We start from the raw sequence: 115,343 nt of genomic DNA on the forward strand, positions 1-115,343 counted from the left end.
GCAGAACAAGCTGTTTGAAACTCACCATCTTTAACAAGACGTCCATCACGCTTAGCATCAAGAATTGTTTTTTGTGTTTTTTGCATACACATAGAACATTTTTCCATTACACCACGAGAACGAACAGTAACATCTGGATTCAGTACCATACGACCCAAATCATCATTCATATAATAATCGAATTCATCATTCTTATTATATAAGAACCAGTTAAAACGACGTACTTTATATGGACAGTTATTTGCACAATATCTTGTACCTACACAACGGTTATAAGCCATGTGATTTTGACCTTGACGACCATGAGCTGTTGCGGCAACAGGACAAACAGTTTCACAAGGTGCATGATTACAATGCTGACACATTACGGGTTGGAAAGCAACCTGAGGATTATCTGCAGGATGTTCCATTTCACCAAACTCACTTAATGAGCTACTTAAACCTGAAATATTATCTTTCTTTTCGTTATCACCTTCAAATGTATCTTCAGAAGAATAGTATCTATCAATACGCAACCAATGCATATCTCTACTACGTCTCATTTCAGATTTACCAACTACAGGAACGTTGTTTTCTGCGTGACATGCTATTACACAAGATCCACAACCAGTACAAGCATTCAAATCGATTGACAAATTGAAGTGATGACCAACTGAACGGTCAAACTCATCCCATAAATCTACATCTGGAGATGTTACAGGAGTTTCTATATGATTAAGAGACACTTTAGGAATTGCATTCCAGTGTTCCTTATTTTTTGTATTAAATATCTCTAAGCTAGTTTCCTTAATAATATCACCACGTCCCATTAACGTATTGTGCAACTGAACACAAGCAAACTCATGCACACCAGCAACTTTACTAATTGTAACGTCTTGAGATGTATTAAAATCTTGATATAAAGGGTACGCACTAACACCTGTTTGCATTTCGGCTTTTAAACCTGCGGTTCTACCAAAACCAAATGCCATACCTACAGAACCTACTGCTTGTCCCGGCTGAATTATGACTGGGACATTTGAAACCGTAACTCCATTTACAGTAACATCTACATAACTACCATTAAGACCACCATTAGCAGCATTCTCATTGATAAGCTTATAAGATTCTGCATCTGCTTTAGATACTGTAATGTAATTATCCCAAGTTGTTCTTGTAATAGGATCTGGAAATTCTTGTAACCATGGGTTGTTGGCTTGTTGACCGTCTCCCATACCTACTTTAGTATAAAGTGACAATTCTAAATCACCACCTTTAGTAGATTTAGCTAGTGCTCTTGCAGCTTCACCTCCTGATGCCGCTAAAACTCCAGCTCCACCATTACCATTTGTAGTAGATGATGTACTCGTTACATATTCGTCCTTATCTTCGTCCTTGATACCAACACCTACAGCGACATCATGAATAACACCACCTAAAAATGTTCTATCTTTTTTATCCTTTAACTCTGTAGTAGATTCCACAGTTGTAGAAGATCCATTAGAACCATTTCTACCTCCTGCTATAGCTGTTACAAAAACACCATCTTGAACTGCTTTGTTAAAAGAAGAACCATTTAATACCGTCTGTGTCCAAACAGATTTTAAATAATCGCGGTAAGAACCAGTAGAACCTGTCCAACCCATTAAGACTTCTTGAAACTGCTTTGTATCAAACAATGGACGAATTGTAGGCTGCATTAATGAATAATGACCAGCTTTCATTTCAACATCTCCCCAAGATTCTAAATAATGAGGTGCTGCTGCTATATATTGACAATTTGTTGACGTCTCATCTTGTTTCATTGAAAACGCAACAGATAATTCTGTTTTTGCTAAACCGTCTTTAAAGTCTGAAGCATTTGGAAGTGTATACAATGGATTAACACCACTCATAATAACAGCTCCAACTTTACCAGCTTTCATATCAGAAACCAATTGCATTACTGCTTTGTCGCTTCCTTGTCTTGTTTTTATTGTTGTTTCAGGATCAAATGCCTTACTTCTTAAATATGAATTAATTTCTAAAACAACTGTTTGAGCATTGACATCCTGAATACCAGTAACAACGACAGCGTTACTTCCTGCTAAACTTATTTCTTTAGCAGCTGCTTTTACTGCTGCATCTAATCCTTCTGGAAGTTTTACACCTCCTGCAGAATTACCCGTAACTTCACTATATAATTTAGCTAAAGCTAATTTTTGTTGACTTGGTGTTAGTGGCACACGCTTATCTGCGTTTGCACCAGACAATGACATATTAGATTCAAATTGAATATGTCTTGACATTTTACCATGTGTAGGAATACGTTTTTTAGCATATTCAGACTCAAAACCTCCACCTTGCCAATCTCCTAAGAAATCTGCTCCGATAGAAACTATAGTCTTTGCTTTAGAAAAATCGTAATTAGCCATTCCTCTAGTACCATACTTAGCTTCGTATGCATCTAGTGTTGCAGATTCTGAAATAGCATCATAAGCAACATGACTTACATTACCATACTTAGATTTAAATTCTGCAATTAATTTGTTTGTAGAAGGACTAGGCATTGATTGCGTTAATAACACAATAGCTTTACCATTAAGTCCATTTAATTTTGAAGTCGTTTCAGACATGAAAGCATCCCAAGAAATAGAAGATTCACCTTTCATAGGTGACTTCACTCTAAGGTTATCATACAATCCTAAAACTGATGCATTAACTCTAGCGTTAGCAACACCATTTGTACCAGCGTCTGTATTGTTTTCAATTTTAATCGGTCTCCCTTCTCTTGTCTTTACTAAAACACTTGTAAAATCATAACCATCTGCAATTGTTGTTGCATAATAATTAGCCACACCAGGAATAATTTCTGTTGGCTGAACAATATAAGGTATTGATTTAATTACTGGTCCCTCACACGCTGCTAAAGAAGCGGCTGCTGTACTAAAACCAACGTATTTTAAGAAATCACGACGCGACGTAGAAGAAGACTCTAACGATTCTTTATCTCCTAAAAACTCATCTGTAGGAATTGCTTCCACAAACTCATTCTGTTGTAGCGCCTCAACAATAGAGCTATTTTCGTTTAGCTCTTCAACACTTTTCCAGTATTTCTTGTTTGATGACATATAATTCTGAATTACTTCTTATTTAATTTAATAATGACATTTTCCACATTCCAATCCACCCATCTGAGCAACAGTCAACTGATCAACTCCATACTTCTTAGATAATTCTTCGTGAATTTTAGTATAGTACGCGTTGTCTTTAACTTTTACATTTGTCTCTCTGTGACAGTTAATACACCAACCCATTGTTAATGGTGCATGCTGATACATAATCTCCATTTCTTCAACAGGACCATGACAAGTCTGACATTCAATACCACCAACCATTACGTGTTGAGAGTGATTAAAATATACGAAGTCTGGTAAATTATGAACACGAATCCACTTTACAGGCTGAGACTCTCCAGTGTAACCTGTTCCATCCCATCCAACAGCATCGTATAATTTCTGAATTTCAGCATTATAATCGACTCCAAATTCTTCACCTTCTGCTAACGTAGCTGGTGCCACTTCTGAAATTGATTTGTGACAATTCATACACACATTCAATGAAGGAATACCTGATGTCTTACTTACCCTTGCAGAAGAGTGACAGTACTTACAATCGATACCGTTATCACCTGCATGAATTCTATGTGAATAATGTATTGGTTGAATAGGTTCGTAACCTTGATCAACACCAACTTGCATTAAGTAACCATAAACAAAATAACCACTCGCTAATAAAAAGATGATTGAAGTTACTAAAACCAAAAATTGATTTTGAGCGAATGCTTTCCATAATGGTGTTCTTTTCGTTTGTTCTGCCACATCTAAACCTTTAGCATCTGCAAAACGATCTAACGTACGCTTCACTAAAACTAAAGCCATTGCTAATAATGCAAACAATAATGCTAAAGCACCAAGAATTAAATCATTTGAAATACCGCCTTCTGAACTACCTCCAGCAACTGGAGCCACATAGTTTGCACAACCAGGTTGTGGATTTGCGACACAAGGATCAACCTTCTCTGCAGTATAAGCAAGAATATCAGAAATATTCTCATCACTTAACTGAGGAAACGCTGTCATCGCTGTTCCATTATATTCGTTGTATATTTTATTTGCGTAAGCATCACCTGATTTAATCAGCGACGAACTATTTCTAATCCATGCACTAAGCCAAGCTCTATCTAGACCTTGTTCTTCAGACAACCTTGTTTCTACATTACGTAGAGCAGGTCCTGTCATTGGCTTATCTAACTTGTGACATGCTGCACAATTAGAATTAAATAGTGACTTTCCATTAGCTGGATCACCTTCCTGAGCTGTAAGTGAGGACGAAAACGCAAGTAATAGAACAAGACAAAGACTGTACATCTTTGAGGTTAAACTACGGTAAATCACCTGTTTCATATTATAATTTGGATTATCTTCTAAACTTTGGTACGGTTTTTTCATTCAAAAAGTGAAAAAAGTTCTTTATAAAAACTTTGGCAAAAATAACATATAAAGTGGGTTTTGAAAATCTTAGCCAACTGTTCATATATAATTTATACCAATTCTAAATAATATGTTAAGAAATTTTATGTGAGAATATTCGTTCTTCATTTATCGACTACTTGAAGCGCAATTGATTACAGCCTAAATGTAGTTAAAATTTGTACAAGTATCAACGAATTCTATACCTTTGTCTATAAATACAACTCTATGAAATTTAAAAATAAACCCTTTGTCTTAGCATTATTTGGCTTAGGCATGACTATATCTTTACAAGCACAACAAGGCGTTGTTAACGTAAGCCAAGACAACGACATTGATAAGTTGTTGGAATACAAGAAAGACATTAAAACCTCTAAAGTATACAGAATACAAGTCTATCAGAGTGTGGATATAGATAAAGTAAAACGCGAAAAGGCTAATTTCTTAAACCTATATAATGAATGGCCTGTAGAAATAGTTTGGAACACTCCAAATTATAAACTTTGGGTTGGTAATTTTGCTAAACGTATTGAAGCTGATCGTGCAGATGCTAAAATCAGAAAAAAATACATGAACACTAACGTGATTCAGCCAAGAACAGATAAGTAAAAACTTAACGTTTATATCAAAAAAAATACCGACAATTGCTTGTCGGTATTTTTGTTTCTATGAATTGTAGTTGATTTATTATTTCAACTTTTTCTTTACTTCTACTTCTTGGAACGCCTCAATTACATCTCCAATAACAATGTCATTGTAGTTTTTAATTTGCATACCACAATCGTATCCTTTAGCGACTTCTCTTACATCATCCTTGAATCGTTTTAAGGCTTCTAGTGATCCTGTATGAACCACAACACCATCTCTAATAATTCTTATGTTAGAGTTTCTAAAGATTTTACCATTCATTACCATACAACCAGCAATGTTACCAACCTTAGAGACTTTAAATACTTCTCTAATCTCTGCAGTACCTGTAACCTCTTCTTTCAATTCTGGAGATAACATACCTTCCATAGCATCTTTAAGATCGTTGATTGCTGCATAGATAATAGAATAGGTTCTGATATCAATTTCTTCCTTATCTGCAATCATTCTTGCATTTCCAACAGGACGAACATTAAATCCAACAATAATAGCATCTGAAGCTGTTGCTAGTAACACATCACTTTCTGTAATGGCACCAACACCCTTATGTATAATATTAACCTGAATTTCTTCAGTAGATAATTTCTGGAATGAATCCGTTAATGCTTCCACAGAACCGTCAACATCACCTTTAAGAATGATATTAAGCTCTTGGAAATCACCAAGTGCAATACGTCTTCCAATTTCATCTAATGTAATATGACGTTGTGTTCTAACAGACTGCTCACGTTGTAATTGTGTACGTTTCGTTGCAATTTGTTTTGCTTCGCGCTCATCTGCAAAGACATTAAACTTATCACCTGCTTGAGGTGCTCCGTCTAGACCAAGAATAGATACTGGAGTAGCAGGACCTGCTTCTCTTACATCATGTCCTCGTTCATCTTGCATGGCTTTTACTTTACCACTATTTTTTCCGGCTAAAACATAATCACCAACTTTTAAGGTACCTGCTTGTACTAAAATTGTTGATACATAACCTCTACCTTTATCTAAGTAAGCTTCAACCACTGTTCCGCTTGCCGCTTTGTTAGGATTTGCTGTTAACTCTAATAATTCAGCTTCAAGTAATACTTTTTCAAGTAATTCTTTAACACCGGTTCCTACTTTCGCAGAGATGTCATGAGATTGAATTTTTCCACCCCAATCTTCTACTAAAAGATTCATTTGAGCTAAACCTTCTTTTACTTTTTCTGGATTAGCATCTGGCTTATCAATTTTATTAATCGCAAAAACGATTGGTACACCTGCCGCCTGAGCGTGAGAGATCGCTTCTTTTGTTTGTGGCATTATAGCATCATCTGCTGCAACCACAATAATAGCGATATCCGTAACTTGAGCACCACGAGCACGCATCGCCGTAAAGGCTTCGTGACCTGGCGTATCTAAGAATGCGATTTTCTGACCATTTTCTAACTCTACACCATAAGCACCAATGTGCTGTGTAATTCCACCAGACTCACCTGCTATTACATTTTCTTTTCGTATATAATCTAATAATGATGTTTTACCATGATCTACGTGACCCATTACTGTAACAATTGGTGCACGTGGTAATAAATCTTTTGGATCATCTATAACATCTTCGATAGATTCTTCAATATCTGCTTTAATAAACTCTACATCAAATCCAAATTCTTCTGCAACGATAGTTAAAGTCTCTGCATCTAATCTTTGGTTCATAGTAACCATCATACCTAAAGACATACATGCTGATATAACCTGAGTTACACCAACCTCCATCATTGTAGCAATCTCACTAACAGTTACAAACTCTGTAACCTTGATAGTTTTACTTTCTGCTGCTGCAATTTCCTGATCAATTTCAGTTTGTTCTCTATGCTGATCTCTTTTGTCTCTTCTATACTTAGCACCTTTACCTTTATTAGATTTACCTTGTAATTTCTCAAGGGTTTCTCTAATTTGTTTTTTAACATCTTCTTCGGTAGGCTCTTCCTTAACTATTTTAGCTCTAGATGCATTTCCTGCACGTCCTCTTGGACCTGCTCCTCTTCTACTATCTACACTTGGTTTAGCACCTGTAGTATTGCCAGCTTTACTAATTCTACGTCTTTTACGTTTGTTAGCATCAGCACCTGCTGCAGGCTTAACTTCTCTTTTCTTCTTTGGTTTATTAAATTGAGATAAATCAATTTTTTTACCTGTAGTCGTTGGACCAGTAAGCTTTTTATATTGTGTTTTTAAAGTTTCTTCTACAGGCTCTGTTGGTTTTGCAGGTTCTTCTTTTTTAACCTCTACTTTTGGCGTTACTTTAGGTTTTTCAACGGCAACTTTTTCCGTTTTCTTTTCCTTTTCAACCTTTTCAGCTTTTGGAACTTCAGCTACTTCTGCAACTTTCTCTTCCTTTTTAACCTCTTCAGCTTTAACCGGAGTCTCTACAACTTTAGGTGCCGCTAATTTAGGTGCCGCTGCTTTAAGTACTTCTACTTTTTCAACAGGTTTATCGGCTTTAGGAGTTTCCTTAACTTCTGGAGCTTTAGGTTTCTCTTCTTTTTCAGCTTTAGGCTTATTATCTAAGTCAATTTTACCAACTTGTTTTGGTCCACTTAACTCAGCTTTAGCTTTAACTACAGATTCTCGTTCTGCCTTTTGCTTTTGCTTCTCCTCAATTTCACGTTCTCTCTGTTCGCGAAGCTCTTCTTTTTCTTTAAGTTTTGCTTCACTAACTTCTTGAGCTTTTTCACGCTTAGATGCATCCGTCTGAAATTCTCCAGATAGCGTGTTATAAACCTCTTGCGAAATTTTAGTATTAGGGCTTTTTTCAATAGTCACGCCTTTGGATTCTAAAAAATCCACAGCACGATCAATTGAAATATTCAATTCCCTTAATACTTTGTTTAATCTTGTTGTTTGAGCCATAAATTGCCTGTAAAATACTTAAATATATGTTATACCTATTTAATTTCAAAATGAAATACTTAAAATCATTCTGATAACAAACAGCTATTATTCTTCAAATTCCTCTCTTAGAATCCTAATGACATCTAAGATTGTTTCTTCTTCTAAATCTGTACGCTTCACTAAATCATTAACATCTTGCTCTAAAATACTTTTTGCAGTATCTAAACCAGCTTTGCTAAATTCAGAAATAACCCAAGATTCTATTTCATCAGAGAATTCTTTTAATTCAACATCCTCTTCTGCACCTTCTCTAAATACGTCAATTTCGTAACCTGTTAGTTGGCCTGCCAAACGAATGTTATGACCTCCTCTACCAATAGCTTTAGAAACTTCTTCTGGTTTTAATAAAACCTCAGCACGCATTGTTTCTTCGTTTAACTTCAATGATGTTACTCTAGCTGGACTTAATGCTCTAGTCACAAAAAGTTGCACATTATTAGTATAGTTAATAACATCAATATTTTCGTTTCCTAATTCACGTACAATACCATGAATTCTAGAACCTTTCATACCAACACAAGCTCCAACAGGGTCAATTCTATCATCGTAAGAATCTACTGCTACTTTTGCTTTTTCACCTGGAATACGAACCACTTTTTTAACGGTAATTAAACCATCGAATACCTCTGGAATTTCTTGTTCAAATAATTTCTCAAGAAACACAGGTGATGTTCTAGACATTACAATTGCTGGTTTGCTTCCTTTTAATTCTACACTTTCAATAATTCCTCTTACATTTTCTCCTTTTCTGAAAAAATCTGAAGGTATTTGTTTATCTTTTGGAAGTATGATTTCATTACCATCGTCATCTAACAAAATTATTGCTCTGTGACGGATGTGATGTACTTCTGCAGTATAAATCTCTCCTTCAAGTTCTTTAAAGTGCTTGTATATATTAGTGTTATCGTGTTCGTGAATTTTAGAAATCAAGTTCTGTCTTAACGCTAAAATTGAACGACGACCTAAATCAATTAATTTAACTTCTTCTGCAACATCTTCACCTACTTCAAAATCTGGCTCTATTTTCTGAGCTTCTGATAATTCAATTTCTTGGTTAGGCTCTTCTACTTCTCCATCTGAAACAACAATACGGTTTCTCCAAATTTCTAAATCCCCTTTATCTGGATTTATAATGATATCAAAGTTATCGTCATCACCATACTTCTTCTTCAACGCATTACGCAATACGTCTTCAAGAATTGCCATTAGCGTAACTCTATCTATTGACTTGTCGTCTTTAAATTCTGAAAATGAATCAATTAACGCTATATTCTCCATGATTGATATGAATTAAAATTTTATTTTAACTTTTGCTTCTTTAATATTCTCAAAGGCAACAGTTGCTATTTTAGTTACTGTTACTTTACCTTTTCCTACAGGTTTTGGCTCTCTTGCTTTCCAGCATAGCACCACATTTTCGTCATTTACTTCTGTAAGCTCTCCTTCTAAATTTTGACTATCTAAAGTCTTAATTTCTAAATTTCGGCCTACATGTTTTTTATATTGTCTTGGTAAAATTAAAGGAGATGCAGCACCAGATGATAAAACTTCTATTGAAAAATCATGTTCTTCTCCATCTATATTGTGATCAATAGCTCTACTAATGAACATACAATCTTCTACTAAAACGCCATTATCGCCATCAATTATAATTTTAATAGCGTTATCTCCAGACAGTGAAAAATCTATTAAGAATAGATCAGGTCTCTCATCTAGAGCGTTTTGCAATAAGTCTTCTACAAGTTTCTTAAACATTATTTGATATAAAAAGAGAGGACTTTTCGTCCTCTCGCTTATTTATTTTTAGTAAACAACGATGCAAATATACGTTATTTATATTAATTTATCCAAGCTATCTAATGTGGAATAATTTTCTTAAATTTAGTGGACTAACTAAAACTAATACAATATGAACAAAATATTAGTACCAACAGACTTTTCAGAGCAAGCGGAAAACGCGTTAAAAGTAGCAGCCATGCTTGCTAAAGCACATCATGCCGAAATATATTTATTACATATGATGGAGATTCCTATGCAGCAAACCGATCCTGGACTAGCACATAGCGATATTCCTGAAACCTTATTTTTCATGAAATTAGCACAAAAAAGGTTCGAAAACCTAATGGCTCAAGACTATTTAGAAGGCATTAAAGTTCACGAAACCGTCAAAGCCGACGTTACGTTTAATGAAATAAAGGATTCCTGTAAAGAATTTGAAATTGATTTAATAGTTATGGGCTCTCATGGAGCTTCAGGTCTTGAGGAAATGTTTGTAGGCTCTAATGCAGAAAAAGTAGTACGAACTTCTGAAGTACCTGTTCTTGTAATAAAGAATGAACATCATACTTTTGATGTCTCTAATTTTGTTTTTGCTTCAGATTTTAAAAATGATAATCGTGAGACTTACAAGCAAGCTATAAAATTCGCTAAATTTTTTAACTCAAAAATACATTTACTTCTAGTTATTACTCCGAGTAACTTTATTACAACTTACGAAGCAAAATCGAGAATTAATGATTTTATTTCAGGACAAACATATGAAAATTACACCATCACTATTCATAATGATACGAGTGTAGAACAAGGTATCTTAAATGTATCTAAGGATATAAACGCCGATTTAATTGGAATTAGCACGCATGGCAGACAAGGCATCGCACATTTCTTTAATGGTAGCATCAGTGAAGATATTGTAAACCACGCTAACCGTCCTGTGATTACTTTTAAGATATAAAAAAGAGCTTATTTATTAAGCTCTAAAAGACACCAAAAGACAGATTACCACCATATTACCATATATTATAAAAGCAAAAATCCTAATTCGAAAACGAATTAGGATTTAAATTTTGGTTGGCCTACTAGGTTTCGAACCTAGACTCTTCTGTACCAAAAACAGATGTGTTAGCCAGTTACACCATAGGCCAATCTCTCAAATTGAGTTTGCAAATTTAATACAAAGTTTGACTTTGGCAAAAAAAAATGACAAAATTTTTCAAAATACTTAACGTTAACTTAAAAATGTAGGCTTTACGCTAATAATTAGTAAATTCGCCTGCATTATTAAGCAATGTTTTCATGACAGATTTTAACTTTAAAAAGTGGAACAACATTTTAGGATGGTTTGTTTTTACTGTAGCAGTTGTAGTTTACGGACTTACTATAGAACCAACTGTTAGTTTTTGGGATGCTGGAGAGTATATTTTAACCTCTTCAAAATTACAAGTAGGGCATCCACCAGGAGCTCCCTTATTTCAAATGTTTGGTGCTTTTTTCTCCATGTTTGCCTTAGAGCCTTCACAAATTGGAATGATCATGAACATGATGAGTGGTGTTGCGAGCGCATTTACCATTCTTTTTATGTTTTGGACCATTAGTATTTTATTAGTAAAACTCACAAAATATAATGAAGACAAAAACACAGGTAAAGCTTATGCCATTCTTGGAAGTGCTTTAGTTGGTAGTTTAGCGTTTACATTTACAGACTCGTTTTGGTTTAATGCTGTAGAAACAGAAGTATATGCCATGGCCACCTTAATAATGGCTGTGTTATTCTATTTAGGCTTACGTTGGGAACAAGACATGCACAAACCAAGAGGTAACCGTTGGCTAATCCTCATTGCTTTTGTTATTGGGTTATCATTCGGTGTTCACTTTATGGGACTTTTAACGATTCCGGCTATTGGATTACTCTATTATTTCAAGAATTATAAAACCATAACGGTTAAGAATTTCATCATTGCAAATATTGCTTCTGCTGCAATTCTACTTTTTATATTCAAATTATTATTGCCTTCAACTTTAAAACTTTTTGGTTATTTAGAAGTCTTTTTTGTAAACTCTATTGGTTTACCTTTTAATTCAGGAACCATTATCACAGGATTAATGGTAATTACCTTATTCTATTTTGGTCTGAATTACACACGGAACAAAGGCATGAAACACACTAATACATTAGTACTTTGTTTAATGTTTATATTTATTGGTTTCTCTTCTTGGATGATGCTACCAATTCGTGCTAATGCACAAGTGGTTATTAACGAAAACGATCCTTCTAATGCTAGAGAACTTTTAGCTTATTATAATTTAGAACAATATCCTGAGACCCATTTATTTTATGGTCCTCAGTTTACAGAAATCTATTCTGGTGCAGATGAAAACGAACCTTTTGTCGATGACAAAAAGAATTACGAACGTGATGATGAAGTTGGAGAATATGTAATTATTAATGAATGGGAAAAAAGCAAACAAAACTATAATCATGAACATGCCTCTTTTCTTCCTAGAATGTGGAGTGCAGAACATGCCGAAAATTATATGATGTTTACGGGTTTAATAGATTTTAAAGTAGACCCAACCTTACAAACACGTGCTTATAACGAAGCCATGAATGCTGGCTTAACTGAAGAACAATCAGGACAATATGCACTTGGTGAGAAACAACAGTTTGATCAATTAGTTAACGATTTTAAAATGAGAGTTGCTAATGGTGAAATTGATTATGAAGGCTACAATCAATTTTTAAAACGTTACGGACAGCAATACTTAGTGATTGAAAAACCATCCTTTATGGATAACATTATGTACATGTTCCAATACCAATTTGGCTACATGTATTGGCGTTATTTTATGTGGAATTTCACAGGAAGACAAGATGATATCCAAGGACGATATACACATAAAAATGGAAATTGGATTTCTGGAATTAATCTTGTAGATAACATTCATATTGGGATGTCTCAAGATAATTTACCTACAGATGTTCTTGAAAACAAATCTAGAAACACATATTATTTCTTACCATTAATATTAGGTCTCGTTGGCTTCTTTTTCTTAATGTATTCAGATTTAAAACGCTTTTGGGTCTTATTAGTATTCTTTTTATTAACCGGTTTAGCTATACAATTTTACACCAATGTAAGACCTTTTGAACCAAGAGAACGTGATTATTCTGTTGTAGGTTCATTTTATGTATTTGCTATTTGGATTGGTTTTGGAGTCTATGCTATTTATGATCTTTTACAATCTAGCATAAAAACAAAACTTTTAGCACCAGCAATTACACTGGCTTGCTTAATTATTGTACCTGGAGTTTTAGCGGCAAACAATTGGGACGATCATGACCGTTCAGGAAAATACACTACAAATTCTATGGCTCGTAAGTACCTAGAATCTTGTGCTCCAAATGCTATTCTTTTTACTATTGGAGATAATGACACTTTCCCATTATGGTATTTACAAGAAATTGAAGGGGTTCGTACAGATGTACGTGTCGTTAACACGAGTTTATTTCAAACGGATTGGTATATAGACCAAATGAAACGTAAGGCTTATGATAGTGATCCTATTCCGTCTCAATTAACACATAACCAATATAGAGGTGGCACAAGAGATGTCATTATTAGAAGAGAAATCACTAAAGATACGCTGCCTATAAAGGATTTTATGGACTTTATCTCTAGTGAAAAACCTAGTACAAAATTCAGATTTGTTACCGAAAAGCAAGGGGAAGATCCAAGTCAGTATCCAACGCATTTATTAAACTCTAATTACTTTCCAACACGTAGTATTAGTATTCCGGTAAATAAAGATGCGGTGCTTAAAAATGGAGTCGTTAAGCAAAAGGATGCCGATAAAATTGAAGATAATCTTTACACTCAAATCGAAGGCAGTTACATCTACAAAAACCGGTTATTAATGCTAGATATCATTGCTAACAATAATTGGGAGCGACCAATATATTTTACAGGAGGTGCTTTTGGTGCCGAAGATTATGTTTGGTTAAAGGATTATTTACAACTCGATGGTATGTGTTATAAATTAGTGCCAATAAAAACAGCGGTAGACAGAGCCAATCCTTATGACATGGGTCGTGTAGATCCAGACCTTATGTACGATATGGTAAAGAACTGGAAATGGGGAGGCAGTGGTGAAGACATCTACTATGATATTGAAACCCGAAGAAATGGGATTACGTATAGAGGTAATCTTGCGCGTTTAATAGAGCAATTAATAAATGAAGAAAAATTAGATAAGGCTGAAGAAATAGCAGACATCGCTATGGAAAAAATGCCTGTAGATAAATTTGGCTTCTACTCTTTACTTGAACCTTATGTAAGCGCTTATTATGAAATAGGAAATATAGAAAAAGGACGAGCGCTGTATAAAGACGTTGCAAAAAAATACCAAGAGAACTTAATGTATTATAGCAGCCTTACTATAGAAAATCAAGATCGAATGGTTGGGGAAGATCTTTATTTAGATATTCAACGTTACAGATCACTGATTGATATTCTAGTGGTTTATAATGACAAGGAATTTGCTTTACAAGAAACAAAAACCTTTAATAGTTATTTAAGCTTGTTCGATGAACTTATGAATAGCTACAACGAAAGTGAAGACTTCCCTGAAGTACCGGAAGATCTAGACATACAAAATACGATAAAGGATACTATTGAAAGAATAGCTCCAGAGAACTAATAGAGCATGCAGATTATTCCAGTTAAAACGCCAGACTTTGTAAAAGCATTGTTCCCAAATTTTACCTGGAATATCAATACCAAGAATAAAGAACTCTATCTTACTTTTGACGATGGTCCTACTCCTGAAATTACAAACTGGGTCCTGTCAACATTAAAAGACTTCAACGCAAAAGCCACGTTTTTTTGTATTGGAAATAATATTGAAAAGCATCCTGATATTTACAATAATATCCTTTCTCAAGGCCATTCTATTGGAAACCACACCTACAATCATTTAAAAGGTTGGAAGCATAAGACCAGACATTACACTGAAGATGTTAAGCGAACTCAGTTACTTATCAATTCTAATGTAAAACTTTTTAGACCACCTTATGGAAAACTAAAACCTAGGCAAAGTCTACAAATTCAAGAATTGGGCTATAAAATAATTTTATGGGATGTTCTGTCCTTTGATTGGGACAAAGCTGTATCTAAAGAGAAGTGCCTTAAAAATGTAACTTCTGCAGCAAATGAAGGTAGTATTATTGTATTTCATGATAGCGTAAAAGCATCACAAAATTTAATATACACACTCCCTAAAGTCTTGGAATATTATAGTAAAAAGGGGTACTGCTTTAAAAGTCTAAAGTGATACCTGTTAGCCAATAAGTAGCTTACTAACGGCAAAATTAGATATGCTCTTGAATAATAGCAATCAGTGTATTAGCATCTTGCTCTCCACTATGACGCCATTTCATTTCACCACTCTTGTAAAGGATCAAAGTAGGTAAACGTTTTACTCGTAATGCTTCTGCAAGTTCTTTATTTTTTTCAACATCTATCTTAATCACTTTAGCTTTATCGCCTAATGACGCTGCAACATCTCTAAGAATAGGATGCATACCTATAGATAGATCGTTCCCTTCTGTATAAAAATCCAGCAACACTGGAATATTGACATCTATTAATTCCCCAAATTTTGACATACGTTATAGTTTTAGTCAAACACACAAGTACTTCATGCTAGTATAAAATAACAACCATAAGCGGTTGTTAGCAAGGTACTCCTTTCATAAAAATACGCAATTCTTTACAATTAAGCACTTTTAGTCCCTTTTTTGAGTTCTATCACTGTGATTTCGGGCCAAATACCGACACGTCCAGGATAACCTAAATAGCCAAAACCTCTATTTACGTTAATGTGTTGTCCCAACTCTGTATAAATTCCGGCCCAATGCTTGTAGCGCCATTTAGAAGGACTCCACTTTATCCAACCTGGAATTTCAATACCAAATTGCATACCATGTGTATGTCCACTCAATGTTAAATGATAATGATAAGGGTCTTTTAGCACTTTTTCATCCCAATGACTGGGATCATGAGACATTAAAATCTTAAAATCATCGGATTGAATATGCTCAGAGGCTTTACCTAAGTCTCCGGCTTTTTTAAAACCACCTTTCCCCCAGTTTTCAACTCCAACTAAAGCCAATCGCTGACCATCTTTTTCTAGATATCGACTTTCATTTAACAGCAAGTCAAAACCTATATCTTTCTGAATGGTTTTTAAGTCTTCGAGGTTTTGTGCTTTTTCTTCTGCCGAATTCCAGTCAACATAATCTCCATAATCATGATTCCCTAAAACGGAAAACTTTCCATCCTTAGCTTTCAATCGTCCAAAAGTCTCCTTCCAAGGTAGCATTTCAGTGGCTTTATTATTCACCAAATCACCTGTAAATAATAACACATCAGATTTCTGCTCATTAATTAAATCTACAGCATATTCAATCTTTTCTTTATTATCAAAACTTCCTGAGTGAATATCACTAATCTGAGTAATTCTATAACCATCAAAGGCTGAAGGCAAATCCTCAAAATGAAGTGTATATTTTAAAACTTTAAAGTTGTACTTCCCTCTGTACATTCCGTAAAGCAACGATGTAAAAGGAATGGCTGCTAAACCTAAAGCGACTTGGCTAATAAACTTCCTACGTGTTGAAAAATCAAACTGTTGTTTTGAAACCAATTTACCATATAACCCAGCGCTTCCTCTAAAAATATCTTCACCTAAAAGAATAATAACCAAAATTAAATTTAAAGACATATACGCCAATAGAAACCCAAACGCATAACTCTTTATTGGACTTAATACACGACCTTCTGAAGATGACACAAATTGAAAAATAAAATTACCAACAACAATAATGGACACACCAAAGAACACATAATACACCCAGCTTTGCTTTGTAATTGTTTTTACCGCTTGGAAGCCGTAAATGGTAAGCACCATAAATAAAATAACAAATAGTATCCAGCGAATCATCTCATTTTTTTTTAAGAGTACAAATTTAAGCTTAAGATGAACGACTTATCTTATCAAAGTGTTAAAGATTTTTAGGAGGAATACATGTCTCTCCTTATAATTTTCAACACTTTTTAAATTTCGAATAATCCAAGTTTCAATAATCACAACTTACATTAATCAGCTTGAAGCTAAAAGTGGCAATCTTGAAATGCATTTTAGTATATTTAGAACCTTATAAACGAATAGGCGTTTTAATTAGACGGATACTTTTTAAGACTAAATAAAAAATAGTACTATTGAAGTTAAGACCATTGTTTTAATCTGAAACCCATTAGATACAACCACATAAAATAATAAACTAACAAATTAGCATGAGCGATCAAAACAATAATAATAATAAATCGGCTTTAACCACATTGGTTACGGTCTTCTTTTTCTGGGGATTTATAGCGGCATCAAATAGTGTCTTTATACCATTTTGTAAAACGTATTTTAATATTGATCAGTTTCAATCGCAATTGGTAGACTTTGCTTTTTATGGCGCCTATTATATTGGAGCGCTTTCACTTTTTATAATGTCTAGTGCTGTAAAACGAGATATTCTAAATAATTGGGGCTACAAAAATGGTATTGTTTATGGATTGTTGCTCTCTGCCGTTGGAGCCTTTATAATGTATCCAGCAACTGCAGGTGCAGAACAAGGCCAAACCGAAGTTTTCTATGTTGTACTCATTGCTTTTTTTATAGTTGCATTAGGCTTTTCATTACAGCAAACAGCAGCAAATCCGTTTGCAGTAGCGCTTGGAGATCCAAAAACAGGCTCCCATCGATTAAATTTAGCTGGAGGGATTAACTCTTTCGGAACAACCATTGGACCCATTGTAGTGAGTCTAGCTATTTTTGGAACAGCATCTTGGAGCACCGAACAATTGGCAGAAAAAATAAACACCAATGAAATTACACTGGTTACAGTACAAATTCTTTACCTCTGTGTTGGAGCATTATTTCTAGTCGCAGCTGCTATGTTTCACTTTTCAAAAAAACTACCATCGCTTAAATCTGACACAGCATTTGAACCTGCCAATAAAGCAAGAAATCTATTAATTGGTTTAACCATAATCATTATAAGTTGTTTTGGATATATTTTTAGTACCTATTCTGGAGATACTGTTGCTACTGAAGACCTAGAACACACACGTTTAATGGTTTTATTTATTGCACTTATTGCTGTAATTGCATCTGTTTTTATCGCTAATTCTAGTGCATCTAAAAAACCTGAAGGTTGGGGAGCTATGAAATATCCACAACTTGTTTTAGGTATGCTAGCAATATTCACTTATGTTGGTGTAGAAGTTACTATTGGAAGTAATCTTGGAGAATTACTAAAAAAGGGGGTTGCAGACACAGGCTTAAACGCACTTAAACTTCCTGTTCTTAATGATTCGCAACTAGGTTCTTACATCTCCTTATATTGGGGAGGATTAATGATAGGACGTTGGGTTGGTGCTATTACGGTGTTTAATCCAAGTAAAGGTTTAAAAAAGGTGTTACTTATTATTGTGCCTTATGTTGCATTTGCTGTAATCGTTTTGGCCAATTCTATTAAATACAGCTTTACCGTTAATGAAATATTCTTTTTTGCCATCTGTATTGCGGTTCAAATTGGTGGTTTTTTCTTAGCAAAAGATAACCCTGTTAAAACCTTAAAAATATTTAGTTTACTAGGAATCATCGCGATGTTAATTGGCTTGTTCTCTTCTGGCAATATGGCTTTATTCGCTTTTTTATCTGGTGGCTTATTCTGTTCTATAATGTGGCCATGCATATTTACATTAAGTATCGCTGGTTTAGGGAAATATACCTCTCAAGGTTCTGCGTTTTTAATTATGATGATTTTAGGTGGTGGAATTATTCCTCCTGTCCAAGGTAAACTTGCTGATGTATTTAATATTCAAGCCTCATATTGGATGGCTGTAGCTTGTTTTGCCTATTTATTGTTTTATGCCTTTAGAACAAAAACAGTTTTAGACAAACAAGGCGTTACGTACTAAACTATAAACTCTATTTATCATCGCGTAAAATCTTTAAGTAAATTCATGATAAAATGAAAAGACGGGATTTCATAAAAAATGCGTCATTAACAGGTATGGGGTTAGCTGTTGGCAACGCACTAACCAATTGTGAAGAAAATACTTCTGACCAAAATAAAGAATTAACAAATACACCTAAAAACAACTCAAAACGAGCTTCACCTATAGTTGTGGCAACTTGGCACGTTATTAGTGCAACGGCTAAAGCTATGGAAGTTCTTAACCAAGATGGCAACGCTTTAGATGCCGTAGAGCAAGGTTGCAGAATTGAAGAAGCTAATGAAAAAGGACAAACGGTTGGCAAAGGCGGCTTACCAGACAGAGATGGTAATGTTACTCTAGATGCTTGCGTAATGGATAAACATGGCAATTGTGGCGCTGTTGTATACCTTCAAAATATAAAACACGCTGTTTCCGTAGCTAGAAAAGTCATGGAAGATACACCGCATGTTATGCTTGCCGGAGAAGGAGCCAAACAATTTGCGCTTTCAAAAGGATTTACAACGGAAAATTTATTAACCGAAGCTTCAAAAGAAGCTTGGGAAAAATGGAAAATTGAAGCCCAATATAAACCCATCATAAATATTGAAAATCATGACACTATTGGTATGCTTGCCATGGATAAAAATGGTGATATTTCTGGTGCTTGTACTACCAGCGGATTAGCTTATAAATTAGGAGGACGTGTTGGTGATTCTCCAATAATTGGTTCAGGATTGTTTATAGATAATGAAATTGGTGGTTGTGTGGCTACAGGTCTAGGTGAAGAAGTAGTAAAAACGGTTGGTAGCTTTTTAGTGGTAGAATTAATGCGTCAAGGAAAATCACCTCAAGAAGCTTGTGAAGAAGCGATTAAGAGAATCGTTAATAAACCAAATAGTAACTATAAGAATTTTCAAGTGGGTTACATCGCTATAAACAAACAAGGAGAAACGGGAAGTTACGCTATCCATCAATGGTTTAGTATGACTAAGTTTCAAAATGGAGTGAATGAACAAATTCAGTCAGGTTATTTCAATAAGACTTAAAATTGTAGATGCTTTTCTGACCAATTACGGTAATTTCTCAAAAAAGTGACATTCACTAAAGAAAACCTACCATTCACTAAATAAAACATAATTTCAAATAGATTTAATATATCTTTACGCGTTACTAAGCTTAGGGTAAAATATTAAGTTTAACGAAAAGTCGCTGTAGGGAGCGACTTTTCACTTTTTAAAACCACTTTATAGTTAATCGCGCCAACGTCTCTTTAAAACTACTATAAGGAGGAAATAATAACTCTGTGACTCCAAACGTATACTGTTTCATTACAGCGCGCTGATTACTGAAGCCTTGAAAACCAAAAAAACCGTGACTTTTTCCAATACCACTATTATTAACCCCTCCAAAAGGTAAGTTATGATTGGCATAGTGCAACACACTATTATTAATACACGTGCCACCTGCTCTAGTGTTATTTAATATTTTCTTAGTATTCGTTTTGCTTTTACTATATATATAAAGTGCCAATGGTCTCGGTTTTGAATTCACATAAGCAATGGCCATATCTAAACTCTTATAGGTAACAATAGGTAAAATAGGACCAAATATTTCGTCTTCTAATAATGTTGCTTCAGGTTGTAAATTTGAAATTATAGCAGGTTCTATATATTTTGATGCACGATCCGTGTCGCCACCAACTTCAAACGTCGCATGTAGTGCTTTTGCATTATCTAGATGCTCACTTAAACGTTCAAAGTGTTTATCAGTAACTATCCGTCCGTAAGAGTCAGACGTTTTTGGACTATCGTTGTAAAACGTTTGAAGCCATTTTTTACAAGATGCAATAAATGCCACTTTTATGCTTTCGTCTATTAACACATAATCTGGTGACACACATATTTGACCGCAGTTTAAAAACTTTGCCCACATTATTTTCTTAGCCGCGTTATCAATGTTAGCCGTTTTATCTATAAGGGTTGGAGACTTACCTCCCAACTCTAAAGTTACAGATGCCAAATGTTGAGATGCAGCCTTCATAACTATTTTGCCCACTTTTGGAGAGCCTGTAAAAAAGATATGATTAAAAGGGAGTTTTAATAGCTCCGTTGAAACAGCAACTTCACCTTGCACTAAGGCGACCTCATCGTCATTAAAAACAGCCGTAATAATTTCAGACATTAATGCTGATGAGTTTGGAGTCATCTCTGAAGGCTTAATAATTGCTGTATTTCCTGCGGCTATTGCAGAGACTAAAGGACCAAAGGTAAGATTGAATGGAAAATTCCAAGGTGAAATAATTAAGCAGACTCCTTTTGGTTGATATTTAATATAAGAACCAGAACCTAACATCGATACTGGTGTTTCTACCTTTTGCTTTCGCATCCAGCGATGCAAGTGTTTTTTGGTATGTTTAATATCACCAATGATAGCATAGATTTCAGTAAGCTCAGTTTCAACGACTGGTTTACCTAGATCTTTTTGTAAGGCGTCTTGAATTTGCGTTCTATAAGTTACTTCAATGGCATGCTGGAGTTTATTCAACGTTTTAAGCCGCTCTTTATAAGTCCTATTTCCAATAACATACTGATTATTGTTTTGTTTTGAAAATAATTCGGAATAGGGATTATTACTAAAATCATTCATAATTAAAAGTCTGTTTATAGGCGTTTCAATCTTATTTTATGCATTTCGTCGATAAAAATTATTCAGAAGTGTTTTTTATCCGAAGAACAGTAACGTTTAGCATAAAAAACAACCATTCTAAAGGGATACAAGCGCAAATCATGTATTTCACCGATGTTTTTAACGAGCGTTTACCACTTAACAGTTTATCGACTGGTTTCATCTAAAAATTCTAATCACCCTTGAGATGTTGTGTTTCTTTGAGTCGAAGTTAAAACAAATATAGCTTCTTACTATTATGAAAAACGCTCTAATCATCATATTCTTCTTAACATTATCTTTAACAGGTTTTGCTCAACAAGACGTAACTGTGAACAATGAAACAGAGCGTGTTGAAACGATAACAATAGTAAAATCTGAAATTAGTACAATTGCTGTTTCTGCTGAAATTAAAGCTAAGGTTTTAAAATTGAATCGTAAGAAAAGTAAAGAGATTATTAGTATTAAAGCCTACAGAAAAAGTCTTCAGATTAAAACGAAGACGGTAAAACTTTGTTAAGCCATTAGATTTTAAATCATAAACTATATATTACTAAAAAAGCCGAAACTCACGTTTCGGCTTTTTTAGGTTTAAAATTGGCTTATCTTTAATCGGCATAATTTAATTCACCGTTTGCTTCTTGCTCCTTAAACTTCTTAACCAGTTCTAAGGCATCAGGAATGACATCACTACATAAAATAATAAGTGAGCCTTTTACAGCATTCTTTACCGCGTATTTAATGGCTTCTTTTTCAGATGGAATTATAGTGGTCTTTTTATTAGGATCTCTTTTCTTAATCCCATCATCGAGCATCTTAATTAGTTCTTGCTCTGTTTTCCCTCTTAAGCGTTTGTCTTGTCTAATAATAATTTCATCAAACATATCAGCAGCAATAGCTCCCATTTCGTTATTATCTTCTACGCGTCTATCTCCAATACCTGCAATGATACCTACTTTCACTGTCGCTTCAAGTTCATTGGTGAAATTTTGTAAAGCACGCATTCCTGCAGGATTATGTGCATAATCTAATAAGATAGAAAAGTTATTAAATTCAAACAGGTTTAAACGTCCTGGTGTTTGTGCTGCAGAAGGTATAAACGTTTCTAAGCCTGCTTTCATATCTTCAATACTAATGCCTTGTACATGTGCTCCTAAAACTGCGGCTAATACATTCTGAATCATAAATTTTGCTTTTCCTCCATAGGTCAACGGAATGTTTTCTGCTTTCATTAAACGCATTTTCCACTCTCCTCTACAAATGGTGACAAAGCCATTTTCATAGACGGCTGTAATACCATTCATACGTTGCAAAGCCTTAACATGTGGATTGTTCTCATCCATAGAAAATAACGCTACATTACAATCTAAATTACGTCGCATGTCATACACCAAGTCATCGTCTGCATTTAAAATAGCATAACCATCTGGCAACACGGTTTCTGGAATAACCCCTTTTACTTTTGCTAATTGCTCTATAGTATGAATACCTTTTAAACCTAAATGATCTGCGGCGACATTAGTAACAATAGCCACATCACATTTTTTAAAACCTAAACCTGCTCTTAATAAACCACCTCTTGCACATTCTAAAACAGCAAAATTAACAGTCGGATCTTTAAGTACAAACTCGGCACTTGCAGGTCCTGTACAATCACCTGTCATTAGTAAACGGTTCTGTATATAAACACCATCACTCGTCGTATAACCCACGCGATAGCCATTCATTTTAGCAATATGTGCTAATAATCTAGACGTTGTTGTTTTACCATTCGTTCCTGTTATAGCCACGATTGGTATGCGTCCTGTTTCTCCTTTTGTTGGAAATAATTTATCGATAACCGGAGCTGCAACATTTCTTGGTAATCCTGAAGTTGGAGCTAAGTGCATTCTAAATCCTGGACCTGCATTAACTTCTAAAACAGCACCTCCTGTATCGGATAAGGGTTGAGAAATATCTGTAGTCATAATATCGATACCACAAATATCTAAATCTATAATTTTAGAAATACGCTCTGCCATACTTACATTTGCGGGATGGATAATATCTGTAATATCTTCTGCGGTTCCTCCGGTACTTAAATTGGCGGTATCTTTTAAAATTAAGCGTTCATCTTCTGGTAAAATAGAGTCTAATGTATAACCAGCATCTTTTATAATGGTCTGAGTTAATTCGTTTGTTGTAATTTTAGTGAGAACATTCTCATGTCCAAACCCACGACGTGGATCGCTGTTTACGGTATCAATCAACTCTTGAACTGTAGAGGTCCCATCTCCAATAACATGAGCAGGTGTTCTAATCGCTCCAGCAACCAACCTATTATTTATAACTAACAATCTATAATCTTCACCTACAATAAATTTTTCGACGATAATAGCTCCACTTTTAGAACTTTCTTTAGCAAAATGAAAAGCAACTAAAGCATCTTCGTAATTTTGAATGTTGACAGTAATACCACGACCATGATTGCCATCAATAGGTTTAATAACTAAAGGATAACCAACATAATCACAAGCCTCTTCCAAACTGCGTTCTCTTCTAATAATATCTCCACGAGGCACCTCAACTTCTGCTTGTTCTAATAAGTATTTAGTATCCTCTTTATCGCAAGCCAATTCTACACCAATACTACTTGTTTCACTGGTCACTGTAGCTTGAATTCGTTTCTGATTGGCTCCATAACCCAATTGACAAAGCGAATATTTATTAAGTCGAATCCAAGGAATGCCACGAGCTTCCGCTTCAGCAACAATAGAACCGGTACTTGGCCCTAAACGATCGGCTTCACGCAATTCTCTCATTTCCTGAATATCATCGGTCAAATCATAAGCTTCTCCTACAATTAAGGCCTCACATATTCTTACGGCAGCTTTGGCCGCAAAACGTCCAACAGACTCTTCCATATATGAAAACACGACGCTGTAAACCCCTTCTTCTCCATAACCACGCGTTCTTCCAAAACCAGTATCCATTCCGGCAAGCGTCTGAATCTCTAAAGCAATATGCTCTATAATATGACCCATCCAAGTCCCATCATCTACACGCATAAAAAAACCACCTTCGCAACCTTCAGAACAACGGTGAGAATACATACTTGGAAACATCGCTTTTAATCGCTCTGGAAATCCTTCGATTTTATTAGAAGGTAATTGTTCCATTTCTTCAAGATCAAGAACCATTACTATTAATTTATGTCGTCTTACAGACCAGTAATTAGGTCCTCTCATCGCATTAATTTCGCGTATTTTCATGTTGGTTGGTTTGTTTTAGTTATTGAAAGATTCTAAATATAGTATTTTTCACTAAAAAAAATGGCTTATTTTTGGCCAATATTTTTAGATACAAATTATGCAGAAGATAAAGGGAACTTTAATACCAATTGGAGGAAATGAGGATAAAGGTATTGAGGCAGACGAAATGTACACTTTAGAGTTTATAGACGATGGTATTTTATTCCATGTCGTTGAAGAAGCTGGAGGCATTGACGCTAAGATTGTTGTGATACCAACAGCATCTAGTATCCCTGTTGAAGTTGGTGAAAATTACCTAACGGCCTTTACAACATTAGGCTGTAAAAACGTTACCGTTTTAGACATTCGTTCTAAAGAAGACTCTGAAACTGAACATGCCATTGCTTTAATTAAAAATGCCGATTGTGTCATGTTTTCTGGTGGAGATCAATCTAAAATTACAGATAAAATTGGAGGCACTATAATCCATACTATTTTAGCGGAACGCTTTGTTAATGAAGCTGGTTTTGTAATTGCAGGTACAAGTGCTGGTGCCATGGTTATGGCCAATGAAATGATTGCTGGCGGAAGCGCTTCTGAATCCTTTATAAAAGGAGCCGTGAATATGTATAAAGGTTTAGGGTTAATTCCCGAATTAATTATAGACACACACTTTATTAAAAGAGGTCGTTTTGGAAGACAATCTGAAGCGGTGGCTAAATTCCCGAACTTGATAGGATTTGGCTTAGCTGAAGATACTGGAATGATTATTAAAAACGGCAATGAATGTACGGTAATTGGCTCTGGAATGGTCATTGTTTTTGATGGCAGCACGCTAACCCATAACAACGAAAAAATATTAGAAGAAGGCACACCAATGACAATGGCTAACCTTACAATTCATGTCCTTTCAAATGGTGATGAATACAATATTAAAACTCGAAAAGTGAAAGTATTGCCTATTGAAGCTCCTTTTATCTAATACTAGAATCCCTGTGAAAAAAGGGATCTCATAAAGCGATCTTGTAATGTTAAATGAATCCTCATAACCGCGTTAGCGATTGCAGTGGCATCCTTTTGCTTTTCGCAAAAGATATAACGGAAAGCGCGACCTTTAGGTAACGCCCAAAATAAAAAACAAAACAATGCTTAGATCCTTTTTTTTAAAGGGATTTATTGTTATTTATAAATAGAAACATCTTCAGTTCCCATAGACGATTTACTGGCACGATACATCCCTTCGGTATTAAAAGGCATGGCAATATTTCCATCGGCATCTACAGCAATAAGACCACCATCTCCACCAATGTCTAAGATACGTTTATGGATCACCTCATCGGCAGCATCTTTTAGCGATAAGCCTTTGTACTCCATTAAACAAGAGACATCGTAAGCCACAACACCACGAATAAAAAACTCACCGCTTCCTGTACAACTTACAGCACAGGTTTTATTATTGGCATAATTACCAGCACCAATCATCGGACTATCTCCAACACGTCCCCATTTTTTGTTGGTCATACCTCCTGTTGAGGTTGCTGCTGCAATGTTGCCTTCTTGGTCACAAGCCACAGCACCGACAGTTCCAAATTTTGAATCTTTCTTTTTTGAGTCACTAACCTTTGCCGAAGCATGATCTAGCTGAAAATTATCACTATCCTTTATCTCTTGCCACTGCTTATAGCGCAATGCATCATAAAAATAGTCAGGTTGCTCCAGTTGGTAATTTTGTTCTTTCGCAAATTTCATAGCTCCATCACCTGCTAAAAAAACGTGGTAACTATTTTCCATCACATCACGTGCTAAGGACACCGGATTTTTAATTCCTGTGATTAAAGACACAGCTCCGGCTTCCAAATGTTTCCCTTCCATGATGGAGGCATCCATTTCATGTGTTCCTTCTGCTGTAAACACAGCACCTTTTCCGGCATTAAACAAAGGAGAGTCTTCTAACACTTTTACCGATGCTTCTACCGCATCTAAGGCTGTTCCTCCATTTTCAAGCAAATAATATCCTGCATCAAGCGCATCTTTTAAGGCGTCTCTATATTGTGCTTCTAATTCTGGCGTCATCATCCCTTTTACTAAAGTTCCGGCTCCTCCGTGTATGGCTATTGAAAATGTTTTCATGTGTGAAATTTTAAAACGGAAAATTACAAATTGCTTTTCAAATAAACCCTTAACTTTTTGTAGTTTTGAAACTATTGTCTGTTCGAGCTGAGTCGAGCATTATTTTCATTTATATAATTCACTATGTCTGACAAAAAACGCCTATTTCTAGTTGATGCCTTCGCTTTAATTTTTCGTGGCTATTACGCTTTTATAAAAAATCCAAGAATCAATTCCAAAGGAGAAGACACCTCAGCTATTATGGGTTTTATGAACTCGCTTTTAGATGTCATTAAACGCGAACGACCAGATCATTTAGCCGTTTGTTTTGATAAAGGAGGAAGTGCAGATCGTGTAGAAATGTTCGAGGCCTACAAAGCCAATAGAGACGAAACACCTGAAGGCATAAAAACAGCCATTCCGTATATCTACGAGATCTTAAAAGCCATGCATATTCCCATTATGGTGAAAGAAGGTTTTGAAGCTGATGATGTGATTGGAACACTAGCTAAAAAAGCAGAAAAAGAAGGTTACCAAACGTTTATGGTGACACCAGATAAGGATTTTGCACAGTTAGTAAGCGAAAACATCTTTATGTACAGACCAATGTTTGGAGGTGGCTATGAAACTTGGGGAATCCCAGAAGTACAAAAGAAATTTGAGGTCACCGATCCATTACAAGTTATTGACTTTTTAGGGATGATGGGCGATGCTTCTGATAATATTCCTGGATTACCTGGTGTTGGTGAAAAAACAGCTAAGAAATTTTTAGCGGCTTATGGCAGTATGGAAAACCTTTTTGCCAATTCACATGAGCTTAAAGGTAAAATGAAAGAAAAAATTGAAGCCAACCAAGAACTCGGTTTATTATCCAAACAATTGGCCACCATTATGCTCGATGTACCTGTGGAGTTCAATGAAAAAGATTTTGAGATGTCTGAACCTGATATTCCAAAAGTGACTGAAATTTTTCAAAACTTAGAGTTTAGACGTTTAATTGATAATTTTAATAAAACCTTTTCTGCTGAAGCTATGCAGGCTGCTGGAACCACAACTCCAACGTCAGACAAAAAGGAAGCGCCTAAAACGACACCTACAGAAGAAAAATCTGCAGGCGAAGGTCAATTCTCTTTATTCGGAGGTGGCGAACCATCAGCAACAGAAACTATTTCAGAAAATGCTAGAAAAACCTCAGCAACCTATTCGCATTTTTACCAAAGTGTAGCATCTGGTATGGCAACCAAATTGTTTGTCAAAAATCTAATGAATCAAACCTCGGTGTGTTTTGATACGGAAACCACAGGCTTAAATCCTCTGACAGCAGAATTAGTGGGCATCGCCTTTTCATGGGAAGTAGGCAAAGGCTTTTACGTACCATTCCCAGAAGATAAAACGGAAGCGCAAGCCTTAATAGAGATTTTAAGACCGTTTTTCGAGAATGAAAACATTCAAAAAATTGGTCAGAATTTAAAATACGATATCAAAGTTTTAGCCAAATATAATGTTGAGGTAAAAGGCAAACTGTTCGATACCATGTTAGCGCATTATTTGATAAATCCAGATATGCGACATAATATGAATGTCCTTGCAGAAACCTATCTGAACTACACACCTATTTCTATTACCGAATTGATTGGCAAAAAAGGAAAGAATCAGTTAACCATGCGCGATGTGCCTTTAGAGAAACAAACGGAATATGCGGTTGAAGATTCAGATATTACCTTACAACTTAAAGAACATTTTGAAAAAGAATTAGGCGAAGCTAATACTCAAAAATTATTCGATGATATCGAGATTCCGCTGCTGCGTGTGTTAGCGGCCATGGAATTAGAAGGTATTAATTTAGATACCGAATTTCTAAATTCGTTATCAGACCAACTGAATAGCGACATACTAAATCTTGAACAAGAAATTTATGCCGCTGCAGGCGAGGAATTTAATATAGCCTCACCAAAACAATTAGGAATCGTGCTTTTTGAAAACATGAAGCTCGTTGATAAGCCTAAAAAAACCAAAACGGGTCAATATTCTACAGCAGAAGATGTATTGAGTTATTTAGCGAAAGAACATACTATTATTCAAAATGTTTTGGATTACAGAGGACTAGCAAAATTAAAGAGCACCTATGTAGATGCCTTACCATTACAAGTAGAACCGTCTACAGGCAGAGTACATACAGATTATATGCAAACCGTTGCAGCTACAGGTCGTTTAAGTAGTAATAATCCTAATTTACAGAATATCCCAATCCGTACCGAACGTGGTCGTCAAGTGCGTAAAGCCTTTGTACCAAGAAACGAAGACTACACCTTACTAGCTGCCGATTATTCGCAAATAGAATTACGAATTATTGCCGCATTAAGTGAAGAAGAAACCATGATTGAAGCCTTTAAAAATGGTGAAGATATTCATGCGTCAACCGCATCCAAAGTATTTGGTGTGCCATTAGAAGAAGTCACCAGAGAACAACGTAGCAATGCCAAAACCGTGAATTTCGGAATCATCTATGGTGTGTCTGCCTTTGGCTTAAGTAATCAAACCGATTTATCTCGTGGTGAAGCCAAAGAACTCATTGACACCTATTACGAAACCTATCCAAAATTAAAAGCCTACATGAGTAAGCAAGTCGATTTTGCAAGAGATCATGGCTATGTCTCTACCGTTTTGGGGCGTCGTCGTTATTTAAAAGACATCAACTCGCGTAACGCTGTGGTGAGAGGTGCCGCAGAACGAAACGCCGTTAACGCACCAATACAAGGAAGCGCTGCCGATATCATTAAAATTGCGATGATTAATATTTTCAACAAGCTAGAAGCTGGACACTATAAGTCGAAGATGCTCTTACAAGTACATGATGAATTGGTCTTTGACATCTACAAACCAGAACTCGAAGAACTTACCACATTGATTAAAACAGAAATGGAAGGTGCTTTTAAATTGGATGTGCCGCTTGATGTTGAGGTGGATACTGGGTTGAATTGGTTGGAGGCGCATTAGGATGAAAAGGCACACAATAGACTCTACTTAATAGTATATTGTTCTAAATTTTAAATATAAAGACTAAATTTATAGGTGATATTAATTTAAAATAACATCTGCAATAGCAATAGCTATCTTTTCAGCCATTACAGGAGGTACAGCATTGCCAATCATCTTATAATTATACCCCATACTCTCCGTAAATTTAAAATCATCAGGAAAAGATTGGATAAGTGCAGCCTCTTTAACTGTTATACTTCTTGCTTGGTTAGCATCAGGATGAATAAACATTAATCCATCTTTGTATAAATGGGCTACTATGGTCTGTGCAGGCTTATCCCAGTCCAAGTTTCTATATTTGGCATGTTTGGAATTTTTACTAACTAAATTATTGTAAAACTCAATACGGTCAACCATTGGTTTTTTATTCATATTATTAGAAACCCATTCTCTAAAAACTTTTATATCTCGTGTATTGTGAAATCTTGGCTTATGATTTTCTTCAATAAATTCATCTTTTTCAACAGGAACGTAAGAAGATTTCCTCCCATTTATTACTATAATTTCATTAGAAGGTTTAAACTTTGAAAGATGTCCAATAGCATCTCTTAATGTTATAGGTGTATTTACTTTTTGTTTATTTATCTCAGAGTAAATTAAATCTAAATTAAGATTGTCTGAAACAGAGTCTCTTCGTACTCCTACTATAATAACTCTATTACGCTTTTGTGGAACTCCAAAATCATTAGCCGATAAAACAACATCCTTAAGGGTTTCAGGTTTTTTAATATCGTATCCATGCTCGTCAAAATACTCAAAAATTCTTTCTGTTACTTTTTTATCACCTGGACATGCGCTTAATATTCCCGGCACGTTTTCAAATACAAAAACTGAAGGTTGAAATTCTTCAACAATTTTAGTAAAACTTTCAAATAGATAATTACGATAATCTTCTTTCATTGAGTTTTTATCTTGTGCCCTACCAGCTACAGAATATGCTTGACATGGAGGCCCTCCAATAACTAAATCTACTTTTTTCCCTTTTACAATACCTTTCAACCCTTCGTTGATTACATCTTTATGATTAGTAGCTCCATAATCCTGGATGGTATCTTCTTTCCAATTCCCATTGATGAGTTCATCTGTTTTTTGAATATCAAAATGAATAACGTTTTTAAAAGCTTGTTCATTTGAATGATTCCACTTTTGTTCTAGCCTGTTTCTCAATGTTCTTACCATAGGAATTTCCCATTCAACATGAGCTAAAGCATCATACTTTTTTGACATGATAAATCCTTCTGATAAACCTCCACAGCCAGCGAACAAGTCAATAAATGTTAATTTTCTATTTTTCATTTTCAATGATACTGTCTAATACATTTTTAAATTGCTCCGCAAAGACAGAACTAAGCATTGGAGGCACCGCATTACCTATCTGTTTTAATTGATTTCGAGTACTCCCTGTAAAGAAATACCAATCAGGAAAAGATTGTATTCTAGCAGCTTCTCTAGGCGTTATACTTCTTGGGAATTCACCAGGATGTACATATGAATTCCCATCAGTTTCTAAATGTGCAATAATTGTTTTAGAAACACTTTCAGGATCTAGCTTAAAATACTTATCACCAAAACCTTTCACCTTTTTCTTTCCATTTTCATCTATAACGACACCATAAGTAACTTTTGATAAAGCTTTTTCATTTGCCGGATCATTTAAGTATTTCCCTGGCACAAGGTTTTTATAAATAAATAAATCACGATCATTATGATATCTTGATTTATGATTAAATAAAAGCTCAGGTTTTTTCAGTTCACCCCTATAAGTATTAATCTTTTTACGATAATTACTATCGACTGTTTTACTTATTAAATCGTCATATATTATATCAGAGATGTTTCTACCAAAACAAAGTTTTTTATTATTAAATGAAATTTCTGCTTCTTCTTGATAATTATTGGGCTTAGGATTAGCTTTAATTTGTGGTAAGTCACTAATGACTTCTTTTAACTTAACAGGTCCTTTTTTTTCTTTAATGATTTCCTCAAAAATACCTGAAGCAGTTATATCATGTTTTTCAGACAAATCTCTTCGAACACCAATAAAGAAAATACGTTCTCTATTTTGAGCTAATCCAAAATCTTTCGCATTTAATACCCAAGAAGCGGCATCATAACCATATTCACCTGTATCTGATAATGACTTTTCAATTAAATCTCTATATCCCGAAGCTGAAGCTAAACCCTTTACATTTTCTATAAGAACAAGTTTAGGTGATAGTTTTTCCGCAAATTTCAGATAGTATTTAAAAAGTTGATTTCTAGGATCATCAATAAATCCTTTTGTTCGCTCTTCTAAAGTTGATTTTTTGGAACGGCCAATCATAGAAAAGCCCTGACAGGGTGGCCCACCAGCAAGAACATCAACGTGAGTTATTTTCGAAAGTATATTTTTTATTTCAACATTGTCTTTTACAGATGGTACTTTTTTACGAAGCTCTACTTCTTTATTTGTCTCAATAACCATATGACCTTGCATATTGTAAACAACCTCACCATTACCTAAATGCTCATAAAGCTCCTTAATATCTCCTAAAATAACTCTATCTAAATGTGTTTTTGGATGAGTTAGTTTTAAATTTTGTTTTAATGTATTAAGTGCAGGTTCAGCAATATCATTTGCCACTTCAAGGTGGAATCCATTATTTCCAAATCCAATCGTCAAACCACCAGCTCCTGCGAATAAATCAATGTAAGTGTATTTTTTTTTGTTTTTCATAAAGTATCCTAAAAGACATGTAATGTCGAAGCTATTTAATTTGTCTTCTTATAAACAAGGGAACCTCGGCTAATTTTAACTAATTATTAAACTAACGCATGATACTTCTAAAAAGAATAAATCTTAGAGTATTTACAATATAGATCTTTAACAATTTTTATAAAAAACTTGACAAAAATAATAAAAATAAAAGTAAAACAGCTTCGTTTTCACTAAACAAAATCTAGAAGTTCATCTTTTAAAATAGCATTAAATACACGGTAAAGTTCATCCAAATATATTTTCAAATCTTGAAATTTTTTATTTATTATATCACCATTTTTATTAGAACAACCAATTAGGTATAATTCATATGTATACGGTCTAATTTCTGTTAATTTAGAATTTGGTCTGAAATGATCTTTCATCAATTTAAGATGTCTTCGACTATATAAAGACATACCATCCTTTCTATAATTATCCATCTCATTTTGAATACGAGTTTGAAGAGCAACATACCTACTTATAGAAAAAACCATCATGTTAATCTCATCTACCATAAGCTTATATTTGTTATCCAAATTCAATCCATTAGAAGTGTTCTTTTTAAATTTTTTGATCTCACAAATTGGCAATAATTCAATTAAAGAATCTAATTTAATCCAATCTATTTTTGCTTTTATTCGCTCCCAAGACTCTTTCTTTTTACAAGCTTCATCTAGCCTTCCATCATCTAAATTCTCAAGTAACAATTTGTTAATATAAATTAAAAATTCTTTAATTTTAATTTCAGAAATATCTACGCCATGATTATTCCAAATAGTTTGAAAATCGATACTCTTGTTCGACTTTAATAAATATTCTTGGATTAATGAAATAGAATATGCTACAACGTTTTTTCTTATTCTCCCCAAAGCATTATTACCTATGCCGTACTTTGTTTTTAGTAACTTGTAGAATATAAATGACCCAATTATGTTAGCATAATACTCTTTACTTATTTTTTTATTCTCAGAATCAAACTGATCTCTTAATATTTTATACCTTTTTTCAGCACTTTGAACGGAAATAAACGGTTCAACCTTACTACCAATAGAACAGAAAAACAAAATTGATAAATCTGTTTTATCAATTTTCTGATTAACAGGAAACAGATTTAAAAAATAGTTTTCATTTTTACTCAGGTTTTTCTCAAGCTGATATTGACCTCTAGTTCGTTCGAAGTAATAATAATTATTAGACGATGGATTCCTAAATTTTTTAGAGCATGTGTGTAAATTAATTAAATACTCTTCATTACTTGACAAATCTGATTGCTTAACAGCATTCTGAAGATTACTATTTTTAGCAATATTCTCCTGAATTTTAATGGAATCAATATTTCTTCTGATTTCAGTAATTTTTGCCATCACATTTACTTTACTTAAATCAATATTTAATTTCAGTTTTTTAGCTTCTTGTGTTGCAAAAAATATTGATGATGTTGTCTGACCCCCATTAACTATCTGAAAATTCTTAAAAGTCTTTACAGAACCATCCTCATTTATTATTATTTCTGACACAGTAACACATAAACCATTATTATATGCTAAAAACATTTCTGGTCGATTTAATAATGAATCTTTTATCCCTTTGTTGACTTTGATTCTTGCAGATAAGAACGACCTTACGTTACTTTCCAATAATCGTCCACCAAAGTCACTATATATGTTATATAAAAACTGCGCAGGAAGAATAGCAATAGCAGTACCATAACTAGAATTCCCTATCTCTGGTTTAAGTACATTTATGGGTTTGTCATAATAATCTTTAACGTCGATATCAAGTTTCTGATTACTCTTGTGTAATCTCTCTAATTCTTTTATATCATATATCCTAAAGTTACAATCTACAGCAGAATCAATATCTCCTTTTGAAAGAACCCTTGCTACGTCTATTTCTTTTTTATTTACAGCAATATTATTTGTAAATAAATAGAAATCCATCTTTACAATATTTTTCTTTAAACCTACATTATACTCAGCATTTAAAGCTGATAAAACATTAGCTTTTGGAACATCATATTCATTAGTTCTTATAACATAATTCAATACTCTATATAATTGTTTGAATTGCTGTTCAACATCTTTCAAATTTAACTTCACTGCTTCATCAGAGTTATTATAATTTGCTATAAACAGTGATAAAACAGTTTCATTCTCATTAATTGAAAACCCATCAATTTTTAAGTTTCTATTACTATCATTTTCTTTAAAAAATTGAGAATGTTCAAAGCTAGAGATTAATGAAGAATCTATTAAATAGTCGGATGCAATTTCACAAAAAGCAGACTCAGCATTTAATTGAGAATCTTGTGAAAGCTTTTCTTCCGTTAAGGTATTAAGGGTGGTAAAAAAACTCATTATAAACTTATTAATTCAATAATATTATTACTTAAAATTTTTTGTTCCTGTAAATTTAAATTGTACTCTACTTTTTTAATAGAATTAGAAATAGATGTTCTTGCTAATTTTGGGAACTCGGAATCTACATCATAGATATCTGGTCCATTAATGATTTGAAATCCAAAATCTATATATTCAATTTCTGCTTCTGCTAAATACCCCACTTCCAGTAATAAACCTTCAAACTCAAATTTAGCATCGGAATCATTTTTTAATAATTCTTCAATATCATTAATAATACCAGGCAAAGACTGAAATAATGATTCCTTACTTATTTTATGTCTTTTAACTTGATATACCGATAAAAATAATCGATCCAAACCGGTACAATCTAATTGATATTCGTTATTAATATTTACTTCATATTTATTGTTTGAAGTAGTACACTTTACTTCAATTGCCTGAGTATTTGGGAAAATAAAGTCTTGATTTTGTTTTTTAGGCCCTACCCAACTTGTTACAATATCTAATAAGTTTTTTTTATAGCATTCTAATAATGTTTTAAGTAATGTTAACTCTGCGAATAAACCAATCTGCCCATTTTCTGACAACACCCCGTTTTTTTTGGATTTAAAAAAATTCATCCAAGATTTAACTCTTTTTAAAACATCTAATATAACTAAATCAGTTGTAGCGTTTTTTGCAGTTTCAACGATGTCAGCAATGAAAGTATAAAATATATCTTCTTCAGTATTTCTATCAAGTTTAATGCTATAATAAGTATCTAATCCAGTTGTACCTGGATCTGGAACAGGAAAAGTGTCAATTTGAATACTATCTAGTGTATTTATGTTGTTTATAATAACCTCAGATCGTCGGCCTCCATTCGTTAATTGTAACAGAACACACTGTTGGTTTTCAGCTAATTTATCAATAGCGAGAATAGTTTTATATCTATTAGCATTATCAAAGTCAACAAGTCGTGTATCATACTGGCCACCAGGCTTCACGTTATCTATTAATTCTGTAAATATTTCTTTTATACTCATCACTTAATTTATGTTGTCATTTACCATTTGATTCACTAGTACATCAACTGAATTATTATTTATAGCTGTACTATTAGGAAGATAAGAAGGTGTCGCTATAGATACTCCATATGGTAAAGCTATATATTCACCTGTATCACTATCTATTAGAGCTTCTAAACCATCATGCATATTCTCAATAGAAGGGATCCCGCCTCGTTCAATATTTATACTACTGTAGAAAAACTTTGGGTCTAATACTACAAAAGTGATTATTGGTCTTTTAAGGTGACGACAAGTTTCCGAAGGAGTTCTTTTTTGTTTGGGTGTTAATTCATTCTTTATATCACCAATAAAGTCAGATAAATAATTAGCATCGGTTAGTTTTCCATTTGGAACTTTAAAATGATTTGAGGTTTCTTTATCATTTTTCCTCGCAGTATTTCTTTGAGCTAAACCAATTTCCTTATCAATAAAAGTATAACTATCTTGATTGTCTGGATTTCTACCAATTATTACAATGTCCACAGTTTCATAGCCAGACGTCTTGTAAAATTCAAAAATTTTATCAAGATCTAAACTTCCATTACTATTAATTATTAAAAACTTATCGTTTTTTAAATCATCTAATTCTCCGTCTATATTAACATTCTTAAAAATCAACTTATTTTTAAATTCATTAATATTACACTTCCCTTTTACTCCATCTATTATTTTGCACAAAATATTATGATTGTTAATAATTGTATCTGGTTTACGTGATATTGAATTTGTGATAACTTCACCACCTGCCCAACTTAATCGCATAGGACCAGCTACGCCCATTTTTGAGGTAACAGATAAGCTTGTGGTAGATTGTCTAATTTTAATTAAAAAATCTCTAGGTGATGCATTACTTCTAATCATTGCTGAAATATTTTCATTCATGATTGTATCAGCATAGCAAATTTCGCCAAAATCTATAGCTATTTCTGTTGTTGTTATAATTCTACACAGGTCTGCATAGTTAGAACGATAACCAAACCAACGTCCCATTTGCATTAATGTATCAAATGTTCTAGCATGTCTAATAAAGTAACTTGTATGTAAACCTTCCAATGTCAACCCTCTAGACATTGTGTTTCCCCCAATAGCAATTACTTTTCGCCCGTGAGGATATAAATGATAATCTAAACTCTGACCTCTATTAACACGTGCCCCATTTACAACTAAAATCTCTACAGCAGCCACAAAACTTCTAATATAATCTCTTAATTCACTGAAACTATTTGGCAAATCAAAATTATTATTTGCAAATGATTCATTTTCAGAATATGCTTGAGTATAGAATTCTTGGCTATTAACTTGATCTGTTAATCCATCAATATTACCTCCGTGAAATAGATCACTTAATTCCGCCCACATTATCTCACTATTATTCTCAATACGATACTTAAGTTCACTCCAATAATTTTTGAATATATCTCCTAAATGGTTTTGTATCATTGTCAAATGGGATACATGTATTAACATAGACATATGCGATCTTTCTTGGCCTCTAAAAAATCGTAATGCTCCTGAAACAATAAATTGCTTAGTCGCTACTTTTAAAGAATCTGGCATATTTAGCGCCTCTACTTCTTCTTTGTAATAAGACTTAAGTTGTCCAGGAAAACCTTCAGTACTATCTATCTCCATTATACCAGGTAAGCCTTGGTCAAAATATTTTTCTGGGCCTAAATAGTTTGACGGTTGTTTCAGCCTTACAATGAAATCCTCAGGAAAAATACTTTGATGATGTTCATTATCTAAAGGGATTAATACATTTGCATATGGAGTTGCCGTATATCCTGTATAACATCTTCTACTAAACTTATTAATCAAATCAACAATTCTAGCATTTATAGCTGTTGGTCTATTTTCTTCATCTATATTTCCATCTTCATCAATTATAGGAGCATCAAGGTCTTCTAGCTTAAAATTATTATTAATACTAGCTTGATCAGCTTCATCATCTATAATTAAAACAGCTTTATTAGATTGAGACTCCATATTGATACCAATAACATTCTCCAACCATTTGTTCATGTTTTTTAAGGGATGAACGTTTTTCTTTATTACAGCAATTAAAGGAGCCTCTAAATTGAAATTAATACCATTCATATTTGCTGCAGCAGAATTAAAATCACCTTTAACATCTGCTGTAGTTAAGGATTGTGTTTGATTATCAAACCTATTCATTAACGTCCCAACACCTACAGCAGTTTCTTCTCCATTAATTTTTTGTTTTCCATTAACTCCTTGATCAATTCTAAATTGAGTTTGTTGACGCAAATTATTATGCATACCTGCTAAAACAACTATAAACTGATATCCTACATCAATAGCCTTGTTTATTAATCCAACATAATTACCTGTTTTACCTGATTGTACATAACCTATAACTAAACCTTTTTTTTCAAAATGATCTGTTTCTCTTGGATTGGACATCCCATCTAATATAGCATCAGTACTCTGATCAATTTCATCTATTACAGTTTGTGGTAATTGCTGTATTTCAGACAAATATCTTTTATAATTATTCCAAAATGGAAAATCAGATAAATTAGGATTGTTTTGTTTATAATTACGAACCCAAGGTATTCTATGATTATACAGAGTTTCACTTATACCAATAGTAATTGTGTAATGTGACTCTAATTCATTAATTACTCCTTCCCAATTTATGTTAGGAAATATATCGGGTGAATAAATATTTTGAAAGCTAAAAACAGTTTCTCTTATAATTACAGTTGTTATATCTTTACCTGTGTCTTTTAATCCATTTAATGTCGCATGTGCAACATCTTTAATAATTTTATTATTCATAATTTATATATTGCTTGTGTCAACACCTAGTTCAATTAATCGTTCTTTATCAAAAGACAAACTATTAAAAGGTTCTATATTAATTAGTGTATTAAACGCAGTTTCTACTTTCATACTTTTTTTATAGATCTCCATTATCCCTTTGAATTTTTCATAAATTTCGTGATCATTTTCAAATGATTGTTCTACCTCATTATTAGCTTTTCTTGCAAAAATATTATCTACAGGCAGATAATTTTCTATATATCTCAAAATTTGCTTAAATTCCTTTTGCATTGTTTTATCTCCAGAACACTTCTTTAAAAACTCATCAAATAATGGATGTTTTATATTAATTTTATATTGATTTTTCTCTCCAGTCTTTACTCCTTTGGATTCAAAATTCCATATTGGCTGAATCTCTTTTTCAGTATTTTCTTTTCTTATTTTATGCCTCTTAACTCCTCCATGAAATCTAAATGTATTGTTCGCTTCAGATCTTATTCTATTACACTCAGCTCTTATGTCTGATTCAGCGAATCTAGGGATAGAAACTGAAGATTTACTTATATTTACACCCCATGCTAAATCAGACTGCAAACGGTTGGATAAATTAATTTCAACTCTGGCCAATATGTAATGGTGTTCTTTGTTAAACAACCCTAACCAACTTCCACGGTAAATTAGTCTATTATTTCTATAGACAAAAAAACCTTGGTTCTGATTAAAGGTTCCAATCTTTGATTGATTTTCGTACTCATTTTTATTTTGAAATTCACTTGAATGCTTTAAAACGTGCCCCTTTAACGAATAGGTATCGCCTTCTGAATTGTATTTAAATAGTTTCGTTTGACTAGAAATAGCAGCTGCATAAGGATTCCAATAATTTACACTTGTCCCATTCAGTCGAATATCTATAATGTTTTTGAATTTATGATATATCAATTCAAAGTGATTTCTAACTTTCGAAAGTTCTGAATAAAAACTAGATGTGGAAGATATTTGAATTTTATCCAAATTTTCCCAATAAACAACTGTCCAACTTTTATTGTCAAAAATATCTTTATTTTCTACTCTAGATATTATCTTTTCAATCAATAACTCAGGACAATCTAATGAATATACTTCCCATCCATTTTTATCAACATAATCTAGATCAAAGACTAAAGAGCTAATCATTTCTTTTTTTGAAATTAGGGTCAATTTTCTACATTGTGAGAAGCTTGCTGTTTTTAAACCTAATCCAAATCTTCCTAAATCCTCAGTATTTCTCTCCCGTTCAATCCCCTCACCTCCTAATGTTAAAGCCTTAATCATATCCTCGATAGTCATGCCTAAACCATCATCAATAATTGCCATCCATTCCAAATGATCAATATTTTCATTGAAATCATTATTTACAATTTCAATCCTTTTTGCCTCTGCAGCAATAGAATTATCAATTATATCCGAAAGCGCGGTTTTTAAATTATATCCGATACTTCTAAGCGACCCTAAAATACTTCCTGGTTTTGGTTCTATTTTAAATTTACTCATCTATAATATTAATCTTTATACCATTTTTTAACTCTCATTAACTACAACATTTCTAAAATTTTTGTTCATATAAGCTAATTATGTTTTCTCCATAATTCATTTTAGGAACTATTTATAGACCTAAGTAAAATCTCATATGTCATCAACGCCTTTTATTTTCCCTATGCTTCAATTAAGAAAGCACTTATTAGCAAAAAGTCTTTTTTATTTAAAATCATCATCTAAAACAAACATGAAATTCAACTTAACAACCTCCAAAGGAATAGAATTATCTATTAAATCAGACAATGCGGTTTCTAAAGAATAACCTTGCTCTGATATTGATTTAATTAGAAACTCAGGATTTGGCTGCGCATTGATAGTAATAATATTCATAGATGAAGTATCTAATTTTACCTTTACGGTTTATTGAATAATGGACTATCTAATAATTTTAAAAAGTCATTTTTTTAATTGATGCTTAAAAGTAAAAAATAATACCAAACAAATATTACGGTTTTACGTAAATGCATATTATTATTTTTAAATAATTTATTTAGGTTTTACACCTTTTGCATTATTCATCAAACGAATTATTTCATTGGCAAACTCAAAATTCTGCAAGACCTGATAAAGGGAAAGGATTATCTTATGTCAATCATAAAGAAACAGACAAAAAAATACTTCTATTTATTAGAGAAAAAGCAAAAAATGAATTTGGTAATAGTTTAGGTTACGTTTTTATTGGTGAAGGAAATTTAAAAGATTACAATGGTTCTAAACCTATGAGTATTAATTGGAAACTTAGCGAACCTATGCCTCATTATTTATGGAAAGATGCAGCTAAACTTTCAATTGGATAAAAGTATAGATTAACTATTTGTTATTTAGATAAGCTGTTTTTTACACCCTTTAAATCCCCTCAAAAAGGAACAATCCACACTAAGAAACGTTGAGTAAACAAGAAAGTTCAGGCCACCAAAGGGATTGCGTCACTAAAATAGTGTATATAACTCGAGTTAAACTAGGGGTTCACCCATAGCTCCTCCGTATGTACTCCGCATCTAAGTCGGGTTTAATTCGGGTTAGCCTCGGATATATGCAGACTTAACCTAAGCGAAACCCAAAAGGCTAGCCATAAGAAAAACAACAGATACAACAAGTTAAGTGAAATGATATAAGATTAGCGACGCTTCTTCTTCTTAGTCCGCTTCTTTTTAAATCGTACTTTATCCTCAGACTTACGCTGATTAAAAGGCACAGCATCATTAAACGTATTTTTTGCCTCACCTGAAGGTTTGTTCTTCTGCCACTTTTCAGTTCGCTCTGGGAGTAAAACGCTTAGTAAATCCTCACGGCCTAATTTGTTTAAGGTCTTTTTAATCCACGCTTTATTTTCATCCTTGTACCAGAAGAAAAAACGGTGTTGTTCGTCCTTTTCCTTTTTAGTAATAGGCGTGTTTACCTTCTTTAAAGTATAAGGATGGTAACCACTATAATAAATTACCGTAGCAACCGTCATTGGTGTTGGTGTAAAACCTTGCACTTGCTCTAACTGGAAACCCATATCTTTAGTTTCAGCAGCTAGATTAGCCATATCTTCCACTTCACAAGCGGGATGATTAGATATAAAATAAGGGATTAATTGAAGCTTTAAACCCTTCTTAATATTAATCTTATCAAAACGTTCCTTAAACTTATGGAAATACGAAAACGAAGGTTTACGCATCAGTTTTAAAACCGGATCACTAGTATGCTCTGGCGCTACTTTCAATCGTCCAGAAACATGCTTCGTCATCACTTCTTCCGTATAAGCATCTAACTCTTTAGGATCGGCATTCTTATTAAATTCTGGCACCAACATATCATGTCTAATCCCTGAACCAATAAATGATTTTTTTACCTTCGGATGCTTATCTACCGCTTGGTATAATTCCGTTAACGGTTTGTGAGACGTATCTAAATTACTACAAATCACGGGAGAAATACAACTCGGTGCCACACATTTGTCGCAAATAGATTGCACTTTCCCTTTCATCTGATACATATTGGCACTTGGCCCACCAATATCAGATAAATACCCTTTAAAATCAGGCATATTGGCCACTGTATCTACTTCTTTCAAGATAGATTCCTGACTACGAGACGCAATAAATTTTCCTTGGTGTGCAGAAATGGTACAAAAGCTACAACCACCAAAGCACCCTCTGTGAATGTTAATGGAAAACTTAATCATTTCAAACGCAGGGATAGGTCCTCGTTTATTATATTTAGGATGTGGTAATCTTGTATAAGGATAATCGAAAGAGGCATCAATTTCAGCTTCCGTCATCGTTGGATACGGCGGATTAATCATCAAGGTCTTATCCCCTACTTTCTGAAAAATACGTCGTGCAGCCAACTTATTAGATTCTTGCTCTATCGTTTTAAAGTTAGAGGCAAATTTCTTTTTATCGCTCAAACAAACCTCATGCGATTGTATTTCTACATCTTGCCAATTACTATTTTTAGGAATTTTAGCATCTGCATCAAGTAAAACTGCTGTTTGCATGATGGTATTAATACTACTAAAAGGCACTCCTTTTAGTAACAAACGCACCACTTCACGCAAAGGTTGCTCACCCATACCGTAAACCAACATGTCTGCCTTAGACGTTTCTAAAATAGAAGGCATTAACTTATCACTCCAAAAATCGTAATGTGTTACACGGCGTAAAGATGCCTCAATACCACCAATCAACACGGGAGTATCTGGCCATTTCTCTTTTAAAATATTCGTGTAAACGCTTGTCGCGTAATCGGGTCGGAACCCAATATCTCCATTCGGAGTATACGCATCTTTATCTCTACGTTTTTTATTAGCATTATAATTGCTAATCATAGGATCCATACAGCCACCTGTAACCCCAAAAAACAATTTTGGAGCACCAAGTTTTACAAAATCCTGAAGATTATCTGTAACGCAAGGTTGTGGCACTATAGCAACGCGCAAGCCAAAACTTTCTAACATACGGCCAATAACGGCAGGACCAAATGTTGGATGATCTACATAGGCATCTCCGCTAAACAGGATAACATCTAGCGCTTCCCATCCACGAATCTTCACCTCTTTGTTTGTGGTAGGCAACCAATCTGAAAGTTGTAATTTAGTATTCACGCTGCAAAAGTAGTTAAAATATTGCCGCTTAGGCAGTACAAAAAGTTAAGGTATTTTATTTGGGCGTTACCCAAGGGTCGTGCTCTCGGCAGTCGCTTTTTTGTGTTGCATAGGTGCAACAACACAAAAAGAGCTTCAACAAATGCCTCCATCACTAACGCAGACGCACATCTAACCAACTAAAAGCATCAAAAAATCGATAGTTCTCGTTATAAATCCAAGCCTTTTAAACTCTCTACACGGTTTCTAATTAAGAAATCATCAATCGTTTCAAAATGCTCAATCACGCGTTTTTCTTTAAATTCAAAAACCTTTTTAGATAGTCCTTGTAAGAAATCACGATCGTGAGACACCAATATTAAAGTGCCATCAAAATTCTGAAGTGCTTCTTTCAGCACATCTTTAGATTTTAAATCTAAGTGATTCGTCGGCTCATCAAGAATTAATAAGTTCACAGGTTCTAGTAAGAGTTTCACCATAGCCAATCTGGTTTTTTCGCCACCAGACAACACACTCACTTTTTTATCAATATCATCGCCTCTAAACATAAAACCACCCAAGATACTTTTAATCTGAGTTCTTACATCTCCTTTCGCAACATCATCAACCGTCTGAAAAATGGTTAAATCTTCATCTAACAAAGCCGCTTGGTTCTGTGCAAAATAGCCAACCTTTACATTATGACCTAAACTACAAGTTCCATCTACATCAATCTCCCCTAAAATAGCTTTAATCATAGTCGATTTCCCTTCACCATTTCGACCTACAAAGCAAACCTTCTCTCCTCTTGCAATAGACATGTTAGCATTATTAAACACCACGTGGTCATCATAAGATTTAGAAACTTCTTTAACGGTTACTGGATAATCACCAGAACGCTGCGTAGCTGGAAAACGTAATTTTAATGCTGAGGTATCTACATCATCAATCTCAATAATTTTTAATTTCTCAAGCATACGCTCACGAGACGTCACTTGGTTGGTTTTAGAATATGTCCCTTTAAAACGCTCAATAAACTGCATGTTATCTGCAATAAACTTCTGCTGTTCTTGGTAAGCCTTTACTTGATGCACACGTCTGTCTTCACGTAATTGAAGGTAATGTGTATAATTAGCTTTATAATCATAAATACGACCCATAGTCACTTCAATCGTTCTATTGGTAATGTTGTCTACAAAGGCACGATCGTGAGAAATAACCACAACAGCATTGGCTTTATTCAGTAAAAAATCTTCTAACCAAATCACCGATTCTATATCAATATGGTTGGTTGGCTCATCTAATAAAATTAGATCTGGCTTTTGTAATAAAATCTTAGCCAGCTCAATTCGCATACGGAAACCACCAGAAAATTCATTGGTAAGTCTTGCAAAGTCTTCCTGTTTAAACCCTAAACCTTTTAATGCTTTTTCAACTTCAGCATCATAATTTACATCTTCTAAAGCGTAGTACTTCTCTCCTAAATCGGACACACGCTCAATAATTTTCATGTACTCATCAGACTCGTAATCGGTTCTTGTTTCCAATTGCTTGTTAAGACCTTCCATTTCGTCACGCATTTCGTACACATGCTTAAATGCTTTAGACGCTTCATCGAAAACCGTAGTATCATCTTCGGTTAACAAATGCTGTGGCAAATAAGCAATCACAGCATCTTTAGGACATCTCACATGGCCACGAGTACCACTCTGAACACCAGCAATAATTTTCATCATGGTAGATTTTCCTGCACCATTTTTACCCATTAAGGCAATTTTATCATTGGCATTAATAGTAAAAGACACATCACTAAACAGCGTATGACCACTAAATTCTACGGCTAAATTATCGACTGAAATCATATTCTAAATTTTTGAAGCTGCAAAACTACTAAATGGTAACTCATTATTTATAAATATGTATGAAATTATATAATATCTTATTTCAGTTAATTCTAATTTTATTTAAGTCAAGCGTAATAGTATTTATACCCTAATTTTAATTTCACTTAAAAAATAGCACTATGATTATCACAAAAGTATTAGGATTAACAAGCGCACTCACAAGAAGCAAAAAAGCCAAAATAGCTATTCTAGGTTTAGAAATGGCTGTGTTAGGTTATGCACTTTACCAACAGAAGCAGGAAAAGAAAAATAAACGCCTTAAATCTTAATGGTAAATCAATTTTGAAGTAATTTTGCGGTCATATTAAGGACAATGAGTATCATTTCAGAAGACATATCAAAAGCTATTCATCTTTTAACAGCTGAAGACATTGTTGCTATTCCAACGGAAACCGTTTATGGATTAGCAGGAAACATCTATAGTGAAAAAGCTATAAAAGCCATTTTTGAAACTAAGAAGCGTCCCTTTTTTAATCCGCTAATTGTTCACATTCCATCTATAGACCAACTATCTAGTATCGTTGATTATATTCCTGAGAAAGCACAATTATTAGCCGATGCCTTTTGGCCAGGACCAATAACTTTAGTCTTAAAAAAGAAAGCTATTATACCGGATTTAATAACAGGAGGAAAAGATACAGTGGCAGTACGTGTGCCCAATCACCCAACCACTTTAGAATTATTAAATAAATTAGATTTTCCTTTAGCAGCACCAAGCGCAAATCCGTTTAGTAGCATAAGTCCAACAACTGCAAAACATGTTGAAAACTATTTTAAAGACAGTATTAAAATGGTTTTGGACGGTGGCTCTTGCATAAGCGGTATAGAATCTACTATTATAGGTTTTGAAAATGATACACCTATCATTTACCGATTAGGATCAACGGCCATTGAAGATATTGAAGCTGTTGTTGGAAAAATTGAAATTAAGAATTCTATAGCTCAACCAAATGCTCCAATTAATATAAAAGCAGACGTTACACCAAATGCTCCAGGCATGTTGGAGAGACACTATGCTCCAAAGACCAAAACAGTATTAACTGATAACATATTAAAGTCTTTAAATACTTATGACGGCAAACGCATAGGACTTATCACATTTAAATCTAAAGTAGAGAACAAAAATATAGAAGTCCAAATAGCCTTGTCTGACTCTGGAAGCCTTGCCGAATCTGCCTCTAATCTTTATGATGTGTTACATCAATTAGATACTATGAATTTGGATATTATAATAGCAGAAGTATTCCCTGATTACGGCCTAGGAAAATCTATTAACGATAGATTAACTAGAGCCACAAAAAAATAGCAAAAAACACATTTTTCCAAACCTACTGATTTTCAGTACAAAAAATATCTTCCTCTAGGTTTGGTAAATCAATACTTTATCGTAAATTTGCAAACTCTTTTTTAAGAAAGAGGAATGTTTAATCTATTGTGCTTTAGGGCACAATTACAAATCAAATTAGTGTGGATACATTAAGCTACAAAACAGTTTCAGCTAACAAAGCTACCGTTAATAAGGAGTGGGTTTTAGTTGATGCTGAAGGACAAACTTTAGGTCGCTTAGCTTCGAGAGTCGCAATACTCTTAAGAGGTAAGCACAAACCTAATTTCACGCCACACGTTGATTGCGGTGATAACGTAATAGTTATCAATGCTGAAAAAATCAACTTAACTGGTAACAAATGGACGGAAAAAAGTTACATCCGTCACACAGGTTATCCAGGTGGACAAAAAAGTCTGACAGCTACTGAAATGTTTGAGAAAGACCCAACCAGATTAGTAGAAAAGTCAGTGAAAGGAATGTTGCCTAAAAACAAATTAGGAGCAGCTCTTTTTAGAAATTTAACTGTTGTTTCAGGTACTGAGCACGCTCATGCAGCGCAGAAACCTAAAACAATGACATTAAAAGAAATTAACTAAATGGAAGTAATTCACAAAATTGGCCGTAGAAAGACGGCTGTTGCTCGTGTGTATGTTGCCGAAGGTACTGGTAAAATCACAGTGAACAAAAAAGACATGGCGGATTATTTTAGTACTGCGACATTGCAGTACAAAGTAAACCAACCTTTAGCCTTGACTAACAATGATGGCAACTTTGATATTACTGTTAACGTATATGGAGGTGGTATCACCGGCCAGGCAGAAGCAATACGTTTAGGCCTTTCTCGCGTTATGTGCGAGTTAGATCCTGAAAACAGATTAGTATTAAAGCCAGAAGGTCTATTAACTAGAGATCCAAGAATGGTAGAAAGAAAGAAATTCGGTCAGAAAAAAGCCCGAAAGAAATTCCAATTCTCGAAACGTTAATATCCAAACAACATCTAATTCAGAACTTGATTTCTCAGGTTCTGAATTATTTTATTTTATTGCCAAGATTCTGAAACACTTTCAGAACTTAAAGTTTAGCATCTAAATGTTTAAGGCGAGCGAAAGCAACCACTTAATCATTGCTAATTTAACAGAACGTAAACTATTACAAAATGGAAAAAATTGAAGTAAAAGAATTACTTGAAGCAGGTGTACACTTCGGTCACCTTACTCGTAAGTGGAACCCAAACATGGCTCCTTACATCTATATGGAGCGTAACGGTATTCATATTATCAACCTTTACAAAACAGCAGCAAAAATTGAAGAGACTTCTGAAGCATTAGCTAAAATAGCAGCATCAGGAAAGAAAATCTTATTCGTTGCAACAAAAAAACAAGCTAAAGACATCGTTGCTGAAAAGGCAGGTGCTGTAAACCAACCTTATATTACTGAACGTTGGCCTGGTGGAATGTTAACTAACTTTGTAACTATCAGAAAAGCCGTTAAAAAAATGGCTACTATTGATAGAATGAAGAAAGATGGTACATTCAACTCTTTATCTAAAAAAGAACGTTTACAAGTAGATCGTTTACGTGCAAAATTAGAAAAGAATTTAGGTTCTATTTCTGATATGACACGTTTACCAGGTGCTATTTTTGTAGTAGATATTATGCGTGAGCATATTGCTATCAAAGAAGCTCAAAAATTAAACATTCCAATCTTTGCAATGGTAGATACTAACTCTGACCCACGTGAAGTAGATTATTTAATTCCTGCTAACGATGATGCTTCAAAATCTGTAGATAAAATCTTATCTATCGTTACATCTGCAATTGCTGATGGATTAAACGAAAGAAAAGCTGAACGTGCAGAAAAAGATGCTAAAACTCAAAAAACTGAGAAAAAAGCAGAAACTAAAACTGAAGCAAAAGAAGAAGCAAAACCTGCTGCTCCAAAAGCTGAAACAGCTCCTGTAGCATCTCAAGAAGAAGAATAAATAACATTTATACACTATTAAAAGTCATTTAGTTCTTTTCTCTTCGAGAATTAATTAAATGACTTTTTAAATTTTAGAAACTATGGAAAATACTGTAAAAATTACAGCAGCAGAAGTAAACAAGCTTAGACAAGCTACTGGTGCTGGTATGATGGATTGTAAAAAAGCTTTAGTTGAAGCTAGTGGAGATTTTGATAAAGCCATTGAAGTTTTACGTAAAAAAGGACAAAAAGTAGCAGAAAAAAGAGCTGACAGAGATTCTTCTGAAGGTGCTGCTGTTGCTAAAATAAATGCAGATAACACTTCTGGTGTTGCTATTGTTTTAGGTTGTGAAACTGATTTCGTTGGTAAAAATGAATCATTTGTAGCATTAGCTAACGACTTAGCTGATATTGCACTTAACTGTAACAGTAAAGACGAATTTTTAGCTGCTGATTTCGGAGGAATGACTGTTGCTGAAAAATTAGTTGAACAAACAGGTGTTATTGGAGAAAAACTAGATATCACTTCTTTTGAAAAATTAGATGCACCTTTTGTTGGACAGTATGTACACATTAACAAAATTGCTGCAATAGTTGGTTTATCTGCAAAAGTAGATAACGTTGAAACTTTAGTTAAAGATGTTGCAATGCAAGTTGCTTCTATGGGAGCATCTTCTTTATCTTATAAAGATTTCGATCCTGCTTTCGTTGCATCTGAAACAGAAGCACGTATCGCAGTAATTGAAAAAGATAATATTGAATTAGGACGTTTAGGTAAGACCTTAAAGAATGTACCTAGTTACATTTCTATGGCACAATTAACTCCTGCTATTATTGCTGAAGCTGAAGAAGCTGCAAAAGCAGAACTTAAAGCTGAAGGTAAGCCAGAACAAATCTGGGACAGAATTTTACCAGGTAAAATGGAGCGTTTTATTTCTGATAATACAACTTTAGATCAAGAACAATGTTTATTAGATCAAAAGTTTATTAAAGACGAAAAGAAAACTGTTGCAGATTACGTTAAAACTTATGGTGATGTTACTGTTACTGGTTTTAAACGTGCTTCTGTAGGATAATTGATCATATTCAAGATATACTCATTAAAAAGGCTTCTCAAAATTGAGAAGCCTTTTTTTTGGCTTTTTTTCACTTTTACAGATGCTAATAATTACGTAGCTTTGTTCAACTCTTAAATCATGTAATGAAATATAAAAGAATACTACTAAAATTATCTGGAGAAGCCTTAATGGGAAACCGTCAATATGGTATTGATCCAGAACGTTTATCTGAATACGCTAAAGATGTTAAAGAAATTACAGAATTAGGTGTTGAAGTAGCAATCGTTATTGGTGGAGGAAACATCTTTAGAGGTGTTGCTGGTGCCATGAATGGAATGGATAGAGTTCAAGGCGACCATATGGGCATGTTAGCTACTGTAATAAACGGTTTAGCATTACAAAATGCATTAGAAGATGCTGATGTAAAAACACGTTTACAAACTGCTATTAAAATTAACGAAGTTGCAGAACCTTTTATTAGAAGAAAAGCAATGAGTCATCTTAGAAAAGGTCGTGTTGTAATTTTTGGTGGTGGTACTGGAAATCCATATTTCACAACAGATTCTGCTGCCGTTTTACGTGCAATAGAAATTGAAGCAGATGTGATTTTAAAAGGTACGCGTGTTGATGGTATTTACACAGCAGATCCTGAAACAGATAGTACAGCAGTAAAATTTGATCATATTTCTTTCGAGGATGTTCTAAGAAAAGGTCTAAAAGTAATGGACACTACTGCATTTACTTTAAGTCAAGAAAATAAATTACCAATTATTGTTTTTGATATGAACAAAAAAGGAAACTTACTTAAAGTTGTAACAGGAGAAAAAATTGGAACAGAAGTCAATGTTTAAATTTTGGCTTAAATATTGATTATTCTTATATTAAAAAGTTAACACTATGAACGAAGACATTATATTTATAATAGACACTGCAAAAGAAGCTATGGATGCTGCTATAAAGCATTTAGAAAAGCAATTTGTAAACATTAGAGCAGGTAAAGCCAGTCCTGCAATGTTAGGCAGCGTGATGGTAGATTATTATGGATCTAAAACACCAATTGGACAAGTAGCAAATATAAACACTCCAGATGGAAGAACTATAACAGTACAACCGTGGGAAAAGAACATGCTTCAAGAAATTGAGCGTGGTATTATGATTGCCAACCTTGGTTTTAACCCAATGAATAATGGAGATACAATTATAATTAATGTACCACCATTAACTGAGGAGCGTCGTAGAGATTTAGCAAAACAAGCTAAATCTGAATCAGAACATGCAAAAGTTGGTGTTAGAAGTGCACGAAAAGAAGCCAATAACGACATTAAAAACTCGGATGTTTCTGAAGATTTACAGAAAAATGCAGAGGTAGACATACAAAAGCTAACTGATGCTTTTGTAAAGAAAATCGATGATACTTTAGCTGTAAAAGAAAAAGAAATTATGACTGTCTAGTTCTTCAATTAAATCCTTTAACATCCCAATGACTTGGGATGTTCTTTTATAATTATAATTTAATCATTTTAAATGCTAAAGCACCTGTTTGTTGTTTTACTACTAACGCTTGCTACAAATAGTTATGCGCAGCAGCGGCTTGTAAAAAGAACAGATTCCGTTAAAATAGCACAAGATTCTATTAAGAAAACTGAATTTTTAAAAAATATTGGCAACGGTTTTTTCCCTTTTCATCACTTTAATCTTGATTTACGCTATCTCGTAAAATTTAATCAATATGAAGGTTTTAGAAGTGGTTTAGGTGGTATTACTAACAATAGATTTTCTGAACACTACAGAATTGACGGCTACTTAGTTTATGGCTTTTTAGATAAAGCTTTTAAATACAAAATAGGAGGAGGTTTTAGAGTTAACGAAGCTTCAGATACTTGGATTAATCTTGCATATACAAATGACTTACAAGAAACAGGGAGTTCTAAATTCTTAACAGATAAGCGCTTTTTTACTTTTTTTGAGCCGCGCTTATTAAACATCGATTTATTTCACAAGCATATTACCAAATCGGTTTCAATACAACACAAATTATCTGACAACTTACTTACAGAAACGCAACTAGCCACTTCTAGGATAGAACCAACATATTTTTATAACTTCTTATTAAACGATAAAAATTATAGCGATTTTAACCTAAGTACTGCTAAGGTTAGTTTGCAATGGAGTCCGTTTAGTAAATTTACTATATTAAAAGGTAAAACAGTTGAAACTAAGAATGGTTACCCAAAATTCACACTTCAATTCACTCAAGCTTTCAGATCTGTATTTGGAAGTGATTTTAAGTTTTCGAAACTAGATTTTAGAACCATTCATCAATTCACCCATAAAAACAAATCGACTACCAACATTACGCTTGTAGCAGGATTAGCAGATGGAGAAGCACCTTTAACACATTTATATCACGCTTACCCAAACAATATTAATAAAGAAACTATTTTACAACGATTTTCAGTCGCTGGGTTAAACAGTTTTGAAACCATGTATTTTAATGAGTTTTTTAGTGATAAATTTTCTACACTACAATTAAAACATGCTTTTAAACCATTTAAGATCACGGAGCGTTTTAAGCCTCAATTAGTCTTAATATCTCGATATGCTGTTGGAGATATGAATAGTATTAACAGACATGAAGGCATTGAGTTTAATACCCTAAAACACCTTTATTCAGAATCTGGTTTTGAAATCAATAAACTTATTTTTGGCTTTGGACTTAGTTTCGCCTATCGCTATGGTGGCTATCACTTACCTAATTTAGAAGATAATATGGCCTTTAAGTTTACCTTCAACATTTCACTTTAAATCAAATTATAATCCTGATAATTATCCTACTAATCCTTAGGTTTTTTCTACCTTTACTGCTTATTTATTTCATACATGTTTAAAATTTTAACTACAGGATTTTGGGAAGTTATTGCGAGACTTATTCTTCGTAATAAAATCTTTATACTTATTGCTATTATTTTGGCAACTGTGTTTTTTAGTACACAATGGAAATACATGCAGTTTTCCTCTACGGAAGCCAATCTATTACCAGACGACCACGAAGTAAACCTTACGTACAATAATTTTTTAAAGATTTTTGGAGAAGAAGGTAACCTTGTTGTCTTAGGCGTAAAAGATTCAACAATATTTACGGTAAAACAGCTTAATGCGTGGAATAATTTAGCAGACTCATTTAAACCTTATGATGAAGTAGAAGCCGTTTTATCGATTAAAGATCTTAAGAAATTAGTTAAAAATACAGAAGACGTAAAATTTGATCTTGAGCCATTTATTAAAGATTCTATTTCTAGTATGGAAGAGATTCTTAAACTTGAAGATGAACTTTTTAAACAATATCCTTTTTACGATAACTTCTTATTTAATGCAGACACTAAAACCATTAGGACTGCACTTTATTTAAAGAAAGATTTTATAAATACACCAGCTAGGAAAGTCTTTATTTTAAATGTACTCCAAGAAAAAATAGATGCATTTGAAGCCCAAACAGGGTTAGATGTTAGAGTTTCAGGTATGCCTTATATTCGTACTTTAAATTCACAGAGTATTATAGATGAAATTCCTATTTTTATTGGTGGTGCACTCTTGGTAACCTCATTGATCTTTTTCTTATTCTTTAGATCTTTTAGAGCCACATTTATTTCACTTATCGTAGTTTGTATTGGTGTCATGTGGACCTTTGGAATCTTAGGTTTATTAGGTTACGAAATTACAGTACTTACAGCACTAATTCCTCCATTAATTATTGTTATAGGAATCCCTAATTGTGTTTTCTTAATCAATAAATATCAGCAAGAAGTAAAATCTCATGGTAATAAAGTAAAATCCTTACAACGTGTAATTACTAAAGTTGGTAATGCTACACTTATGACTAATGTTACTACAGCTTCAGGTTTTGCTACTTTCATCTTTACAGAAAGCACATTACTTAAAGAGTTTGGTATTGTTGCATCCTTAAGTATTTTAGCCATTTTTATATTGTGTTTACTTATAATTCCAATAATGTATACGTTCTTACCTTACCCAAAAGAACGCCATTTAGAACATTTAAATAAACGCTGGATTGGTGCTTTTGTAGATTGGATGGTAAACATGGTAAAAAACAAAAAAATTACCATTTACATTACAACGCTTATTTTAATCGTTGCTAGTATTATAGGAATTTATCAGATTAAAATCTCAGGCAGTCTTATTGAAGATATGCCTCAAAACACTGAATTTTTTAAAGATATTCGATTTTTTGAATCTGAATTTAATGGAATTATGCCATTAGAAATCATGATTAATACCAAACGTAAAAAAGGAGTTATGAAGTTAGCGACTTTGAAACGAATGGACGAATTGGAAGAATTAATTAATGATATCCCAGAATTATCGAGGCCTATATCTGTGGTTAGTTTAGTAAAATATAGCAAGCAAGCTTATTATAACGGCAATCCAAAATATTACCAATTACCAACTAGTCAGGAAAATAGTTTTATCTTATCGTATGCTAAAAACTCAACGTCTAACACAGATATGTTGAGTGATTTTGTAGATAGCACTGGGCAATATGCGCGTATCACCACTTTTATGAAAGATATTGGTACAGATAAAATGGAGCGTATTCAAGAAGATCTTCAAACTAAAATAAACAAAGTATTTCCAAAAGAACGTTATGAAGTTATCTTAACAGGTAAAGCTTTGGTGTTTCAAAAAGGAACTAAATACCTTGTAAAAAACTTAATAATATCGCTTACGCTAGCCATTATTCTTATTTCATTATTTATGGCTTATTTATTTCGTTCATTTAAAATGATTATTGTATCCCTTATTCCTAACCTACTACCTTTACTTATTACTGCAGGTATTATGGGCTTTATTGGTGTACCTATAAAACCCTCTACAATTTTAGTATTTAGTATTGCATTTGGAATTTCTGTAGATGATACTATTCACTTTTTAGCCAAATACAGACAAGAATTACAAGCCAATAAATGGAAAGTACGTAAATCCGTTTATGCTGCACTGAGAGAAGCTGGAGTGAGCATGATTTATACGTCTATTGTATTATTCTTTGGTTTTTCAGTATTTACAATTTCAAGTTTTGGTGGTACAGTAGCTTTAGGAGCTTTAGTATCTATAACCTTACTATTTGCTATGCTATCTAACTTACTGTTATTACCTTCGCTTCTACTATCTTTAGAGAAAAATATTGCCAATAAAGAAGTATTAAGAGAACCTTCTATAAATATTATCCCATCAGAAGCTGATGAAGACCATACTAAAGAAGACCACAAAAAAAATAAAGATTAACAACATATTTTAGCATTCAAAATTATTTAAAAATGAATTCAAAAACTGTAGCTGAACTACTATCTCAAGATGTAACCTTACAAGATGTTACTGTAAAAGGTTGGGTAAGAACTTTTAGAGCAAACCGATTTATTGCTTTAAACGATGGTTCTACCATAAATAATATTCAATGTGTTGTAGATTTTGAAAATTTTGACGAAGCACTTTTAAAGCGTGTAACTACAGGAGCTGCAATTCATATTACAGGCGAATTAGTAGAAAGTCAAGGAAAAGGACAATCCGTTGAAATTGTTGTAAAAACATTAGAGATTTTAGGGGATTCTGATCCTGAAACTTATCCTATTCAACCTAAAAAACACTCTTTTGAATTCTTAAGAGAGAATGCACATTTACGTACTAGAACAAATACATTTAGTGCTGTAATGCGTTTACGTTCTTCATTATCTTTTGCTATTCATAAGTATTTTAATGAGAATGGTTTTTACTACATGCATACACCAATAGTAACGGCTAGTGATGCAGAAGGTGCAGGTGAAACTTTTAAAGTCACAAATTTAGATATTAAAAATCCACCTTTAAATGAAGATGGATCTGTAAATTATAAGGAGGATTTCTTCGGAAAGGAAACAAATTTAACCGTTTCAGGTCAGCTTGAAGCTGAATCTTACGCGATGTCTTTAGGTAAAGTTTACACTTTTGGGCCAACATTTAGAGCAGAAAATTCAAATACTACACGTCATTTATCAGAGTTTTGGATGATAGAACCTGAAGTGGCTTTTATGGATTTAGCGGGTAACATGGATTTGGCTGAAGACTTTATGAAATCTGTTTTAAGTTATATTCTTGATAACAACAGAGACGATTTAGAGTTTTTAGACAAACGTTTATTGGACGAAGACAAAACAAAACCACAAGCCGAGCGTAGCGACATGAGCTTAATTGAAAAAATTAAGTTTGTTGTAGATAATAACTTTAAGCGTGTAAGCTATACGGAAGCTATAGATATTTTAAGAAACTGTAAACCCAATAAGAAGAAGAAATTTAAATATATCATTGAAGAATGGGGAGCTGATTTACAATCTGAGCACGAACGTTTCTTAGTCGAAAAACACTTTAAATGTCCTGTAATATTGTTTGATTATCCTGCAAATATTAAAGCGTTTTACATGCGTTTAAATGAAGATGGAAAAACAGTTAGAGCTATGGATATTTTATTTCCAGGTATTGGAGAAATGGTTGGTGGTTCTCAACGTGAAGAACGTTTGGACGTTTTAAAAGAAAAGATGAAAGCTTTAGATATATCTGAAGAAGAATTATGGTGGTATTTAGATTTACGTAAATACGGAACAGCTGTTCACTCTGGTTTTGGCTTAGGTTTTGAGCGTTTAGTAATGTTTGCCACAGGAATGGGAAATATTAGAGATGTTATTCCTTATCCAAGAACACCACAAAACGCAGAGTTTTAATTGTTAAATTATATACCTGACTAATTTTAGAAACTAGTCAGGTATTTTTTTACTACATTTATAATCAACAGAAATTTTATGTCTCTAAAGCAGTTTTTATCGTTTAAGCTCTCGCAGAAGCTCTCTCCGCAACAGATTCAACTTATGAAGTTGATCCAATTGCCTACACAAGCCTTTGAGCAACGTTTAAAGCAAGAGTTAGAAGAAAATCCTGCACTAGATACAGGAAAAGAATCTGAAGCATCTGACGATAATCTTGATGAATTTGATAATTCTGAAGAGAACTACGATGACAACGAAACCATAGAAGCCGATGATATTAATATTGATGAATATCTAAGCGACGACGAAATACCAGAGTACAGAACACAAGCCAATAATTATAGCGCTGATGACGAAGATAAATCTGTGCCATACGCGGCAGGTACGTCTTTTACACAACATTTAATAAATCAATTAAATACCTTTCGTTTATCAGACCAAGAAGAAGAAATTGCATACTTCTTAGTTGGTAGCGTAGATGAAAGTGGTTATATACGTCGTTCCCTTGCAGACATTGCAGACGATTTAGCTTTTACTCAAAATGTGTATACAACCGAAGAGGAAGTTGAAAAGGTTTTACAAATTGTACATCAACTAGATCCAGCAGGTGTTGGTGCTCGTAACCTTCAAGAATGTTTGAGTATTCAATTACACCGTAAAGAACAGCATCCAAATGTTGAATTAGCTACAGCTATCATAGACAATGGATTTGAACAATTTACAAAGAAACACTATAAAAAGTTAATGCATAAATTTAGTATTAACGAAGACCAATTAAAAGATGCTATTGAAGAGGTTGAAAGACTAAACCCTAAGCCAGGTGGATCTTACGCGGGAAACAACAAAATTGTAGAGCATATTGTTCCTGACTTTGCCATAAAAATTGTTGATGGAGAATTAGAATTGACACTTAATGGTAGAAATGCTCCAGAATTACACGTATCTAGAGAATACAACAACATGCTTAAGGGCTACAAAGAGACTAAAGAAAAGTCTAAGTCCCAAAAAGATGCGGTAATGTTTATAAAGCAGAAATTAGACGCTGCTAAGTGGTTTATAGAAGCTGTTAGACAACGTCAGCAGACGTTATTTGTAACTATGAGTTCTATTATGCATTACCAAAAAGAATACTTTTTAAGTGGCGATGAGCGTAATTTACGTCCTATGATTTTAAAGGATATTGCAGACGAAATTGAAATGGATGTTTCTACCATTTCGCGTGTGGCAAATAGTAAATATGTAGACACACCTTATGGCACAAAATTAATCAAAGAATTCTTTTCTGAGTCTATGACCAATGACCAAGGTGAAGAAGTTTCGACACGAGAAATTAAAAAGATTCTTGAAACCGTTATTGAAGAAGAAAGCAAAAAGAAACCAATGACTGACGAAGCGCTTTCTAAAATATTAAAGGATAAAGGCTATCCCATTGCTAGAAGAACCGTTGCCAAATACAGAGAACAATTAGATATTCCTGTAGCACGATTAAGAAAAGAACTCTAACTCTTATCTCAACTCACAACATAATACCCTCCATTCAAAGTTACATTAGAACTTATGAAAGAGTAAGACAGACCAACATGTAGTTATTAGTCATTTAATTAATAATTTATGACACTACTAACCTTAACTAACACGATTTTTAGAAGATAAAACTTTACATTTGCCACAGCAATGAAAAATTTTATTTTAAAGAGCATATCGTTTGTTTTTCATCCATTAATTATGCCATTAATGGGGGTGCTATTTTACTTTTCAAAAACACCTCGATTTATTCCAGAACCTGTTAGAAGTGCGAAGATATTTTCTATTGTAATTCTTACTATAATCTTACCTATTCTACTTTATTTTTTACTGAAAACAATTAATAAGGTTAATTCAATTTACCTGAGAAGTACAAAAGAGCGCTTAATACCATTATTGGTTAATTCCATTATAATTTCATTAATTCTAATAAGAGTATTAGCAAAAGATGAAATCATAGAATTGTATTACTTCTTCTTAGGTATATTGTTCGCAACAGTCATCTGCTTTATTATGGCTGTATTTAAAATTAAAGCGAGCATACATATGATAGCAGCATCAGGTTTTTTTATGTTTACCGTGGCTATAAGTATGCATTATCAGATTAACATAAATGGCACTATTGCCTTAATGATGATAATTCTTGGTGCGATAGCTACCTCTCGTTTACACTTAAAAGCACATACCTATCAAGAATTACTTTTAGGTACTTTAACAGGGTTTACACCACAGTTTGTCCTGATGACTTATTGGCTATAAGACATAAAACATAAGTCCAATTTTTATGGACTTCATTGTAATACTTTCTCCTTCAAATTCAGAATTTTCATCAAAAATTGAATTCAATCCATAATACACATGAAAGTTCCAGGTACTGTAACCTGCACTTAAGGTTAAGCCGTATTGTAATTTATTAAAATCATCAATATTAGAGAGTTTCTGAATATCTAAATCACTTTTAAACTTGGTAGAATTATAAACTAAATAACCCATTTTAAATCCCGTATAAATACGCCAAAAATTATGATCTTCTGCATTAGACGTTCTCCATCTAATTTCAAGAGGAATTTCTAAAAGGTAGGTTGTAAACTTATTTTTTGAAACATTATAATCATCCTCATCGATTTCAATAAACGATACCTCATTATCAATTTCTTGAATTAAAATGTTTTTTTGGTTATAGGAATTTGTAGACAATCCCAAGCCTAAACCAATAGCAACATTACGTTTAGTATTAATAGGCATATCTCTAATAAACCCAAAATGAAACCCTGAGGAAAAATCGGTTTGAGAAACACCACTAGGCTTCTCACTGAGTAAATTATAGGTCACAGAAGCGTAAAATTGATCCTCTCTGTAATTATTATCTAGTTCTGACTCAGAAGCACGATTACTTTGAGAAAACCCTAAAAAAGCTATTAATAAAGCAATAAGTAAAACAAAACTTTTCATGTATATAAAATTACAAAATCTTTGATATCTATTAAACAAAAAAACGCCCTGATTACTCAGGACGTTTTCAATATAAAATTATAAAATTTTATTTACTCAACTTTTTTTGTATTAGCAATATACATTACTTTTAATGCATTTGCCTTACGCAATTCTTGCTTAATATCTGATACTAAACCTGCGTTAGTGCTCTTATCTATCTTTAGACCGACTACAACTTTACTTTGAAGCTCTTCATTCATTTCGCTTATTCCTTGATAAATTGAAGATTGAACATCTTCTAAACCTATAAAGGCGTCATTAAATTGAATTCTTGGTTCTTCACCAAACTGCTTATACTGACTACTAGGCTTACCTGCATAGATAAAAATAGTTCTATCTTTTTTAAGCTTCTCAACTTGATCTGCGCTTGGTAATTTGTTTTCAATCATCAAAGAACTATCTCGCATTACGGTAGCAACCATAAAAAAGAAAAGCAACATAAATACAATATCTGGGAGTGATGCCGTCGAAATTGCTGGCATTTCACCTTTATCTTTCTTTCTAAACTTAGACATATTTGTTTCTTTTAATTTTTATCAGGTTCTGCTTCAGACAATTTCATTGGGAATAAATTCTTAATGGTCTCAATACGCTCATTAAGTTTTTCATCCTTGCTAAATTGATTCTTCTCTTTCTCTTCTAACATTGCTGTGAAAACTTTATCTGCTTCAGGGTAATACTTTCGGTATAACCTATCTGCTTCACGTTCTCTTAAGAAGTTATAAGCTGCAACCAACTCATTTTGTACATCCATGTACTTTTCATAAGTGGTTTCTCTATCATGTTTCATTGAGATAATTGCTTTCTCTGGATGATCAGATGATGATTCATCTTTCTCTCCTTTACAATAATCACAAGATTCACCAGCTGGATTTGTACCTCCACCATTATCAAGAAATGCAATTGCTGCTTTTCTTAAATCTTCTAAAGGCATTTCCTCATCTTCAACCAATAATTGATTGTTTCGATTTATTAAAACTGTAAATAGATTTTTTTGCTTAATAATTGGCGGTTCAACTATAGAGTCATCAATAGGTGGCAAACTTCTTAATAAACCTTTATCCTTAGCAATTGTTGTTGTTACTAAGAAAAAGATAAGTAATAAGAAGGCAATGTCAGCCATTGATCCTGCATTTACTTCGGGTGCTGCTCTTTTTGCCATGTTATATTATTTACTAATTACTTTTTTAACTCCTGAGAAAATCATAGCTATTGCAGCAATTCCTAGTAAAAAATAGAATGCTACTATACCTGCTCCAATCATTGTAGATTCTCCAGGTGTAGCAATAGTATCTCCATTCTTATATTCTATTGGTAAATCACTACCAGATAACGCATAAGAAATTAATAATACAACTACAAATGCACCTACACCGATTAGTGTGTTCTTTAGACCAGCTGTATTTGAAAATAAATTTTTCAATACAAAAAAGACTACGAACAATACAGTAAGTCCTAGTATAATATAACCTATCCAAGCCATAGGCTCAAAGAGACCATCTTCTCCGCCAGTTTTAATGGCTTCATCACCAGCTGCTATAATTCTAACCAGAGATACAATCCCGATTAAACTTAAAACAGCGGCTACTATTTTTAATATTTTGTGCATAATTAATTTTTATTTTTTATGTCTTACTAATAAATCCATCAATGTGATTGATGCATCTTCCATATCATTTACAATGCTATCAATTTTAGCAATGATATAATTATAAAAGATTTGAAGTATAATAGCTACAATAAGACCAAATACTGTTGTTAAAAGTGCTACTTTAATACCACCTGCTACTAAAGAAGGTTGCATATCACCAGCTGCTTCAATTTTATCAAAGGCTTGGATCATACCAATTACCGTACCCATGAAACCAAGCATTGGTGCCAAAGCGATAAATAAAGAAATCCAAGAGACATTCTTTTCTAATTGTCCCATTTGAACACCTCCATAAGCTACAACAGCTTTTTCTGCAGCATCGATGTCTTCATCTGCTCTATCTAAACCTTGATAGAATATAGAAGCAACAGGTCCTTTTGTATTTCTACAAACTTCCTTTGCAGCTTCAATACCACCAGAGTTAAGTGCATCTTCTACATTTTGTGTTAATTTTTTAGTGTTTGTAGTCGAAAGATTTAAAAAGATAATTCTTTCAATAGCAATAGCTAGTCCAAGAATTAAACATAGTAGTACAATACCCATAAAGCCTGGACCACCTTCGATAAAACGCTTTTTTAATTCTTGGTGAAACGTCAAATCTTCTGCCGCAGCATCATCTTGAGTTACACTAGTTACTGTTGCTGTTGCACTTGCAAAGGCTGTTGTTGCATTTGCATTAACAGTTCCGAGAGCCAATAAACATGTTATGGCAAGGATAGAAAATAATCTTTTCATTGTTCTGAATCTTAATTTTATTAGTTAAAGTGTTAAAGATAAATAAAAAAATGCAATCTAGCGTAAAATATCAGCAGAGAGGAAGGGATTCGAACCCTCGATACCCTTTTGAGGTATACACACTTTCCAGGCGTGCGCCTTCGACCACTCGGCCACCTCTCTAAAAATTCTATTTCAAATTACACAGTGCCAAATAACGAAAAAATCTTCAAACACTAAAATTTAAAGTGTTATTTTCTGTTATTTTTAAGACATTTCTCCTCTCAAGGAAGTTTCAAAAATAGTTTTGAAATTATTTCTTGGAATATTCTCACCCAAAAGATACATCAATTTTGCAATCGCGGCTTCCGTAGTTATGTCACTACCAGATATTACGCCAATTAATTTCAGTTGTGAACTGGTTTCATACTGACCCATATTTACTCTACCTCCTGCACATTGGGTAACATTTACAATATGAAGCCCATTTGTAATTGCATCTGCTAATAATTTTACAAACCAAGCTTCGGTTGTTGCATTTCCTGAACCGTAAGTTTCAATAATTAGCCCTTTAATTAATTTACTTGTAAGAATAGCTTCACAAATTGGTCTAGAAATACCTGGAAATAATTTTAGTACTCCTATATGAGTATCCATTCGTGTTCGCAAAATCAATTTTTTATTTGGTTTTGGTTTCCAAAGGTGTTCTTTATTCACTTTTAAATGAACTCCTGATTCGGCTAAATGCGGATAATTGAGCGACTCAAATGCTTCAAAATGTTCTGCATTGATTTTTGTGGTTCTATTACCTCTATATAATTTGTATTCAAAATAAAGTCCGACTTCTCTAATTACTGGTTTGCCTTCTATTTGTAATGACGCCATTTGTATGGACGTAATTAAATTCTCTTTTGCATCTGTACGCAAATCTCCTATTGGCAATTGAGAACCGGTTAAAATTACAGGTTTTGCTAAATTCTCTAGCATAAAACTGAGGGCAGACGCGGTATAACTCATAGTGTCACTTCCATGTAATACGACAAAACCATCAAAATCTAAATAATTATCACCTATAATAGTCGCAATATCTCCCCAATATTTAGGACACATGTTAGATGAATCTATGGGTTCTTCAAAAGAAATCGTTTCTATGGAACAGTCTAAAAGTCGTAATTCTGGTATTTTAGTAAGTAGACTATTAAAATCGAATGCTTTTAATGCACCTGTATCAATATCTTTAACCATACCAATGGTGCCTCCTGTATATATTAATAGGATGTGCGGTTGCTTTATCATTTAAATTCCGAATATAGCTTTTGAATTTTCTGTAGTAATGGTAGCGATTTCATCTTCGCTTATACCATAAAGCTCCGACAATTTTTCTAATACCTTATTAATATAGGCACTTTCATTGCGTTTCCCTCTGAAAGGTTTTGGTGCTAAATAAGGCGAATCGGTTTCTAAAACAATGTGTGTCAGATCTATTTGATTTATAAATTGGTCAATCTTACCATTCTTAAACGTAACCACTCCTCCAATTCCTAATTTCATATTGTATGAAATGGCTTTTCTTGCTTGTTCTATAGTCCCAGTGAAACAGTGAAAAATACCGAATAAATCATCTGATTTTTCTTCTTCTAAAACCTGAAAAATTTCATCAAAAGCATCTCTACAATGAATAACGATAGGTAATTGGTATTGTTTTGCTAAATGTATTTGATGTCTGAACGCTTCAATCTGAATATCTAAAGTTGATTTGTCCCAATACAAATCAATGCCGATTTCTCCAATCGCACAAAATTTTCGTTGTGCTAATAAGTCTTCAACATGCTTCAACTCTTCTTTATAATTCTCTTTTACAGATGTTGGGTGCAAACCCATCATTAAAAATACATAGTCAGGGAAATCTTTTTCTAGCTGAAGCATAGATTCCGTATGTGTAGAATCTATGGCCGGAATAAAAAACCGTGTAACATTAGCCTCAATCGCTCGATTAATCATTTCTGCTCTGTCTTCATCAAAAGCATCACTATATAAATGGGTATGTGTATCTGTAATTATCATTTTGTAAAAGTAAAAAAGTCATCTTGGTTTTGATGACTTTTAATTTCATATTTAATATTGAACACTTATAAAGACACCTTGCTCAATAAAAAGCATATTACAAATAGAATAACTTTAGTTTCTAATCTAACTTATTAAACAGTTCTTGAGCACGCTTATAATCGTCTGCATCTTTAGGTACAGACTGCAGCGTTTCTTTACATAGTTCAATTTTCTCTTGTTTTAAATAACTCAAGGCTAAAATCCATTTGGCTTTATTCTTATAAGCTGAACTACCCTTAGACAACTTATTTAATAAAGCGTCTGCTTCTTCAAACTGATTGGTTTCTACCAAAGCCATACTTTTATAGAGTTGTATTTCTAAATTAGAAAAATCTTCTTCCAAAATAGTATTAAATGCAGCAATAGCAGCCTCATAGTTTTGCGTATTAAAACTTTGTTCTGCGTTACTAAAGTTAGCATCTTCTGCACTACGTACTGTTAGACTGATGGCATCAAAATTATTGTAGTCGTTATAATTAGGTTTACCAAGTAGGTTGAATACAAAGAAGCCTAATAAAATAACTACAGATGCTGCTATAGCATATTTGTAAAAATTAGATTTTTGTGACGATTTATTTTCAACATCTGCACTTTCAATATCATGAAAATATTGGTTGGTAATAACATCTAAATTGGCTTTAAAATCTGCCGATTCTTGTTCATTTGCAATGTTATGCTGTAAATGAGAAGATACATCTTTATAAATTTCGAATGCGGTTTTAAAATCTGAATCGGACTCTAAACGTTCATCAAAAGCTAATAAATCGCTCTTAGACAAATCGCCAGTGAGATACCCTTCAAACTGTATGTAATCTTGTTCTTCCATAACATTAATAATTCAATTGGTTAAATTTGGGTGAGGCTTGCACAAGTTTAGTTAATTGACCTATACATAACGATTTCTTTTTTCGAGCATAGGCATAAGTAATATTGAGACTTTTTGCGACTTCTTCCATCGATTTAATTTTAAAGGTTGCCTTTAGTAAATCTTTACAAGCATCTCCTAATTGCTGAAACATCTCATTAAACAAAGCTTCTTTGTCTTCAAAAATGGACGTTTCAAAAGATAAAACTTGTGCATCATCATCTTTAGATAACACATCGTCATTAATTGTTACCTCATTCACTTTTCGTTTCTTTAATTGATTTAACCATTTGCGTTTACAAAGCAAGAAAAAATAAGCATCAAAGGGACATGTAAGTTCTAACTTTTTCTGCTTGGCTTGATTAAATATAGTAATAATGGTTTCTTGGATTACATCTTGGGCATCATGAGCATCACCACTATTCTGCTTCACATAATTAATCACTTTAGGCGCAAATTTATCATAGATCGCCTTAATAATAAAGGTATTATTTGCAGCTAATCCATCAATATATTTCTGGTCTTCGTGTAATTTTTTATCGCTCATAAGCCCTTTATTTTCAACGAATTTATAAAATATTTATAAAATGAAGGTAACAATTTTAAATGTGTTTTGATATAAGGGTGTAACAAGAAAACAAAAAGGAACAAACAAAAACAAAATATCATTTAAAACAGGGTAACAATTTTGCTCCCTTGTTTATATAACTACAAATAACCATAAAGTCTATAATTATGAAACATTCAAAAAAACTTTACTTTAAAACAAACACCAAACGTATTGTTAGTAAAAACCTACTCAGCCTTTTTGCCCTATTTACAATGACCGCAATTCTAACTACAAGCTGCGAACCTAAAGAAGATAATAACTGTGATAATTGCAACGAACCACCTACGGCTCAACAATTTAATAACATTAAAACTATTGCTCTAGAAAACCTTACTCAGACATTTGGCTTTAATACAGATGATGGTTATATAAACTTAACTTCAGAGCAAGGTGTACAGATAAACATTAACGCCAATTGCCTTACTTACAACGGCAATCCTGTAACTGGAGATATTACCTTAGAATATATAGAACTTTTTGAAAAAGGTAACATGCTTACAACCAATAAACCGACTATGGGAATAATGCCAAATGGAGATAAAGCCTTATTAGTCTCTGGTGGTGAATTCTTCTTAGAAGCGACACAAAATGGAAACATTTTAGATACAAATTGCGGGATACAATTAATTATACCTGCAGGTTTAACTGGTGGAGCTGATCAGGATATGACACTTTGGAATGGAGAAATAGACAATGAAGGCAACTTAGCTTGGGATGAAATTGAAGACGAAAATGGAGCTAACCCAGTACCTTTTGTTGAAGGTAATAACTATTATCCCGCATTTGAAGGTTTTGGATGGGCTAACGTTGATAGATTCTATAACGATCCAAGACCAAAAACAACGATTCAAGCACAAGCACCTGAAGGTTATGATAATGAAAATAGTTCTATTTACTTGTCTTATGATGGTGAAGCACCAGCATTAGCACAATTAGACACTTATGATGAAGCTTTAAATATTTTTAGCGAGCATTACGGACAAATACCAATTGGTTTAGAATGTCATGTGATTTTTGTAACAGAAACAGACGGAATTTGGAGATATGCTATTAAACCAACAACTATTGTTGCTAATGATATTATCACTTTTAATTTAGGGGAGACTATAGTAGGAACCGAAGCTACATTAATAGCTTTAATGAATGATTTACCATAAATCATTGCTTACCTACTTAGTTCTTAAAAGTCAGAAATTAATTTTTCTGGCTTTTTCGTATGCTCCATAAATAAACTTATAGCGTTTTAGCTTCATAATTAAAACGCTATTAGTTATTAATTGTTAATTTTAATCACAATAAATTCATCATTATGAAACCTATAACCTTATTCTGTTTCGCTTTAATACTATCTGTTTTAAGTTTTGCCCAACAAGACATTGAGAAAGACACCATTCGCAGAACAGCAAGTATTGAGCAAAAAAACCTTGGAGATAAGATTGAATTTAAAGCAAATGCTCCTATATTAAATCAGATTGCTGGAGCTCCAAAAGCATTCTACACTAATTTTTGGGAATTTGGTGATGGTACTTTTAGCAAGGAAAAAGAGCCTGTAAAAACATACAAAAAAAATAGAGAATATACCGTTAGATTATGGGCAACTAACAATTACGATACCGGAAAACCACCACTTACACGTCCTAAAAAAATAGAGGTTAGCAATGCCAATGATAGCTATGAAGATGAAGCTTCTATGGATAGTGCACTAAACCTACAACGCAATAGCGAACCTATACCAGATGAAGAAATGGTTATGGTTTTTAGCTATAAAAACACTAAAAACTATACTACCAATGGTAAATTCTTTTTGTTTTATAATGAAGCTAAATATAAAGATGACAATTTTAGCCTCATTGAAACTAGAACATACCATAATGAAAAAGCAATAAATGATGCCATTGTATATACGTCAGAATTTGATTCTGATGTTTTTTATGCTTCTGATGAAGATAATTTAATGATTCTTAAAGCAAAACCTCAAGACACAACAGTTCGTAAGAATCTACCAAAGACTTTAGACGATGCCAAGTTTGCCTATAGAAATTCAAGTCAATTAAGCTTTGATAATATGAAACCTAATGAAGAACGTCATGTCTTCTATAGTTTAAAAACAACTAAAGAAATGCTAAAAGATACTTCAGCGATTATTTCGGTTAGAGGTGTTTATGTTCCTGAGGACAAGTACGACAATCACCATGTAAAAGACATGGAAATGGAAATTGTAACCTCTCACGATCCTAACAAGATGTCTTCTAATTCTACATTTCTTAATTATAGATTAGTAAAATATAAACGTCCAAAATTTAAAATTAGATTTCAGAATAATGGCGAAGGTCCAGCATCTACAATTCGTCTAGAGACTGATATACCTGACATGTTTGACAAAACGTCTATTGAAGTTTTAGACATGTATCCTAAAGTAAAAATTTGTCCAAAACACGATGTCACATATAGTTGCCTTGACACGACTTATACTGCAAAGCAAGCCATTTTCACATTTAAAAACATCTATTTACCAGGAAGTGAGCAAAAAAACGTAAAAGAATACGATTCTACAAAAGGCTTTGTACAATACCGATTAAAGTTCTCCAAGGATTTTCATAAACAGAAAACCAAATCGAAAACGGCTATTATCTTTGATAAAAACGATCCGATAATCACTAATTATTCTACAACACGTTTTTTACCAGGCGTTTCTATTGGAGTAAAAGCAGGTTACAACTCATTTGCCGATCTTAAAAATTCTGAAAATTATTTTATAGGTGCTACTATTTCACCATACAAATCGTATCGTTGGTATTGGCAAGTTGAATTATTAAACAGTTTTCATAAGTTTGAAAGCAACACCGAAATTAAAGAAGAAATTGTAGATGATGGAACCATTGGCATTCCGTATACCGAACGCACTACCACAAACAGAAGCTACAGTAATATAGATTGGGAAATTCCCGTATTGGTTAGATATAACGTAAATAATTATATCGGTTTAGGCGCAGGAATCATTGGAACCATTTCCGTTAGCGAAAAACAAGATCAATCTATTTTAACGGAACAATTTGAAGGGCAAGGTGCTGATTTATTTCTTTTTGATAGTAGCACTACCAATGAAAATGTTTCAGAATCTTTCACCAACATAAGATCGGGATTTTTAGTAGAAGCTACAGCTGGTTTTGCTAGAATTGGGCCAAGTCTTGGAGCACGTTATGTCTTTAATTTACAAGACAACTACAATTATTTGCAACTTTATGCTATTTGGAAATTCTAGTTTAAACGATGATTAACAAAGGATTCTTCATCATTTTTTTATTGGTCTTCGGAACTTGTTTTGCTCAAGATTTGGAAGAATCGATTTATGTTGCTACTGAAACCTTTAATCAGCTCCAAAATGAAGCATCTTTAACCAAATTAAACAACACATCTCTTTTATTTGAAACACAACTAAACACCAAAGACGAGTATTATGCATATATAAATCTACTCGCTAATAAAGCTTATTATCTCAATAAAATAAATAAGCAATCTGATGCTATTAAAAGTTATGAAAAAGCACATTTACTTTATATTGAACATCACATTTCTTCTTATGACATTATAGAATATTGCCTTATTCCATTAGGCATTCTGTATCACAAAACCAATGCGTATTCAAAAGCAGAACAGATTACAACCTATTACCTTCAACTTGCCGAAAAGCAAAACAATAAACCACAGCAGATTTCAGGTTTCATTAATCTCGCCAAGATTTACCAATCTTTAAACAAGCACCAACAAGTTATTGCCATTGTTAATAAAGGTTTTAAAGTTGAAGGGATTAACAAATACCAAAAACGAAATCTAAGTTATATCAAAAGAAAAAGTGAACGACTCATACAAACCCAACAGAAGCGTTTGTTTTTAGATAATGACTTAATTGGACCAAAATTTAATCCTAAAAATGTTGAAGACTATCAACTCAATTACGAAACGGCTATAGAGAATGAAGATTATGATGCAGCCTATTCTAATTTAAACCGGTTAAAGCAATTAAAACTTAACAAGCTTACATCTGCTAGAGACAGAGCAAAATTCAATTTTCAAGAAGCACAATTACATTATAAACGAAATGAAAATGATAAAGCTTTAGCAAAACTAAAAACTTGCTTGGCTATATTACTTCCAAATTTTAACGTTAATCAACTTCCAAAATCTAGTGATTTATATCCTGAAAATACCTTTATAGATATTTTTGATCTTTGGGCAGAATTACAAACAGAACCAGAAAAAGCATTACAATGTTACGATTTAAGTTTTTATGTTGCTGCCATGCTCGCTCAAGAAAACACTAGTCAAGAAAGTTATATTCTTAATGCTAATGTGAACAAAGACCGAAGTGAAAAATGCATTAATATATTATACCATTTATATCAAACCAAAGGAGATAGTGATTATGCAAAACGAGCATTTCAATATGCAGAACGCAATAAAGCTCTTGCTTTAAAATGGTACACAAAAAAACGAGCCCTTTTAGAAAAACACCCAAATGACAGCCTTCTTTTAAAAGAACAATATCTATTAAAAAAGCAGCAACAATTTTCAAACAGATTACTCAACAGACCTATTAATAGAGCACAACTCTTAGAGCGCGATAGCTTGCAATTACAACTTATTACCACAGGCACAAAACTCAAACAATTACAAGATTCTATTAATAGAGCACATGCTTTAGATTTATACAATACTTTAAACATTCAAAATTTAAAGTCAAAATTAAAATCGGATAATGCGTGTTTAGTAGAATATTTTTATGGTAAAAATGGATTATATCAATTTGTTTTTTCGCCAAAACATATTTCTTTTAAGCATATAGATTTATCAAATTCAAATAAAGAAAGCATTTCAAAATTTATAGATTATTTTGAAAATGCTTCAGCAATAAACAATGATATTTCTCTGTTCACTGAGGACGCTTATAAATTATATCAATTATTACAACTAAATGACATTTCGTCTTATCAAAATGTTGTTATAGTTGCAGATGGCCTTTTAAATTTTATTCCTTTTGAAAGCTTACTCACACAAACAACCTCAACTTCAAGCTACGCTAATATGCCTTTCATGGTAAAACGTCATCGTTTGGCATACCACACGAGTGCTTCATTTTATAATAACTCAAAACCTTATAAATTCATTAATTCTGCACTTGGTGTTTTTCCTGTTTTTGATAATAGCAACCTAAAACTCACCTACTCTATTGATGAAGCTGAACGCATAAATAATGAGGTTAACACCGAATTCCTTATGTATAATGATGCCACGAAAGTTGATGTATTAAAACAGATAAATGACTATAGTATTTTACATCTTTCTACACATGCCAATAGTGGTAGCTTTACGACACCTTCGACTATTGATTTTATAGACTCAAAATTACAGTTACAAGATTTGTACAATCTAGATTTAACCAATGATTTAGTGGTTTTAAGTGCATGTGAAACAGGTATTGGTGTGCTTCAAAAAGGAGAAGGCAGTATGAATTTTGCTCGTGGTTTTAAATATGCAGGAGTTTCCAATATGGTTGTTTCACTCTGGAAAATTAATGACTTATCTACGTCTCAAATAATGTCTAATTTCTATCATGATCTTAGACAGTCAGAATCTGCTTTTAATGCTAATCAAACTTCAAAATTAGCATACTTAAATGATCCTGAAATTTCTAATATAAAAAAGTCCCCATATTATTGGAGTGCTTTTGTCTATTTTGGAGACCTCACCGAACCAAAATCTTCAAATAACAATAATCTAATTATCTATATCATCTTAGGCCTAATAATTGCAGGCTTATGTTGGTTACTAATATATAAACGAAAGACATGGAAACATTAAAAGACTTCCTTAAAAATAAAGGGTATTCAAAAATTAAATTAAAATTTACTAAAACCAATCACTTTGAAATCAAAGCTTCTATTAATGGTGTAAAAGGACGTTTTATTTTAGATACAGGCGCTTCTAATAGTTGTGTAGGTTTTGAAGCTATTGAACGTTTTAATCTTAAAGTAAAAGATTCAGAAATAAAAGCCGTTGGTGCTGGAGCATCAGACATGGTGACTCAAATTTCTACTTCCAATAATTTGAAGGTTGGGAAATGGAAGAAAAATCGCGTGGCATTAATTCTGTTTAATCTATCTCACGTTAACAATGGACTTATAAACCACAACGCAGATCCTGTGGATGGTATTATTGGTGCAGATGTATTAAAAAAAGGTAAAGCTATTATTGATTATGAAAAGAAATACCTCTATTTAAAGTTGTAATAAATTTCGTATAATCGCGTTTCTTGTTACCTTTAAAATTACACCGTTGAATTAATAGCAAAAATGAATCCAACAATTATTATCGCAGACGACCATCCTTTGGTTTTAAAAGGTTTACACGACTTTTTAATAGAAAAAGAATTCAATGTTTTAGCAAGTGCGAAAAACGGAAAAGAAGCTTTGACACTTATTAAAGCGCACAACCCTGACATCGCCATCTTAGATATAAAAATGCCGTTTTACACAGGCCTTGAAATTGCTGAAAAGTGTAAAAAGGATCAGCTTAGTACAAAGATTGTACTTATTACTTTCGAAAAAGATGAAAAAACGTATTACGACGCTAAGGCTTTAGGTATTTATGGCTATGTTTTAAAAGAATTTGCTTTAGTAGAAATTGAGAATTGTATCTCGTCTGTACTTAAAGACACTCCATATTTCAGTCCTGAATTATTAAAATTTTTAGAGCTACATGAGTTACCTAAACATTTTGAATCTTTAACTAATCATGAAAAAGGAATTGTTAAATTGATTTCACAAAACAAGACTGGAGTGGAAATAGCAGACTTACTTGCAATTTCTCCAAGAACAGTAGAAAAACACAAAAGTAATATTATAAAAAAATTAAAATTAGAGAGTAAACAAAACAGTTTACTCATTTGGGCTAAAGAAAATTCTAATCTTTTTGACAGCTAATTGTAAATTAGCTTAAAACTACGTAAAGTTACGTATAGTATGATATCATTTTTTTTGTGACCTTTACACCATGTTGCGATGTAGGGGTTGTAACATAAAATTAGTTATTAGTTGATTCTTCAAAATAGAGGATTGATTAAATATTAGGGATTATTTAGGCCTTGAACTTTTGTTCAAGGCTTTTTTTTATGAAAAAACCAAAAAATACGTAAAGTCACGTATAGTATTGCTTTATAATTATGTGCAATTTTACACCAGCTATTAATCAACACCTTAGTTTAAAACCTTTTGAGCTCTGAATTAATTATCAATTCAGAGCTTTTAAAGAAAAACAATAAGAATTATGGAAACAATGAAAAATGAATCTTCATCAAAAACGGACAAATTATTTATAATCTTGTTAATCGTAAGTTCAATAATTGTGATTTCCGCGAATGTCGCTGTTAACTTCTTCAATTAATTTTTGTTAGTTACTCTATTAGTAAGGAGTAAAAAAGCGCAACTCCTATGGAATTGCGCTTTTTGCATTTTATTTTCTTTTAGAATCTATAGTTCTAAAGCTTTCTTGATATTATTATCCATCAATAATTCTTCTGGATTTTCTAAAGCTTCTTTTACTGCAACTAAAAATCCTACAGATTCTTTTCCATCAATAATTCTGTGATCATAAGATAAAGCTACATACATCATAGGATGTATTTCAACTTTTCCATCTACAGCTATAGGACGTTGTATAATATTATGCATTCCTAAAATTCCACTTTGAGGTGGATTAATAATTGGTGTAGATAACATACTACCAAATACACCTCCATTAGTAATTGTAAATGTACCACCTGTCATTTCATCTACAGTGATTTGACCATCTCTCGCTCTAAGCGCTAAACGTTTTACTTCAGATTCTACTCCTCTAAATGATAAGTTTTCAGCATTTCTTATTACTGGCACCATTAATCCTTTTGGACCAGAAACAGCAATACTTATATCTACAAATTCGTAAGTCAACATTTCCTTACCATCTATCATAGAATTAACTGCAGGATACATTTCTAAAGCTCTTACAACGGCTAAAGAAAAGAAACTCATAAACCCAAGACCAACACCGTGTTTTGCTTTAAAGGTTTCTTTGTACTCATTACGTAGTTCAAATATAGGTGTCATATTAACCTCATTAAATGTGGTTAACATTGCGGTTGTGTTTTTAACCTCAACTAAACGCTCTGCAACTTTACGTCTTAACATAGACATTTTGCTACGCGATGTACCTCTACTTCCTCCTGTTGGAGTTCCCATTGAAGGAACAGCGTTTACAGCATCATCTTTAGTGATTCTTCCGGCTTTACCTGTACCAGAAACTGCGCTAGCATCAATTCCTTTTTCTGCTAATACTTTTTTAGCTGCAGGACTTGCAGTACCTGTTGCATAAGTCTTAGTTTCTGAAGCTGCTGGTTTAGCTTCCTCTTTTTTAGGAGCTTCTTCCTTTTGTTCTGATTTAGCTGGTGCGTCTCCACCTTCTGGTTTTGCAGCACTAGTATCAATTAAGCAAACTACAGCTCCAACAACTACAGCATCACCTTCTTCATATCTATTACCATCTTTATCCGCAAGTGTAATTATTCCACTAGCTTCAGCTGGTAATTCTAATGTTGCTTTATCACTATCAACTTCTGCAATGGCTTGATCTTTTTCTACGTAATCTCCGTCTTGTACTAACCATTCTGCAATTTCCACCTCAGTAATTGATTCGCCTGGTGAAGGCACTTTCATTTCTAAAATCATGAGCTTTATTTATTTAAGCGCTATTAATTCTTTTATCTCTGGTTGTTTTTGGTTTTATCAAAAACATAATCTATAACCTCTTTGTGACGTTTCTTAGAACGCACAGAACTACCTGCTGCAGGAGCACCATATGGTCTTCTACTTGCTGATCTAAACTGCATTCTAGCTTCTTCAAAATGCATTATCACATGACTGTATGCTCCCATATTCCTTGGCTCTTCTTGTGCCCAAACAATATCGTCTGCATTTTTATACTTCTTCATAGTGTCTCGCATCGCTTGCGCTGGTAATGGAAACAACTGCTCTACTCTTACTAATGCAACATCATCTCTTTCTAAATTCTCTTGTTCCTCTAACAAATCGTAGTAGAACTTACCTGTAACAAAAACTAATGTTTTTATTTTATCGGCTTTAGCATCTTTATCATCGATAAGCATTTGGAAACTTCCATTTGCAAATTCATCTACTGACGATACTACTTTAGGATGACGTAATAAACTTTTTGGTGTAAAAACGATTAAAGGTTTTCTATAGTTCGCTTTCATTTGTTTTCTTAACAAATGGAACATGTTTGCAGGAGTTGTAACATCTGCAATAAACATATTATCCTTAGCACACATTTGCAAGTAACGTTCCATACGACCGGAAGAATGCTCAGCTCCTTGACCTTCATAACCATGAGGCAATAACATTACCAATCCATTTTGTGTTTTCCACTTATCTTCACCAGAAGAAATGTATTGGTCAATCATAATTTGAGCTCCATTACTAAAGTCACCAAATTGTGCTTCCCAGATTACTAATGAATTAGGACTTGCCATGGCATAACCATAATCAAAACCTACAACACCATATTCTGATAATAATGAATTATAGATATGGAACTGACCTTGATTTTCTGAAACGTTTTTCAATAAAACAATTTCTTCTTCACTATCTTCTACCTTAACAACGGCATGACGGTGAGAAAATGTACCACGTTCTACATCTTGTCCAGAAATTCTAACGTCAAAACCTTCTGTTAAAAGTGAACCATAGGCCAAATGTTCTCCCATTGCCCAATCTAATCGATCTTCATCAAACATGGTTTGACGTGACTCAATTAATCGTTGAATTTTACGGATAAACTTTTTATCTGAAGGTAAATTAGAAATAACCTTAGTAATGTTCTCTAAAACAGATCTAGATACTGTTGTATCTACTTGCTTTAGCATTGTGTTTTCTGTAACTCTAGTAAAACCTTTCCACTCCTCTTGCATAAAAGCAGTGATTTCTGTTTTATCTTCTTTACGAGAATCTACTAATTTCTCTTCTAATATATCTTTATATTTTGATTCAATATGCTTTACATAACCATCATTTATAACACCTTCTTCTAATAAACGTTGTGCATAAATGTCTCTTGGGTTTTTATGTTTTGCTATCGCTTTATATAAAAGTGGCTGTGTAAATTTAGGCTCATCACCTTCATTATGCCCATATTTTCTATATCCTAGTAAGTCAATAAAAACATCACGTTTAAATTTCATTCTAAAATGAAGTGCAAAAAGTGCAGCATGTACCACCGCTTCTGCATCATCAGAATTAACATGAAGCACTGGAGACAAAGTTACTTTTGCAACATCTGTACAATAAGTACTAGAACGTGCATCCAAATAATTGGTGGTAAAACCAATTTGGTTATTAACTACAATATGTATTGTACCATTAGTTTTATAACCATCTAACTTAGCCATTTGCACAACCTCGTACACTAAACCTTGTCCTGCAATAGCTGCATCTCCGTGAACAACAATAGGAAGTACTTGAGATGCATCTGTAATGCCGTCTTTATCTTGTTTTGCTCTTGCAATACCTTGTACAACTGCTCCAACAGTTTCTAAATGCGACGGGTTAGGTGCAATATTTAGATTTATCTTTTTATTATTATAAGTTTCACGATTGCTCGTCCAACCTAAATGGTATTTTACATCACCATCAAATACTTTTTCTTCGTAATCTTTACCGTCAAATTCGCTAAAAATATCTTTTGCAGACTTCCCAAAGATGTTCGTTAATGTACTAAGGCGACCTCTATGCGCCATTCCCATAACAAATTCTTTTACACCTTCATCTGCTGCTCTTTCAATAATAGCATCTACGGCAGGAATTAAAGATTCGTTACCTTCTAGAGAAAATCGTTTTTGACCTACATATTTGGTATGCAGAAACGATTCAAAAGAAACCGCTTGATTCAATTTTTTTAGAATGTATTTCTTTTCGTCAGTTGTAAATAATGAATGATTATCATTAATGTTCAACTTATTTTGAATCCATTTAATTTCTTCAGGTTTTCTAATATACATGTATTCAATACCAATAGACTCACAGTAGATAGTTTCTAAGTGATCTATAATAGTTTGTAATGTAGCATTAGAACCCAAACCTAGAACCTCACCAGCCGAAAAGACGGAATTTAAATCTGATTGAGAAAGGCCGAAATTTTCAATTTCTAGTGTGGGAGCATATTTACGTCTAGCTCTAACAGGATTTGTTTTAGTAAACAAATGGCCTCTACTTCTATAACCGTCAATCAGTTTTAAAATTTGAAATTCTTTTTGAATTTGCTCTGGTATCTGAGCAGAAACACTATCTGCGACTTCACTATTCTCACCACTACTTTCAGATCCAAAATCGTAGCCTTGAAAAAAGGCGCGCCAACTTGGTTCTACAGAATCCGGGTTTATTAAATATTGGTCGTATAAATCAGCAAAATATGCTGTATGTGCTGCGTTTAGAAAGGAATATTTATCCATTATAAATTTTGAGACGTTGTCGTTTCAACATAATTTAGTCAAAAATACAACTTTTAGTAAATATAGTTAAGGATTTATTATATTTATAACATATTGAAAATATCTAGCTAAATTATTATGAATAACAACAACATTTGTACATCAAAATCATTAGTTCTCACTATCTTAATTTGCTTTTGCACAATTAGCACATTCTCACAAGATCGTATTTCTAAAACTACCAACTTTTGGAGTCATGTAGAATATGGTGGAGGTCTTGGACTTAGTTTTGGCGATGGTTTTTTTAGTGGTGCAATTTCTCCAAATGCCGTTTACAGATTTAATCCTTATATAGCGACTGGAGTTGGTCTTAATTTTTCTTACAGCTCTCAAAAGGATGTTTTTAAATCTACTGTTTTAGGCGGAAGTATTCTTGGCCTTTTTAATCCTTACGAAGCTGTACAAATTTCTACAGAGTTTGAACAATTACACGTCAGCAGAAACTTTGATCAAAATTTCGTTTCAAACCTTGATGATGAGTATTGGTATCCTGCCTTATTTTTAGGCGCAGGCTATACAAGTAGAAATGTTACTATAGGTATTAGATACGATGTACTTTATGATAAAGATAAAAGTATTTACTCGGAAGCATGGATGCCCTTTGTAAGGTTTCAGTTTTAATAAACAAGTAACACCTTAGCACTCGATTAATTTTCAATTAGCAGATTAAAAATGTAAAACGTTAACAGTTTTTCTAAAGACAGTGAATCTCACTAGTTATCTATAATTCATATTTTTTAAACTATAGACAGCAAAGCTAAACACCTTTTTAACAACATTACAAAAAACTATTAATCAACTTCTTAAGCATTAATTAACACTATAATGTTACGAGTAATCACTATTCAAAAATTAAATAGGACAATATTGTCTTGAATATGATAATTATCATGTTTTTTTTATATTCTCATCTTTAAATTTGCTTTAAATTAAAACTAAAATCATAATGAAATCACTAAAACTATTGTCAATTATCACATTTGCAACTTTAATGAGTTGTGGTGGTGGAGAAAAAAAAGAAGCATCAAGTTACGGAAAAAAAGCACCTGTAAAAACCGAAGCTAAGATTCCTGCTTCTAAACGTATAGAACTTTCTAACAAAGGAGTTGGACCAATCACTTCTGTAACCTTGGCAGAAGAAGTTGACCAAGAAATGGTAAAACACGGAATGGATGTTTATAGTAAAATGTGTACAGCTTGCCACAAAACAGATAAAAAATTCATTGGACCTGCACCAACTGGTATTTTATCTCGAAGAAGTCCTGAATGGGTAATGAACATGATTTTGAATCCTGAAGAAATGATTAAACAAGATCCATTAGCTAAGGACTTATTAATGGAATTCAATGGAGCACCTATGGCAAACCAACACCTAACGGAAGAAGAAGCTAGAGCCGTATTAGAATATTTTAGAACCTTAAAATAAAATATATGAAACTAACCAAACACTTGTTTATTGTCCTTGCAGTGGCTACCCTTTTTAGCTCATGCAAGGACGCGAACAAAGATGATTCAACCACATCATCAGAATTAAAAACAGAAACAGAATCTACAGAACGAACTGGCCAAGCCTTTATTGAAGATGATGGCAGTACAACTGTTTTAAGTATTGCTATTGGCTCTAAAGACCACACTACTTTAGTTGCCGCAGTACAGGCAGCTCAATTAGAAAATGCTTTGGTAAACGCAGGACCTTTAATGGTTTTTGCACCAACAAATGAAGCCTTTGCAGCCTTACCTGAAGGAACAGTAGAAAATTTACTAAAACCAGAAAACAAAGATGCTTTAGCTAATATCCTAAAGTATCATGTGACTCCTGGTAACTATTCTAAAGACTTTTTAAAGAAATTTAAAAAACTAGGTCAAGCTAATAATGGCTATGTAAAAGTAGAAGTAGTAGATGGAGAACCAATGATTGGAGGAGCTAAAATATTGGCTAGCATAAAAGCTGGTAACGGAATTGTCCATGTTATAGACAAAGTTTTATTGCCACCAACTGAATAATTAATAACTAACTAAATATTTAAACAAAATGAAAAATATATTAACATCAAGTATTGCAATGCTCGTTATCCTTTTAGGATTTACAGGTTGTAATAATGGCAACCAATCTGGCGGTAAGTCTGGAGCGTTGTCTAACAATATTGCAGAAAAAGTATATGTAGCACCAGGAGAATACGATTCTCATTACGCATTCATTTCTGGCGGATATAGTGGTAACATTACTGTTTACGGGTTACCATCTGGTAGAATGTTTAAAGAAATCCCTGTTTTCTCTCAATTTGCAACGTCTGGTTATGGTTATTCTGAAGAAACAAAACCAATGTTAAACACGTCTCACGGATTTGTACCCTGGGGAGATTCTCACCATCCAGATATTTCTCAATCAAAAGGAGAGTTAGATGGTCGTTGGGTTTTTATAAATGAAAACAACACACCTCGTATTGCAAGAATTAGTCTTACCACATTTGAAACTGAAGAAATTATTGAAGTTCCAAATAGTGCTGGTAACCACAGTTCTTCATTTGTAACAGAAAATACAGAATATGTAGTTGCAGGAACACGATTTTCAGTGCCAATTCCGCAACGTGATATGCCAATTAAAGATTACAAAGGAAACTTTCAAGGTGCCTTATCTTTTATTAGTGTAGCACCAGAAACTGGTAACATGGATATAAAATTCCAGGTATTAATGCCAGGTTTTAACTACGATTTATCACATCCAGGACGTGGAAAATCTCACGGTTGGTTCTTCTTTACAACATATAATACTGAAGAAGCTAGCACATTATTAGAAGTTAACGCTTCACAAAATGATAAAGATTTTATCGCAGCTGTAAACTGGAAAAAAATTGAAGAGTACGTTAATAATGGTGGTGGAAAAATGATGCCAGCTAATTACGCGCACAATCTTTATGATGAGCATACTCATACAGCAACTTCTACTATAAAAAAAGAAGTACGTGTTGTTAACCCTATTGATGTTCCTGGAGCTGTTTATTTTATTCCAACACCAAAATCACCACATGGTTGTGATGTAGATCCTTCTGGAGAATACATTGTAGGTAATGGAAAACTTTCTGCAAACTTAACAGTGCATTCATTTACAAAAATGTTAGATGCTATTGAAAAAGAGAAATTTGCAGGTGAAGCTTACGGCATTCCAATTTTAAACTTCGAAGATGTTTTAGCAGGTGTTGTAGAGCAACCAGGTTTAGGACCTTTACATACTGAATTTGATGGAAAAGGAAATGCATATACGACCTTCTTTATTTCTTCTGAAGTTGTAAAATGGAAAATAGGAACATGGGAAGTTATTGATAGAAAACCTACATATTACTCTGTTGGTCACTTAACAATTCCTGGAGGAAATTCTGGAAAACCACAAGGTAAATACATGTTTGCAATGAATAAAATAACAAAAGACCGTTATTTACCAACAGGTCCAGAAATGGAACATAGTGCACAATTGTATGATATCTCTGGAGATAAAATGGAATTACTTTTAGATTTCCCTACACATGGAGAACCACATTATGCTGCTGCAATGGAAGCAAGTATCATTAAAGAGCAATCTCAAAAAATCTATAAGTTAGCAGATAACAAGCATCCATATGCTGCAAAATCTGATGCTGATACTAAAGTGGTAAGAGACGGAAATGAAGTACATATTTATATGACAACTATTAGAAGTCACTTCTCACCAGATAATATTGAAGGAGTTAAAGTAGGAGACAAAGTGTATTTCCACGTTACTAATTTAGAGCAAGATTTTGATGTACCTCATGGATTTGCTGTACTTGGTCAAAACAATTCAGAATTATTGATAATGCCAGGACAAACAAAATCATCTGTTTGGGAACCTAAACAAGTTGGTGTTTGGCCATTCTATTGTACAGATTTCTGTTCTGCATTACACCAAGAAATGCAAGGTTATATTAGAGTATCTGCTGCAGATTCAGATGTACCAATTAAGTGGTCTCTAGGAGAAGATATTGAGTAAATTAATTTTAAGAATTAGAGAAATTTTGTTTTAGTGTTTATTTCTCTAACTAAGGCGAGAGTTGAGTTTTCGCTCTCGCCTTTCTTTTTTAAAACACTTTATTCTGTTGACGCAGAAACCTCACTGAAAAGAATATTAAATATTACACATCATGAAAAAGGCTAGCATTATAATGATAATTGGTTCATTACTGTTATTAGGACTTTTTAAATTCCCTTTATGGAACATTATGCTTGGAGCACCTCAATATCCTGACCCTTTAGGAATGAACATTCATATTGATGGTATAAAAGGTGTATCTGAATTTGATTTACAAAACATTGACGGTTTAAATCACTATATCGGAATGAAAACCATTCCAAAAGCCGAAGAAATGTGGGAATTCTCAGTATTTCCTAAAGTAATATTAGGTATGGCTTTATTAGGTGTAATTATTGGCTTATTGGGATATCTTAACAAAGTAAGTTATAAATATTTCTTGGGTTGGTTTGTTTTAATGTCTGTTTTAGGCATTTTAGGCATGTACGATTTTAATAATTGGTTAGCAGATTACGGTGGCAATTTAGACCCACACGCCATCATAAAAGTAACAAATCCAGATGGTTCACCAATGTCTTACAAACCACCATTAATTGGTTTTAAAAAACTATTAAATTTTGATGTTACTTCTTTACCACATACAGGAGGTTACTTAATGTTTATAGGTATGTCTTTTACTCTTATTGCCTTTTGGCTAGGCCGAAAAATGAGTTTGAAGAAAACAACATCCTAATTTTCCATTTTCAAAACACTAAAAAAATGAAAACACTAAAACACTATTCAACACTTATATTATTATTGATTTTTTCAAGTTGTAATGTATCACCAAAACCCATAGAATATGGAAGCGATGGTTGTCATTTTTGCAAAATGACCATTGTAGATAAAGTACATGCTACCGAATTTATTACCAAAAAAGGCAAAGTTTATAAATTTGATGCCACAGAATGTATGGTTAATTATTTTGATGAGTTTGACACGTCCGAAATAGAATTATACCTCACAAATTATTTTTCTAAACCAGAAGCTTTTACGGATGCTACGAAAGCGACATATTTAATAAGTAAAAATCTTCCGAGTCCAATGGGAGCATTTTTAACCGCTTTCGAGAATAAATCTGAAGCAGAAAAAGTACAAACAGAAAAAGGCGGAAAACTATACTCTTGGCCAGAATTACTAGCTCACTTAAAAGCCTAGTAACATGAAAAGTATAACGGTTTTTTTTATAGCTATTTTTATAGCTAACATAAGTATTGCCCAAACTATTGAGGTTTGTAACACTTGTCCTGTTTCAACTTTAAAAGAGGCTATTACACAATCAAAAGATTTTGATACCATAATAGTTAAAAAAGGCACTTACAAAGAACACTCAATCTTTATAGATAAATCACTCACTATTATTGGCAAAAATTACCCAGTAATTGATGGTGAAAAAAAAGGCGAAATCATAACTATAAAAGCTGATAATGTAACAGTTGACGGCTTGTTTATTATAAACGTTGGCACAAGTTATACTGAAGATTATGCTGCTATTAGAGTTAGAAATAGCAAGAATTTTGTCATTCAGAATTTAGTATTAGAAAATCTATTCTTCGGTATTTATATCGAAAAATCTAGAGATGGAAAAGTGTATCATAACAAAATAATTGGAGATGCTGTGGAAGAATACAACTCTGGTAATGGCATACAATTATGGTACAGTAAAAATGTAGAAATTGAACATAATTACGTAGAACATGTAAGAGATGGTATTTATTTAGAATTCTCTGACGACTGCCTAATTAAAAACAATATTAGTACGCTAAATGTGCGTTACGGCTTACATTTTATGTTTTCTAATGATGATATTTATCAAGATAATACGTTTGAAAACAATGGTGCTGGAGTAGCAGTTATGTTTTCTAAACGCATAAAAATGTATAACAATCTTTTTAAAGAAAATTGGGGAACAGCTTCCTACGGAATGCTATTAAAAGAGATTAATGATGCAGAAATTATAGGCAATATTTTTGAAGACAATACCATTGGCATTAACATAGAAGGCTCTAACCGAATTACCTATAAACATAATAATTTCTCAAATAATGGTTGGGCAATTAAAGTAAAAGGTGCTTGCTATGCCAATACGTTTACAGAAAATAATTTTCTATACAACTCTTTTGATATTGCTTACAACAGTAATGTAAACGACAATGTTTTCGATAAAAATTACTGGAGCAATTACACAGGTTACGACTTGGACAAAAATGGCATTGGAGATATACCATATAGACCTGTAAAACTGTTTTCCTATATCGTAAACCGCACACCTGAGACTATCATTTTACTACGAAGTATGTTTATTGATATCATTGATTTTTCCGAAAAAGTATCACCTGTTTTTACACCAGATGATTTACTAGACAACAATCCACAAATAAAAAAACTAACATGGTAACCATAGAGAATCTACATAAAAAATTTGGTAAAAACCAAGTACTAAGTGGTATTGACCTCAACATAAGTGAAGGTGGAATTTTCGCTGTGCTTGGCCCAAATGGTTCTGGTAAAACTACATTAATAAAATCAGTTTTGGGTATGGTAATTCCAGATAAAGGAAACATCACTGTACTTGGCGAAAACATTAAAAAGAATTCCGAATACAGACATAAAATTGATTATTTACCGCAAATAGCCAACTTTCCGAGTAACCTACGTGTTAAAGAATTAATTAAAATGATTAAGGATTTACGCAAACCAACCAATGAAGATGAACGTCTTATTGAACTTTTTAGACTCGAACCCTTTTTAGACAAAAAATTAGGTAACCTCTCAGGTGGAACTAAGCAAAAAGTGAATCTCGTTTTAACTTTTATGTTTGATAGTCCGTTAATTATTTTAGACGAACCAACCACAGGTTTAGACCCAATTTCACTGATTAGATTAAAAGATTTAATTAAAGCTGAAAAAGCCAAAGGAAAAACAGTGCTTATCACCTCACACATCATGAGTTTTGTTGAAGAAATTTCAGATGAAATTGTATTTATCCTAGAAGGTAAAATTTACTTTAAAGGTACCATCCAAAAATTAAAAACCAAGACCAATCAACCCGATTTCGAACATGCGATTGCGTCTATATTAACCGATAACCATGCTTAAGATATTAAAATATAGTTTTTACGACCTTATGCGTAGTCGCTGGAGTTACGTGTATTTTGCTTTTTATTTATTATTAGGTGTTGTATTATTATTTTTAAACAACGACCTTTCAAAAGCAGTCATTACTTTAATGAACGTCATCATTGTTTTAGTACCATTAATAGGAACCATTTTTGGTGTGATGTACTATTATAATTCACAAGAATTTACTGAGCTACTATTAGCACAACCCATTAAACGTTCTTCTATATTCTTAGGGCAATATTTAGGTGTTGCACTATCATTATCTATGAGTTTAATTTTAGGATTAGGCATACCATTTGTATTTTATGGTTTATTTGAAAGCAGTGCTATTTGGGATTTTTCACTACTACTAATTACCGGTACATTTTTAACCTTAATTTTTACCGCTTTAGCGTTCAACATTGCATTGTCTAACGAGAACAAAATTAAAGGATTTGGTTATGCCATCTTACTTTGGTTGTTCCTTGCTGTTATTTATGATGGACTCTTTTTAATGACACTAATTTTATTTGAAGATTATCCACTAGATAAAGTATCGCTTATTGGCACCATGCTAAATCCAATAGATTTATCGCGAACGCTTATCCTTTTAAAACTAGATATTTCTGCGTTATTAGGATACACAGGTGCCGTTTTCAAACAATTTTTCGGAACAAGTTTTGGTTTAATTGTGTCTTTTGTGATGCTCACCATTTGGGTTGTTATGCCTGTTTTACGCATCGTATTCAAATCAAAGAAAAAAGATTTTTAATTATGAAACGAATAGTATCAAATTCAGTCATTATCATAATGATGTTGTTAAGTTGTTATTCTTGCAAAAACAACATAACAGAACCTCAAGCCATTCAACTTGAAGGTTTAACACTCAACAACAACAAAAAGTGGATTGCTAATAAAGAAACTCATATTGGCATGAAGCGTATTGATTCTATTTTAAAAAATAATACGTCAACAAGTGGAAAAGTATTAGGCGATATACTTTCAAAACAAACAAGCTATATTATAAAAAGCTGCGATATGGAAGGCGAAGCACACGACCAGCTTCATGTGGTGCTCGTTCCTATTCTAGAAGAAATCACAGATATAAAAGATGTAGAAAACGCTTCAGAATTAGAGCAAAAAGTAAATCACTTAAAAAACTTAACAGCCACCTATTTCGAATATTTTAAGATTAACTGACAAAAATCATCTAATTAAAGACAAAATTGTCCGAATTTAGCAATATGATATTAAAGGTTACATATAGAGTCACTGCTTTGTTTTTAACATTCGTTTTATTAGCGAATAATATTAACAACGTGGTTATTGTAGCCGATTTTGTGGTGAACCAAGATTTTATTGCTAAAACGCTTTGTATTCAAAAAGATGACCAAAAAGGTTGTAATGGTAAATGTCATTTAGCAAAGCAACTCGTGCAGAGTAATACAGATTCTGGCTCAGACGCACCATTACCATCCACTGACAGAACGCGCTTAGACGTTTTTGTTATTTATGAAACTACAAACCATACCAACTCAAATTTAATTCAATTAGAAAGGTTTCAAAACAACACACATTACAGAATAAAACAACCAGTTTCTGGGTATTATGATATCCATACACCACCACCAGATTTAAGTTAATTTTTTTGAAGCTCTACTTAGAGCAAACTTCTATTTTTTGAAACCAAATCGGCTTCAAACAGGATACTTACATTAAAAAATAACTTAAACACTATATAATGAAACTTAAATATTTATTACCAATCGCATTTATTGCGCTATTCTTTTCATGTTCAACAGACAACGATGATGATGCCATAGTTAATGAAACTGAAGACCTAGAACTTATTCAAACTATTATTAACAACAACCAAACCATAGAACTTTACAACGAGAAAGGTATGTTTGAAACTGGCTATAATTTAGTTAGTCTTAGAATTAAAGACAACACCACAGATAGCTATATTGAAGATGCTACACTTTCTTGGATGCCAATGATGCAAATGCCAACAATGGAACATTCTTGTCCTAAATCTACAATTTCAAAAGCTTTAGGAAAAGATACCGTTTATGAAGGTTTTATCATCTATCAAATGACAAATACAGATGCTTCTGGTTGGTCACTAACATTAAATTACACTATTGATGGCACTGATTATTCGGTTACAGAAACGATATCTGTATTTCAATATGAAAACCAAAATACAGCAAGTTTTATGGGAAGTGATGACACCAAATATATCTTGGCGCTCATTGAACCAAAAGACCCAAGTATTGCTGTAAACGAAATGAAAGTTGGTCTATTTAAAATGGAAAACATGATGACGTTTCCTGTTGTAGAAGACTATACAATTTCTTTAGACCCACGTATGCCTGGTATGGGAAATCACACCTCACCTAACAATACAGATTTAACTTATAATAATGCTGATAATTTCTATTATGGCGATTTATCATTAACAATGACTGGTTACTGGAAACTAAATCTAAAGTTAATGAATGCAGTCGATAGTGTTTTAAAAGGAGAAGACGTTACCGATGAAAACGAAGCGAGTAGCTTGTATTTAGAATTAGAATTCTAAATTATTCCTACTGTCTATTGAGCGTAATTAAAATACATTTTTATTACGCTCAATATGACAAATAGGTTTTTCAAAAACATTTTAAACACTAAAATTTTTAGCCATGAAAATGCTAATAACAGTCATTCTATGTCTGCTATTGTCTTCTTTGGGATATGCCCAAGACAACAATAAAGAGACTAAAAAAGACACTACAAAATTAAAAGAAGTCCTCGTACTTTCAAGACGTAAATTAAGCAATCACAGACAAGAAAAAACACTGTCTAGCATTGATGACTATCTTGAAAAATCTAATAAAGTAACCATGATAAAACGTGGTAATTACGCTTGGGAACCAACCATTAACAACATGACAAGTGAGCGTTTGTTAGTGACTATCGATGGTATACAAATTTTTGGTGCTTGTACTGATAAAATGGACCCAATAACATCTTATGTTGATGTTTCTAATCTCGAAAAAGTAACCATTGGTTCTGGTCAAGAAGGCACAGAAAATGGACATTCAATTGGTGGTGGAATAGATTTAAAATTACCATCCTCTAAATTTAATGGTTCTGGTTTTAAATCTGGATTAGACTTAGGTTATGAAACCAACGGCAACTATAAAGCAACTGGATTAGATTTAGAATACACAGGCAATAAATTCTTTATTAGCGCAGATGGTATTTATAGAAAATCTGATAATTATGATGCTGGTAACAACGAAGAAATCTTGTATTCTCAATTCGAAAAATATAACATTTCACTACAATCTGGTTACAAATTCTCTGAAAATCAAAGCATAGATGCCAACGTTATTTATGATAAAGCTACAGATGTAGGTTATCCTGCTTTACCAATGGATGTTTCTTTAGCTGAAGCTTTAATTGCATCCCTAACGCATTATTACAAACCTGAAGATAAAGCCTTAAAATCATTAGAAACCAAATTGTATTTTAATACCATAACGCATATTATGGACGATACAAAGCGACCTGTTGTAGCTATAAGAATGGACATGCCAGGTTGGAGCGATACGTATGGATTTTACAGTAAAGCTAATGTTGTAAAAAACAAACATCATTTTACATTCAACTTTAACGGATTTTATAATAAGTCTTTAGCAGAAATGACCATGTTTTCTAACAATCCGGATGAGCCAGATATGTTTATGTACACTTGGCCAGACATTAGAACGCTATATTCTGGTATTTTCATTAAAGATGACTTTCATTTTAGTGCACATGAAACACTCTCATCTTCTATACGTTTAGGCTATCACAATAACAAAATAGCAAAAGAAGTTGGTGTACAAAGTCTAGAGATATTTCATGATACTGTAGACGAACAAAACAATAGATTTCTAGTGAGTTTAGCATCTACATATCAACTTAAAAAAGAGAATTATAATCTATCCTTTGGTTTAGGTTATGGCGAACGCGCACCATCGGTTAGTGAAGGTTATGGCTTTTTCTTATTCAACAGTTTTGATAATTACGATTACATCGGAAACCCAAATTTAAAAGACGAAAAAGCCTTAGAAGCGAACTTTAGTTTTAAACAAAAATTCAACGATTTTGAAATTGGTTTAGAATCATCCTACTTCCATATTATGGATTATATTATCGGTGAGATTGCGCCAGACGTAAGCTCAATGACAATTGGTGCAAATGGTGTGCGTGTTTATACCGCTTTAGACCATGCCTCTATTTTTAATACGTATGTAAATAGTAGTTACAAAATATCAGAACGTTTTGCAATCAACGGAACGGTTGGTTACAATTATGGAAAAGGAAATGATGGTGAAAATTTACCACTCATTAAACCATTTTCTTACTTTGCTGAATTCAATTACAATACACCTAAATTTAATGCTGCATTGCAATTAGATGGTAACGGAAACCAAAGTAATTATAGTAGTAAGTATGGTGAAAATGAAACTGCTGATTATGCGATACTCAATCTTAACTTAGGAAACGTTTTCCATAATAAACTCGGGAAAACAGTTTTAAAATATGGTATTGAAAATATATTAGACACTAAATATTCGACTTATGCAGATTGGAATAACTTCCCTAGACAAGGACGAAATTTCTATATGAATTTGTCTTTTGTGTTTCCATAAACTTAAAAACTGAATTGCTAATTATCTTTTTTACCATTAATGATATTGAATAAAACTAAGCCAATTCCCAATGGTAAAAAGATGCTAAACAGAAATAGTAGCAGATAATAATTAGGTAGCATGCCTATACCATAGAAAAACATTATTCCTTGAATTAATAATAATATTTCGGTTAAAAGAAAACCCAAAACAAAGCTATAAATACCAATAGTTAAGCTTTTAGAATTGGTTACCAAGTCACTTTTTAAAATAAAAGCAAATAGAAACCCTGAAATCACGCCAAGCATTAATAAATGAATAAATCCAATAACGAAATTGCGATGTTCATATACAACTTCTGAAAACGCAGGAAAAATAGAAAGCGATTGGAATAGTACTTTTAAGACAAAACAAACAAGCGCAAACATGAACATAGGCCTCATAAGCTTATGTGCATTAGTCATCAAAACCTCTAATTTAGGTTTTATAAGTTGAATAAATTTATATAGCATTACAACTTGAAGCACCACACCTAATCCATTAATAAACAGCAACGATTGATGTGGCAAAAACCATTGTATGGGTAATGCAAATGTTAATACCGTCGAGACTATTAATAATGTAAAAAAATGCCTGAATTGTTTAGTGTCTTCCACCTTTAAAAGATGAAAAAATACAGCAATAACAGCTATTAAAAACCATCCATTAAACTGAAAATGTAAGAAGAACTGAATCGCAATTTGATAAAACGCAGAAGCTTGTCCAAGTGTTGCAACTGCAGGACCTAAACACCAAACACCTATCGTAGAAATCACCATAAAAACGAGTGACGTTTTTAATAGCTTCCTACTCACTAAAGAATTTACTTTTTGATGCTTAAAAATAAGATAAGCAAAATAGTAACTACAAAAAATATGCAGTGTAGAAAATGAAATGGAAATAATAGCATAACCTTGAAACGGAAAACTGAGCATCATACCAACCACAGCAAATTCCGTTAACCAAAATAATCGATTGAAAATTTTAGGTTTCTCTGGAATAAAATAGTGTACAAAAAGCGTAAACAACATTAAATAAACCCAACCCAACATGGCAACATGAGAATGTGCATGGGTAAGAAATCTATAATTTAAACCAATAGATTCTAAAAATGAAAAGCGCAATGCCAAACCCATTACCGCAGCAATTAGAAAATTAATTAAACATATAACTACTAACTTTTTTGGCATCGTTTTAATTTACGAATTAGAAATTTAAGGATTAAAAAGAAGAAAATCCCAGAATGCTTAGGGAAAACATCTCAGGATTTTTTTCAAAAGTAGAAATTAATTAGTGTCTGCTATTAACCAAATTGTTGTTCTAATTTTATAGCTTCAGGAAACAATATATTGTTTTCTAAATGTATGTGTAAATGCAAATCTTTTTCAAATTCCTCTAGCATTGCATACGTTACTTTGTAGGTATTACAAGCGTCTGCTGGTGGATTGTAATTATCCGTCAATTCTGCAATTTCTCTAAAACGTTGTCCTTCTGTATCATGTTCGTGCTTCATCATTTCAATTGGGTTTTCAACAGTTCCGAATTGTGGTGATTTTATAGCACTATTGGTAAGCTTCGCATTTACCATGTTTTTAATAAATGGAAATAAAATAAGTTCTTCTTTTTTAAGATGCGCTGCTAATTCGCCTGCTGAAGCTGTAAATAGTTCATTGATTTTAAATAACTCAGGATGACGCTCACCATGCACTTTACATAATTTATTTAAAAACTGAAGCAATACAGGAATTTTCTCTTCCACATATCTATGGTGTTTCTTTTCGACATACTCAGCCAACAAATCTAATGGCCAAGATTTATAATCGATACTTTCACCACCTTTAGCATCTAAAACTTGGTTTAATTCATCTAATAACATATTGCTATCAATGCCTTTTTTGTCGCAAGCCTCTTCTACTGTTCTGTTACCATTGCAACAAAAATCAATTTTGTATTTAGAAAAAATTGCTGCTGTTCTAAAATCGTCTGCAACATACTGTCCTATTTGTTTTGTTGTATTTTCTTGAAGTGTTTCCATATTATAGTTTTATTTCGGATAGATTTATCTTATTTATATTCAAATTTTTTTTAAATTTTTAAAAATGATTTACCTACTTTAATATCCATAGCAAGTTGTTCTAAAGTTGTATTCTCTAACATGTCTCTCAATTCCTCTCTAACCACTTTAAATTTATCGTGTACGGGACAAGGGTGTTCTTCACTACAAATATGCAATCCTAAACCACAACCTTTATAAATACCATCACCATCAATAGCATAAACAATTTGGGCTAACTTAGTTGTTGCTATTTTATCCTTTTCTATTTCAAAACCACCATGAGCACCTCTTACTGACTTTATAACGTGATTCCTTACTAAGGCTTGTAAAATTTTGGCCGTGAATGCTTGTGGTGAATCTATCTCTTCCGCGATTTCTTTTGGGCTAACTCTATTGTTTTCAGACGAGTTTACAGCAATAAAAATTGCCGCTTTAATTCCATATTCACAAGCTTTAGAAAACATATTGTTGAGACTAATATTAAACTACAAAAATACTAAATATTCCCATACAAGACAATTCTATCCTATATAATTTTAATTAAGAATATTTTGCTTTAAACCACACCTTTTGCCATTCGCGTTGAAGCAATAAAAAAGTTACTTCTTCAGATAATTTTAAAGCATCGCTACCATCTAAACTTCTAATTTTTGCTTCGGAAACATCTACGATATAAAGTAAATTGAGATAGTCTGAAAATTTAGAACTTATGAGGTTAAAAACGGTTTCTTGTAACACAAATTTTAAACTCGTTGGCAACGTTTCTTCGTCAAATTCTAAGTCAATATTTGCATACAACAAATCTTTATTAAGCTGAACAATAAGCTTTTTGTAAAGACTTAAACCTTCGGCTTCAACAATTAAATCTTCAAAATTTGATGGTAAACTCATTAAACACGTCTGGTCATTAATTGTTCACCAAATACTCTAAGTAATTGTTTTTTGTCTTCAGGTATATCTAAACCTTCTAAAACTTTAAAGGCTTTATTGGTATACGCTTTTACAGCATCTTGTGTTGCTTTGGCTGCACCAGAATTAGTGAATAATTCCTTTACACTTTCTACCTTATTATCATTTGAAAGCTCTGAGTTAGACATCAATTTTGTTAAATTAGACTGCGCTTCTTTAGAACCCAACTCTAAAGTCTTTAAAACCAAATATGTCTTTTTATTTTCAATAATATCACCTCCTACTTGCTTACCAAAGGTTTCAGGATTTCCAAAAGCATCTAAATAATCGTCTTGTAACTGAAAAGCGATTCCTAAAAGCCTTCCAAATTCATATATAGAATTCTGGTCCTCATTAGACGCTTTAGCAACAATAGCTCCCATTTTCATAGCAGCACCAACCAAAACAGCTGTTTTATATTCAATCATTTTTAAATACTCAATAATGGTAACATCATCTCTAGTTTCAAAATCAATATCATACTGTTGCCCTTCACAAACTTCTAAAGCTGTTTTGCTAAAAAGTTTAGCTAAAGCCTGAAATGTTTCAGCTTCGTAATTTTCAAAAAGCTGATATGCCATAATAAGCATCGCATCGCCTGAAAGGATTCCGGTATTTAAATTCCATTTTTCGTGCACAGTTTCTTCGCCTCTTCGCAGTGGAGCATCATCCATAATATCATCGTGTACTAATGAAAAATTATGAAAAACTTCAATAGACAACGCAGCATCCATGGCCTTTTGAGCATCTTCACCAAAAACCTCAGCCGTCATTAATGTTAAAATTGGTCTTAAGCGTTTGCCTCCTAATTGAAGTATATAATTAATAGGATTGTATAGATTTTTTGGCTCCTTACTTTCTGTAAAGGTTTCTAAATATTTAAGAAACGTGTCTTGATAAAGTTCAATGTGTTGCATGAAGCAAAAATAATTCAATTGTTTCAATAATAAAGACAGTCTAGTTTTAAAAAAATCATAAAGAAATGGATCCGTTATAAAAAAACATTAAAACCTAGGAAACTTTTTTGGTTTTTAAAGTTTCCTATTGTAGATTTGCACCAAATAAAAAGATATTCTGCTATAGCGGAACACCACGATGAAAGATGAAATAATATTAAAATCTACTGACTTGTTCTTAAACTTAGGGTTTAAGAGTGTAACCATGGATGATATTGCTCATGAAATGGGGATTTCTAAAAAAACCATTTATCAGCATTTTAAAAATAAAACAAAATTAGTTGAAACAACTGCAATGCATGTTTTTAATAAGATTGCAAATGGTATTGACTGCATTTGTGAGCTAGATAAAAATCCGATTGAAGAGGTTTATGAAATTAAACGATTTGTAATGCTTCATTTAAAGGATGAAAAATCGTCTCCACAATATCAACTTCAAAAGTATTATCCTAAAATTTATTCGACTTTAAAGCGGAAACAATTCGAGAAAATGCTGGGTTGTGTAAAACGAAATTTGGAACGCGGACTATCACAAGGTATTTACAGAAGCTCTATAGATATCGATTTTACAGCACGACTCTACTTTAATGGTATGATATCATTAAAGGATCAAGATATTTTTCCTCGAGAAGATTTCGCCATGTCAACACTCATGAATAATTATTTAGAATACCACTTAAGAGGCATTTGCTCTACTAAAGGATTAGAAACATTAACACTTTTACACACCAATATTAAATAACCTATGAAAAAAACATTAGCCATATTAATAGGTTTTCTTATTTTTCAAACCGGTTTTTCGCAAGAACAACCTTCTAGTCTATCGCTACAAGAAGCTATTGACTATGCTTTGGAAAACAATAGATCTTCCATAAACGCCGCACGAGATATCGATGCAGCCAAAAAACAAAAGTGGGAAACCACAGCTTCTGGTTTACCTCAAATAAGTGCGAGTATAGATTATCAGAATTACTTAAAACAACAAGTATCTGTTATTCCTGCTGAATTTCTTGGTGGAGAAGTAGGCGATTTAGCAGAGGTTGTTTTTAGCACCAAGCAAAGTACAACTGCATTTGCTACAGTGTCTCAAAAAATATTTGACGGCTCTTACATTGTTGCTTTACAATCTGCCAAAGTGTATTTAGAAATTTCTAAAAATGCTAAAGTAAAAACAGATTTAGAAGTTAGAAAATCGGTTATTGAGGCCTATGGAAATGTCCTTTTAGCTGAGGAAAGCATTACTATCTTAGAACGAAATATAGAAGTTCTTGAAAAAAACCTTTATGAAACCAATAAAATTTTTGAAAATGGTTTAGAGGAAGAAGAAAGTGTAGAGCAACTTAAAATTACGTTATCAGGTGTTAAGAGTAGTTTAAACAACACCAATAGATTAAAGAAATTGGCTTATCAAATGCTTAATTTCACTTTAGGATTAGACGTTTACGACGCCTTAGTTTTAACTGATAATTTAGATACGTTAACTGAAAACAATATAACTCTCAATGTTTTAGATATTGAAGAAAACCCAGAAAGTACTATTGATTATCTTATTGCACAAAACGATGCAGAAGCTAAAGCCTTATTATTAAAATTAGAAAAAAGTAAAGCACTACCAACATTAAATGCTTTTTTAAATGGTGGCTATTCTGGTTATGGTAATGAATTTAATTTCGCAAAAAAGAGTCAAGATTGGTTTGGTTCTTCTCTACTTGGTGTAAGCTTAGATATTCCAATATTTAGTTCAGGCATGCGAGGCGCTGCAACACAACGTGCTAAAATTAATTTAGAGAAAGCAAAAACGGAACTTACAGAAACAGAACAACGTGTAAAGCTACAAATTGCATCTGCTAAAAGTGATTACCAATTTGCTATAGAAGATTACGATAATAAAAAGGAAAATTTAGCATTAGCAGAACGTATAGAAACTAAAAACCAAACTAAATTTTTTGAAGGTATTGGTTCTAGTTTTGAGTTAAGACAAGCACAAACTCAATTATATGCTGCACAACAAGAATTACTACAAGCAATGTTAGATGTTGTTAACTCTAAAGCTGCTTTAGAAACCGTTTTAAACACACCAATCAATAATTAAAAAATCACTAACAAAATGAAACACTTATATTTAATCTTAATCGTTGCCTTGGTTGCAGTCTCTTGTGGAAGTGACAAGAAGAACTCAGTCGAAAACGTCATAGAAAAAGAGAACCTAGAAGCTATTAGAGCAAAACGAAGTGATCTTGTTGGTGAGCAACAAGCCATTAACGAGAAGATAAAACTTCTAGATGAAAAAATTAAAACTCTAGATACAGTTAAACATGTACCCTTGATTACAACATTTAAAGCTAAAGCTGAAGTTTTTGTTCACGTTTTAGAACTTCAAGGTAATGTAACTACAAAAAACCTTTTAACTATTACACCAGAGTTCAACGGAATTTTAACACGTGTTTTTGTAAAGGAAGGTCAGAAAGTAAATAAAGGACAGGTTTTAGCAAAAATCGATGATGGAGGCTTAAGTCAGCAATTAGCACAATTAAAAATTCAATCTGAATTAGCAAAAACAACCTACGAACGTCAAAAACGTCTTTGGGAACAAAATATTGGTAGTGAAATTCAATTTTTACAATCAAAATCTGCTTACGAGTCTCAACAAGAATCCGTAAACCAACTCTATCAAGAAATTTCTAAAACCACAGTATCAGCACCTTTTTCTGGTACTATAGATGATATTATTACAGAGCAAGGTAGTGTTGTTGGTGCAGGACAAACACCTTTGATGAGAATTGTTAATTTAGAAAACATGTACATAGAAACTGAAGTCCCAGAACGTTATGTGTCTGATGTGGTTAAAGGCAAAAGTGTTTCTGTAAACATTCCTGTTCTCGGAAAAGTAATTGAAACTGAAATTAGACAAGCAGGAGACTTTATTAATCCTGCCAACCGAACGTTTAAGGTTGAAGTTGAAATCCCAAATAAAGACAAGGCCATAAAACCTAATTTATCTGCACGTTTAAAAATTAATGATTACACTAATGAGAACGCCATATTAATTTCTCAAAGCGTGGTTTCAGAAAATGCAGAAGGAGACCAATACGTTTATGTCGTTACAGATAAAAATTCTGAAGGTATTGGAACTGCAAAACGTGTTATTATAGAAACTGGAAAAACCCAAGGTGACATTATTGAAGTATTAAAAGGTTTAGAATCTGGATCTGAAATTATTAAAGAAGGTGCTAGAAGTGTTAGAAATGGACAATCTGTTCAAGTTCTTGACATAGAAGAGAGTAATTAGAATAATTGTCTTTTTTCAATATACACAACCAATAACACTAAAGACTCAAAAACATACTAATGACTAATAACAAAAAAAATACTGAAAAAGAATTTGCATGGTCATCGTGGGCAATTAACAATAAAACCACAATGTACGTGCTTATTGCACTCTTTTTCTATTTAGGAATTTCAGCTTTTTTCGATATGCCAAGAGAAGCATTTCCTGAGGTTAACGAAACCAAAATTTACATCAGTACCATCTACCCAGGAAATACCGCTGAGGATATTGAAAAACTGATCACAGATCCAATAGAAGATAAGCTAAAAACGGTAAGTAATCTTGTAGAAATTACATCGACTTCGCAAGAAAACTATTCTATGGTTATCATAGAATTTGATGAAAACATTACTGTAGAGCAAGCTAAACAAAAGGTTAAAGACGAAATAGATTCTGAAACCGCTAGTGAAGATTGGCCAACTTTTAATGGTGCAAAAGTAGAACCTGATGTTTTTGAATTAAGCCTTTCGGAAGAAATGCCCATGCTAAACATTAATATTTCTGGTGATTATCCTATTGAAAAATTAAAGGATTTTGCTGAATATCTTCAAGATGATATAGAAGATTTACAAGAAATTAAAAAAGCAGATATTCGAGGTGCCCAAGAGAAAGAAGTAGAAGTTGCTGTTGATATTTATAAAATGATGGCAGCCAAAGTAACGTTTAATGATATTCTTGGTGCTATTGGAAACGGAAACATAACACAATCTGCCGGAAACTTAAAAGCAAGTGGACAAAGACGTACCATCAGAATTATTGGAGAAATAGAAACACCTTCTGAACTTGAAAACTTTGTTGTAAAAGCAGATAATGGTTTTCCTATCTATCTAAAAGACGTCGCAACAGTTTCTTTTAAAGAAGAAGACAACACAACATTTGCCAGAAAATCTGGAGAACCTGTAGTCATGCTAGACGTTAAAAAACGTGCTGGTAAAAACATGGTGGCTGCTGCAGAGCAAATTCAAGTTATTGTACAAAATGCTATTGATAATGAATTTCCACAAGATTTAGAGGTGACTATTACCAACGATCAATCTTCTGTAACAATTGGTCAGGTTGATGATTTGGTTAACAATATCATCTTCGGTGTTATTTTAGTAGTTACCGTTTTAATGTTCTTTTTAGGATTTAAAAATGCCTTATTTGTTGGTTTCGCCATCCCAATGTCCATGTTTATGTCACTAATGATTTTAAACATGATTGGTTATAGTTTAAACACTATGGTACTTTTTGGTCTTATTATGGGACTTGGAATGTTAGTAGATAACGGAATTGTAGTAGTAGAAAACGTGTATCGTCTAATGGAAGACGAAGGCATGGGCCGTATTGAAGCGGCTAAAAAAGGTATTGGTGAAATTGCATTTCCTATTATAATTTCAACAGCAACAACCGTTGCAGCTTTTGTTCCATTAGGACTTTGGCCAGGAATTATGGGAGAATTCATGAAGATTTTACCTATAACCTTATCCATTGTTTTAGGCTCATCTTTAGCTGTAGCTATCTTTTTTAACTCGGTATTAGTATCGCGTTATATGACCACAGAAGATAAAGATATGCCTATAAAGCAAATTATTAAAACCACTATTGTAGTTGCTACTTTTGGTATATTAATATTAATTTTTGGTGGTGCATATCGTGGCTTAGGTACCATTATGATTTTTACTGCGATTATGCTTTGGGCTTACCGATTTTTTATCAGAAAATGGGCTAACCTATTTCAAAATAAAGCATTAGTAAGACTTGAAAATTGGTACGAGCGTCGTTTACGAAGTGCATTATCTAAAAAGCAACCTTATATTTTAAGTATTGGTACGTTTATACTCTTAATAGCTGCGTTTATTGCCTTTGGGGTTTCATTAGCTACACAGCGAACTAAAGTCGAATTTTTTCCAGACAATAAACCAAATCAGATTATTGTCTATATAGAATATCCTCAAGGTACAGCGATTGAAAAAACCAATGCCATTACAGCGCAAATTGAAAAACGAGTTTCTGATGTTATTAATGCAGATCGGTTTATGGAAAACGGCAGAAACTTTTTGGTAGAAAGTGCTGTTTCTCAAGTTGGCGAAGGTGCCGGAAACCCGCAAACAGATATGGGTTCTGGTGCAGAAATGCCTCATAAAGCTAAGATCACAGCATCCATGCGAGAATACAAATTCCGTCGTGGAGAAGATAGTGAGTTATTACGTCAAAAAGTACAAGAGGCTTTAGTTGGAATTTATCCAGGGGTTTTAATTTCTGTTGAAAAAGATGTTAATGGACCACCTGCAGGTTCTCCTATTAATATTGAAATTATTGGTAACGATTATGACGAATTAATTGCTACTGCAGAGCAAATGCGTGCTTTTGTTAATTCTAAAAATATTGCAGGAATTGATGAGCTTAAAATCGATGTCAATAAAGACAAACCTTCAATGCTCGTCGAAATTGATCGTGAAAAATCGGGAGAATTAGGTGTATCTGCAAAGCAAATTGGCGATCAATTACGTAATTCAATATTTGGTTCTAAAGCAGGAATTTACAAAGAAGATGGTGACGATTATGATATCTATGTGCGTTTTAATGAAGCAACACGTTACGATAAAAGTGCCCTTTTTAATCAAAATATAACCTTTAGAGACAATACTGGTCAGATTAAGGAAATTCCATTATCTGCCGTTGCCAAGCAAAAAAACAACTCTGGCTTTAGTGCTATAAAACACAAAGCGACTAAACGTGTAGTAACCGTTTATTCTGCTTTAGCTCCAGGTTATACAGATGCTCAAGCCATTGTAACTCAGGTTCAGAATGAAATGAAAAGTTATGAAGGTTTATCTGAAGATATTCATATCGATTACACAGGCCAAATAGAAGAACAGAACAAACAAATGGCGTTTTTAGTTGGCGCATTTTTTACGGGTCTTGGGTTAATCTTTTTCATCTTAATATTTCAATTTAACTCTATCTCTAAACCTACCATTATTATGATAGCTATATTCCTGAGTTTCATTGGCGTCTTTGGAGGTATTGTACTTTCAGGTAGTGCTTTTGTTATTATGATGACTATGGTTGGTATCATTTCATTAGCCGGAATTGTAGTAAATAATGGTGTGGTACTCTTAGATTATGCACAACTTCTAATAGACCGAAAGAAAAATAAACTCGACTTAGATGATGATCAATACCTAACAAACGAAGATCTTTTTGAAAGTATTGTAAATGCTGGAAAAGCACGTTTAAGACCTGTTTTATTAACAGCAATTACTACCATTTTAGGGTTAATTCCTTTAGCCATTGGACTAAACATTAATTTCTTTACGCTGTTTGCAGATTTTGATCCTAACATATATATGGGAGGAGACAACGTGATATTTTGGGGACCTTTAGCGTGGACTGTAATTTACGGTTTGTTAGTGGCTACGTTCTTAACTTTAATTGTTGTTCCTATTTTATTTTACTTAAGTGTTAGACTAAAAATGTGGATGAATAAATCTAAAGTAGCGTCATCTAGCGAAGTTATGGCTCAAGAAACATTTAATATGGATAAACGAATAGATGAGAATACTATTTAGAGTATAACACCAATAAATTAAACAAAAGAAAGCCTTAACAATTGTTGAGGCTTTTTATTTAATTATCCTTTAAGTTGATTAAATTTGCAACCGCATTCATCAACGCTTAAGCAACGATGAATAAAATTAAAATTTCAATATGTACAGAAGTCACAATTGTGGTGAATTAAGAGCATCACACAGCAATACAGAAGTTACACTTTCCGGTTGGGTTCAAGGAATTAGAGATAAAGGATTTATGATTTACCTAGATCTCAGAGATCGTTATGGTATTACGCAACTTTATTTTGATGAAGAACGCACTTCAAAAGACTTAATGGAAAAAGCATCTAAGTTGGGGCGTGAATTTGTGATTCAAGTTAAAGGAACGGTAATTGAACGTGCTTCAAAAAACCCTAATATTCCAACAGGAGAAATTGAAATTGTAGTTTCAGAATTAAACATTTTAAATGCATCTTTAGTACCACCTTTTACTATTGAAGATAAAACAGATGGTGGAGATGATTTACGTATGAAATATCGTTACTTAGATATTCGTCGTAATCCTGTAAAAGAAAGTTTAATTTTTAGAGCTAAAGTATCTCAAGAAGTTAGAAATTACCTTTCAGGAGATGGCTTTATTGAAGTTGAAACGCCTTATTTAATAAAATCTACACCAGAAGGAGCTCGTGATTTTGTGGTACCTTCTCGTATGAATGAAGGACAATTTTATGCACTTCCTCAATCGCCTCAAACTTTTAAGCAATTGCTTATGGTTGGTGGTATGGATAAATACTTTCAGATTGTAAAGTGTTTTAGAGATGAAGATTTACGTGCAGACAGACAACCAGAATTCACACAAATAGATTGTGAAATGGCGTTTGTAGAACAAGAAGATATTCTTAATGTTTTTGAAGGCTTAACACGTCACTTACTTAAAGAAGTGAATGGTGTTGAAATTGAAAAATTCCCAAGAATGCTTTATGACGATGCGATGCGTTTATATGGAAATGACAAACCAGATATTAGATTTGGAATGGAGTTTGGAGAACTTAACGAAGTTACACAACATAAAGAATTTGGTGTTTTTAATAATGCCGAATTAGTAGTTGGTATTGCTGTTCCTGGTGGAAATAGTTATACAAGAAAAGAAATCGATAAATTAATTGATTGGGTAAAGCGCCCTCAAGTTGGTGCTTTAGGCATGATATATTCACGTTGTAACGACGATGGGACTTATAAATCATCTGTAGATAAATTCTACGACCAACAAGATTTAGCTAAATGGGCTGAAATTACTGGCGCAAAAGCAGGAGATTTAGTTTGTGTTTTATCTGGAGATACAAATAAAGTAAGAGCACAATTAAGTGCTTTACGTATGGAATTAGCAACACGTTTAGGTTTGAGAGACCCTAAAGTATTTGCACCACTTTGGGTTATTGATTTCCCATTATTAGAATTAGATGAAGAGACTGGTCATTACCATGCCATGCACCACCCATTTACATCTCCAAAACCTGGACAAATAGAATTATTAGACACCAATCCTGGAGACGTAAAAGCTAACGCTTACGATTTAGTATTGAATGGTAACGAAATTGGCGGTGGTTCTATTAGAATTCACGATAAAGCAACACAAGCTATTATGTTGAAGCATTTAGGATTCTCTGATGAAGACGCTAAAGCACAATTTGGATTCCTAATGGATGCTTTTGAATATGGAGCTCCACCACATGGAGGTTTAGCTTTTGGTTTAGACCGATTGGTTGCCATTTTAGGAGGCCAAGAAACAATACGAGATTTCATTGCGTTCCCTAAAAATAATTCAGGCCGAGATGTAATGATTGATGCACCTGCACCAATTGATGATGAACAACTAAAAGAATTGAGTTTAAAACTCAACTTAAAATCATAACACATAAAAGCCCTGCATAAAGCAGGGTTTTTTAGTTATTACAGTTATGCCTAAAAAAACCATTTTAAAACAAATACTTATTTGGAGAGCAAAATACATTTCCAAAAAGCAATTTATAATGATACTCAGTATCATTATTGGTTTCACTGCAGGAATGGGTGCCGTTGTTTTAAAGAATTTAACACACCTTATCCAATATTTACTAGACACAAAACTGGTAAAATATTACCATCACGCGTTTTATTTTTTGTTTCCCATTTTAGGTTTAACGTTAGTTTATTTTAGTGTAAAATATATTATAAGGCACAAAGTAAGTCATGGAATTCCATCGACACTATATGCCATTTCTAAACGTAAAGGTATTATGAAACCTTTTCAGATGTTTGGATCAATTTTAACAGCTCCCTTAACGGTAGGTTTTGGTGGATCTGTAGGTTTAGAAGGTCCAACAGTTGCCACAGGCGCTGCATTAGGTTCTAACATTGCAAGAATGTTTCACATGAACCAAACCATAAGAACTTTACTTGTTGGCTGCGCTGCAGCTGGAGCTATGAGTTCTATTTTTAAAGCTCCTATTGCTGCAATTGTTTTTGCCATTGAAGTATTCAGTTTAGATTTAACCATTGCTTCAATGTTACCTTTATTACTAGCATCGCTTTCTGCTATTTTAACATCACAATTCTTCTTTGGAGACGAATTATTATTACCATTTAGAATAGAGGACAAATTCTATCTTGCAGATGCACCTTTCTACATTCTGTTAGGTATCATTGCAGCTTTTGTTTCTCTTTATTTCACTGAAGTTTACGACCGTATTCAAAAGTTATTTGATACGCTAAACTCACCTATAAAAAAATTATTAGTTGGAGGTATTGGCATCGGTTTACTTGTCTATTTAATTCCGCCATTATATGGTGAAGGCTTCGCTGTAATTAACAATTTAATTGTTGGACATCCCGAAAAAGCCTTAGAAAGTAACATCTTTAATCTAGATTTAGCAAACGTCTGGCATGTAATTTTACTTCTTTTAGCCCTCATGTTTTTTAAAATTGTTGCTAGCGCATTAACCTTTGGTGCAGGTGGTGTTGGTGGTATTTTTGCTCCTACCCTATTTATGGGTAGTATTATGGGCTTTTGTATGTCTAAGGTTATTAATCATAGTGGTTTATTTAGCACACATCTATCCGAAAGTAATTTTACACTAGTTGGTATGGCAGGACTTTTGGCTGGTGTTTTACATGCACCACTCACCGCTATTTTCTTAATCGCAGAACTTACTGGAGGATACGATCTTTTTGTACCGCTTATGCTCACCTCTACCATTTCATTTAGTATTACAAAATATTTTAAACCACATTCGGTATATAATATGGAACTAGGCAGAAAAGGAGAATTAATAACTCACGATAAAGATCATGCTGTTTTAACATTAATGGATATAGATAAAGTTATTGAAACTAATTTTACGGTTTTAAATCCCGAAATGACTTTAGAGGACATTATTCAAAAGGCTGTTAAAAAATCGAAACGAAACATTTATCCTGTAGTAGATAAAGACAGTCATGAATTAGAAGGAATTATTTTGTTAGATGATTTAAGATCTATTATGTTCGATCAATCTTTATATACTAAATTATTGGCTTCAGATTTAATGCAAAAACCACTTAAAATCATTAATCTAGATACCGATAAAATGACGGATATTATGAAAAAATTCCAAGATAGTAGCGCATGGAATTTACCTGTAAAAAAAGACGGAAAGTATTATGGTTTCATTACCAAATCTAAACTACTAACATCTTATAGACGTCAATTAATTAATTTACAAGGCGAATCCTAAGCCATATATTAAGCTATTAACTCTTCATCTTTAAAAAATAATACTTCACACAAAAAAGAAGAGTACTCTTCTCTCTTGATAAAATTAAAATTTGTTTAAATATTTTATACAATACCAAAAAAAATATTAAAATTCGTATGTTGATGTAAAGGGTAAAATCATTATATTAATCTAAATAAATAAGTTTTAGTAATTTAAACCATGCCTTCTATCACTAAAAAACTATTAAGAAAATTCTTAATTTGGAAATACAAACATATTTCTGAGCGTCAGTTTGTATTTATTCTTAGCATTTTGGTCGGCTTTTTAGCAGGTATAGGAACCGTTGTGCTTAAAAACTTAACGCACTACATACGCTTGCTTTTTGAATTGGAAACCTTTAGAAATCATCATCATGCGCTCTATTTTATTTTCCCAATTATAGGACTCATATTAGTTTACATCATTAAACAAACGTGGTTAAAAAAGCATATTGGTCATGGTATTTCTTCTACGTTACATGCCATTTCAAAATTAAACGGTATAATTCCAAGATATAACATCTATGCCGCATTAATTACAGCTCCTTTAACGGCTGGTTTTGGTGGCTCAGTTGGACTGCAAGGACCAGCAGTAAGCGTAGGTGCAGCTTTAGGTTCTAATACCGCTCGTTTTTTTAGAATGAACCAAAAAACACGAATGTTATTAATTGGTTGTGCGGCAACTGGAGCCATGGCATCTATGTTTAAAGCTCCTATTGCTGCCATAATTTTCGCCGTAGAAATATTTAGTTTAGATATTGCTTTCACATCATTAATACCTCTATTATTAGCCTCTGTTTCTGCCGTTGTAACATCTTATTTTTTCCTTGGGACTGATATCTTGCTTCGGTTTGAGTTAACTGATAAATTTCAAATTAATGATATTGGTTTCTATATTATACTAGCACTTATTACAGCGCTGGCTTCAGTCTATTTCTCTAAAGTCTTTTTTGCGATTACTAACTTTTTTAAACAATTTGAAAGTCGTGCAAAACGGCTATTAATTGGTGGATTAGCTATAGGATCTATCCTTTACATGATTCCTGCACTTTATGGTGAAGGTTATGGCATCATGAATAATTTATTGAAAGGCGACCATGTTGCAGCAATTGGTAAAACACCTTTTAATTTCGATTTATCAAACATTTGGATTGTAATTGGTCTACTTATAGGAATTGCCATTTTTAAAGCTATTGCAATGACCACTACATTTGGAGCAGGTGGTGTTGGAGGTGTTTTTATTCCTACCTTAGTTATGGGAAGTGCTTTAGGTAATGCTTTTGCCAAAGTAATAAATAATATGGGTCTAGATTTTCATGTATCAGAATCCAACTTCACACTGATTGGAATGACAGGCTTAATGGCTGGCGTTTTACATGCGCCTTTAACAGCTATCTTTTTAATCGCGGAAATTACTGGTGGATATGAACTTTTTGTACCTCTTATGATTGTGTCTGCAATATCCTTTTCAATTACTAAATACTACACGTCTCATTCAATCTACACCTTAAAACTTGCTGAACGCGGTGAATTAATGACACATGATAAAGACAAAAATGTGCTCATGGTATTAAACATTGATAAAATAATTGAAACTAATTTTATCATTCTAAAGCCTGAAATGAAACTTCGTGAAATTTTAAATTTTGCAGTCGCTAAGTCGTCTCGAAATCATTTTCCTGTTGTTGATGATGAAAATAGATTTATAGGTGTTATTCGGTTAGATGATATAAGACATATTATGTTTGATGCCGATCTTTATGACCAAGTTGATGCTGCAAGTTTAATGCATAGTGCTGCAGATGTTATAACCTACGAAAAAGATTCGATGAATATTATAATGGAGAAATTTAAAATAAGTGGTGTTTGGAATTTACCAGTTATTAAAAATGGTAAATATCATGGATATGTTTCAAAATCAAAATTACTAACAGCATATAGACAGCAATTGATTAATTTTACGTAATAATTACAACACAGAAGTTAAACCAGATGAAATTAATAAAAATTATAACATTTATTGCCTTTTTAGCATCACTAACAAGTGTTATATGCGGATTAACTTTAGGTCTAGATTACGCTCAAAAACTTATAGGATTTGGCGTTTTAGGACTCTTTTTTGTAGTTTTTCCTTTGTTTTCTTATTACAGATGGAAAGATAAAGACGTTAATGACTATATGTTAACTAAAGAGAATCTTGACAAGATGCGAGAAACCCAAAGAGATACTAAGGGTTAAGATTTTTATTAGTCTTGAAAGACAATTGGCAAATTGGATTTTAGAATTTTCGCAATATAATACGGTTGTGTCATAGCACTTGTAGCATTTCCTTTTGGTGCGCTATAGTTCACAGTAACTAAAGTGTTTTTTGAAGTAGAGGATATATCAATATCTATGCTGTGACCTCCGCTTCCTTTTACTCCATTAAAAACAGCGATAATAGTATACTTAGAGAAATTAATTTCAGTTTCAGAAAAATGATCAGAAACATTATTTACGGTATTCATCTGCGCTATTAAATCCTTCCAATCATTTTGATTATCAATAACTCTATTTTGCTTCGTTATTCCCTCTTCTCCTGAACCATAAAGATTCCCTTTAGCTATTAAAACAGATTCTGCATTTACCATTTCTGCATTATTTTGATCCATTTTATTGCTTTTACAATTCACTACAAATAATAAGGTTAGACTAATTATTATATATTTTTTCATGTCATCTTATTTAATTCAAGTTACGTTTTTCAATAAAGAAACGTTTCATTAATGCTGAAGCTTCTTCCGCTAAAACGCCACTGACGACTTCCGTTTTAGGATGCAATGTGGTTCCCATAGACTTAAAACCTCTTTGTGTATCTGAAGCACCATAAACTATTTTAGAAATCTGACTCCAATACAACGCTCCTGCACACATCTGGCAAGGTTCCAAAGTAACGTATAGCGTACATTTATTTAAATATTTTCCGCCTAAAAAATTTGCCGCAGATGTTATAGCTTGCATTTCTGCATGTGCTGTAACATCATTTAATAATTCTGTAAGATTGTGTGTTCTTGCAATAATTCTATCTTCTACTACAACTATTGCACCAACTGGAATTTCCCCTTTTTCAAAAGCCGCTTCCGCTTCTTGAAGTGCACGTTTCATAAAATATGTATGGTCGAATGGATTTATCATATACGGACAAAAGATATTAATTCTTAATGATTTTTTCGTTATAATTAAAATTATTCCCTTTAATATTCAAAATATATAATCCTGTCTGTAATTGGCTTGTATTTAAAATAACTAAATTAAATAATTCTTGTTGTATTTCTAATACTACTCTACCATTAATATCAATTAAGGTAATTGTTACATTACCTAAATTATTACGCGTTAAAATTGATAATTCTGTTTCTGTAGGATTTGGATATATAGTTATCTCCTTAGAAAATTCATCTACACTTAGACTAGAACAATTTGCTAAAGAGGGATCGGTATTAAATGGCATTGTAAAATCTTCTATTTGGTCTGAGCGTGAGTCTGAACTTCCTTGTTGTGCATTAAAACCTAACCCTCTAGCTGCAAAAACCTCCCAAATCATACATTGATCTACACCTCCCGTTGTCGCTATATCAGCAGCAAGAATAGCATCTCTACCATCAACAAAACCTGGACTACATGGCTGTAACTTAAGACCATCTACCACTAATTTCATAACTTTATTATTACCTCCATTACCATTATATAAATCAGGGTCAAATCCATATCTATCTATATAGGCCCAAGTCAAATCCCATAACATAGTAGCCCATACAAAACCAATTCCATGAGGTTGAGAAAGTGTATTTGAAGCATTATAAGTAAATCCATTTATGGCAAAATCTGTACTATAAGGTGCAGGACGTATACCATTACCAGTAGTAGATTGACTTACCGCAAAAGTACCTATAGGTCTTGGATTCTCAGAAATATCAGTAGCTGTCATAGTTATCATAAGTCCAAACCAGTCAGACCAACCTTCTCCCATTTGCTCATTATTTTGTAAACAACTCGCTGCAAAAGGCCCTCCTGTTAATCGATTAGAAATCCCATGACCATACTCATGAGCAATAATTACATTATCAAAATCACCATCAATAAAATCTGTCAAATCTGGCCCAAGTAAACTCGCTGTAATACTCTCTCCATTAATTAATGCTGTAACAATAGCTTCACCTGCACTTTGAGTAATCATTATTGAGGGTATAGACACTAAATCACCATCTGCACCAGACCCCATTGAAATTGGATCTCCGGCTACATTATTTACAACAATTGCTCCAATTGCACCTGCGTTTTCTACAGCCAATAGTTTAGCTCCAAATTCACATGAACCGCGTCGTAAAACGGCTATGTTCCCATTAAGTTCTGCTGAATTAATTAGTAATTCGCAAGCATCGTAGATGTCCGCACCAAAATCTGTAGCTAACACTAAGTTAGATGTTACTGGTATTGAAGTTAATATTGCACCAAAAGAAGCTCCTAAACCTTCATAAGTACCGACTAAACTTCCATTTTGCACTACAACTCTGTCGTTAGAGTTAGCTCCGGGAGGTGACCATAAAAACATCTGCATTCTTGGATTAGAACCATCTGGCGGTGTGCCAAAATTTGCATTATTAAAACCACTACCATCCTGAGCATCTGCAAAAACAAAATCACCTCCAAACCCTTGATTAGTATAATTAGTGGCTTGAAAATTTCCTGAACTCTCATCGAAGCCATGCTCAAACCAAATATCGTGCATCATATTATTGATATAAAACAAATTTGTTATAGCAGCTTGTTGATAATCTAAGGGTGATATATTGAAATCTAAAGAAAAATCAAAAGTTAAGTTTGCACTTCCATCTGGTGAAAAACCAGTATTAGAATTATTACCTTGAGCGTCATCTTTTGCCCAAACATTGTTTCCTCTTGTAATTGTATAATCTGCACCTAAAACTCCATTATCATCGTGCCATCCAAAAGGAGAAGCATTAGAACTTTCAGGGTCTACTATTATTTGTCTCGAACCATGGTTTGGACTTTCAATAGGAAGTGGAAAAACATTATAACTAGAACCATCTACTAAAATGGAGCTGGGATCTCTCATTAAGCCATTAAAATCCAATTGATTTAAGTGCTCAGTATGTTCATGGTTTTTTTCAAAACTACAGGTTAAAATAAGATCATTAAACTCTATAATTTCATTAGTTACGGCATTAACCCTTACATTCCACCAGTGCTTACTATCTTTTGTATAAATAATAAAATCCCATGCTAGTTTTAAATTTTCTTCACTTTTTACATAAACTAATTCAACGACTATATTCTGAGTTGAAATCCCTGAATCAGTAAAAACATAACGGTTTTCATCATATTCTAATTGCTGTATATTTTGAGTACTTCCTAATTCAAAATGAGTAGCCACTTTCTGAATTGCTGAAATAGGAGAGAATACAGGTTCTGTAGCATTAACTTTATCTGAAATACTACTTAAGAATCTATTTGCATAATAAAAGACTTGATCATCTTTTATAGCAACACTAGAAATTATATTAAAAATTTTAATTCCTTGAAACGTTTGATTAAGATATACTTGAGTGATATCAGTACTTTCAGAATAATAAGTGTTTGTTATTACTAATTGCTCTAAATCTCTATCTTTAAAATTGAAATCAGACTTTTTACCTTCTAAATAATTAATTATTAGCGTTCCGTATTCTGTAGATTGCAAATTATTTTGACCAGTTACAGATGATATTGGTAGTACCAAAAGAAGTAGCAAGGTTAAGTAAGCATAGTTTTTTATCATCGTCTATATTATATATTAAGGCTTGGTCGTAAAAAAAGTTCCTACCTTATTTTTTCTTCAAAAATAGATAATCATTATAGATCCTAGACACTAAAAATCATTCTAATTATAATGCGGCAAGAAATTTGATACTACAACACAAAACCGCCTTTTATGAAAACTAACTACGCTATTTCTATACCTAAACCTTGCCACCAAGATTGGTCTAAAATGACAGTTAATGAAAAAGGTCGGTTTTGCCAATCGTGTTCAACAACAGTTGTGGATTTTACAAAAATGCCAAAAGCAGCCATAGAGGATTATTTAGCAGCTAATAAATCTAAGAACACATGTGGTCGTTTTAAAGTCTCTCAAATAAAACACATTAGGATTGAAATTCCGGAACGCATAATTCTGCAGGAAACTAATTTTCAGAAACTGTTTATCCTAGCGTTGTTGATTGCTATGGGCACTTCGCTTTTAAATTGTTCTGACCAAAACGGCACCACAAAAAAGATTGATGCTGTAGAAGTGATTTCTACGCTTGAAGCAAAGACCATACAAATGCCTGAGATTACAGCATCAAAAATTGTGATTGACTCTACTAAAACTATAACAATTCCAAAACTACCATCACCAGTTAAAATAATTGATCCTCCTGTACCAACCTTAACAGGTCTTGTCGTTGAAGTCATGGGAGAAATTGCACCTGTTGAACCTGTTGAAAATGATGAAGACCTAGTTATTGGGTTTATTTATGTAGATCATATTCCACAATTCATTGAGTCAAAAAATGCACTATCTAAATCTGAGAATAAGGACGATTTCGCAAAACGAATATCTCAATTTGTAAGTGATAACTTTGATATTGACCAAGGAGATTTAGGAATTAAAGGCAAACAAAGGATATACACAAAATTCACGATTGACAAAAAAGGAGATGTAATAGATATAAAGATTAGAGGACCTCATCCACAATTAGAAAAAGAAGCCCTTCGTGTTATAAAATTATTACCTCAGTTTATTCCTGGACAACAAGGAGGCAGAAATGTTGCGGTTACCTATACCTTACCCATCATTTTTGTAGTTGCAGACTCATAAAATCTTGTATTTTTACCAAGTGAATAATACATTGTTAGAACATATTAACCTCCCCAAAGATTTACGGCAATTAAAACCTGATGACTTACCTCAACTTGCCCAAGAATTACGTCGCTTTATTATTAATATTGTGGCAACTAAAGAAGGGCATTTAGGCGCAAGTTTAGGTGTGGTTGAACTAACTATAGCTTTGCATTACGTCTTTAACACACCAAAAGATGAATTAATTTGGGATGTTGGACATCAGGCTTATGGTCACAAAATTCTAACAGGAAGAAAAGCCATTTTTGAAACCAATAGGCAATTAGGTGGCATTAGTGGTTTCCCAAAACGAAGTGAAAGCGAATACGATTCTTTTGGTGTTGGACATTCATCTACCTCTATTTCTGCAGCGCTTGGTATGGCAATTGCATCGCAGCTTAAAGGTGAAGATAAACACCATATTGCAGTGATTGGTGATGCATCAATTGCAAGCGGAATGGCTTTTGAAGGTCTTAATCATGCCGGAGTTACAGATGCTAATCTACTCGTTATTTTAAACGACAATGCTATTGGTATTGACCCAAGTGTTGGTGCTTTAAAACAGTATTTAACGAACGTAAAAAAAGGGACTGAGAAACAAGACAATATTTTTGAAGCCCTAAATTTTAATTATTCCGGACCAATTGATGGTCATGATTTACCCTTGTTACTTTCTGAATTAAAACGTTTAAAAACTGTAAAAGGTCCAAAATTTCTACACCTTATTACTACAAAAGGAAAAGGTTTAAAACAAGCTGAATTAGACCAAGTAAAATATCACGCTCCAGGAAAATTTGATGCCAACACAGGAGAACTCATTGCCAAATCTGGCCCAAGCCAGCCGCCAAAATTTCAAGATGTTTTTGGAGAAACAATTGTAGAATTGGCTTTAGAAAATGATAAAATAGTGGGTATTACTCCTGCTATGCCAACTGGGAGTTCTTTAAAATATATGATGGATACCATACCAAATCGTGCTTTCGATGTTGGTATTGCTGAGCAACACGCTGTAACGCTTGCTGCGGGAATGGCAACACAAGGTCTTATTCCATTTTGTAATATCTATTCTACATTTTTACAACGTGCTTACGATCAAATAATTCATGATGTAGCGTTACAAAATTTACCTGTTATATTTTGTCTAGATCGTGCTGGTTTAGTTGGCGAAGATGGTGCTACACATCATGGCGTTTTTGATTTGGCGTACCTCAATTGCATTCCTAATTTGGTGATTTTTGCACCAAGTAATGCTATTGCGCTTAGAAACATAATGTACACAGCTCAATTAGGAATTGATTTTCCAATGGCTATTCGTTATCCTCGAGGACGAGGTTATTTGTTAGATTGGAAAAAACCATTCGAGAAAATTGAAATAGGAAAAGGTAGCTGTTTAAAAAACGGTACTGACATTGCCATACTTTCTATTGGTACACTTTTAAAAAACGTTGAAGATGCTGTTGAGTTATTAAACCAACCAGATGCTATAGGCTATTACGATATGCAATTTGTAAAACCTTTAGACGAAGTATTACTTCACAAAATATTTTCATCTTATAAAGCAATAATCACAATCGAAGATGGAACTATTGTTGGTGGTTTTGGAGCTTCTATACTAGCATTCGCAAATACCAATAATTACAAACTAACTATTATAACTCTAGGAATTGAAGATAAATTTATAGAACACGGCACTGTTAATGAATTACAACAATTGCAACAATTAGATCCTTTATCTATAAAAACACAGATTCAGGACTTATTACAATTAACTTCAAAATAACCACTTAAATACAATTCTTTAAAATCTATTTTGTGTTACTCTTCGGTCTCAACAACAGCTAAATCTATAGATTGATCAACCTGTTCTATGTTATTATTTGCATTTACAATTTGATCATGCTTTACATAAGTAATATCGTCTATCATCAATAGGCAAGTCACTACGACTACGAAAATGACTAAGCCTCCAAGTATATTATTTTCCATAAGTAGGTGTTTTAGAGGGCTGATTATGAAACAAATAAAAGCAAAATATCGTTAAAAAACAAATTTATTCGATTAAATGCATTTTTATAATATCTGACCTTGTAATTTCTTATGTAATAACATTGCATTTGTATCTGATAATTTAGAAATATAAAGACAAATAGCTAACAGGTTTGGATAGAGTTCATCATTACGCAGTTTCACTGTTTCCGGGAGAATATCCAATAACAACTTATCATAGCTAGACATATTACCTTCAAAATAATGGTATGCCATTTTACCAAAAGATTCTAGTAACTGATTTAAAATTCCATAACCAGCAATTTCTTTATTAATGACTTCTTTAGAACGGTAAACATTCTTTATACTGATATCAATAATATCCTTTATTTGTGCTTTATACTGACTTACATCTAATAATGCGGTCTCAAATTCACCTGCTAAAATAGCTTCTTCATGCTTCATAAATAACGTAGCAGCTTCATCTATTAAGCGTCCAATGGCTAAGGCTCGTAAATAACTAACGCGATCTTCTGTGGTTTTTAACGCATTATAATTTTCAGTTTTAATGCTACCTCTCACTAAATTAATTAAATATTCTAAAGCATATTCTTCTTGAATTAATCCAAGATTAATCCCATCTTCAAAATCAATAATGGTATAACATATATCATCTGCCGCTTCTACCAAAAAAGCTAAAGGATGTCTCTGATAACTAAGGTAATCTTTATGACGCTTAATTAAACCTAATTCTGAAGCCACATCTTCAAACATATGTTTTTCACTTTGAAAAAAGCCGTATTTTTTATCTACAATATGGTTGGTTGGCTTTTTAGGTAACGATTCTTTTGGATATTTTGTAAAAGCACCCAATGTTGCATAACTCAAACGCAAACCTCCTTCTCTACCCTCTCTACTTTCTGTAAGAATCTTGAATCCATTCGCATTTCCTTCAAAATCGCATAAATCTTGATACTCTTTTTCGGTTAAATGCTTTTTAAATTCTGCACCACTACCGTCTTTAAAATAAGCTCCAATCGCTTTTTCTCCAGAGTGTCCAAAAGGTGGATTTCCAATATCATGAGATAAAGCAGCTGCCGCAACAATAGCACCAAAATCATTCATTCTATAACCATGAACATTTTCTAAGTGTGGATGTTTTTTCAGTAATAACTGTCCTACTTTTCTACCTAACGAACGGCCAACAACACTAACTTCTAAACTATGGGTTAGTCGCGTATGTACAAAATCGGTTTTAGATAAAGGCACCACTTGTGTTTTATCTTGAAGGCCTCTAAATTCAGAGGAGAATATAATACGGTCATAATCAACCTCAAAACCCAAACGTGTTTCGTCTTGTTCTTTTCTTAATCTTTTATTGGTGTCGCCAAAGCGCTTTAGAGAGAGTAATTGTTCCCAGTTCATAGTTAATTTCTTAGATGATGCAAGATATAGAAATTGCTATACAATTGATTATATAAAGCTTAGTTAGATGCCAAAAATCTCAATGTTATGTAATTGTCTCCTTAACATAAAATCACTTAATCCTACGGTAACAGTTAACTAACCTTTTCATTACAAACCTTTAATTTTTAGATAACCTACAACTTAGCTAATCACAGTTTCTTTGCAGCGTAATACAAAAAAAATTAAACCACATATTAAATTTTATCTCATGAAAAAAATCCTTTTAACCACATTAGTAGCTTCTTTACTGGTATTTACTAGTTGTTTTAAAGATGATGACACACCTATCATAATCGAAGAAACTACAATCATTATCAATGATCCTGGAACAGTAGGTGAAGACTGCCCACTTATAGCTGTGACTGGTGCAATAACTAGTAACACAACTTGGACTGCGGATAACATTTACCAATTAAATCAAAAAGTTGTTGTTAGTGAAGGTATCACCTTAACTATCAATCCAGGTACAATTATAAAAGGGTCTCCTGGAACAGGTTCTTTAGCTTCAGCATTAATCGTTGCAAGAGGAGCTACATTAGATGCTCAAGGTACAGCAGACCAACCAATTATTTTTACTTCAACAAGTGATAATATTACTTGTGGCCAAACAGCCGGAACTAACTTAGACGAAAATGATAGAGGTCTTTGGGGAGGTTTAATTGTTTTAGGTTATGCACCTTGTTCTTTCTCTGGTGATATTACTGAAGCTCAAATAGAAGGGATTCCTGCTGATGATACTTTTGGACTTTACGGAGGTACTGATGCTGCTGACAACTCTGGAAGCTTACAATACATCTCTATTCGTCATGGTGGCGCTTTAATAGGTGAAGGAAATGAAATTAATGGTTTAACACTTGGTGGTGTTGGTACTGGAACTCTAATTAACAACATAGAGGTAGTTGCTAACGTTGATGATGGTGTTGAATTCTTTGGAGGAACTGTAAATACAACCAACTTATTAGTTTGGGCTCAAGGTGATGATGCTTTAGATATTGACCAAGCTTATTCTGGTACAATTGATAACGCTGTTGTTGTTTTAGGTGATTTTTCTGATCATGCTTTTGAAGTTGATGGTCCTGAAGGAAGCGCTACAGGTTCTTTTACGCTACAAAACATTACAATTATTGGTAACACAACTACTGATAACGGAGAATATGCGGATTACAGAAGTAATGCCATGGGAACTACAAACAACATCTACGCTTATGGATTTAAAGATTCTTCTGATATAGAATTAGATAACGATGGTGTAGCAACAAACTATAACGACGGCTTATTAACATTTGGCGCATGGCAAATAGTATTACCTGCAGGAGTAGCGAATGTTACTGATGTTTTTGTAAACAAGGCT

Annotated in this window: 92 protein-coding genes and 2 tRNA genes (2 of these 94 cut by a window edge); 52 read left to right on the forward strand and 42 right to left on the reverse strand. The window is 33.2% G+C overall.

The genetic code is table 11. The annotated features are described in order from the left end of the window. Positions 1-3,089, reverse strand: partial view of a TAT-variant-translocated molybdopterin oxidoreductase gene (locus HM981_RS12710; RefSeq protein ID WP_179339190.1) — the 5' portion only. 163 nt of this gene lie to the left of the window's left edge; the window shows 3,089 of its 3,252 coding nt (coding positions 1-3,089); its start codon is at positions 3,087-3,089; its stop codon lies beyond the left edge, outside the window. Positions 3,090-3,116: 27 nt separating this feature from the next. Beyond that, entirely contained in the window at positions 3,117-4,424 is a 1,308-nt protein-coding gene (locus tag HM981_RS12715) for a c-type cytochrome (protein ID WP_179339395.1), read from the reverse strand. Positions 4,425-4,718: 294 nt separating this feature from the next. Here HM981_RS12715 and HM981_RS12720 point away from each other — a divergent pair, with 294 nt between their 5' ends. Then, positions 4,719-5,099, forward strand: a complete 381-nt coding sequence (locus tag HM981_RS12720; RefSeq protein ID WP_179339191.1) for a hypothetical protein — start codon at positions 4,719-4,721, stop codon at positions 5,097-5,099. Positions 5,100-5,177: 78 nt separating this feature from the next. Here the strand turns inward: HM981_RS12720 and infB are convergent, their stop codons facing one another. The 3 genes from infB to rimP all read right to left on the reverse strand — a co-directional run bounded on the left by infB (position 5,178) and on the right by rimP (position 9,812). Beyond that, complete coding sequence (gene infB / locus HM981_RS12725) at positions 5,178-8,015, reverse strand: translation initiation factor IF-2 (RefSeq protein WP_179339192.1); 2,838 nt, start codon at positions 8,013-8,015, stop codon at positions 5,178-5,180. Positions 8,016-8,102: 87 nt separating this feature from the next. Then, on the reverse strand, positions 8,103-9,335 hold the full coding sequence (gene nusA, locus HM981_RS12730; protein WP_179339193.1) for a transcription termination factor NusA: 1,233 nt from the start codon (positions 9,333-9,335) through the stop codon (positions 8,103-8,105). Positions 9,336-9,347: 12 nt separating this feature from the next. Next, complete coding sequence (gene rimP / locus HM981_RS12735; protein WP_179339194.1) at positions 9,348-9,812, reverse strand: ribosome assembly cofactor RimP; 465 nt, start codon at positions 9,810-9,812, stop codon at positions 9,348-9,350. 154 nt (positions 9,813-9,966) lie between these two features. On the opposite strand from rimP, the gene HM981_RS12740 reads away from it, so the two are divergent. Then, on the forward strand, positions 9,967-10,791 hold the full coding sequence (locus HM981_RS12740; RefSeq protein ID WP_179339195.1) for a universal stress protein: 825 nt from the start codon (positions 9,967-9,969) through the stop codon (positions 10,789-10,791). A 113-nt stretch (positions 10,792-10,904) separates the two neighbouring features. On the opposite strand, the gene HM981_RS12745 is transcribed toward HM981_RS12740, so the two are convergent. Beyond that, positions 10,905-10,981 (reverse strand) — tRNA-Gln (locus tag HM981_RS12745). Positions 10,982-11,132: 151 nt separating this feature from the next. On the opposite strand from HM981_RS12745, the gene HM981_RS12750 reads away from it, so the two are divergent. Further along, entirely contained in the window at positions 11,133-14,534 is a 3,402-nt protein-coding gene (locus HM981_RS12750; protein ID WP_179339196.1) for a protein O-mannosyl-transferase family, read from the forward strand. A gap of 6 nt (positions 14,535-14,540) precedes the next feature. Next, positions 14,541-15,167 (forward strand): polysaccharide deacetylase family protein, encoded by a 627-nt coding sequence (locus HM981_RS12755; protein ID WP_179339197.1) that lies wholly within the window; start codon positions 14,541-14,543, stop codon positions 15,165-15,167. Positions 15,168-15,204: 37 nt separating this feature from the next. On the opposite strand, the gene HM981_RS12760 is transcribed toward HM981_RS12755, so the two are convergent. Continuing rightward, complete coding sequence (locus tag HM981_RS12760) at positions 15,205-15,501, reverse strand: thioredoxin family protein (protein WP_179339198.1); 297 nt, start codon at positions 15,499-15,501, stop codon at positions 15,205-15,207. Positions 15,502-15,611: 110 nt separating this feature from the next. Further along, positions 15,612-16,838, reverse strand: a complete 1,227-nt coding sequence (locus HM981_RS12765; protein ID WP_179339199.1) for a metallophosphoesterase — start codon at positions 16,836-16,838, stop codon at positions 15,612-15,614. A 353-nt stretch (positions 16,839-17,191) separates the two neighbouring features. On the opposite strand from HM981_RS12765, the gene HM981_RS12770 reads away from it, so the two are divergent. Next, positions 17,192-18,871: an MFS transporter gene (locus tag HM981_RS12770; RefSeq protein ID WP_179339200.1), complete on the forward strand. Its 1,680-nt coding sequence runs from the start codon at positions 17,192-17,194 to the stop codon at positions 18,869-18,871. A 53-nt stretch (positions 18,872-18,924) separates the two neighbouring features. After that, positions 18,925-19,938, forward strand: a complete 1,014-nt coding sequence (locus tag HM981_RS12775) for an isoaspartyl peptidase/L-asparaginase family protein (protein ID WP_179339201.1) — start codon at positions 18,925-18,927, stop codon at positions 19,936-19,938. 187 nt (positions 19,939-20,125) lie between these two features. On the opposite strand, the gene HM981_RS12780 is transcribed toward HM981_RS12775, so the two are convergent. After that, positions 20,126-21,538, reverse strand: a complete 1,413-nt coding sequence (locus HM981_RS12780; protein ID WP_179339202.1) for an aldehyde dehydrogenase family protein — start codon at positions 21,536-21,538, stop codon at positions 20,126-20,128. A 277-nt stretch (positions 21,539-21,815) separates the two neighbouring features. Between HM981_RS12780 and HM981_RS12785 the strand changes: the two genes are divergently transcribed. After that, entirely contained in the window at positions 21,816-22,076 is a 261-nt protein-coding gene (locus tag HM981_RS12785; protein ID WP_179339203.1) for a hypothetical protein, read from the forward strand. Between the two features lie 88 nt (positions 22,077-22,164). Here HM981_RS12785 and cphA read toward each other — a convergent pair whose 3' ends face one another. After that, positions 22,165-24,807, reverse strand: a complete 2,643-nt coding sequence (gene cphA / locus HM981_RS12790; RefSeq protein ID WP_179339204.1) for a cyanophycin synthetase — start codon at positions 24,805-24,807, stop codon at positions 22,165-22,167. 97 nt (positions 24,808-24,904) lie between these two features. Here cphA and HM981_RS12795 point away from each other — a divergent pair, with 97 nt between their 5' ends. Further along, a complete protein-coding gene (locus tag HM981_RS12795) occupies positions 24,905-25,768 on the forward strand; it encodes a cyanophycinase (protein WP_179339205.1) in 864 nt (287 codons plus the stop codon). 197 nt (positions 25,769-25,965) lie between these two features. Here HM981_RS12795 and HM981_RS12800 read toward each other — a convergent pair whose 3' ends face one another. Beyond that, the gene (locus HM981_RS12800; protein ID WP_179339206.1) at positions 25,966-26,916 is read right to left on the reverse strand and encodes an isoaspartyl peptidase/L-asparaginase family protein; all 951 of its coding nucleotides are present in this window, start codon (positions 26,914-26,916) and stop codon (positions 25,966-25,968) included. A gap of 123 nt (positions 26,917-27,039) precedes the next feature. On the opposite strand from HM981_RS12800, the gene polA reads away from it, so the two are divergent. Further along, complete coding sequence (gene polA / locus HM981_RS12805; protein ID WP_179339207.1) at positions 27,040-29,892, forward strand: DNA polymerase I; 2,853 nt, start codon at positions 27,040-27,042, stop codon at positions 29,890-29,892. Between the two features lie 81 nt (positions 29,893-29,973). On the opposite strand, the gene HM981_RS12810 is transcribed toward polA, so the two are convergent. From HM981_RS12810 to HM981_RS12840, 7 genes are all read right to left on the reverse strand, one after another. Next, the gene (locus HM981_RS12810; protein WP_179339208.1) at positions 29,974-31,230 is read right to left on the reverse strand and encodes a DNA cytosine methyltransferase; all 1,257 of its coding nucleotides are present in this window, start codon (positions 31,228-31,230) and stop codon (positions 29,974-29,976) included. Continuing rightward, positions 31,220-32,650, reverse strand: a complete 1,431-nt coding sequence (locus HM981_RS12815) for a DNA cytosine methyltransferase (protein ID WP_179339209.1) — start codon at positions 32,648-32,650, stop codon at positions 31,220-31,222. The genes HM981_RS12810 and HM981_RS12815 overlap by 11 nt, the downstream gene beginning before the upstream one ends. Positions 32,651-32,862: 212 nt before the next feature. Then, entirely contained in the window at positions 32,863-35,031 is a 2,169-nt protein-coding gene (locus tag HM981_RS12820) for an AIPR family protein (protein ID WP_179339210.1), read from the reverse strand. After that, positions 35,031-36,062: a PD-(D/E)XK motif protein gene (locus HM981_RS12825; protein WP_179339211.1), complete on the reverse strand. Its 1,032-nt coding sequence runs from the start codon at positions 36,060-36,062 to the stop codon at positions 35,031-35,033. Before HM981_RS12825 ends, HM981_RS12820 begins: the two co-directional genes overlap by 1 nt. Before the next feature lie 3 nt (positions 36,063-36,065). Next, a complete protein-coding gene (locus tag HM981_RS12830; protein ID WP_179339212.1) occupies positions 36,066-38,888 on the reverse strand; it encodes a Z1 domain-containing protein in 2,823 nt (940 codons plus the stop codon). 3 nt (positions 38,889-38,891) lie between these two features. Continuing rightward, a complete protein-coding gene (locus tag HM981_RS12835) occupies positions 38,892-40,403 on the reverse strand; it encodes an ATP-binding protein (protein WP_179339213.1) in 1,512 nt (503 codons plus the stop codon). Between the two features lie 204 nt (positions 40,404-40,607). Further along, a complete protein-coding gene (locus HM981_RS12840) occupies positions 40,608-40,778 on the reverse strand; it encodes a hypothetical protein (protein WP_179339148.1) in 171 nt (56 codons plus the stop codon). A 176-nt stretch (positions 40,779-40,954) separates the two neighbouring features. Between HM981_RS12840 and HM981_RS12845 the strand changes: the two genes are divergently transcribed. Next, on the forward strand, positions 40,955-41,245 hold the full coding sequence (locus tag HM981_RS12845; RefSeq protein WP_179339214.1) for a DUF3427 domain-containing protein: 291 nt from the start codon (positions 40,955-40,957) through the stop codon (positions 41,243-41,245). A gap of 320 nt (positions 41,246-41,565) precedes the next feature. Here the strand turns inward: HM981_RS12845 and HM981_RS12850 are convergent, their stop codons facing one another. Together HM981_RS12850 and HM981_RS12855 are read right to left on the reverse strand one after the other, a co-directional pair. Next, a complete protein-coding gene (locus HM981_RS12850) occupies positions 41,566-43,539 on the reverse strand; it encodes a YgiQ family radical SAM protein (protein ID WP_179339215.1) in 1,974 nt (657 codons plus the stop codon). A 209-nt stretch (positions 43,540-43,748) separates the two neighbouring features. Next, the gene (locus tag HM981_RS12855) at positions 43,749-45,380 is read right to left on the reverse strand and encodes an ABC-F family ATP-binding cassette domain-containing protein (protein WP_179339216.1); all 1,632 of its coding nucleotides are present in this window, start codon (positions 45,378-45,380) and stop codon (positions 43,749-43,751) included. A gap of 161 nt (positions 45,381-45,541) precedes the next feature. On the opposite strand from HM981_RS12855, the gene HM981_RS12860 reads away from it, so the two are divergent. The 13 genes from HM981_RS12860 (at position 45,542) to HM981_RS12920 (ending at position 58,861) form a co-directional block, all read left to right on the forward strand. Continuing rightward, the gene (locus tag HM981_RS12860; protein WP_175455517.1) at positions 45,542-45,691 is read left to right on the forward strand and encodes a hypothetical protein; all 150 of its coding nucleotides are present in this window, start codon (positions 45,542-45,544) and stop codon (positions 45,689-45,691) included. A gap of 44 nt (positions 45,692-45,735) precedes the next feature. After that, positions 45,736-46,728: an L-threonylcarbamoyladenylate synthase gene (locus HM981_RS12865; protein ID WP_179339217.1), complete on the forward strand. Its 993-nt coding sequence runs from the start codon at positions 45,736-45,738 to the stop codon at positions 46,726-46,728. Positions 46,729-46,889: 161 nt separating this feature from the next. Continuing rightward, entirely contained in the window at positions 46,890-47,345 is a 456-nt protein-coding gene (gene rplM / locus HM981_RS12870) for a 50S ribosomal protein L13 (protein ID WP_179339218.1), read from the forward strand. Then, positions 47,346-47,732: a 30S ribosomal protein S9 gene (rpsI, locus tag HM981_RS12875; protein ID WP_179339219.1), complete on the forward strand. Its 387-nt coding sequence runs from the start codon at positions 47,346-47,348 to the stop codon at positions 47,730-47,732. Positions 47,733-47,905: 173 nt separating this feature from the next. Beyond that, a complete protein-coding gene (gene rpsB / locus HM981_RS12880) occupies positions 47,906-48,730 on the forward strand; it encodes a 30S ribosomal protein S2 (RefSeq protein WP_179339220.1) in 825 nt (274 codons plus the stop codon). Positions 48,731-48,812: 82 nt separating this feature from the next. Continuing rightward, on the forward strand, positions 48,813-49,787 hold the full coding sequence (tsf, locus tag HM981_RS12885; RefSeq protein ID WP_179339221.1) for a translation elongation factor Ts: 975 nt from the start codon (positions 48,813-48,815) through the stop codon (positions 49,785-49,787). A 125-nt stretch (positions 49,788-49,912) separates the two neighbouring features. Next, on the forward strand, positions 49,913-50,620 hold the full coding sequence (gene pyrH / locus HM981_RS12890) for a UMP kinase (RefSeq protein ID WP_179339222.1): 708 nt from the start codon (positions 49,913-49,915) through the stop codon (positions 50,618-50,620). 46 nt (positions 50,621-50,666) lie between these two features. Further along, positions 50,667-51,221 (forward strand): ribosome recycling factor, encoded by a 555-nt coding sequence (frr, locus tag HM981_RS12895; RefSeq protein ID WP_179339223.1) that lies wholly within the window; start codon positions 50,667-50,669, stop codon positions 51,219-51,221. A 72-nt stretch (positions 51,222-51,293) separates the two neighbouring features. After that, positions 51,294-52,574, forward strand: a complete 1,281-nt coding sequence (locus HM981_RS12900) for a DUF5686 family protein (RefSeq protein ID WP_179339224.1) — start codon at positions 51,294-51,296, stop codon at positions 52,572-52,574. Positions 52,575-52,649: 75 nt separating this feature from the next. Then, positions 52,650-55,070, forward strand: a complete 2,421-nt coding sequence (locus HM981_RS12905) for an efflux RND transporter permease subunit (protein ID WP_179339225.1) — start codon at positions 52,650-52,652, stop codon at positions 55,068-55,070. A 32-nt stretch (positions 55,071-55,102) separates the two neighbouring features. Next, the gene (asnS, locus tag HM981_RS12910) at positions 55,103-56,536 is read left to right on the forward strand and encodes an asparagine--tRNA ligase (protein ID WP_179339226.1); all 1,434 of its coding nucleotides are present in this window, start codon (positions 55,103-55,105) and stop codon (positions 56,534-56,536) included. A gap of 78 nt (positions 56,537-56,614) precedes the next feature. After that, positions 56,615-58,081 carry an RNA polymerase factor sigma-54 gene (gene rpoN, locus HM981_RS12915; RefSeq protein ID WP_179339227.1) on the forward strand — a complete coding sequence of 489 codons (1,467 nt, stop codon included), beginning with the start codon at positions 56,615-56,617 and terminating at the stop codon, positions 58,079-58,081. A 231-nt stretch (positions 58,082-58,312) separates the two neighbouring features. After that, on the forward strand, positions 58,313-58,861 hold the full coding sequence (locus tag HM981_RS12920; RefSeq protein ID WP_246286253.1) for a hypothetical protein: 549 nt from the start codon (positions 58,313-58,315) through the stop codon (positions 58,859-58,861). Here HM981_RS12920 and HM981_RS12925 read toward each other — a convergent pair. The 10 genes from HM981_RS12925 to HM981_RS12970 all read right to left on the reverse strand — a co-directional run bounded on the left by HM981_RS12925 (position 58,856) and on the right by HM981_RS12970 (position 65,479). Beyond that, the gene (locus HM981_RS12925) at positions 58,856-59,554 is read right to left on the reverse strand and encodes a porin family protein (protein ID WP_179339229.1); all 699 of its coding nucleotides are present in this window, start codon (positions 59,552-59,554) and stop codon (positions 58,856-58,858) included. The two genes, HM981_RS12920 and HM981_RS12925, sit on opposite strands and share 6 nt — an antisense overlap. Before the next feature lie 92 nt (positions 59,555-59,646). Then, positions 59,647-60,111 (reverse strand): ExbD/TolR family protein, encoded by a 465-nt coding sequence (locus HM981_RS12930; protein WP_179339230.1) that lies wholly within the window; start codon positions 60,109-60,111, stop codon positions 59,647-59,649. 11 nt (positions 60,112-60,122) lie between these two features. Beyond that, entirely contained in the window at positions 60,123-60,758 is a 636-nt protein-coding gene (locus HM981_RS12935) for an ExbD/TolR family protein (protein WP_179339231.1), read from the reverse strand. Positions 60,759-60,764: 6 nt separating this feature from the next. Continuing rightward, complete coding sequence (locus tag HM981_RS12940; protein WP_179339232.1) at positions 60,765-61,205, reverse strand: hypothetical protein; 441 nt, start codon at positions 61,203-61,205, stop codon at positions 60,765-60,767. Between the two features lie 9 nt (positions 61,206-61,214). After that, a complete protein-coding gene (locus tag HM981_RS12945) occupies positions 61,215-61,982 on the reverse strand; it encodes a MotA/TolQ/ExbB proton channel family protein (RefSeq protein WP_179339233.1) in 768 nt (255 codons plus the stop codon). A gap of 74 nt (positions 61,983-62,056) precedes the next feature. Continuing rightward, positions 62,057-62,144, reverse strand: a tRNA-Ser gene (locus HM981_RS12950). A gap of 84 nt (positions 62,145-62,228) precedes the next feature. Beyond that, the gene (locus HM981_RS12955; RefSeq protein WP_179339234.1) at positions 62,229-63,257 is read right to left on the reverse strand and encodes an asparaginase; all 1,029 of its coding nucleotides are present in this window, start codon (positions 63,255-63,257) and stop codon (positions 62,229-62,231) included. Beyond that, positions 63,258-64,025, reverse strand: a complete 768-nt coding sequence (locus tag HM981_RS12960) for a TatD family hydrolase (RefSeq protein WP_179339235.1) — start codon at positions 64,023-64,025, stop codon at positions 63,258-63,260. Positions 64,026-64,146: 121 nt separating this feature from the next. Beyond that, positions 64,147-64,893, reverse strand: a complete 747-nt coding sequence (locus tag HM981_RS12965; RefSeq protein WP_179339236.1) for a tetratricopeptide repeat protein — start codon at positions 64,891-64,893, stop codon at positions 64,147-64,149. A gap of 4 nt (positions 64,894-64,897) precedes the next feature. Next, a complete protein-coding gene (locus HM981_RS12970; protein WP_179339237.1) occupies positions 64,898-65,479 on the reverse strand; it encodes an RNA polymerase sigma factor in 582 nt (193 codons plus the stop codon). 188 nt (positions 65,480-65,667) lie between these two features. Here HM981_RS12970 and HM981_RS12975 point away from each other — a divergent pair, with 188 nt between their 5' ends. The 5 genes from HM981_RS12975 (at position 65,668) to HM981_RS12995 (ending at position 72,522) form a co-directional block, all read left to right on the forward strand. Further along, on the forward strand, positions 65,668-66,699 hold the full coding sequence (locus tag HM981_RS12975) for a hypothetical protein (protein ID WP_179339238.1): 1,032 nt from the start codon (positions 65,668-65,670) through the stop codon (positions 66,697-66,699). A 152-nt stretch (positions 66,700-66,851) separates the two neighbouring features. Then, positions 66,852-68,804, forward strand: coding sequence for a DUF7849 domain-containing protein (locus HM981_RS12980; RefSeq protein WP_179339239.1), 1,953 nt, complete (start codon positions 66,852-66,854; stop codon positions 68,802-68,804). An 8-nt stretch (positions 68,805-68,812) separates the two neighbouring features. Beyond that, positions 68,813-71,401, forward strand: coding sequence for a CHAT domain-containing protein (locus tag HM981_RS12985; protein ID WP_179339240.1), 2,589 nt, complete (start codon positions 68,813-68,815; stop codon positions 71,399-71,401). After that, entirely contained in the window at positions 71,389-71,829 is a 441-nt protein-coding gene (locus HM981_RS12990) for a retropepsin-like aspartic protease family protein (RefSeq protein ID WP_179339241.1), read from the forward strand. The genes HM981_RS12985 and HM981_RS12990 overlap by 13 nt, the downstream gene beginning before the upstream one ends. A 63-nt stretch (positions 71,830-71,892) precedes the next feature. Continuing rightward, complete coding sequence (locus HM981_RS12995; RefSeq protein ID WP_179339242.1) at positions 71,893-72,522, forward strand: response regulator; 630 nt, start codon at positions 71,893-71,895, stop codon at positions 72,520-72,522. Positions 72,523-73,068: 546 nt separating this feature from the next. On the opposite strand, the gene odhB is transcribed toward HM981_RS12995, so the two are convergent. Beyond that, the gene (gene odhB, locus HM981_RS13000; protein ID WP_179339243.1) at positions 73,069-74,301 is read right to left on the reverse strand and encodes a 2-oxoglutarate dehydrogenase complex dihydrolipoyllysine-residue succinyltransferase; all 1,233 of its coding nucleotides are present in this window, start codon (positions 74,299-74,301) and stop codon (positions 73,069-73,071) included. Between the two features lie 32 nt (positions 74,302-74,333). Then, positions 74,334-77,096, reverse strand: coding sequence for a 2-oxoglutarate dehydrogenase E1 component (locus HM981_RS13005; protein WP_179339244.1), 2,763 nt, complete (start codon positions 77,094-77,096; stop codon positions 74,334-74,336). Positions 77,097-77,213: 117 nt separating this feature from the next. Here HM981_RS13005 and HM981_RS13010 point away from each other — a divergent pair, with 117 nt between their 5' ends. The 13 genes from HM981_RS13010 to HM981_RS13070 all read left to right on the forward strand — a co-directional run bounded on the left by HM981_RS13010 (position 77,214) and on the right by HM981_RS13070 (position 89,006). Beyond that, positions 77,214-77,756, forward strand: coding sequence for an alpha-ketoglutarate decarboxylase (locus tag HM981_RS13010; RefSeq protein WP_178986048.1), 543 nt, complete (start codon positions 77,214-77,216; stop codon positions 77,754-77,756). 325 nt (positions 77,757-78,081) lie between these two features. After that, positions 78,082-78,561 (forward strand): c-type cytochrome, encoded by a 480-nt coding sequence (locus tag HM981_RS13015; protein WP_178986049.1) that lies wholly within the window; start codon positions 78,082-78,084, stop codon positions 78,559-78,561. A gap of 5 nt (positions 78,562-78,566) precedes the next feature. Continuing rightward, the gene (locus tag HM981_RS13020; protein ID WP_179339245.1) at positions 78,567-79,139 is read left to right on the forward strand and encodes a fasciclin domain-containing protein; all 573 of its coding nucleotides are present in this window, start codon (positions 78,567-78,569) and stop codon (positions 79,137-79,139) included. A gap of 28 nt (positions 79,140-79,167) precedes the next feature. Next, positions 79,168-81,138 (forward strand): Sec-dependent nitrous-oxide reductase, encoded by a 1,971-nt coding sequence (gene nosZ, locus HM981_RS13025; protein WP_178986051.1) that lies wholly within the window; start codon positions 79,168-79,170, stop codon positions 81,136-81,138. 151 nt (positions 81,139-81,289) lie between these two features. Then, the gene (locus HM981_RS13030; protein ID WP_179339246.1) at positions 81,290-81,910 is read left to right on the forward strand and encodes a hypothetical protein; all 621 of its coding nucleotides are present in this window, start codon (positions 81,290-81,292) and stop codon (positions 81,908-81,910) included. Between the two features lie 26 nt (positions 81,911-81,936). Next, complete coding sequence (locus HM981_RS13035; protein ID WP_179339247.1) at positions 81,937-82,374, forward strand: nitrous oxide reductase accessory protein NosL; 438 nt, start codon at positions 81,937-81,939, stop codon at positions 82,372-82,374. Positions 82,375-82,378: 4 nt separating this feature from the next. Beyond that, entirely contained in the window at positions 82,379-83,614 is a 1,236-nt protein-coding gene (locus tag HM981_RS13040; protein WP_179339248.1) for a nitrous oxide reductase family maturation protein NosD, read from the forward strand. Then, positions 83,608-84,315 carry an ABC transporter ATP-binding protein gene (locus HM981_RS13045; RefSeq protein ID WP_179339249.1) on the forward strand — a complete coding sequence of 236 codons (708 nt, stop codon included), beginning with the start codon at positions 83,608-83,610 and terminating at the stop codon, positions 84,313-84,315. Before HM981_RS13040 ends, HM981_RS13045 begins: the two co-directional genes overlap by 7 nt. Further along, on the forward strand, positions 84,308-85,090 hold the full coding sequence (locus tag HM981_RS13050; RefSeq protein WP_115817051.1) for an ABC transporter permease: 783 nt from the start codon (positions 84,308-84,310) through the stop codon (positions 85,088-85,090). The genes HM981_RS13045 and HM981_RS13050 overlap by 8 nt, the downstream gene beginning before the upstream one ends. Before the next feature lie 2 nt (positions 85,091-85,092). Then, a complete protein-coding gene (locus HM981_RS13055) occupies positions 85,093-85,518 on the forward strand; it encodes a hypothetical protein (protein WP_246286255.1) in 426 nt (141 codons plus the stop codon). A gap of 44 nt (positions 85,519-85,562) precedes the next feature. Beyond that, positions 85,563-85,961: a hypothetical protein gene (locus tag HM981_RS13060; protein ID WP_179339250.1), complete on the forward strand. Its 399-nt coding sequence runs from the start codon at positions 85,563-85,565 to the stop codon at positions 85,959-85,961. A 98-nt stretch (positions 85,962-86,059) separates the two neighbouring features. Further along, the gene (locus HM981_RS13065) at positions 86,060-86,902 is read left to right on the forward strand and encodes a hypothetical protein (RefSeq protein WP_179339251.1); all 843 of its coding nucleotides are present in this window, start codon (positions 86,060-86,062) and stop codon (positions 86,900-86,902) included. A gap of 103 nt (positions 86,903-87,005) precedes the next feature. Then, the gene (locus HM981_RS13070; protein WP_179339252.1) at positions 87,006-89,006 is read left to right on the forward strand and encodes a TonB-dependent receptor plug domain-containing protein; all 2,001 of its coding nucleotides are present in this window, start codon (positions 87,006-87,008) and stop codon (positions 89,004-89,006) included. A 17-nt stretch (positions 89,007-89,023) separates the two neighbouring features. Here HM981_RS13070 and HM981_RS13075 read toward each other — a convergent pair whose 3' ends face one another. The 5 genes from HM981_RS13075 to HM981_RS13095 all read right to left on the reverse strand — a co-directional run bounded on the left by HM981_RS13075 (position 89,024) and on the right by HM981_RS13095 (position 92,945). Continuing rightward, a complete protein-coding gene (locus HM981_RS13075) occupies positions 89,024-90,214 on the reverse strand; it encodes a hypothetical protein (protein WP_179339253.1) in 1,191 nt (396 codons plus the stop codon). Positions 90,215-90,327: 113 nt separating this feature from the next. Further along, positions 90,328-91,059, reverse strand: a complete 732-nt coding sequence (gene ric / locus HM981_RS13080) for an iron-sulfur cluster repair di-iron protein (RefSeq protein ID WP_179339254.1) — start codon at positions 91,057-91,059, stop codon at positions 90,328-90,330. Positions 91,060-91,109: 50 nt separating this feature from the next. Then, on the reverse strand, positions 91,110-91,544 hold the full coding sequence (locus HM981_RS13085) for an RrF2 family transcriptional regulator (RefSeq protein ID WP_179339255.1): 435 nt from the start codon (positions 91,542-91,544) through the stop codon (positions 91,110-91,112). Between the two features lie 76 nt (positions 91,545-91,620). After that, positions 91,621-91,971: a hypothetical protein gene (locus HM981_RS13090; RefSeq protein WP_179339256.1), complete on the reverse strand. Its 351-nt coding sequence runs from the start codon at positions 91,969-91,971 to the stop codon at positions 91,621-91,623. Further along, a complete protein-coding gene (locus tag HM981_RS13095; protein ID WP_179339257.1) occupies positions 91,971-92,945 on the reverse strand; it encodes a polyprenyl synthetase family protein in 975 nt (324 codons plus the stop codon). Before HM981_RS13095 ends, HM981_RS13090 begins: the two co-directional genes overlap by 1 nt. 178 nt (positions 92,946-93,123) lie before the next feature. Between HM981_RS13095 and HM981_RS13100 the strand changes: the two genes are divergently transcribed. The 8 genes from HM981_RS13100 to HM981_RS13135 all read left to right on the forward strand — a co-directional run bounded on the left by HM981_RS13100 (position 93,124) and on the right by HM981_RS13135 (position 105,858). Beyond that, positions 93,124-93,726, forward strand: a complete 603-nt coding sequence (locus tag HM981_RS13100) for a TetR/AcrR family transcriptional regulator (RefSeq protein WP_179339258.1) — start codon at positions 93,124-93,126, stop codon at positions 93,724-93,726. A 3-nt stretch (positions 93,727-93,729) separates the two neighbouring features. Further along, positions 93,730-95,076: a TolC family protein gene (locus HM981_RS13105; RefSeq protein ID WP_179339259.1), complete on the forward strand. Its 1,347-nt coding sequence runs from the start codon at positions 93,730-93,732 to the stop codon at positions 95,074-95,076. 15 nt (positions 95,077-95,091) lie between these two features. After that, a complete protein-coding gene (locus tag HM981_RS13110) occupies positions 95,092-96,273 on the forward strand; it encodes an efflux RND transporter periplasmic adaptor subunit (RefSeq protein ID WP_179339260.1) in 1,182 nt (393 codons plus the stop codon). Between the two features lie 59 nt (positions 96,274-96,332). Beyond that, positions 96,333-99,866, forward strand: a complete 3,534-nt coding sequence (locus HM981_RS13115) for an efflux RND transporter permease subunit (protein ID WP_179339261.1) — start codon at positions 96,333-96,335, stop codon at positions 99,864-99,866. A 139-nt stretch (positions 99,867-100,005) separates the two neighbouring features. Continuing rightward, the gene (gene aspS, locus HM981_RS13120) at positions 100,006-101,760 is read left to right on the forward strand and encodes an aspartate--tRNA ligase (RefSeq protein ID WP_179339262.1); all 1,755 of its coding nucleotides are present in this window, start codon (positions 100,006-100,008) and stop codon (positions 101,758-101,760) included. Positions 101,761-101,806: 46 nt separating this feature from the next. After that, positions 101,807-103,600, forward strand: a complete 1,794-nt coding sequence (locus HM981_RS13125) for a chloride channel protein (protein WP_179339263.1) — start codon at positions 101,807-101,809, stop codon at positions 103,598-103,600. 201 nt (positions 103,601-103,801) lie between these two features. Next, entirely contained in the window at positions 103,802-105,586 is a 1,785-nt protein-coding gene (locus HM981_RS13130) for a chloride channel protein (RefSeq protein ID WP_179339264.1), read from the forward strand. A 26-nt stretch (positions 105,587-105,612) separates the two neighbouring features. Further along, positions 105,613-105,858: a hypothetical protein gene (locus HM981_RS13135; RefSeq protein WP_179339265.1), complete on the forward strand. Its 246-nt coding sequence runs from the start codon at positions 105,613-105,615 to the stop codon at positions 105,856-105,858. 8 nt (positions 105,859-105,866) lie between these two features. Here the strand turns inward: HM981_RS13135 and HM981_RS13140 are convergent, their stop codons facing one another. Genes HM981_RS13140 through HM981_RS13150 form a run of 3 tightly spaced genes read right to left on the reverse strand, consistent with a single transcriptional unit; the run spans position 105,867 to position 109,438 of the window. Then, positions 105,867-106,334 carry a protease complex subunit PrcB family protein gene (locus HM981_RS13140; protein WP_179339266.1) on the reverse strand — a complete coding sequence of 156 codons (468 nt, stop codon included), beginning with the start codon at positions 106,332-106,334 and terminating at the stop codon, positions 105,867-105,869. Positions 106,335-106,344: 10 nt separating this feature from the next. Then, entirely contained in the window at positions 106,345-106,794 is a 450-nt protein-coding gene (locus HM981_RS13145; protein WP_179339267.1) for a nucleoside deaminase, read from the reverse strand. Positions 106,795-106,810: 16 nt separating this feature from the next. Beyond that, complete coding sequence (locus HM981_RS13150; protein WP_179339268.1) at positions 106,811-109,438, reverse strand: T9SS-dependent M36 family metallopeptidase; 2,628 nt, start codon at positions 109,436-109,438, stop codon at positions 106,811-106,813. 153 nt (positions 109,439-109,591) lie between these two features. Between HM981_RS13150 and HM981_RS13155 the strand changes: the two genes are divergently transcribed. Continuing rightward, on the forward strand, positions 109,592-110,518 hold the full coding sequence (locus HM981_RS13155) for an energy transducer TonB (protein WP_179339269.1): 927 nt from the start codon (positions 109,592-109,594) through the stop codon (positions 110,516-110,518). A gap of 19 nt (positions 110,519-110,537) precedes the next feature. Beyond that, the gene (locus tag HM981_RS13160) at positions 110,538-112,319 is read left to right on the forward strand and encodes a 1-deoxy-D-xylulose-5-phosphate synthase (RefSeq protein ID WP_179339270.1); all 1,782 of its coding nucleotides are present in this window, start codon (positions 110,538-110,540) and stop codon (positions 112,317-112,319) included. A gap of 35 nt (positions 112,320-112,354) precedes the next feature. Here HM981_RS13160 and HM981_RS13165 read toward each other — a convergent pair whose 3' ends face one another. Next, complete coding sequence (locus tag HM981_RS13165; protein ID WP_179339271.1) at positions 112,355-112,525, reverse strand: hypothetical protein; 171 nt, start codon at positions 112,523-112,525, stop codon at positions 112,355-112,357. Between the two features lie 84 nt (positions 112,526-112,609). Continuing rightward, the gene (locus HM981_RS13170; RefSeq protein WP_179339272.1) at positions 112,610-113,950 is read right to left on the reverse strand and encodes a deoxyguanosinetriphosphate triphosphohydrolase; all 1,341 of its coding nucleotides are present in this window, start codon (positions 113,948-113,950) and stop codon (positions 112,610-112,612) included. A gap of 250 nt (positions 113,951-114,200) precedes the next feature. Here HM981_RS13170 and HM981_RS13175 point away from each other — a divergent pair, with 250 nt between their 5' ends. Beyond that, on the forward strand, positions 114,201-115,343 hold the 5' portion of the coding sequence (locus HM981_RS13175; protein WP_179339273.1) for a hypothetical protein. Its footprint extends 129 nt past the window's final position; only the first 1,143 of its 1,272 coding nucleotides appear in the window; the start codon lies at positions 114,201-114,203; its stop codon lies beyond the right edge, outside the window.

The organism is Winogradskyella ludwigii, assembly GCF_013403985.1.
Classification (GTDB): domain Bacteria; phylum Bacteroidota; class Bacteroidia; order Flavobacteriales; family Flavobacteriaceae; genus Winogradskyella; species Winogradskyella ludwigii.

What these genes read in the sequence shown, in the direction of transcription:
- HM981_RS12965 (WP_179339236.1), bottom strand. Translation starts at nt 64,893, where the DNA reads ATGGAAGAACAAGATTACATACAGTTTGAAGGGTATCTCACTGGCGAT.
- HM981_RS12925 (WP_179339229.1), bottom strand. Translation starts at nt 59,554, where the DNA reads ATGAAAAGTTTTGTTTTACTTATTGCTTTATTAATAGCTTTTTTAGGG.
- asnS (WP_179339226.1), top strand. Translation starts at nt 55,103, where the DNA reads ATGAATTCAAAAACTGTAGCTGAACTACTATCTCAAGATGTAACCTTA.
- HM981_RS13135 (WP_179339265.1), top strand. Translation starts at nt 105,613, where the DNA reads ATGAAATTAATAAAAATTATAACATTTATTGCCTTTTTAGCATCACTA.
- HM981_RS12785 (WP_179339203.1), top strand. Translation starts at nt 21,816, where the DNA reads ATGAAAAACGCTCTAATCATCATATTCTTCTTAACATTATCTTTAACA.
- frr (WP_179339223.1), top strand. Translation starts at nt 50,667, where the DNA reads ATGAACGAAGACATTATATTTATAATAGACACTGCAAAAGAAGCTATG.
- HM981_RS12995 (WP_179339242.1), top strand. Translation starts at nt 71,893, where the DNA reads ATGAATCCAACAATTATTATCGCAGACGACCATCCTTTGGTTTTAAAA.
- HM981_RS12750 (WP_179339196.1), top strand. Translation starts at nt 11,133, where the DNA reads ATGACAGATTTTAACTTTAAAAAGTGGAACAACATTTTAGGATGGTTT.
- HM981_RS13155 (WP_179339269.1), top strand. Translation starts at nt 109,592, where the DNA reads ATGAAAACTAACTACGCTATTTCTATACCTAAACCTTGCCACCAAGAT.
- HM981_RS13060 (WP_179339250.1), top strand. Translation starts at nt 85,563, where the DNA reads ATGATATTAAAGGTTACATATAGAGTCACTGCTTTGTTTTTAACATTC.
- HM981_RS12770 (WP_179339200.1), top strand. Translation starts at nt 17,192, where the DNA reads ATGAGCGATCAAAACAATAATAATAATAAATCGGCTTTAACCACATTG.
- polA (WP_179339207.1), top strand. Translation starts at nt 27,040, where the DNA reads ATGTCTGACAAAAAACGCCTATTTCTAGTTGATGCCTTCGCTTTAATT.
- HM981_RS13075 (WP_179339253.1), bottom strand. Translation starts at nt 90,214, where the DNA reads ATGCCAAAAAAGTTAGTAGTTATATGTTTAATTAATTTTCTAATTGCT.
- HM981_RS13070 (WP_179339252.1), top strand. Translation starts at nt 87,006, where the DNA reads ATGAAAATGCTAATAACAGTCATTCTATGTCTGCTATTGTCTTCTTTG.
- HM981_RS13090 (WP_179339256.1), bottom strand. Translation starts at nt 91,971, where the DNA reads ATGAGTTTACCATCAAATTTTGAAGATTTAATTGTTGAAGCCGAAGGT.
- HM981_RS12800 (WP_179339206.1), bottom strand. Translation starts at nt 26,916, where the DNA reads ATGAAAACATTTTCAATAGCCATACACGGAGGAGCCGGAACTTTAGTA.
- HM981_RS13110 (WP_179339260.1), top strand. Translation starts at nt 95,092, where the DNA reads ATGAAACACTTATATTTAATCTTAATCGTTGCCTTGGTTGCAGTCTCT.
- HM981_RS12860 (WP_175455517.1), top strand. Translation starts at nt 45,542, where the DNA reads ATGATTATCACAAAAGTATTAGGATTAACAAGCGCACTCACAAGAAGC.
- HM981_RS13035 (WP_179339247.1), top strand. Translation starts at nt 81,937, where the DNA reads ATGAAAACACTAAAACACTATTCAACACTTATATTATTATTGATTTTT.
- HM981_RS12815 (WP_179339209.1), bottom strand. Translation starts at nt 32,650, where the DNA reads ATGAAAAACAAAAAAAAATACACTTACATTGATTTATTCGCAGGAGCT.
- HM981_RS13055 (WP_246286255.1), top strand. Translation starts at nt 85,093, where the DNA reads ATGAAACGAATAGTATCAAATTCAGTCATTATCATAATGATGTTGTTA.
- ric (WP_179339254.1), bottom strand. Translation starts at nt 91,059, where the DNA reads ATGGAAACACTTCAAGAAAATACAACAAAACAAATAGGACAGTATGTT.
- HM981_RS12775 (WP_179339201.1), top strand. Translation starts at nt 18,925, where the DNA reads ATGAAAAGACGGGATTTCATAAAAAATGCGTCATTAACAGGTATGGGG.
- cphA (WP_179339204.1), bottom strand. Translation starts at nt 24,807, where the DNA reads ATGAAAATACGCGAAATTAATGCGATGAGAGGACCTAATTACTGGTCT.
- rpsB (WP_179339220.1), top strand. Translation starts at nt 47,906, where the DNA reads ATGGAAAAAATTGAAGTAAAAGAATTACTTGAAGCAGGTGTACACTTC.
- HM981_RS12760 (WP_179339198.1), bottom strand. Translation starts at nt 15,501, where the DNA reads ATGTCAAAATTTGGGGAATTAATAGATGTCAATATTCCAGTGTTGCTG.
- HM981_RS13095 (WP_179339257.1), bottom strand. Translation starts at nt 92,945, where the DNA reads ATGCAACACATTGAACTTTATCAAGACACGTTTCTTAAATATTTAGAA.
- rpoN (WP_179339227.1), top strand. Translation starts at nt 56,615, where the DNA reads ATGTCTCTAAAGCAGTTTTTATCGTTTAAGCTCTCGCAGAAGCTCTCT.
- HM981_RS13045 (WP_179339249.1), top strand. Translation starts at nt 83,608, where the DNA reads ATGGTAACCATAGAGAATCTACATAAAAAATTTGGTAAAAACCAAGTA.
- HM981_RS12920 (WP_246286253.1), top strand. Translation starts at nt 58,313, where the DNA reads ATGGGGGTGCTATTTTACTTTTCAAAAACACCTCGATTTATTCCAGAA.
- nusA (WP_179339193.1), bottom strand. Translation starts at nt 9,335, where the DNA reads ATGGAGAATATAGCGTTAATTGATTCATTTTCAGAATTTAAAGACGAC.
- HM981_RS12825 (WP_179339211.1), bottom strand. Translation starts at nt 36,062, where the DNA reads ATGAGTATAAAAGAAATATTTACAGAATTAATAGATAACGTGAAGCCT.
- HM981_RS13040 (WP_179339248.1), top strand. Translation starts at nt 82,379, where the DNA reads ATGAAAAGTATAACGGTTTTTTTTATAGCTATTTTTATAGCTAACATA.
- HM981_RS13100 (WP_179339258.1), top strand. Translation starts at nt 93,124, where the DNA reads ATGAAAGATGAAATAATATTAAAATCTACTGACTTGTTCTTAAACTTA.
- HM981_RS12970 (WP_179339237.1), bottom strand. Translation starts at nt 65,479, where the DNA reads ATGAGCGATAAAAAATTACACGAAGACCAGAAATATATTGATGGATTA.
- HM981_RS13125 (WP_179339263.1), top strand. Translation starts at nt 101,807, where the DNA reads ATGCCTAAAAAAACCATTTTAAAACAAATACTTATTTGGAGAGCAAAA.
- HM981_RS13010 (WP_178986048.1), top strand. Translation starts at nt 77,214, where the DNA reads ATGAATAACAACAACATTTGTACATCAAAATCATTAGTTCTCACTATC.
- HM981_RS12975 (WP_179339238.1), top strand. Translation starts at nt 65,668, where the DNA reads ATGAAACATTCAAAAAAACTTTACTTTAAAACAAACACCAAACGTATT.
- HM981_RS13030 (WP_179339246.1), top strand. Translation starts at nt 81,290, where the DNA reads ATGAAAAAGGCTAGCATTATAATGATAATTGGTTCATTACTGTTATTA.
- HM981_RS12865 (WP_179339217.1), top strand. Translation starts at nt 45,736, where the DNA reads ATGAGTATCATTTCAGAAGACATATCAAAAGCTATTCATCTTTTAACA.
- HM981_RS12795 (WP_179339205.1), top strand. Translation starts at nt 24,905, where the DNA reads ATGCAGAAGATAAAGGGAACTTTAATACCAATTGGAGGAAATGAGGAT.
- HM981_RS12900 (WP_179339224.1), top strand. Translation starts at nt 51,294, where the DNA reads ATGCTAAAGCACCTGTTTGTTGTTTTACTACTAACGCTTGCTACAAAT.
- HM981_RS13140 (WP_179339266.1), bottom strand. Translation starts at nt 106,334, where the DNA reads ATGAAAAAATATATAATAATTAGTCTAACCTTATTATTTGTAGTGAAT.
- HM981_RS12820 (WP_179339210.1), bottom strand. Translation starts at nt 35,031, where the DNA reads ATGAGTTTTTTTACCACCCTTAATACCTTAACGGAAGAAAAGCTTTCA.
- HM981_RS13105 (WP_179339259.1), top strand. Translation starts at nt 93,730, where the DNA reads ATGAAAAAAACATTAGCCATATTAATAGGTTTTCTTATTTTTCAAACC.
- HM981_RS12740 (WP_179339195.1), top strand. Translation starts at nt 9,967, where the DNA reads ATGAACAAAATATTAGTACCAACAGACTTTTCAGAGCAAGCGGAAAAC.
- HM981_RS13085 (WP_179339255.1), bottom strand. Translation starts at nt 91,544, where the DNA reads ATGTTTTCTAAAGCTTGTGAATATGGAATTAAAGCGGCAATTTTTATT.
- HM981_RS12765 (WP_179339199.1), bottom strand. Translation starts at nt 16,838, where the DNA reads ATGATTCGCTGGATACTATTTGTTATTTTATTTATGGTGCTTACCATT.
- HM981_RS12835 (WP_179339213.1), bottom strand. Translation starts at nt 40,403, where the DNA reads ATGAGTAAATTTAAAATAGAACCAAAACCAGGAAGTATTTTAGGGTCG.
- nosZ (WP_178986051.1), top strand. Translation starts at nt 79,168, where the DNA reads ATGAAAAATATATTAACATCAAGTATTGCAATGCTCGTTATCCTTTTA.
- HM981_RS13165 (WP_179339271.1), bottom strand. Translation starts at nt 112,525, where the DNA reads ATGGAAAATAATATACTTGGAGGCTTAGTCATTTTCGTAGTCGTAGTG.
- infB (WP_179339192.1), bottom strand. Translation starts at nt 8,015, where the DNA reads ATGGCTCAAACAACAAGATTAAACAAAGTATTAAGGGAATTGAATATT.
- HM981_RS12810 (WP_179339208.1), bottom strand. Translation starts at nt 31,230, where the DNA reads ATGAAAAATAGAAAATTAACATTTATTGACTTGTTCGCTGGCTGTGGA.
- HM981_RS12940 (WP_179339232.1), bottom strand. Translation starts at nt 61,205, where the DNA reads ATGCACAAAATATTAAAAATAGTAGCCGCTGTTTTAAGTTTAATCGGG.
- HM981_RS12905 (WP_179339225.1), top strand. Translation starts at nt 52,650, where the DNA reads ATGTTTAAAATTTTAACTACAGGATTTTGGGAAGTTATTGCGAGACTT.
- HM981_RS12830 (WP_179339212.1), bottom strand. Translation starts at nt 38,888, where the DNA reads ATGAATAATAAAATTATTAAAGATGTTGCACATGCGACATTAAATGGA.
- rimP (WP_179339194.1), bottom strand. Translation starts at nt 9,812, where the DNA reads ATGTTTAAGAAACTTGTAGAAGACTTATTGCAAAACGCTCTAGATGAG.
- HM981_RS13020 (WP_179339245.1), top strand. Translation starts at nt 78,567, where the DNA reads ATGAAACTAACCAAACACTTGTTTATTGTCCTTGCAGTGGCTACCCTT.
- HM981_RS12855 (WP_179339216.1), bottom strand. Translation starts at nt 45,380, where the DNA reads ATGATTTCAGTCGATAATTTAGCCGTAGAATTTAGTGGTCATACGCTG.
- HM981_RS13065 (WP_179339251.1), top strand. Translation starts at nt 86,060, where the DNA reads ATGAAACTTAAATATTTATTACCAATCGCATTTATTGCGCTATTCTTT.
- HM981_RS12980 (WP_179339239.1), top strand. Translation starts at nt 66,852, where the DNA reads ATGAAACCTATAACCTTATTCTGTTTCGCTTTAATACTATCTGTTTTA.
- HM981_RS13130 (WP_179339264.1), top strand. Translation starts at nt 103,802, where the DNA reads ATGCCTTCTATCACTAAAAAACTATTAAGAAAATTCTTAATTTGGAAA.
- HM981_RS12715 (WP_179339395.1), bottom strand. Translation starts at nt 4,424, where the DNA reads ATGAAACAGGTGATTTACCGTAGTTTAACCTCAAAGATGTACAGTCTT.
- odhB (WP_179339243.1), bottom strand. Translation starts at nt 74,301, where the DNA reads ATGATTTTAGAAATGAAAGTGCCTTCACCAGGCGAATCAATTACTGAG.
- HM981_RS12780 (WP_179339202.1), bottom strand. Translation starts at nt 21,538, where the DNA reads ATGAATGATTTTAGTAATAATCCCTATTCCGAATTATTTTCAAAACAA.
- HM981_RS12960 (WP_179339235.1), bottom strand. Translation starts at nt 64,025, where the DNA reads ATGATAATTACAGATACACATACCCATTTATATAGTGATGCTTTTGAT.
- HM981_RS12840 (WP_179339148.1), bottom strand. Translation starts at nt 40,778, where the DNA reads ATGAATATTATTACTATCAATGCGCAGCCAAATCCTGAGTTTCTAATT.
- HM981_RS12755 (WP_179339197.1), top strand. Translation starts at nt 14,541, where the DNA reads ATGCAGATTATTCCAGTTAAAACGCCAGACTTTGTAAAAGCATTGTTC.
- HM981_RS12985 (WP_179339240.1), top strand. Translation starts at nt 68,813, where the DNA reads ATGATTAACAAAGGATTCTTCATCATTTTTTTATTGGTCTTCGGAACT.
- tsf (WP_179339221.1), top strand. Translation starts at nt 48,813, where the DNA reads ATGGAAAATACTGTAAAAATTACAGCAGCAGAAGTAAACAAGCTTAGA.
- HM981_RS13050 (WP_115817051.1), top strand. Translation starts at nt 84,308, where the DNA reads ATGCTTAAGATATTAAAATATAGTTTTTACGACCTTATGCGTAGTCGC.
- HM981_RS13015 (WP_178986049.1), top strand. Translation starts at nt 78,082, where the DNA reads ATGAAATCACTAAAACTATTGTCAATTATCACATTTGCAACTTTAATG.
- pyrH (WP_179339222.1), top strand. Translation starts at nt 49,913, where the DNA reads ATGAAATATAAAAGAATACTACTAAAATTATCTGGAGAAGCCTTAATG.
- HM981_RS12955 (WP_179339234.1), bottom strand. Translation starts at nt 63,257, where the DNA reads ATGATAAAGCAACCGCACATCCTATTAATATATACAGGAGGCACCATT.
- HM981_RS13115 (WP_179339261.1), top strand. Translation starts at nt 96,333, where the DNA reads ATGACTAATAACAAAAAAAATACTGAAAAAGAATTTGCATGGTCATCG.
- rpsI (WP_179339219.1), top strand. Translation starts at nt 47,346, where the DNA reads ATGGAAGTAATTCACAAAATTGGCCGTAGAAAGACGGCTGTTGCTCGT.
- HM981_RS13145 (WP_179339267.1), bottom strand. Translation starts at nt 106,794, where the DNA reads ATGATAAATCCATTCGACCATACATATTTTATGAAACGTGCACTTCAA.
- HM981_RS13005 (WP_179339244.1), bottom strand. Translation starts at nt 77,096, where the DNA reads ATGGATAAATATTCCTTTCTAAACGCAGCACATACAGCATATTTTGCT.
- HM981_RS12935 (WP_179339231.1), bottom strand. Translation starts at nt 60,758, where the DNA reads ATGGCAAAAAGAGCAGCACCCGAAGTAAATGCAGGATCAATGGCTGAC.
- HM981_RS12945 (WP_179339233.1), bottom strand. Translation starts at nt 61,982, where the DNA reads ATGAAAAGATTATTTTCTATCCTTGCCATAACATGTTTATTGGCTCTC.
- HM981_RS13150 (WP_179339268.1), bottom strand. Translation starts at nt 109,438, where the DNA reads ATGATAAAAAACTATGCTTACTTAACCTTGCTACTTCTTTTGGTACTA.
- aspS (WP_179339262.1), top strand. Translation starts at nt 100,006, where the DNA reads ATGTACAGAAGTCACAATTGTGGTGAATTAAGAGCATCACACAGCAAT.
- HM981_RS12990 (WP_179339241.1), top strand. Translation starts at nt 71,389, where the DNA reads ATGGAAACATTAAAAGACTTCCTTAAAAATAAAGGGTATTCAAAAATT.
- HM981_RS12930 (WP_179339230.1), bottom strand. Translation starts at nt 60,111, where the DNA reads ATGTCTAAGTTTAGAAAGAAAGATAAAGGTGAAATGCCAGCAATTTCG.
- HM981_RS13170 (WP_179339272.1), bottom strand. Translation starts at nt 113,950, where the DNA reads ATGAACTGGGAACAATTACTCTCTCTAAAGCGCTTTGGCGACACCAAT.
- HM981_RS12720 (WP_179339191.1), top strand. Translation starts at nt 4,719, where the DNA reads ATGAAATTTAAAAATAAACCCTTTGTCTTAGCATTATTTGGCTTAGGC.